This window comes from Chryseobacterium sp. CBTAP 102 (assembly GCF_003201365.1).
Lineage (GTDB): Bacteria > Bacteroidota > Bacteroidia > Flavobacteriales > Weeksellaceae > Chryseobacterium > Chryseobacterium candidae.
Map to the genome: position 1 here is coordinate 1 of NZ_QICX01000018.1, position 93,708 is coordinate 93,708.

Consider the following 93,708-nt stretch of genomic DNA (forward strand, 5'->3'; position numbering starts at 1 on the left):
CCTTTCGCTACCAGCTGCCAGTCTCTTTGAAGAATTTCACCAGAGGATTTATCAGTCCATCTTCTTCTTTTCACATGGAGTTTTACGATTTTACCACGTAATGGATAATCATCTACAATAATTTCAGGTAAAAAGCCCTTCGATTCCAGTAGTCTTTCTTTGAATTCATCAGGGAGGTTACTTTTTTCTTCAAAATAGATATGAAGTTCTGCATCATGGGGTTCTGCTTTGAGGATATCAAAGTGCTCAACTAAAAATTCCGGAAGTAATAATTTAAGAAGTTCGTAATCGCTTAACATTAGGCAAAGATAAAGCTACTTAACATTCCCCCCAACTTTTGAGACTGATCCGTTTTTTTTTGCATCGATGATTTTAGCACATAAAAAAAGCATCTTTTTCAGATGCTTGTGTTTTTAGATATTCTTTTTTTAAACCTCGTCGTCAGAATCGATTGTATATGATCTGCTTTTGAAGTCTTTGTCATGTTTTTCTGAAATTACATCCTCACCCTTTTCATTAATGATGAAATCTGTGGACTCATTAAACATCTCCTGGAAACTCTTAAAATCTTCCTTGTAAAGGTAAATTTTATGCTTCTCGAATGTAGCTTCCCCATTCTCTCCGAAATTCTTCTTACTCTCAGTGATTGTAAGATAATAATCTCCTGCTTTCGTCTCGCGCACATCAAAGAAATAAGTTCTTCTCCCTGCTTTTAACACCTTCGTGAAAATCTCATTTTCATGGCGTTCCTTGTATTCACTCATTGTTAGATATTTTTTAATCTTGTTAAGAACAAATATAAAAGAATTCTTTTAATCACAAAATTTTTTTTATGATTTATTTAACAATTGAGAACGAAATGGCTATGCGGTTACAGAATTGGCAATTTCGGTAAGTTTGATTATTTGATGGGCTTTTTGTGCGCTAGACTCTCTGTGTGTGATAATTATGGAAGTCGCGTTACGGATTTTTTTGTCAATATTTTCAAGAATATTCTGCTCTGTTTCAGTGTCTAAAGCGGACAGAGAATCGTCAAAAATAATGATATTAGGGTCCTTAATTAAGGCTCTTGCGATACAAATTCTTTGCTTTTGTCCTCCCGAAAGCATGACTCCGCGTTCACCAACAAGTGTTTTATATTGATCCTTAAACTCTACAATATTTTTGTGAACATCTGCAATATTAGCATATTCTACTACTTTCTCATGCGATGGATGATCAATGGCAAAACCAATGTTATTTTCTATAGAATCAGAGAATAAATAGCTCTCCTGAGGAATATATCCGATAAAGTTTCTGTAGTTCTCCAGATTATGGTGTTTAAGGTTTTTACCATCAATTAAAATTTCCCCTTCAGTAGGGTCTATTAATCGGCATAATAGCAGGGCAATTGTTGACTTTCCACTACCTGTCTTACCCATAATAGCCAATGATTCTCCGGCTTTTACCTTGAAATTTAGATTGTCCAGAGCTTTGATTCCTGTATTGGGATATACATAAGAAACATTTCTGAACTCTATATCTCCTTTGATCGGATAGTTTTCAAAATTTGTATTAATGATTTCAGATTTTTTGTCCATGAACTCATTAATTCTTTGCATGGATGCTTCAGCTCTCTGGTTGACAGAAGTTACCCATCCTACCATAGAGAAAGGAAAAATCAGGGTGTTGATATACATGAAGAAATCGGCAATCTTACCAATGCTTAATTCTCCTGCAATATACTTTGTTCCTCCAATCAGGATAATGGCAACATTTAATAATCCGATGACAAAAAGAATAATGGTGAAGAAATAGGCTTCTGTTTTGGCAAGATCCAAAGCTTTATTCTGATAATCGGTGACTTTGATTCCGTAGTTATTTTCAATGTATTTTTCTCTGGCGAAAAATTTTACTACACGGATTCCGGAAAAGCTGTCCTGTACAAAAGTAGAAATTGCAGACTGGCTTTTCTGCATGATCTTCGACTTTTTGTTGATAATAGAACTTACCTTATAAATAGCAAAAGATAAAATAGGAAGAGGAAGCAAGGTCCACATCGTCATAGAAGCATCCGTTTTTACCATGTAAATGGCTGTAATCAGCACCAGTACAATCAGGTTCGCTACATACATCACTCCGGGACCAAGATACATTCTTACTGCCACAACATCTTCACTTAATCTGTTCATTAAATCTCCAATGGTAGTCTGTTTATAATCCGTTAAAGATAAATCCTGATAATGTCTGTAGATTTTATTTTTAAGCTCATATTCTATTCTTCTTGACGCAACAATGATGGTCTGCCTCATCATAAAAGTAAAGAATCCGGTCAAAAGAGAGCATCCTACAATAATTCCAACATAGATTAAAACCTGTTGGTTGAAGCCAAGGTTTCCACTTTTTGTAAGTTCATCCACAGATTTTCCTACAAACTGGACTTTATATATATTAAAGAAATTACTGGCGATGATAAAGAGTAACCCCCAAAACAGTAGTATTTTGTGTTTCCAAAAATAAGGGTTTAAGGTTTTTAGCGCTTTCATATAGTTGCACAAAATTACAAAAATGTCATCACACTACGAATTTCATCAATTTTAAATTTTGTATCTTTGCACCCATAAAAAAGCTCTTTGAATGTTAGGAAGACGACAAATCCGTGAAAAAGTAGTACAGACCGTGTATTCTTACTACCAAAATCCTGTAAAATTTGATGTTTTAGAGAAAAACATGTTTGCCGGGATAGAGAAAATCTATTATCTATACATCTATCAGCTCAACTTTTTGGTGGGTCTGAAAGATTTGGCAGAGAATCAGATCGAAATTGGTAAGAATAAATTTCTTAAAACTGATGCTGATATTAATCCTAACCAAAAATTCATCAACAACCAGGTATTGCTTAAGCTGGAAGAAAATCCTGAAAGATTATTTTTTACAGGGCAGCACAAGCAGCTGAAATGGGATATGCATGATGATTTATTGGTAAAAACTTTCCAGAGAATTACTGCTGGAAAACGTTATCAGGATTTTATGAAAGAAGAAGGATACTCCTTTGAAGAAGATCAGAAATTTATCGGGAAATTATTCTTAAGATATATTGCTGAAAATGAAGATTTTCATGACTATTTGGGTGATAAGGAACTTTCATGGTATGATGATATCCATATCGCCAACTCAATGGTACAAAAAACAATCGGTTTCCTGAGAGAAGATGAAGAAAGCAGAACTTTGATCAAAATGATTAAAGATGAAGAAGATAAAACATTCGCTGCAAAATTGTTGAGAGATACCCTGAACAACTGGGAAAACAATGAAAAGAAACTGGAAGAAAGACTGGAAAACTGGGATCTGGAAAGAGTTTCTCTAATGGATAAAGTAATTTTATCTACAGCAATTGCAGAGCTTGATAACTTTGCTTTCACGCCTTCAAGAGTGATCATTAACGAATATATTGAAATTGCAAAAGTATTTGCTACAGACCGTTCCAATATCTTCATCAATGGTATTTTAGATAAATATTGTAAAGATCAAAATAGAATATAAAATGAAAAAGACGTTATCAATTATCGCCTTGTCAATTATAGGCTTTGGGTTAGTTTCATGTAAAAAAGAAAACAAAGAAACTCAAAGTGCTGAAACTGCAACTACTGATTCTGCATCTGTTGCGGCTCCGGTAACCACTGATTCTGCAGCAGCACCTGTAACAGGTGAAACAGCCGCTCCGGTTTCTAACGAACCATCAACTTCTGTTGCTTTATCTGAAAACAGCTTCGATTTTGGAAAAATCAAAAAAGGAGATAAAGTAGAGCACGTATATGAAATTACCAACACCGGTAAAAACCCATTGATTATTTCTGAAGTGAAGCCAGGATGCGGATGTACAGCTCCTGATTTTACAAAAGAGCCTATCATGCCTGGTAAAAAAGGAAAAGTTACTTTACACTTCGATTCTTCAAGCTTCGACGGAAACGTTCAGAAGTATGCAGACGTTTTTGCTAATGTAGAAAAAGCTCCAATCAGATTAACGTTCACAGCGAACATTCAACCATAATATTTACAATATGTTGACACTATTTTTACAGGCACAGGGTGGATCTTCACCTATGATGCTGATCATGATGGGAGTAATGTTTGTAGGGTTTTATTTCCTGATGATCAGACCTCAGATGAAAAAGCAAAAGCAGGAGAAAAACTTTCAGGAAAACCTTAAAGTGGGAACAAGAGTAGTTCTTACATCAGGCCTTCACGGAAGAATTGCTCAGGTTCAGGATGACGGTTTTGTTATTGAAACATTATCGGGAAAACTGAAATTCGAAAAAGCAGCAGTTTCAAGAGAAATGACTGAAGCTCGTTTTGGAGATAAAGCAAAAACTGCTGAGAAGGCAGATGACAAAAAAGAAACAGCAACTGAAGAAAAAAAATAATTCAGTCTGAAGATATTGAGCTGCGGCGGGTGAACTTTGTTCACCCGCCGCAATTTTTTCTACATCAGTTTGAAAAATTGTGTCCATTTGGGAAAAACAACAGTGAAATTAGTGTTTAATAAAAATTATCTTTGTCTCATGAATCAAAACACGAACAAAACCGTTCTTATTCTGGGCGCTAATTCAGATGTAGCAAAACAATGCTTAGTACAATATGTTGAAAAGGGATTTACAGTTATTGCTGCTTCCCGAAATACAGCATCTTTGGATAATTTTATTGATTCAAACAATCTGGACCGCTCAAAAGTATTTGTTTTGTATTTTGATGCCGCTGATTTTGATTCTCATCATCAGTTTTATTCCAGTCTTTCTGTAAAGCCTCATATTGTAGTTTATGCCGCAGGTTTTTTAGTGGACAATCAAAAAGCTTTAACTGATTTCAAAGGAGCGAAACAAATGATGAAAGTCAATTATATGGGTGGTGTATCTATCCTGAGTATTATTGCAATGGATAAAAGGAATACCAGCCTGGAAAGAATAATCGGGCTTTCTTCCTTGTCAGGAGTAAGAGGAAGAAAAAGTAATTTTGTCTATGGCAGTACAAAGGCTGCGTTTACACAGTTTCTGGCAGGATTGAGACAGGAGCTGGCTTCCCGAAAAATAATTGTGAATGTCTTGGTTATTGGCTATATCAGAACAAAAATCAATGAAGGATTAGAACTTAATGAATCTCTGATCATGGAACCTGATTATGTGGCAAAATTTATTGTTAATGCAGGAAGTACCTTTACCATTGTCCCGAACTTTAAATGGAAAATTATCTATCATATCCTTAGACTTTTACCGGAAAGCCTTGCTGCAAAATTACCTTAAGGAATGTTTACTAACATTATTTTTCTTTGAAGATAACTACACTTCGGTATCGTTTTTGTAATTCTATATGCCAAAATTATTTCTTCCTGCAAGATTCAGTTTCTGAATGATTATTGAATAAAGCTGAAACATTCTTTTTCTGCTGTCAATCTATTTCAAGGATAAATATGATTCACCTTCGCTCAGGTAGGGAAGGGTGGATTTCTTTTTTCAAATCCTGCAGAAGATGTCAATGCTTTTATTGATATAAATAGTAAAACACATAGTATACAATGGACGATTTAGAATTAAACAAGATTCAACAACACTGGGACACCTTAATTTCTTCAGCAATCTCATGGGCGCCGAGAATTTTTACAGCAATTATATCTGCATTATTAATTTATCTGATCGGATCATGGATGATCAGAATGATTAAGAAACTGGTGGAAAAAGCTTTCAAAAAAAGAAATATGGAAGCTTCATTGCAGCATTTCCTGTTAAATATTATCAACTGGGGACTTAATATTCTGCTGTTTATTGTTGTTGTGACGCAGCTTGGAGTACAGACTTCTGCATTTGTTGCAATGATTGGTGCCGCAGGTCTTGCAGTAGGTTTAGCTTTGCAGGGATCCTTAACGAATTTTGCAGGCGGAATCTTAATTCTACTATTAAAACCTTTTAAGATTGGTGATTTTATTTCTACCAATTCAGGCGTTTCCGGAACTGTAGATGCCATAGATATCTTTCATACGAAACTGATCACCCCACAAAACCAACTGATCATTATTCCTAACGGAGTAGTTTCAAATAACAGTATTACCAATTTTACCCAGCTGGGGACAAGAAGAACATCACTGGATATCGGAATTGCCTATGATGCGGATCTTAGACAGACCAAGGACGTTTTAATGAATGTCATTAAGAATAATCAATATGCTCTCGCAACACCTGCTCCACAGGTGGTGGTTACTGAACTTGGAGACAGTGCTGTCAATGTATCCGTAAGAGTAAGTACTTCCACTGAAAATTTCTGGGCAATGAACGAAGAACTAATCATAGGTTGTAAAGAGGCTCTTGATAAAGCTGGAATCGGAATTCCTTTTCCACAGAGAGATATCCATGTTTACAATCAATAATTATATTTAATTTTTTTTAAGAAGCTCCTGCATTATTGTAATGTGGGAGTTTTTATTTGGAAGAAGATAAAGATGTCTTGTTTTTCTTTGTAAACATATTTATTAGGCTTTGTTGTCAAATGACAATTGTTTTTAACGTTGACTTTTATACCTTTATATTTCCGCAATCCGTGGGTACAACATAAATATGGAAGAGCTTTTTACTTATATCAAAAAATTTGGAACGCTGAATCCTCAGGATGAAATTTTAATTGCTGAAGGAATTCAGGAAATCACTGTAAAGAAAGGAGATTCTTTTGTGGAAGCAGGAAAAGTGAGCCAAAGAATTGCTTTTGTAAAAAAAGGTGTTTTCCGGTCTTTGTATTATAATAAGCAGGGTGACGATTTTACCAGATATTTCATTTATGAAGGTAGATTTATAGGAGATTTTCAGGGTTTTACAGATCAGCTGCCCGCTCATGAAGATATTGAAGCCATTACTGATGCTGTACTGCTGGTGATTGATCTCAAACATTTTAAACTTCTTGAAGAGAAAATTGCCGTATGGCCGGTTTTGTTTGCAAGAATCCATGCGTTTGTTGTTGAGAATAAACTGAAAGTTGCCAGTATCATGCTCAATCAGGATGCAAAATCCCGTTACATTCATTTTTTAAATCACTATCCCGGCCTTGCCAACAGAGTTCCGCAATCTATGCTGGCTTCTTATCTTGGCGTGACCCCTTCTTCACTGAGCAGGATCAGGAGAAATATCGTCTAGAATTATTATTGATAAATTATAATTGATAGATGATCTTAAGGAGTATGCAGGGCAACAGAGTTTGTAGATTTTACAAACTTCAAACATCTCATAAATCTCTTTTTGTCAAATGACAATGGTCTTTCCCGCTGACTGTCATAGTTTTGCTTCATAAAATTTAAAGTACAAATATGGATATTGTATTAGGACTGCAATGGGGAGATGAAGGAAAAGGAAAGTTTATTGATCTGATCAGTGAAAATTACGACATTACAGCACGTTTTAATGGTGGATCCAATGCAGGGCACAGCATTGAAAGAAACGGACGCATAATAACACTTAAAATGATTCCTTCGGGAATCTTTATGAATGGTGTGCAGAATGTTATCGGTACCGGAACTGTTATTGATCCGGTAAGTTTTAAAAAGGAAATTCTGAATCTTCAGGTATTTGATAAAACCATTCAGCCGGAAAATAATATCATTATTTCCCGAAAAGCACATCTGGTAATGCCAACGCATAAGCTTCTGGATATTTTTATGGAGGAAAGTTCTGGCTATACCAAGATCGGAACTACCAGAAATGGGATTGCTCAGGCATATTCAAACAAAATATTAAGACAGAATCTGAGAGTAGGGGATATATTTTCATCAGATTTTCAAAGCAGAGCGCAGCATATTCTGGATAGAGATTACAGAATGCTGGAAGAAGTAGGAATGATTGTTTTGCCTGCTTTAGAAGAAATCAGTAAAGAGTTTTTTGATGGAGTGGAATTCCTTAAAAAATTCAATTGTACAGAAACTGAAATTTATCTTAACGAAGCTTTATCTGAAGGTAAAAAAGTATTGGCAGAAGGATCTCAGGCAGCAATGTTGGATATTGATCATGGTACTTACCCGTATGTGACATCTTCCTCAACGACAGCATCAGGAGCGAGTAGCGGCTTAGGTGTATCGCCGAAAAAGATCGGTGAGATTTACGGAATAGCGAAAGCGTATTGTACGCGTGTGGGAAATGGTGCATTTCCAACGGAACTTTTAAATGAATTTGGAGATGACCTCAGAATGAAAGGGAATGAATTTGGTTCCAATACAGGACGTCCGAGAAGAACAGGATGGCTGGATCTTCCTGCTCTAAAATATGCAGTAATGATCAACGGTGTAACTCAGCTGGTTCTGACAAAAGCTGATGTGCTAAGCGGATTGAAATCTGTGGCAGTTTGCACCCATTATGAACTGGAAAACGGCGAACTTGTATCTGTTTCCGGGATTCTTCCAGAAAATGCCAAGCCTATATTTAAATGGTTTACTGGTTGGCAAACCGATTTTTCCAGGATGAAAAGCTCTTCAGAATTGCCAAAAGAAGTTATCGGATTTCTGTCATTCTTAGAAACAGAATTGGAAATTCCGGTGGCTTATCTTTCTATCGGGCCTGGAAGAAATGAAATGTTGAAATTAACAGATAAATACTTATAATACAAGAATAATGTGCTAATCTGATAGAACAGAAGAGGCTGTCTAAAAAGTCAAATAAGTTGACGCTGTTATTCTGAACGAAATGTAGTGGAGTGATGAATCTTGTATCATCAATTATGAATGAGATTCCTTCTTCGTCAGAATGACACTTTGAGACAGCCTCTTTGTCTTTATAATAGATAATAGTTTAGTTAACTTTTGTAAGTTTAAAGCGCTGTTTTACAGAAGGCTGAACTGTTTGATCCGTAGTGCCGATGACAATAGGCGTAAGATTGGTTGTTAAGCCGTTTTTTACCTCTAATCTCAATGCCGGTGCATTTTTAGGAGCAAATCCAAATCCGTTATTCCCTAAATTGAATAATAACCATTTTTGAGAATCTGTATTCGCATTGGTTCGTAATTCAACAGCTGTTCCATTCGTTGTTCCGTTACCCTTTACAGTAAGCACTTTTGCGGGGTCAAGTATAGATTTGATGATATAATATCCATGATCTGATTTGCTGAAAGTAAATCTCTGGTTATTCCCTGTAGAAGCTGAATATAGAATTATACCGGTGCCATCAGTAGTGGAACTTCCTGTGATATCTACATTTTTATCATTTGCTAAAGCGGTCGTCATCGTATAAGTTCCGTTGATTGCAGAACTGGCATTAACAGGTCCGTACAAATGATTTATTCCGGCATAATCACCGGCAGACAATCCTGTCCTTTGCTTGGTAAATGTAGATCCGTCAAGCTTGGTCATTACTGGCTGGCCTGGATCTATCGCAAAGTCTGTAGACTGATACATCATGACTGAACCGAAATCGAATGCCCCATGTCCTGCATAATCATTATAAAGATTGAAGTTATGACGGCTACCTTCCACCGCTTTATTAACATCTACGATAATGTACTGATCTCTATCTGGGCGGCACTGTTCGTGCATGATTCCCATTGAATGCATTATTTCGTGAGCGATAATGGCGGGATATGTGATATTATAAATTTTAATGCCATTTACTCTGTTTTTTTGCCATCCAAGTGGAGAACTGTTGGAGGTTGTATAAGTAAAGGTGATGTATTCTGTTTGATTCGTGCGTTGAACAAACTGCATACTGGTTTGTGAAGAGATCATATCAAACGCTTTGTTGATATTGGTAAGGAATGTATTATAATTCTGAGTGCTCATAGTTCCCTGGCTGGGTAATGTGTAATAGACGATGGCATTAGGCCATGTCTTAATAAAGGAGCTTACAATGGTACTTTTTTCTGCTGTTGATGTTCCAGGGTTGGCCTGCTTTTGTAATGCATTAAACTGTTCGGGGCTGATCGTTATATCTTCTGCATAAAAATATTCACCATTGACTTCATTAACATAGGTGTATTTTCCGTCAATTAATAATTTGTGAATCTTTGCATTATCCAGCTTTGTGGTTGTAGGATCGATTGAATCAGTTTGAGGATTTTCAATGTCCGACCTGCATGAATTCAGTGCCAGAATAAGGCATCCTGATAAGAGTAATAGTTTGCTTTTCATATTATTTAATATTGGTTGATGATCAGGTTTATATATGAACAGCTCTATTATTACCCCGCACAAAAGATTATTAAAATTAATTAATTCTAAGTTTGATTAAGTTCTGCATTATAATTCAGCTGTGTGTTGTAAATATACTAATAAAAGATTATTATTGCATATAACATAATATAATGATTGTTTTATTAACTTTTTGTTTGTTTGATGTATTTAATTCGTTTATTTGTTTGAAATGTTTTATTTTTTACTATTAATTTTGAAATTAAGTTATTTCACGAATATTTGATATGATGCTGTAAACTGTATTTTATACTAGCATAAAGACTATTCTATTGATAAATTAATAAAGTATACTGAAATTTGTAAGGTCATGACGTTCAGGTAATACTGTATCATGAATATGTATTTTTGTAAGAATTACATTGAAGATGCCCGTAATTCGGGATATAAAAAAAGCGGGGCAAATACCCCGCTTACATTTATGCTTTTAAATTCAATTGTAACTCCAGTTCGTCGAGCTGGGCATCAGCAATAGAAGCTGGTGCATCGATCATTACATCTCGTCCTGAATTGTTCTTAGGGAATGCGATATAATCTCTGATTACTTCGTTTCCGTCAAGAATCGCTACCAAACGGTCAAATCCGAATGCCAGTCCTCCATGTGGCGGTGCTCCGTATTTGAAGGCATTCATCAGGAATCCAAACTGAGCTTCAGCTTCTTCTCTGGTAAATCCTAATAAATCAAACATTTTAGACTGAAGATCTCTGTCAAAAATTCTGATCGATCCTCCACCGATTTCGTTTCCGTTCAGAACCATATCGTAAGCATTAGCTCTTGCTTTTCCGGGATCTGTTTCCAATAAATGGATATCTTCAGTTTTTGGAGACGTGAAAGGGTGGTGCATTGCATGGTAACGTCCACTTTCTTCATCAAATTCCAATAGAGGGAAGTCAACTACCCATAGTGGTGCAAATTCGTTTCCTTTTCTTAATCCCAAACGGTTTCCAAGTTCCATTCTCAAAGCAGAAAGCTGAGCTCTTACTTTATTTTCGTTTCCGGAAAGAATCAACATTAAATCTCCTTCTTTGGCTCCGAATTTTTCGATGATCTTTGCTAAATCTTCTTCGTTGTAGAATTTATTTACCGATGAGGTTTTTACACCATCATTCTGGAATTTTACCCAAACCATTCCCGATGCTCCGATCTGAGGACGTTTAACCCAATCAACAAGTTCATCGATTTGTTTTCTCGTATATTCCGCACATCCTTCTACATTGATCCCGACTACTAATTCAGCATCATCAAATATCTTGAAGTCTTTTCCTTTTACCAGTTCATTCAGTTCTACGAACTCCATTCCGAAACGGATATCCGGTTTGTCGTTTCCGTATTTTCTCATCGCATCTGCGAAAGTCATTCTTGGGAAATCTCCGAATTCCTGACCTGTAATATCTTTTAAAAGCGTTTTAGTCATTCCTTCGAATACGTTCATAACGTCTTCCTGCTCTACGAAAGCCATTTCACAGTCGATTTGTGTAAACTCCGGCTGTCTGTCTGCTCTTAAATCCTCATCACGGAAACATTTTACGATCTGGAAATATTTATCCATTCCACCTACCATCAAAAGCTGTTTGAAAGTTTGTGGAGATTGTGGCAATGCATAAAACTGTCCGGGATTCATTCTGCTTGGTACCACAAAGTCTCTTGCTCCTTCCGGAGTAGATTTGATCAAAACAGGGGTTTCCACTTCAATGAAACCTTCTTCAGACAAATAATTTCTTACTTTCTGCGCCATTTTGTGGCGGAAGATCAGTTTATCTTTTACCGGATTTCTTCTGATATCCAGGTAACGGTATTTCATTCTTAATTCTTCACCTCCGTCTGTTTCATCCTCAATGGTGAAAGGTGGAAGCTGAGAATCGTTCAGAATCGTCAGTTTTTCTACCAGAATTTCAATTTCCCCGGTGGGAATATTAGGGTTTTTGCTTACTCTTTCAATAACTCTTCCGGTAGCCTGAATTACAAATTCACGGCCCAGTTTTTTAGCTTCTTCCATCAATTGTGCAGAAGAACGCTCCTGATCAAAAACCAGCTGGGTAATTCCGTAACGATCCCGAAGATCTACCCAAATCATAAATCCTTTATCACGGATAGTCTGTACCCATCCTGATAGTGTAACTTCTTCATTCAGATTTTTCAGAGATAGCTCTCCGTTGGTGTGTGATCGAAACATAATTATTTGTTTAAAGTTCAATGTTTAAGGTCCAATTCCGGACCTTGAATTTTTCGTTGGCAAAGATAAGATTTTTGCAGGTTTTATAAATAAAAAAACTTCCTTTCGGAAGTTTCATATATTGTTTTTAGATTTTTTTAGATTCTGTTACCACCTTTTGCGATCAGAATTCTCTTTACTTCTTCACTGCCTTTTGTTTCATCAGCTACTTCAAGAGGAGTTTTATTCTGACATTTTTTATTCACATTCGCTTTGTTATCCAAAAGGAAGTTGATAATATTCTTTCTGTCAGACATTACACTGAAACCAAGAGGTGAATAAAGTATATTCCCAACAAGGAAACATTTGTTGTAATCTCCCGGAGCAAACTGTTTTTTAAATGTTGCTACATCATCAGAATAAATGGCTTTCATCTTTTCCTGACTCATCTTCTGGGCAGAGAACATGCTGCCGGACAGTAACATTCCAAATAGAAAAGTAGTAGAGATTATTTTTTTCATAAGGATAATTTTTAAGAATATACAAATCTAAATTAAATTTTATTACCAATTGCTAAGTTTTTCTAATAATTGGATTTGTATTTTTGGGATTACATAAAATATTAATTGCGAAATGACAAAATATATTGAATTTTTGAAAAAAGCATTCAGCGGTGAAGAAACTGATTTTACGAAAGTGAATATCAGGAGTGCTGTGCTGCTTTTAGCAATTCCCATGATGCTTGAAATGGCAATGGAATCTGTATTTGCGCTTGTGGATCTTTATTTTGTCGGCCATCTGAAAGAAAGCGGATTTGCTATCCAGACCGTAGGACTTACAGAATCTGTACTTTCCATAATGTATTCTATTGCGATTGGAATGAGTATGGCAGCCACAGCGTTGGTGGCAAGACGAATTGGTGAAAAAAATCCGGAACAGGCTTCCAGAAGTGCGGCGCAGGTATTACTCGTTTCGTTTGCTATTACTTTTGTTTTAAGTTTACTAGGAGTAATCTTTGCTGAAGAAATTCTGATTCTGATGGGGTCAAAACCGGAAGCAGCTGCTTACGGAAAGAATTTTACCAGAATTATGATGGGAAGCAGTACAGTCATTATGCTTCTATTTTTAATTAATGGGATTTTCAGAGGAGCGGGAAATGCGATGATTGCGATGAAAAGCTTATGGATAGCGAATATTGCCAACATTATTCTCTGTCCGTTTCTGATAAAAGGCTTAGGACCTGTTCCGGCTTTGGGATTAACAGGAGCTGCTTTGGCAACAACAATAGGACGCAGCATTGGTGTTATTTATCAGTTGTACCATCTTTTAGTAGCCGATACTCAGATAAGAATTAAACTTCCTTATTTTAAACCGAATTACGGATTAATCAAATCTATTATTAAAATTGCAACTCCCGGTATTTTTCAGTTTGTCATTGCCTCGTGCAGCTGGATTTTCCTTGCGGAGCTGGTAGCGACCACGGGAGGGGAGAATGCATCGGCAGGTTATCAGACCGCTTTGAGACTGATGATGTTCTTTATGCTTCCTGCCTGGGGTTTGAGTAATGCTGCGTCTACATTGGTAGGGCAGAATATGGGAGCAAATGAAATGCTGAGAGCAGAGCAGTCCGTAATGAAAACCGTAAAGTATAATGTCATCTTTATGTTGATCGTAAGTCTGATCTTTCTTTTTATGGGGAACTTTTTAGTAGGCTTTTTTACTCAGGAAATGGCTATTAAAGATTTCGCTAAAAATGCGCTTCAGATTATGAGTATAGGGTTTATTTTTTATGGAATCGGGATGGTGATGATCAATGCTTTTAATGGAGCTGGTGATACATGGACTCCCACCTGGGTTAATCTTTTTGGTTTCTGGCTGTTTCAGATTCCGCTTGCCTATTTTTTATCAAAGTATCTTGATATGGGTCCAAAAGGTGTTTTCATTTCAATCCCAGCTGCTGAAACTCTGATTACCATTGTTGCCTTTATCTTGTTTAAAAAAGGAAAATGGAAGACGATAAAAGTTTAAAAAGCTGGAAGATGGAGGTACTGGTAGTTTGAAATATTTAATCTAGCCTTTGGTAACAAAATAAAAAAGATAAGTAATCTGCTGGTTGAGAATTGAAAATAGTAACCTGATAGTCACTTCCAGCTTCCCTCTTCCATTCCTAATTTATAAAACTTTAACAGCTTCATGAATTGGATTTTAATATTGTATTTTTTAAATTCGTAGAACAACAAATACTTAATACTATGGGAAAAGGAGACAAAAAATCAAGAAGAGGAAAAATCAATTCCGGAAGTTACGGCAAAAGAAGACCTAGAAAAGCCTCAAAATCTTTTACAGCTTCTGAAGAAAAATCTAAAAAGTAATCAAAAATAAAAAGACCGAAGATTAGATCTCCGGTCTTTTTTATGAAAATTAAATTACTTATTTGCCTCCCAGAATATTGCCAAGAATGCTGCCTAATCCGCCGCCGCCTTGTTGTTGGTTTCCACCACCGCCCAATACACTTCCAAGTATATCGTTCAGGGGATTTCCAGATGATTGAGATTGTCCTCCTCCTAAAACACTTCCAAGAATGTCATTCAAAGGGTTAGACTGCTGAGCTTGAGCCTGATTGGAAGCGTTTCCAAGAATTCCTCCTAAAAGATCTCCCAAACCGCCTGCTCCTACATTACTCTGTTGTTTCTGCTGTCCGATATAACCCATTACTACAGGTGCAAGCATCGCAAGAATAGGACCTATTTTGTCAATTGAAATTCCTGTATTTTGTGACAATTGGTTTTCAACAGTACTTTTTTGCCCGCCAAAGATATGATCAAGGATAGATCCTCCTTCAGCCTGTCTTGCTTCAATTTGTGAAGCATCATTTAAAATACTGCCGTTATGGTCTTTATCTAAAGCATTATTTAAAGCTTCTGCTTCTTTAGCATCCTGAGATTTATTTCTAAGATAAGAAATGATAAGAGGTGTAGCAACAGCCAAAAGGGCGATTACCTGATTTTTGCTGATCCCGAATTTGTTCTCAGCCTGTTCAGCAACCTGGTTGCCTGTGTTCCCTGTAAGTAGGTCAATTAAACTCATTTTTGTGTTTATTAAGTATTAAGTAACCAAAGTTATCAAAAAATATGTCTCAGAAAATGACCGCCTTTCATAATTATTGTTAAAGTTTTCTGATCTGTTCCTCCGTGTAACCTTTGCTTTTTAAGAGTTCTATATATTCTATTGAACTGCTGGTCATCCATTCAATAGTTTCAGGGGCCTGTTTCTTATCAATAGTGAACTCTAGAATGCCGATATTGTTATTCATCCATGGAAGTGCATAATAATTCAGTCCTCCTTTATACTCTTTAAATGCATGAAATTCTTTTCCTTTTTCTGTTAACAATATGACTTTATAGACAAGAAGATATCCCACAGGAATCAATAAGCATATCCATGAAAATTTTCTTAGACTGGCATACTTTATTGAGGAAAGACCATATCCGATTGACAAAGCAAAAATCATATTGAATGGTAGAAAAAATACATAATTATCTGATACCGCATAAAAGGTTGAAAACCCATATACACACAATGCTCCTACAGTAAAGACAAAAAACATGTTTTTATTATTCTTGTACAACAAGAGAATTCCTGTTATTCCAAAATAAGTAAAAAGATTGAAATTATATAAAAGGTATCCCAAAGATTGAAAAAAATCTTTTACATATTGAATGGTGTCTTTTTTAAAAGAATCTTCTACCCAGGTTCCCCGATCAGAACTATAAGCCGATTTAAAAGGAAGTCCCTGGGAAATATTCAGAATGAATAAAGAGCTGAATAATGCGGTAAAAATCAATAGTGAAACCACTGCATATTTTTTTTCATTTCTGAAGTAAAATAAGAAGACAGCCAAAGCAGGGATTAGGAGAATATTCTGAATATGCAACCATAAACTGATTCCTAAAAATAGGCTGCTCAACAGGATGTAGATTCTTTTCTTTTCAGTAAAGCTTTTGATCATTGAAAAAAAGAAAAGACTTACCCAAAGAGAATTATAAGTATATACTTCTATGATCTCAGCATTTCTCCAGAAGGTAAAGCTAAAACCAAAAACAAAAGCAGCTGTAAGGGATGTCCATTCTGTTTTTGAAATGCTTTTTACAGTGAGATAAATAACAGAAACTGTAGCAGCACTTGAAGAAACAACCAAAAACCTGCTTGCTTCAATGGCATTAATGCCTGCCAGGTTTTTTATTAAAATAACGGTGTTGATGTATAGAAAATGGTTTGTTGCCGTAGCAGTTGTACCCCATATGCCCTTTTCTGCACTGAACACAAACCCTATACAGTCGGCAAAAGGAATTTTTGAAAAACTTCCGAAATAGTAGATTCCAAGAAAAATAATAAACAAAAATACTGCTGATAAATATTTGTTCATATTAGTTCTTTATGATAGGAACGTTTGAACATGCTTCTCCGAACATCAGAGATTTTACAATAGGTTTTAGCTGTTCTACCAATTCAATATAAGCATTTTCGGGAATTTCTTTATCTGAACATCCTTTTACAAGGACTCTTTTTCCTCTCATTTCCTCAAAATCATGAGTCTGAATCGCATTGTGCATTAAAATAACTTCCAGATCCTCGCGGCTTCCAAAAACTATTTTCTTCGCTACATCTGTAAGTTTTGCGGTTAAAACGAAATAAGCCCAAAGAGGAATGATAGTATCTACAGAGTTGTAGATGTATATGTATGAATCTTTATATTGTTCAGTATCTATTGCCTCTACCTTTTCGCGGAAATCTTTTTCTTTCAGTATCATTTCCTGAAAAAGAAAATCTTTAAGGTCAATACCTTTTCTTTCCCCTTTTGGCAGTAAAGTGGTAAGGTCAAAATTGATAAGGCCGCTTTCTGCAACTTTATTCCGGATTTCAAATTCTTCTGACATTTTTTATCATTATCTTTGAACAAATTTACGAATTAAGATCATATCTGTCTTAATTTGTTCTCTATCCTTACTATAGAAATGAAATATTATATTATTGCTGGAGAAGCTTCCGGTGATTTGCATGGAAGCAACCTGATGAAAGCTTTAAAACAAAAAGATCCCCATGCGGAATTCAGATTTTGGGGTGGTGACCTGATGAAAGCTCAGGGCGGAACTTTGGTGAAACATTACCGTGATCTTGCTTTTATGGGATTTCTGGAAGTAGTGATGAACCTCCGTACCATTCTGAATAACATTAAATACTGTAAAGACGACATTCAGAAGAACAGACCTGATGTCTTGATTTTGGTAGATTATCCGGGATTCAATCTGAGAATCGCAAGATTTGCGAAAGAGTTGGGAATTAAAGTTATTTATTATATTTCTCCACAGCTTTGGGCATGGAAGGAAGGGCGCGTAGAAATTATCAAAAAATATGTGGATGAAATGATGGTCATTCTTCCTTTTGAAGAAGATTTTTACAGAAAACACGGTGTTCATTCTCATTTTGTAGGACATCCTTTGCTGGATGCTATTTCGGATCTCCAGGAAATCAGTATTGAAAATTTCAAGTCAGAACACGGGCTGAACGAAAAAGAAATTATTGCATTGCTTCCGGGTTCCAGAGAACAAGAGGTGGAAAAAATGCTTGAGATGATGCTTTCCGTAAGACCACACTTTAAAGATTATCAGTTTGTAATTGCCGGAGCACCAAGTCTTCCAAAAGAATTTTATCAGAAATATGTAGATGATAATGTTCATTTTGTCTCTAATAAAACCTATGATCTGCTGAGATGTTCAAAAGCTGCTCTGGTGACTTCCGGAACGGCTACGTTGGAAACTGCTTTGCTGAATATCCCTGAAGTAGTTTGCTATCGTGGAAGCAAAATTTCTTATGCCATTGCTAAAAGATTGGTAAAAAATATCAATTATATTTCTCTGGTTAATCTGATTATGGACAGGGAAGTGGTAAAAGAATTAATTCAAAATGATCTGAATACCAAAAATCTGGTAGAAGAGCTCAATAAAATTTTGTCAGGTGAGAAAAGGGAACAGGTTCTGAATGACTATCATCTTCTGAGAGAAAAGCTTGGCGGAAAAGGAGCCAGCGATCATGCTGCTGAAGTGATATTGAAAGTATAGTTCGTACTGAGTTTCTGATCATTTAATTTTTAACTATGAATTATTGTAACCGTTTTCTGTTATTACTAACTTTTACATTGTTTTTCTCAAACAGTTTTGGCCAGCAGAACAGTGCAAGAGATAAAGTTCAGATATTTTATTACGGCTGGTACGCCAATCCGGCAACAGACGGAGATTATCAGCACTGGAATCATGAGATCCTTCCTCACTGGAGCAACCCGAAGTGGAATAATCTGGGACATCATAAAGGAGGAGATGATATTGGAGCTAATTTTTATCCGGCCCTTGGCAATTACAGTTCCAATGATCCGAAAATCATTGAACAGCATATGAAAATGATCAAAGACTCCGGAGTAGGAGTGGTAGTTGTAAGCTGGCTGGGAAAAGATTCGTTCACGGATAAAAGTCTTGCCAAATATCTGGATGTTGCAGATCGTTTTGATTTAAAAATTGCCTTTCATATTGAGCCATTCTATAAAAATATATCAGAATTAAAAGAACAGCTTTCTTATCTGGTAAAAACGTATTCCAGTCATCATGCTTTTTATAAAAAAGAAGGAAAGCCTTTGTTTTATGTGTATGACAGTTATAAAATTCCTAAAGAAGAATGGGTGAAAATGTTGTCTGAAAATGGAGAAAAGACCATCAGAAATACAGATTTAGATGCTCTTTATATCGGACTTTGGGTTGAAAAAAATGATGCTGAATTTTTTGATTCCTCAGGTTTTGATGGTTTCTATACCTATTTTGCCAGCGAAGGATTTGTATACGGAAGTACAACGGCTAATTGGGATTTTATGGCAAACTTCGCTAAAGATCACCATCTGATTTTTATTCCTTGTGTGGGCCCTGGTTATTCCGATACAAGAATCCGTCCGTGGAATGAAGCGAACTTCAAAAGCAGAGACAATGGAAAATATTATGAGAAAATGTTTGATGCTGCCATTAAAGTAAATCCGGAATTCATTGGCATTACATCATTCAACGAATGGCATGAAGGAACACAAATAGAGCCTGCTGTTCCTAAAAAAGCCGGTGATTTCAAATATGAAGATTATGGGAAAGATCCTTTATTTTATATCAAAGAAACAAAGCGATTGACGGATAGATTTCTGAAAAAAAGATAGTATACTTTCAAATATTATTTTTAAAGAATAAAATTAAGCGTTCTGTTGACATTTTTAATGAAGGCAGAACGCTTTTTTAGTTTTTAAAGAGATCATGAATTTCCCATTCATTGCTTATTTTAAAAGGATAATTAATGGATTTTGAACAAACAGCCTCTTCTTATTCTGGCAATATGCTTTATTCTTGGAATTCTTTTTCAGGATAAGGTGGTATTGTCAGATACCATTGTTGGTAGAGTTGGAATAATCTGCTCAATATTGTTGATTTTAATCTGCTTTCATTCTTATCTTCTGCATAAAACCAAAACAGTTTTTCTGATGCTTCTGCTGTTTGGTGCAGGAATTATTCTTCATTTCTATAATACGAATTTGCTGGACGCAAAGTTTCCTATCAAGAAAAATGAAACGCTTATATTTAAAATCTCTCAGAAATTAAATTCTTCAGGAAAATATAGAAAATACGAAGGCATTGCACAGATGGGAAATACAGGTTTTAATTCAATTTTCTATGTTCCAAAAGAGAGTAAAGAGCTGGATTTTATTCATTACTACAAAGCCGAGGCTTATATTGCGCAGCCTAAGGCACCATCACATGATTTTCAGTTCAATTATGCTCAATATCTGAAAAGGAAGCATATTGATTATCAGGTTTATCTTTCAAAAGAAATTGTATGTGCAGAACGGAATGACTTAACGTTGGCAGATCAGCTTAGGCAGTATAGGTTTGAAGTTCTTAAAAAAATAGATAAAACAGAAATTTCGGAAAAAACCCAAGAATTTCTGAAAGGTATTATTCTGGCAGATCGGACGGAGATTGATGCAGACACTGTTAGAGATTTCAATAGATCAGGGCTGGTTCATTTTCTTGCTATTTCCGGAACTCATATTGTGGTTATTTTCGGGATGTTCTATTTTTTTCTGATTCGTTTTACTCCTTTACAATTCAGAAAATATGCTGTGGTTTTCAGTTTGGTTTTTATATGGCTGTTTGCTGTTTTTATTGGATTTGGTAATTCAGTATTGCGTTCCTGCATCATGTTGAGTGTTTATTTTATTTTTGTCCTGCTTCAGCGAAAACCAGATCTGCTTCACTCATTAGCCTTGTCTGCTTTTTTTATTCTAATCGGAGATACGCAGCAGCTTTTTGATGTGGGTTTTCAGCTTAGCTTTTTGGCTGTTTTGGGAATATATTGGCTGAACCAGCCACTTTTGAAATACTTTCCGAAACAGGATAATTATGTCAAAAAACTTTTGTTTAATACCATTGCAATATCGTTATCAGCACAGCTGGCAACCCTTCCCCTGGTCTTGTATTATTTTCATCAGTTTTCATTCATATCAATCATTGCTAATGTTGTTATTGTTCCTTTTTCTGAGATCATTATCGTTTTCTCATTTATAATGACGGGTCTTATTTCTTTTGGAGTTGATTTTGAATTTATAAATGGAATGTATGATGAGGTTATTTACGTTTTACTGAAGATAATCCATTGGTTTGCTGAGATTGATCTGTTGTTTTTTGACAATATCCCAATGAATGGGATAGAAGTGATGTCAGCATCAGTTTTTGTATATTTACTAAGACCCGTTATTCTGAATTTCAATTTTAAAAACAGGATAAGGCTGGTGACAGCAGCATTACTATTTCTGGTGATAAGAACCGGAAGCACTGCATTTGAAAATCAGAAAGAAGAGATATTGGTCCATCATTTTTATAAAAACAAAATTTTTTCCGTAAAAAATAATAACAGAGTATGTTTCTGGATTTCGGATATGAAAAATAAGACGAAGATTTTACAGTATATAGTCAATCCCTATTGTGCTTCCAGGAGAGTAGATCATTTTGAGATAAAACACATGTCTTCCTCTGTTCAAAAAGTAGTTTTCAGGAATAAAACTTACGATCTGAAATGATGGTTCTTAATTTAGCCATTTTCCTGTATCTATAATGGATAAAATTCTTATTTAGAAAGATTACAAACTGCCTATTTGTGAGATTTCTCACTTTTCGATATTGTTAAACTTTCTTAATTTTGTAGAAATTCAAATTTAAACTTATATGGCAGGTTTAACGAGTTCTACGATAGGTAGAAAATATGCTATGGCATTATCAGCTCTATTTTTGCTGATTTTTCTTATACTGCATTTGACGACCAATTTGTTATCAGTTCTAAACAAAGATGCATTTAATACAGCATCTGACTTTATGGGCTATAATCCTTTTGTGCAGTTCTTAATGCAGCCTATTCTTGGTTTTGCAGTAATTTTCCATTTTGTAATGGGATTTGTGCTTGAGATCAAGAATAATAAAGCGCGTCCGGTAAAGTATGCAGCAAACAACGCATCAGTGAATTCTTCATGGATGTCCAGAAATATGATTATTTCAGGTGCTGTTATCTTAGCGTTCCTGGCGCTTCACTTATATGATTTCTGGTTACATGAAATGAATTATAAGTATGTAGAAGGATTGACTCCTGATGCAGAACGTTTCTGGCCGGAACTTCATGAGAAGTTTGCCGATCTTTGGAGAGTGGCTTTATATGTAATTTCTTTTGTTCTGCTAGGATTACACTTAGCTCACGGATTCCAGTCTTCATTCCAGTCTATCGGAGCAAGACATCCAAAATATACGCCGGTGATCAAAGCTTTCGGAACATGGTATTCAATCCTTATTCCTGCAGGATTCATCATCGTAGCAGTTTTCCATTTTATAACTCAATAATATCAATATACTAATATGAGTAAATTAGATTCAAGAATTCCAGCGGGTCCTCTTAAAGACAAGTGGAAAAATCATAAAGACCATATGAACCTTGTTGCCCCAAACAACAGAGACAAGATTGATATTATTGTTGTAGGTACAGGTTTGGCAGGAGGTTCTGCTGCAGCTACATTGGCTGAGCAGGGATATAACGTAAAAGCATTCTGCTACCAGGATTCTCCAAGAAGAGCGCACTCCATTGCCGCTCAGGGAGGGATCAACGCAGCGAAGAATTATCAGGGAGACGGTGACTCTACTTACAGATTATTCTATGATACCATCAAAGGTGGTGACTATAGAGCAAGAGAGGCCAACGTTTACAGATTAGCTGAAGTTTCCGCTAATATTATTGACCAGTGTGTTTCCCAGGGGGTTCCTTTCGGGAGAGATTACGGCGGTCAGCTGGATAACCGTTCATTTGGTGGGGTTCAGGTAAAAAGAACGTTCTATGCAAAAGGACAAACCGGACAGCAGTTATTATTAGGTGCTTATTCTGCAATGAGCCGTCAGATCGGTAAAGGAAGAATTAAGATGTACAACCGTCATGAGATGTTAGATCTTGTTATTGTTGACGGAAAAGCAAGAGGGATTATCGCAAGAAATCTTGTAACAGGTGAAATTGAGAGATACTCTGCTCACGCAGTGGTAATTGCTTCAGGAGGATACGGGAACGTATACTTCCTTTCTACCAATGCAATGGGATCCAACGTTTCTGCGGCATGGAAAATTCACAAGAAAGGAGCTTACTTTGCAAACCCATGCTACGTACAGATTCACCCTACTTGTATTCCTGTTCACGGAACACAGCAGTCTAAACTGACTTTGATGTCTGAATCACTAAGAAACTCAGGAAGAATCTGGGTTCCTAAGAAAATTGAAGATTCAGTAGCGATCAGAGAAGGCAAATTAAGACCTGAAAATATTAAAGAAGAAGATAGAGATTATTATTTGGAAAGAAGATACCCTGCATTCGGTAACCTTGTACCTAGAGACGTTGCTTCCAGAGCAGCTAAGGAAAGATGTGATGCCGGATTCGGGATTGAAAATAATGATACTCAGGAAGGTGTTTACCTTGATTTCTCTACAGAGATCATGAAAAAAGGTAAAGAAGCCGCTATTGAAAAACATATTCATAATCCTACAGATCAGCAGATCTATGATCTTGGTAAGAAGTGGGTTGAGGAGAAGTATGGTAACTTATTCGTAATGTACGAGAAAATTACCGCTGATGATCCTTACAAAACTCCAATGAAGATCTATCCTGCGGTTCACTATACCATGGGTGGTGTTTGGGTTGATTATAACCTTCAGTCTACAATCCCTGGATGTTTCGTAATTGGTGAGGCTAACTTCTCAGATCACGGGGCAAACAGATTGGGGGCATCTGCATTGATGCAGGGGCTTGCTGACGGATATTTTGTACTTCCTTATACGATTGCAGATTACCTTTCTGCAGATATCAGAACAGGAGCTATTCCTACTAATTCAGCACCTTTTGACGAGGCTGAGAAAGGAATTAAAGAAAAAATTGATTTCTTCTTAAACAATAAAGGAACTCATTCAGTAGATCATTTCCATAAAAAACTGGGACACATCATGTGGAACAAGGTAGGTATGGGCAGAACTCCTGAAGGTTTGAGAGAAGCAATCAAAGAAATCGAAGAAGTAAGAAATGACTTCTGGAAAAATGTAAAAGTACCTGGGGAAGGAGAAGGAATGAACACTGAGCTTGAAAAAGCATTCAGAGTAGCAGACTTCCTGGAACTTGGGCAATTAATGGCTATCGATGCACTACACAGAAACGAATCTTGTGGTGGACATTTCCGTGAAGACCATTCAACTCCGGACGGAGAAGCGGAAAGAGATGACGTAAACTACAAATACGTCGGAGCTTGGGAATATCAAGGAAACGATATCAACGCGGAAGTGTTGCATAAAGAAGAGTTGATATATGATAACATCGAGGTTAAAACTAGAAGTTATAAATAGTATGAAGAATTTAAAAAAATTACTATTATTTTTTGTAGTTCTCTTTGGATTCTCTACTGTTGTTGCTCAGAAAATTACGACTCAGGCTATTGATAAACCTTCTGAGGGAAAATCATTAGTTTATATTTTAAAAACCGGAGCTGGTTTACTGGTTAATTTCAGAATTTATGATAAAGATCTTTTTCTAGGACCTATTTCAAGTGGAAAATATCTGGTTTATGAATGTGAACCAGGTGAGCATTTGTTTTGGGCCGGTGCAGAAAACAGAGATTATGTTGAAGCTAACTTGGAGCCTAATTCTGTATACGTTATTAATGCAGAGGGACAAATGGGGGCTTTTGTTGCTGGTGTAAATCTTAAACCTTTAAACCCTAAAGAGTTTAGAGATAAAAAGCTTTTTTATCAGGTGATAAAAGGAGATACTAAAAAAGTATACGAAAAATCACAGGATGATAAGTCTGAAAATATTGCAAAAGCAATGGAAAAATATAAGGAGTTAAAAAGTAGAAACTCTAATAAAATTGCAGTTCTTACTTCAGATATGAAGTTTGAAAATGCAGATAAACCAGAAAAAAATAAATAATCTCCAACCTATAAATAAAAAATTATGAGTGCAAAAAAAGGCTTACATCTTACGCTGAAAATTTGGAGACAAAAAAACAACAAATCTAAAGGTCAGTTTGAGACTTATAAAATATCAGATGTATCTACAGACTCTTCATTTTTAGAGATGTTAGATATCCTGAACGAAAATTTAATTAACGAAGGTAAAGAACCTATCGCTTTTGACCACGACTGTCGTGAGGGAATCTGTGGGATGTGTTCTCTTTACATCAATGGTAGAGCTCACGGGCCTGATACGGGGATTACAACTTGTCAGCTTCACATGAGAATGTTCAAAGATGGAGAGACGATCGTTATTGAACCCTGGAGAAGTGCCGCTTTCCCTGTTATCAAAGACTTAATGGTAGACAGAAGCGCGTTCGACAGAGTAATGGCAGCAGGAGGATTCATTTCTGTGAACACTTCTGGTAATACATTAGATGCTAACGCAATTCCTGTTCCCAAAGAAGATGCAGACAAAGCAATGGATGCAGCAGCTTGTATCGGATGTGGAGCTTGTGTAGCTACATGTAAAAACGGATCTGCAATGTTATTCGTGGGAGCTAAAGTTTCTCAGTATGCATTACTTCCACAAGGTAGAGTAGAAGCTAAGAGAAGAGTTCTGAACATGGTGAAAGCTATGGACGAAGAAGGATTCGGAAACTGTTCAAACACCGGAGCATGTGAAGTAGAATGTCCTAAAGGTATTTCTCTTGAAAACATCGCAAGAATGAACAGAGAATACATGGCTGCTCTTGTAGATCAAGGATAGAATTGATTCAGATACATAAAAAATCGCCTTCACTTTTGGAGGCGATTTTTTTATGAAATTAACACCTCTGTTAAAGTTTGTTAACTTATTGACTGATCTTCGTTATTCTTTATTTATTAAGTATATATTTGAAAGGTAATTGAATCGTTTTCTGAAAAGACCTTCAAATACTTTTTACCTTCAAAAAGACAGTATTCCGTAATTGGAATATCCCTTTTGAACGGTAATAATAAAATTTTTAAAAAAAATAATTAGAGTGAATTAACAAGCCCTAAAAAGCTTATTTTTGTGTAATATTAAAAATTGAAATGAAAAAATATCTTTTATTGTTTATCATCACATTCTTTGTGATGTCTTGTTCAAAAAAAGTAGAAGTAAAAGGAAAAATTACTGGAGGCTCACCATTAGAAAGAATTGAATTTGTAGAAGCTTCAGGAGTAGGAACCCTGCCTTTGATTAATATAGGTCTGGATAAAGACGGAAACTTTTCAGGAAATTTTGATGCTCCTAAAGATGGGATGTACGTAATCAACTACGCAGGCAGACAAAGCCTGATCTATCTTGAAGGAGGACAAAAAGTGAATATCTCAGGAAACGGAGCTACTTTCCCAAATGAATATGTAATTACCGGAGATGCTAAAAAGAACAATGATTTCCTTACGGCTTCTCAGAAGTTTTTAGCTGAGTATGGTAATAAAGTTAACTTAGGCGCTTTAATGGCAGGAGATGAAGCTGCATTCTTGAAAGGGATGCATAAAATTGAAGCAGATATTAATAAAAATGTAAATGACCTGGCTAAGAAAAATAATCCGAGCAAAGGATTATTAGAATGGAAAAAAAACGATGTCAAAGTAACCATTCTTAACTTGCTTGCGAACTATGAAATGTCTCACGGTCCAATGTCAGGAAATCCGTCTTTCAAAGCATCTAAGGCTTTCAAAGATTATGAAACCCAGTTGGAAACAGATAAAGAAGCAATGGTGAAAACTATCCCTCTTTACAGACAATATCTTCTTGTAAAAATGACTCCTGATTTCCAGAAGTATGCGGAAGCAAACAGCAAAGGAAAAACAGGGATTACAACTTCTGAGATGTTCGCTCAGTATTTGAAAACTAAAAAAGATTTATCTCAAACAACAAAAGATTATCTTCTTGCATTTGTAATGGCTCAGGCTGATATTCACCCAACGAGTCCGGCTGCCAATATCGACAAGATTAAAAAGATCATCGATTCAGATATTAAAGATGCTACTATTAAAAGTGACCTTTTAAAAATGCAGGTAGCTATTACAGGACTTAAAATCGGAGAAGCAGCTCCAGAAGCAGCTTTAGCAAAACAAGACGGAAAAGCTTACAAGCTTTCTGAAAACAAAGGGAAACCTTATATGTTATTCTTCTACGCTTCATGGAATCCTTACATCAGCGAAGCTACAGTACCTGTATTAAAAGAAGTGGTAAACTTTTATAAATCTAAAATGAATTTTGTATTTGTAAATGTGGATGATACAAAAGATCAGTTCATTAAAACAAGTAATTCTTTATTAAAAGGAATTCAGGGAGTAAATGTTTACGGAGAAGGAGGATTGAACTCAGATATCGCTAAGAAATATGGGGTATACGGATTCAAATTACCTTGTTTTGTAATTATTGATAAAGATGGTAAAATTGCCAGCAGATCTTTTGTAAACCTTGGTGAGCAGGAATTGGTGACTATTTTGGATAAACAAACAGGTCTTTCCGCACCGAAGGTAGATCAGAATGCTCAAATGCAGCCACAACTGCAGCTTGATCCATCTGCTATGCAGCAAGCACCACAGCAGGCAAATCCACAACCGGCTCCAACAAAATAATAAACTTTAACACAGTATAGAAACCTTATCTTCGGATAAGGTTTTTTTTATTGTATTTTTGCAAACTGGAACGTAAAAGTTTCAATTAGGAAAATAGAAAATTTTAGAATGAGTAGGAAGAAAAAAAGAGATCTAGTTCTTGAAAATATAAAACTATTGACAGCCGGAGCTAAAGGGGTGGCAATAGGGAAAACAGACGAAGGTAAAACTGTAATGGTTTCCGGGGCAATTCCAGGAGATATTGTGAATGTAAGAGTGAAAAAAGCAAAGTCAAAATACTATGAAGGCGAAGCGATTGAAGTTCTTGAAAAATCACCATACAGAGTAGAGCCTAAATGTATCCACTTTGGTACTTGCGGAGGATGCAAATGGCAGAATATGAGCTATGAAAAGCAGCTTGATTTTAAACAGGAAGAAGTATATAATAATATTAAAAGAATCGGAGGAATTGATGACTTTGTAACCGTGCCAATTCTGGGATCTGAAGAACAGTATTTTTATAGAAACAAAATGGAGTTTTCCTTCTCTAATGCAAGATGGCTTACTCAGTACGAAATCAGTTCCGAAGAAAATTTCGGGAGCAAAGATGCTTTAGGTTTCCATATTCCGGGAATGTGGAGCAAAATTCTTGATTTGAAAGAATGTTTCCTTCAGGAAGATCCTTCCAATGCTATAAGACTGGCTGTAAAAGAATATGGCGTTAATAATGGCTTGGATTTCTTTGATGTAAGAAATCAGGAAGGTTTCCTTAGAACCTTGATGATGAGACAGAACTCAAAAGGAGAGTGGATGGTTCTTTTCCAGCTTTACAGAGAAGAAAAAGAAAACAGAGAAAAGCTTTTTGAATTCTTATTAGAAAAATTTCCGCAGATTAAAACGTTGGTATATGCCATCAACCCTAAACAGAATGACTCTATTTATGATTTAAATATCAATGTGTACTTCGGGGAAGGTTATCTTATGGAAGAGATGGATGGGCTGCATTTTAAGATAGGGCCGAAATCATTCTTCCAGACCAACTACAAACAGGCATTGGAACTATACAGAAAAACATTGGAATTTGCAGATCTGAAAGGCAATGAAGTAGTATATGATCTTTATACAGGAACTGGAACAATCGCCCAGTATGTAGCAAGAAATGCAAAACAGGTCATCGGAATAGAATCTGTACAGGAAGCCATAGATGCAGCAATAGAACATGCGGCATTGAACGGATTGACAAACACAACATTCTATTGTGGAGATATGAAAGATATTTTCAATGACGAATTCATGGCAAACCACCCTAAAGCAGATGTATTAATCACAGATCCACCAAGAGATGGAATGCATCAGAAGGTGGTAGAACAGATTCTTAAGCTTTCACCGCAAAAAGTAGTTTATGTAAGCTGCAACTCGGCAACACAGGCAAGAGATCTGGCATTGATGAAAGAACATTATACTTTAGTGAAGATCTTACCGGTAGATATGTTTCCGCAAACACACCATGTTGAGAATATTGCATTGCTGATTAAAAAATAAATTTATTTAAATTTGAAATCTTAATATGAAGTACTTTAAATTTCTCATAGCGATCTGCTTTTTAGGAATGCTTTTTTCCTGTGGAGGTGACGATGATATTTGTGAAAGCGGAGAAGGAACCCCCAGAATGAAGGTAGCCTTCAGGTCTATGGATAGTGGAAAAGAAAAGACTCTGGATTCACTCTATGTTGCGGTAGATTATGGTGCCGGAAAGGTAGATCTGGGAGGAGTTGCAAAGATTGATTCCAGATTAATTCCTTTACGTGTAGACAGCTCACCGTATACAGATGTTTATTTTAAACTTACCAAAAAGGGTGCGGAATCTAAAGTAAGGATTAAGTATACTACAAAATCAACTTATGTATCTCCGGGATGCGGGATTAAAAAGTCATATGAGAATTTAAGTTCAGAATTGTTAACTCCTAATCCGGTGCTAAAGCTGGAGGCCGGACAAAATCAAATAGAGAATGAAGACAAGACTAATCTTTACCTTTCTTTTTAGTTTTTTTGGAATAATAAGCTGGGCTCAGGACAAAAAAAAGGAAGCAGAGAAGAAGGTTCACGAAAAATATGAACCTAATTTTATGGTTGGCCTTGATGTATTGAATACCGGAGCCGGATTTTTTTCGGATAGAAAACTATATCAGGGATTTATCTCTTCAAAAATCAGAGGAAATGTTCATGCCATTGCAGAAGCCGGTTTTGAGAAAAACGTATATCAGAAGAATGGATATGATGCCAAGGCAAACGGTCCCTTTGTTAAGTTGGGGGCTTTCTATATGCTCGCAAAAGATGCTGAAAATGAATTCAACGGTTTTTATGCAGGAGGAAAAGTGGGAGGATCATTTTATAATCAGGAGTATATGGCGGTTCCCGTTCGTGGATTTGGTGGAAGTAACTCCTCTGAAGCATTTCCCTCATCCTCTCAGTCTTCTTTTTGGCTGGAAGGAACTATAGGAGGAAGGGTGCAGTTATTCAGCTCCAATTTTTATATAGATGTAAATCTTCAGCCAAGATATATGGTATACACTTCCAAACAGGATGATATCTCTCCGATGATTGTTCCGGGTTTTGGAAAAAGTTCTTCGAAGTTTAATATGGGATTTGCATGGAATATCGCGTATAAGTTCTAGAAATAGTAATACATAACTTTTAAAATACATAAAATACAAACTTTAGACTCGTCTGAAGTTTGTGTTTTTTTTAATAAATATGCTTATTAGATGTATAATGTTAAAAAATAACTGCTTATTTCATTTTTGTAATTTATAAATTGGCTATATTTGGCAAAAATTATAATTGTGTTTTAATTTATGAAAAGAGTATTTACTGCTTTAATGTTTACTTTTATTGGAGGGGCAGTGTTCGGCCAATGGACACCTACTTCTCTTAAAAAAGGAGACGATAACAAAAGAAGTACAGGATTTAGAGTAGATCAATCTAATGTAAGAGGTAACGGGTACTATAAACTGGACCTGAACTTATTGAGATCTCAGCTGAAGAATGCACAGGAAATGGGAGCAAATTCCACTCCTGTAGTAATTTCTCTTCCTACTATGAGTGGGAAGATTGAAAGGTTTAATGTATACAGTTTTCCGGTAGTTGTAAAAGAACTGGCAGACAAGTATGAATTAGGATCTTATGTTGGAACAAGTGTCGATGACCCTACCAAATATTTAAGATTCAGTATCGCTCCTAATGATTTTCAGTCAATGATTATCCATGGAGATAAATATGAATTTATTGACCCCGCTTCAACAGACAAAACAGTGTATGCTGTTCATCCTAAAACAAAAAAGGAAAAGAATGGTTTCTTGTGTTCTACAGAAGAGTCTCCTGCTGCTAAGAAGGAAATAGATGCTTTATTAAAAAACGGACAGTCATTCTCTAATCAGCCAACAACTTTTAATAAAAGTTCTGATAAGAAATACAGAACAATGAGACTGGCAATGTCAGTTACAGGTGAGTATACACAATACTTTATGACACTTGCCGGAGTTCCTGCTACTGCTACTGATGATCAGAAAAGAGCTCCTGCTCTTGTTGCCATCAATAACACACTAACCAGAGTAAATGGGGTTTTTGAGAAAGATTTTGCACTGCACCTGAACCTGCAGAATTTTCCTAATGTAATTTATATTGATCCGGCTAACGATCCGTATGCTGCAGCTGCAACAGGATCACAAGGAGCATGGAACACACAGTTACAAACTGCCTTGACAAATAATGTAGGAAATGAAAACTATGATATCGGACACTTGTTTGGTAAATCAGGAGGTGGAGGAAATGCAGGATGTATCGGATGTGTATGTATTAATCCTACCACTACCGTTCCTAAAGGAAAAGGTTCAGGGTTTACTTCCCCGGCAAATGGAATTCCATCAGGAGACAGCTTTGATATCGACTATGTTGCGCATGAAATGGGGCATCAGTTAGGAGCTAACCATACTTTCTCTCATAATCTTGAAGGAAGCGGGGTGAATATGGAACCAGGTTCAGGAACTACCATTATGGGATATGCAGGTATTACTGGTCCTGACACAGATGTTCAGGCAAATTCTGATCCTTATTTCCACAAAGCAAGTATCGGTCAGGTACAGGCTAATTTAATTGCAAAAACTTGTGATGTAGAAACTACAATTACCAACAACCCGCCGGTAATTGCTGATCTGCCAACATATACTATACCTAAAGGTACTGCTTTTGCATTAACAGGTACTGCTACAGATCCTGAAAATGACCCAATGACCTATTCTTGGGAAGAAGTAGATGATGCTTCAGTTTCTATTGATAAGTATAACTTAGGAAATACTACATCAGGAGCTTCATTCAGATCTGCTGCTCCCAACGCAAGCCCAACAAGATACTTTCCGAAATTTACTTCTGTAATGAGTGGAGTATTAAATAATGCAAATAATACCTGGGAAGCAGTATCTACTATAGCAAGAACTACAAATTTTGCATTAACGGTAAGAGATAATAATTCCAATGTGGCCCAACAGCAGTCAGCTTTTAAAGTTCAGACAATTGTTGTAGGAGATAATGGTCCTTTCAGATTAGCTAACCAATATGCAGATGTGAATACGCCAACTCCAGTTCAGTGGATTGTTGCCAACACCAATGCCGCTCCTTATAATGTTGCTAATGTAAAGATCGACTATACTACAGATAACGGAACAACCTGGACGGTACTATCTGCTTCAACACCTAACGACGGATCTGAAAACTTTACTTTCCCTTCTTCATTGAACGGTCAGACTATTAAAGTAAGAGTTTCTTCAATAGGAAATGTTTTCTATGCAGTAGGGCCTGTTAGTATTGCACCTCTATCTGCTTGTAGCAGTGCTGCTCCAACTAACGTTGTGGTAAGCAATATCACTGTTTCTTCAGGAAGCGTGTCTTGGATGTCCTATACCGGAGCAACTTATAAAGTACGTTACAGAAAAGTAGGTACAACTGTATGGACTGAAGCTGATACCGCAGTTCCTTCAATTAACCTAAGTAATTTGATTGATGGTACTACTTATGAAGTACAGGTGGCTTTAGTTTGCGGTACTACAGTAGGAACATATTCTGCATCTGTAAACTTCAGTACACCGGCACTTACTTATTGTACAGCTTCTACAGGTAGTTCAAGTTATGAGTATATTGCCAATGTAACCCTTGCGAATGTAAATAATACCTCTGCAAATAGTACCTATACAAATTATACAACGAATTCAGCTCTTCAGATTAACTTAACAAAAGGAAATGTTTATCCTATGTCTGTTACTGTTGGTAATCCTGATATTGCAGATTATGATGCAGTAGCAGCATTTATTGACTTTGACAAGGACGGTGTTTTCAGTGATTCCGAAAGAGTATTGAATTATCCTGTAACATTAACGCAGCCATCAACGGTGATCAATTCAAATGTTACAATTCCAAGTAATGCAGTAGAAGGGCAGCCACTAAGAATGAGAGTTGTAGCATTCTATGTTGGAGCTGGTAGCGGAAACGGAAATGTTGGCCTTTCATTGCCTGCAGAATATGTATGTGGAGACCTTTTCGATTACGGAGAAGTGGAAGATTATAACGTAGTTATTACAGGAAACCTTGCTACTTCTGAAACAACTGTTAAGAATGATGGTATCCAGATTTATCCAAATCCAGCAACTGATGTTCTGAACGTTACTAAAGTTTCAGATAAGGTAACTTATAAAATCTATAGTGCTGCCGGACAATTAGTAGATAGAGGAAATATCAATAATGGAAAGGTTAATGTTTCGGCTTTAGTTAAAGGTGGTTACATTATTACAATAGATGATAAAGGAATTGAACAATTCAAATCTAAATTTATCAAAAAATAAAGATAACCTTTAAATATTAGTAAATCCCCGGGAACTCCCGGGGATTTCTTTATTTAGAGTATAAGTGAAAAAAATATTGTTTTTTTTCAGAAAAAACCCAAATGCACTTATAAATTAATAATAAAAAATGATTAGATTTGTGTGATTAATATTATAATGAAAACATTATGAAGAAACTCTTTACCTCTTTAATTCTGTTTCTCTGTTTGATTTGTACAGGCTTTGTATCCAAAGTCTCGGCTCAGGCAGGGCAGATTGGGACAGGAACAGGTACCTCTGTGTATCTTCCCATACGTTCCTATTATGGGTATAGTTATTCTCAGCAGATCTACACTGCTGCGGAACTTACGACTGCCATCGGTACGTCGAACTATATCACGGCTATAAAGTTTTATTCCACCACCGTTGCAACCTCTCAGGCTGTATATAAGGATTGGGTGGTATACATGGGAAACACAACCCAGAATAACTTTGCCTCCAATACAAACTGGATTCCATTAAGTTCACTGACTCAGGTGTATGCCGGAGATTTACCTACCCTATCAAATGGAAACTGGGTAACTCTTCAATTGGCTACTCCATTTTTATGGAATGGAACAGACAATCTTGTGGTTGCTGTAAATGAAAAAACTCCAGGCTATGCATCTTCACCAGGTACGGCCTGGGGATCTTATAATGCGGGGGCCAACCGAGGGATCATCTATTATGAGGATACTGCAAATCCAGATCCTGCAGCACCTCCTTCTGCAAAAGACAGACTCGCAGATATTCCTAGAATACAGTTGGAAAGCCAACCGCTTTCAGCTTGTTCAGCGGCTCCGCCTACTAATATTGCAGTTTCAAATCTTACAACAACTTCTGCTAATGTGAGCTGGTATCTTTCTGCAGGAGCCACTTATGTGGTAAGATACAGGCCTGTATCAGGTGGACCTTGGATAACAATCAATGTTACAACTCCTTTGGTCGGAAACCAGCTTATTACCGGATTAACTGAGCAGACCCAGTATGAAGTTCAGGTAGCCACTGTTTGTGGTGGTTCACAGGGAGCATTCTCTTCCAGCACCAACTTTACAACTCCAGCACTCACTTATTGTAATTCCGCTGCAACAAGTACTTTTATTGATGGATATATCAATCAGGTTTCTGTTAATGCACAAGGAGCCCCATCCATGTACAGTAACTCTGGTCAGAGTGGTTATACAGATTATAGTACAGATCCTACAAGAGTAGTTACTTTAGTAAGAGGGGGGACTGCTACCGTTTCAGTTTCAAAAACGTGGCCAGGTACTCAATATAGTTTCTTGACTGGAGTTTGGATTGATTTTAACCGTAATGGTGTTTTTGAAGCAACTGAAAGAGTGCTTACTTCACCAAGTAATACAACAACTCCGGTTACAGCAAACTTTACAATACCAACTGTTGCTGGTGGTGTTTACACTGGAAACCTGACTACAAAAATGCGTGTTGTATTAAACGAGTACAGCCCTATTAATGCTTGTGGAACATACTCTTACGGTGAAACCGAAGACTATGCTGTAAAATTTATAGACTTATCAACTTGTACTACAGCACCACCATCTAATATTACGGTAAATAACGTAACTCCTTCCTCTGCTAATGTTACCTGGACATCAGCTACTGGGGCTACTTATATAGTAAGATACAGAGTTTCTCCTTCTGGTGCATGGCAGCAGATTGCAGTAAATACACCATTAATCAGTAATCAAATTCTTACAGGATTATTGGAGCAGACTACATATGAAGTACAGGTTGCTACTGTTTGTGGGGGAACAACAGGTGCTTTCTCACCAAGTGTTACCTTTACAACACCGGCTCTTACTTATTGTACGGCTGGCCCTACAAGTAATACTGCTACAAGCGGATATATTAATAATGTAACTGTTACTCCTACGAATACTCCTATTATGTTGAGTAATTCCGGATCTGACAATTATAAAGACTATACCACAGATGCTACAAGAGTAGTGATCTTTGAAAGAGGTTCAGCAAATAATAAAATTTCTGTAAACAAATACTGGCCAGGTTCTCCTTCTTCATATGGAGTTTCTGCTTGGGTAGATTTTAACAGAAACGGAACATTTGAAACCAGTGAGAGAATTCTTAATACTACCTATAACACAACTACTCCTGTAACGGCTACTTTTGCAGTACCTACAGTGGCAAGTGGTAATGTGTATACAGGAACTCTTCCTACCCGTATGCGTGTAGTAATGAGATATTTTGATAATGCTAATCCTTGTGGTACATTCAGTCAGGGAGAAGTAGAAGATTATGCAGTAAAATTTGTAGATGCTCAACCTTGTTCAACAGCTGCTCCAACAAATATTACAGTGAATAATATCGCTGCTACTACAGCAACTGTATCATGGGTTGCTACTGCTGGTGCTACGTATAATATAAGATGGAGAGTTGCCCCAAGTGGAGCTTGGCAAACAGCAACAGTTCCTGCTGGTCAGAACTTCTACGGAATTACTGGTCTTACAGAACAGACTAATTATGAGGTTCAGGTTTCTACAACTTGTAACGGTTCTACAGGATCTTACTCATCATCAGTAACATTTACAACACCTCCATTGTCTTACTGTCCAATGACGGGTACCGGAACGAATGACCATATTTCGAATGTAACAGTTACCTCTTCGAACCTGGGTGTTCCGCCAATGAATAATACTTCAGTACAGACAAATTATATCAGCTATACTACTCCGGAAACTCTTATTACTCTGGATGTAGATTCTCAGAATAATAAAATCTCTGTAGCAAAAGGATGGACAGGTGCAACAGGTAACGATGCTGTAACAGCTTGGATCGACTTTGACAGAAACGGACAGTTTACTGATACTGAGAGAATTTTAATTTCTCCAGCCAATACAACGACTCCGGTTACTGCTACTTTTGCGGTTCCTTCAAATGCTTACACAGGACCATTAACAACTACAATGAGAGTTGTGCTGAAGCGTACAAGTGCTCCTACAATGTGTCAGAATGCAATAGATGGGGAAGTAGAAGACTATAGAGTAAGAATCAGACCTTGCAGCAATGCAACTCCTAATGCACCAACATTTACAACAACGCATACAACAGCTACTGTAACAATCACAGGAGCAGGAGTGAGCTATGTGGTAAGATACAGAGTTCAGGGAACAACTGCCTGGACGCAGGTATATGCTTCCGCACAATTAGGTAACCTTCCGTTAGTAATCAGCGGACTGGTACCAGCTACTACTTATGAAGTAGAAGTTGCAGCTATTTGTGGAGACATTGTTGGAACAGCAACACCAATTAAAACGTTTACTACAAGATGTGATCCTACTCCTCCAAATGTAACTGTAAGTACTATCACACCAACAACTGCATTGATTACATGGTCTCCGCTTGCGGCAAGTTCTACGTATACAATGAGATGGAGAAAAGTAGGTACTACAACATGGGCTACTATAAGTTTACCGGCAGCTCCTGCAAATACTTATGTATTAGGAAGTGTAACTCCTTTAGAGCCATATACTACTTATGAAGTTCAGATTGCTAACCAATGTAACGGGGAAACTACACTAAATCCATATTCTAACCCTAAAGTATTTACTACAGAAAGAATATGCCAGATTCCGCCTCCAGGATTAACAATTACCCAATTGCTTCCTACATCAGCGGCGATCCAATGGGATCCGTTCCCGGGAGCAACATATGTTCTTAGATACAGAAAAGTGGGTATTCCAAGCTGGACAGAAGTACCATCATTAGTTAATAACATTGTATTAACAGGTCTTGCAGAATTAACGAAATATGAAATGCAGGTAGTGAATATCTGTAATGGTACACCAGGAAACTATACTCCTCCTTACTACTTTACAACACCTACAGTAATTTACTGTAAGATGAAAGCAGAAAACTCTACAGGTGAGCATATTTCCAAAGTTACAGTGAAGCCTACAGGTAAGAAAACAATGGAGAATGAATCCGGAGCATCTACATATACAGATTATACCGGAGTTCCTAAAACATTCATCGAAATGATCCAGGGATCTACTGACAATGAGATCATCATTGAGAAAAAATGGACAGGAACTACTTATAATGAAGGAATCGCAGTTTGGATTGACTTCAACAGAAACGGAGAGTTTGATATCAATGAAAGAGTATTCACTTCTTCACCAAATTCAAACAGCCCTGTTTCAGGTAAATTCAATGTTCCTGCAGATGCTTTTGTAAGTATGACAGATTATAAGTATGTAGTGATGAGAGTTGCCATGTCTAGAGACGGTATCCCTGTAAACTGTGCTGACTTCAAAAACGGAGAGGTAGAGGATTACACGGTAAGAATCTCTAAACCGGTTGTTGCTAACCCAATTGATCAGACCAGTGTTATGATTTATCCTAACCCGGTAAGCTCAGTATTGTTTGTGAAAAATGTTAGCAAAAGAGCTAAGTATAAGATCTACAATGCTGCAGGACAGGTTATCGCTGATGGTATCTTACTGAACAACCAGATCAACGTAAGCAGATTGATTAACGGTGTTTATGTTATTGATATTGATGATAACGGTAATACTACTCAAAAGAAATTTATCAAAGAATAAGATATTTAAATTTCAATAAAATAAGCCTCCAGAAATGGAGGCTTATTTTTTGGGTAATGTGGTCAAAAATATCTCAGGTGAACCTGCTGCTCCTAAGAAATATTTTTACAGAAAAAAACTCGTTAGAAGCTTTTCTAACGAGTTTTTATTTATTCAATACTGAAGATCACTTTTTCAGTTTGTTCTTTTAAATCTTCCAGATTGGTATTGTTATAGATAATACAATCTGCCATTTTAATTTTATCCCTTTCGGGCATTTGTTTTTCCATGACAGTTTCTACCTCACGGTAGGTTTTATGATCCCTGTCCATTACTCTTTTGATCCTGATATTATCCTCGGCAGTTACCAGAAGAGATTTATAACATTGTCTGTTAAGCTTCAGTTCAAATAATAAAGCTGTTTCTTTAAAAACTAAATATTTGCTTTGTTTCCTTACCCAGTTTTCAAAATCAATTTTTACAGCAGGATGAATAATCTCATTCAATTGTTGAAGCAGATCTCTGTTATTAAAAACTTTATCTGCTACAAACTTTCTGTCATACAATCCGTTCTCATCATATGAATCTTCGCCTAGAAGTTCTTTGATTTTTATTTTCAGATCTTCACTCTCATTGACAATGGTTTTTGCTCTGTCATCGGAATAATAAACCGGAAAACCAAATTCCTCTATAAAGCGCGCTACTGTGGTTTTTCCAGAGCCTATTCCTCCTGTTAAGCCAATGATCTTGGGTGCTGGTTCCGGCTCTGTCTGCGGGGTTTCTGAATGTAATTCTTCCATGATTAAAAATTAATATCCAAAAACATCATTAAAGCTAAACGTTTCATCGAGTCTTACCCCTTTATCGGTCATTTTAAGACTTGCAAGCTCATTATGGGCATCATGCTCAAAGAACAATAAATACTCGTTGTCTACACACTGCTTAAGGAATTTTCCTTTTTCTTCCAGTGTTAAAAGAGGTCTTGTATCATATCCCATCACATATACCTGGTTGATATGTCCTGCTGTAGGAATAAGATCTGCAGCAAAAACAACTGTTTTTTCCTGATACTGGATAACCGGAAGCATCTGCTTTTCGGTATGCCCGTCTACGAAGATAACGTCCATTTTCAGATCCGGAGCGAAACCGTAGTTTCCGGTAGTGGGAAGTGGCAAAAAGTTAAGCTGCCCGCTTTCCTGCATGGGCATAATGTTTTCCTTCAGGAAACTTGCTTTTTCTCTTGCATTGGGTTCTGTTGCCCATTGCCAGTGGTTTTCATTAGTCCAGAAATTAGCATTTTTAAAAGCTGGTCTGTATCCGGTTCTGTCGTCATTCCATTCTATAGCTCCACCACAGTGGTCAAAGTGAAGGTGAGTAAGGAATACATCCGTAATATCTTCCTTTATAAAGCCATATTTTTTAAGATTTTTATCAAGACTATCATCTCCCCAAAGAGAGTAGTGGCCGAAAAATTTATCATCCTGTTTGTTACCGAGACCACAGTCTACAAGGATCAGTTTTTTTCCATCTTCAATAAGAAGGGAACGGGTTCCCAGCTCGATTAGGTTTTTTTCGTCTGCAGGATTCGTTTTTTCCCACAGACTCTTTGGGACGACTCCGAACATAGCACCGCCGTCCAGTTTAAATTTTCCACATTGTATTGGATATAACTTCATATGTATATTTTGATTATTTCTTTATTAATTTCATTTTCTCTGCAATTTTTCTCGCGTTATCATCAGATTGCTCAAGTTGAGTAATGATGTTGTTAAAATCATCCTCTTTTCTGTTCTGAGAAAGTTTTTGTTTGATAAATATTTCGGTAGGAATTATTTTAATCCCAAAAGCTCCTTTCATTTCTTTTTCCACAAATTCCCTTCCCATATCTTCTACCATCATTGGACATTGCTGAAAACTTTCGTATTTGGAAGTTAATTTATCCAAATGGGTATAGAGTTCATCATGATTCATTATTTCAACTGTTCCATGAATCTGCACCGCTTCATAATTCCAGGTAGAAACATTAATATGATCATACCAGCTGCTGGATATATAAGTGTGAGCTCCCAAAAAATCACAAAGAACTTCATCTCCATCGTTTAAGGTTTTTGCCTGAGGATTGGCCCTTGAAATATGAGTTTCAATATAAGCATTTTCAGGATCATCTTCATTAAGCATCATCATAGAATGAGTAGCTCTAATCTTATCAACGGAAGAAATCAGTAAAGCAAAAGAGTTTTCTTTGATAATCTCTCTCATCAAATCGTAATCTTCACTTCTGTATAATTTAGGTATAAACATAAACTAATCAATTCGCATTAACATTAAACCATAAACTCGAAATTTTGAATTAAAATAGTTCTCCCGGGTTTTTAGGTCTTGTAATATTCAAATGTTTGTAAGCCTTGTCGGTAACTTCCCGTCCTCTGGGAGTTCTGATAATAAACCCTTCCTGAATCAGAAACGGTTCATAAACTTCTTCCAGTGTTTCAGGATTTTCAGCAATAGATGTTGCCAGAGCAGAAATACCAACCGGCTTTCCTTTAAAGTTTTCAATCATGACGCGCATGATCTTATTATCCATTTCATCCAGACCAAATTCGTCCACATTTAAAGAATCCAAAGCATATTTGGTGATCTTGATCTCAATCTCACCATTTCCTTTAATCTCAGCGAAATCACGTACCCTTCTCAGTAGTGCATTGGCGATCCTCGGTGTTCCACGGCTTCTTCTTGCAATTTCTATGGCAGCATCTTCATAGATGACAACACCTAAAACCCTTGAACTTCTCTGAATAATGGTTGACAAAAGTTCAATAGAATAATATTCCAGCCTGCTCTGAATCCCAAATCTGGCAAGCATTGGCTTTGTAAGCATACCACTTCTTGTAGTAGCTCCCACCAGAGTAAAAGGATTCAGCCCTATCTGTACACTTCTGGCATTAGGACCTGTTTCCAGCATAATATCAATCTTGTAATCCTCCATTGCAGAATACAGGTATTCCTCTACTACAGGAGAAAGACGGTGAATCTCATCAATGAAAAGAACATCATTTTCCTCAAGATTGGTCAATAAACCAGCTAAACTTCCGGGCTTATCCAATACAGGGCCCGAAGTAACCTTGCAGTTTACCCCAAGTTCATTAGCAATAATATTGGCCAAAGTAGTTTTACCCAGTCCCGGCGGACCGTGTAATAAAACATGATCTAGTGCTCCGCCACGTCTTTTTGCAGCGGTAACAAAAACCTCAAGGTTCTCCAGCGTTTTTCTCTGCCCCGCAAAATCTTTAAAGCTCTGGGGACGGATCTGTTCTTCCTGCATCAGCTCCTCGTTTGAGTAGTTTTCCTTATCTGGATGTAAAAAATCTGGCATTAATTCATTTCATTTACTTCAAAGATAGCAAATTTAGACAAAGGTTGAAGGGCAGATTGAGAAAACGTTGAGATTGATACAGAGGTTGAAGTCAGCGTTGAAAATGAGAACAGCTAAGATTTAAATAATTGGGATATTTTAAGTATTTTTGAGAGAAGAAATTATTAATAAAAATTAATAAAATTTTGAATGTTGAGAAACAGATACTGATATAAGAATGTGTCAGCTTGAATCTAAACATCACATTAACTTTAAACTAATGAAATTAATAGGACCATTCAAACAGGTGGTAACACTTGCTAACTTACCCTTAAGAGGAAAACTTTCTGATGACCAGCTTGAAATTATTGCAGACGGAGGAATTGTAGTAGATCAGAATATTATCCGGAAAGTTGGAAATTTCGAAACATTAAAAACAGAAAATCCTACTATAGAATTTGAATATATTGAAGGAGAGCAAATTGTTCTTCCTGCTTTTGTAGATTCACATACCCATATTTGTTTCGGAGGAAACCGTGCCAACGATTTTGCCATGCGTAATGCCGGGAAAACTTATCTTGAGATTGCGGAAAGCGGCGGCGGAATCTGGAGTTCCGTACAGCATACGAGAAATGCTTCAGAAGAAGTATTATTAAAAACTTTAGTTGAAAGAATCAATTTTTTGCTTGATCTGGGAATTACAACTATTGAAGTGAAGAGCGGTTATGGTCTGGATGTGGAAAATGAGCTGAAAATGCTCAGAATTATTAAAAAAGCAGAGCAAGAAACAAAGGCAACTTTAGTTCCTACCTGTCTTTCTGCCCACTTAAAACCCAGAGATTTTGAAGGTAGCAATCCTGAATATCTTGAATATATCATTACCGAAATTTTACCAAAAGTAAAAGAAGAAGGATTGGCAAACAGAGTAGATATTTTTATTGAAAAATCTGCTTTTCAGCCTGAGGAAAGTAAGGATTTTTTACGTAAGGCAAAAGAATTAGGCTTTGAAATCACTGTTCATGCAGATCAGTTTACCCCTGGAAGTTCAAGAATTGCCGTAGAAGTGGGAGCAAAATCTGCGGACCATTTGGAAGCAACCATAGATGAAGATATTGAGTTCCTTGCAGAATCTGATACCGTGGCGACAGCTCTGCCGGGGGCAAGTCTGGGATTAGGTGAGAAATTTACTCCGGCTAGAAAATTATTAGATGCAGGAGCTATCGTAGCCATAGCAAGTGACTGGAATCCGGGATCGGCACCCATGGGGAATTTGATTACCCAGGCATCTATTCTGGCTACATTCCAGAAGCTGACGACAGCCGAAGTGTTAGCAGGAATGACTTTCCGTGCTGCTTATGCATTGAACCTTAAAGACAGAGGACAATTGGAAGCAGGAAAAAAAGCCGATTTTGTCACTTTTAAAACCAATAATTTCCAGAATGTATTGTATAATCAGGGAAGCTTGAGCGCGGAAAATGTTTATATCAATGGAAATAAGAAGTAGTAAAAAAACACGATCATGAAAATTAAATTAGAAGAGATTAAAGAAAAATATGTCTCTCTTGGAGTTGCAGAAAAAAACGTTGATTATGCATTAAATGCTGTAAAAGCGGGCACAAAAAAAGATTTTATTATAAAGAATTTGACTTCAGATATTAGAAAAGTGGATGCAGCTACTGCCAATAGCATGCTGGATGAAATGTTTGCTGCAAACGGTGGAGAATTTAAATATGAAAATAGAGGAGGATATCTTTATTCTACCTTTTACTTAATTGCTATTGTTGCTTTAGGCGTTGTGACTTTTTATTTTAGTAAAGAAAATAGAAGCATGCAATTTAAATTCGGTGGTGCTTTATTAGTGTTTATAGTTTTATTTTTCAGAACATTTATACCTACCATCAGAGGGAGGTTTAGAGAATAATTTAGATTATGATTTGGCAAGGCAGATTAGACGGAGAAGAACTTCTCTATCACAGATTATTTCAAAGGGTAAAAGAAGAACACAATTACGATAATATTTCTACAGGAGATTTTGCACTACATGGTTTTGCTGTAGATGAAGGAGTAAGGAGAAACAAAGGCCGTCAGGGCGCGAAAGATGCTCCGGATGTGATCAGGAAAAATATGTCTAATTTTCCGGTAATTCTTCCTGACTTTTCAATGCTTGACTTTGGGAATGTTACCTGTGAAGACGGTAATCTGGAAAATACTCAGAATAATCTTGCCAAAAATGTCTCAAAAGTACTTTTAAAAGGAGGGAAATCTCTTGTTTTGGGTGGAGGTCATGAAGTGACTTATGCTCATTATCTGGGCGTAAAAACAGCTTTTCCGGAACAAAAAATAGGGATCATCAATATCGATGCCCATTTCGATAACAGACAGCCGGAAAAAGGAGTAGGACCAAGTTCCGGAACTGGTTTCTGGCAGATTGCTCAGGAAGGTCCTATCCATTCTTTGCATATTGGAATCCAGAGAAACTCCAATACATTGAAGCTTTTTGATACAGCCCATCAGTACGGAATGAAATATATTCTGGCAGATGAACTGTTTTTTGAAAATCTTAGCTCCATCTATCAACGTATTGATGAACTGCTGAACAGTGTAGATTATGCCTATCTTACCATTTGCATGGACGTCTTTAATGCATCCGTTGCTCCGGGAGTTTCTGCTGCGGCTTATAATGGTATCTTTGCAGATACAGCTTTTATGCATTTTTACAGACATATCTTAAAAAATAAAAAATTGGTAGCGCTGGATGTGGCAGAAGTAAACCCTTCTTTCGATATCCAGGACAGAACCGCAAGACTGGCAGCATGTCTTGTAAATGAATGGCTAATGATGTAAGATAAAGTTATATTCTTCCAATAGAGAAAATCATTATTTTATTGACCCTTAAGGAATGAAATTTGCTGATTTCACCGTGCTTTTAAAATAAAAGCGCTCATAAATTCATTAGCTGAATTTAAAACAGAAATTTATATTATGGAACAATTAATTGAAAGCAAGCTTATTAAAGCAGATAAAGCGTTTTCAGTGTGGAGAAAAGTGCCGTTTGAGGAAAGGCAGAAGTTAATTGCAAAAGCAGCGGGAATTTTAAAAAATAATTCGGAGAAATTTGGAAAAATAATTACAACAGAAATGAATAAACCCATTTCAGAATCTATTGCTGAAGTGGAAAAGTGTGCTTTAATGATGAATTATTATGCAGACGCTGAGAATACTTTACAACCTGAAAAAGTAGAATCAGAATTTGCTTACTCTGAAGTTCACTATGCTCCAAAAGGGGTAATTTTAGGGGTGATGCCATGGAACTTTCCTTTCTGGCAGGTACTGAGATTTGCTACTCCTGCAATTTTGGCTGGAAATACAATAGTTTTGAAGCATGCTTCAATTTGTTTTGGTAGTGGAAATGCCATTGAAGAAGTTCTTTTGGAAGCTGGTTTTCCGGAAGGTGTTTTTCAGAATCTTGAAGTAGGACATAAAGCAGTAAAAGAAATTCTTGAACATGACACTGTAAAAGGAGTAAGCTTAACAGGCAGCGGAAAAGCAGGAGGAGAAGTAGCTTCAATAGCAGGCTTAAATATCAAAAAATCTTTACTTGAATTAGGCGGAAGTGATGCTTTTATCATTTTTGATGATGCAGATCTTGAAGAAGCCGCTAAAGCCGGTGTAAAATCAAGACTTCAAAATTGCGGACAAACCTGTACTGCAGCAAAAAGATTTATCATTGATGAAAAGATTGGGGATACATTTTTACCAATCTTCATTGAAGAATACAAAAAATATGAGATTGGTGATCCTTTAGATAAAGAAACCAAACTTGCAGGAATGGCAAGACCTGATCTTGCTGATGAACTGGAAGCCCAGTTCAACAGAGCATTGGAAAACGGTGCTGAAATCATCATTCCTCTGGAAAGAGTTTCTGAAAATGAATTTAAACCTGGTTTAATCAGAGTTCAGGAAGGTAATCCTATTTTAAAAGAAGAGCTTTTCGGACCTCTGGGTATGGTTATGATTGCAAAAACTGATGATGAAGCTTTACAGATGGCGAATGATATTCCTTTCGGTCTTTCCAATTCTGTATGGACTAAAAATAAAGAACGCCAGTTATTCTTCATTGAAAACCTTGAATCCGGAACAGTCAATATCAACCGTATGACAAGCTCTGATCCACGTTTTCCGTTTGGAGGATCAAAAGCTTCCGGATATGGAACAGAACTATCTTTATTGGCTTTAAAAGAATTTGTGACCGCTAAGACGATTGTAGGTAACTAAATTAGGTATAATGTCATTGTTGGGAATCGAGTCTCAGGTTTTTTTCACTTCACTCCGTTTCGTTCAGAATGACAAACTGCCGTTTATCAGTTAACAGTCTACTTTACACTATAAATAAAAAACTCCCGGAAATTTATTTCCGGGAGTTTTTTTATGCTTTTACAAAAAGTAATTTTGCTTATTGCTTATTGCTTATTGCTTATTGCTTATACTGTTGTCAGTCTCAATGTATTTGTTTTTCCCCCTTCATAGGATGGAGTAGCATTGATGTTGATTACGAAATCTCCGGTTTCGATATAACCATAGTTGTGTGTTAACATATTTACCTGGATAATCGTTTCATCAGTAGATTTTTTCATGTCATAATAGTATGCGTGAACACCCCAAAGAAGGTTCAGCATCGTGATAACTCTTCTGTTACCGCTGTATACGATAATATGAGAGTTTGGTCTGTGTGCTGCAAGCTGGAATGCGGTGTACCCGGAGTGAGTAAGCGTTACGATAGCAGAAACGTTAGTTGTTTTAGCAATTCTTACCGCTGCAAGACAAACCCTGTTGGTAATGAATCTTTCATCGATACAGTTATAATCTTTCTCGATAGGCTCATTTTTGTGTTGGTAGAAATGAGTAGTTTCAATATTCTTTACAATTTTAGCCATGTTTTCCACAACCTGTACCGGATATCTACCTACCGAAGTTTCTCCGGAAAGCATTACAGCATCAGCTCCGTCCAGTACAGAGTTGGCCACGTCATTTACTTCCGCTCTTGTTGGTGTTAAACTGTTGATCATCGTTTCCATCATCTGGGTAGCAATGATGACCGGCTTGGAATAGAATCTCGCTTTTTCTACCAGGTTTTTCTGGATGGCAGGAACTTCCTCCATCGGAACTTCTACTCCAAGATCTCCACGGGCTACCATTAATCCATCACATTCAAGAAGGATTTCATCAATATTTTTAACGCCTTCAGGCTTTTCAATCTTCGCAATAATCGGAGTTTTGAATTTACCATTTGGATGCGCTTTAATAAGCTCCTTCAAGTCGATAATATCCTGAGCATGACGAACAAATGATAAGGCAATCCAGTCAACTTCCATGTCAAGCATGAAATTAGCATCCTGAACATCTTTTTCTGTTAATGCAGGAAGAGAAACATTTGTATTAGGGAGATTAACTCCTTTTTTAGAACTTAGCGGACCTCCCTGAATAGTTTTTGCTTTTACAGTATCTTTTTCATTGGTTTCAATAACCTCCAGCATTAGTTTCCCATCATCAATAAGAATTCTTTCCCCTACTTTTACATCCTGTGGAAACTGTTGGTATGTCATGTATACCTTAGTGGAATCTCCCTCCATCTTTTCATTGGTGAAAGTCAGAATATCACCTGGATTCAGATAAGATCCTTCCTTTACAACTCCCACTCTCAGCTTAGGACCCTGAAGGTCTCCCAGGATTCCCACAGAATAACCATACTCATTGTTTAGCTCTCTAATTATTTCAATATTTTTTCGAACTAAGTCGTAATCTGCATGGGAAAAATTTATTCTGAAAATATCAACACCCGCTTTCATTAAATCTAACATTACCTCCTTCGACGATGAAGCAGGCCCTAGTGTTGCGATAATTTTTGTCTTCTTTAAATACTTATTCATAATACTGGATAATTTGATAAAGTTCCTCATCAGAACTCAGTGTATAATCTTGAATTGGAAACACAAGATTTTCAGGGAGCAAAATTACGGAAAAATCAGGAAACTGTTCCGAACTATGCAGAATATATTCCACATCTACCTGATTATTTAATAAAAATTTAATGTTCTCTTCTTCTGTAAAGAGTTCTGTCTGAATTTTTTTTTGCTTACTTTCAGAAGATTTATTGGAAATGAAGGTAAAACAAGTCTTTGTATACTTGTGATAGCCTTCATATCTTGGAAAAAAATAATCATAATATCCCCCATGAAAGACAAGATCTTTCTTTCTTGAAAAACTGAGGTTATTGGTTTGATTTATTTTGTAGAAAAACTCGTGAGCAGGTATATCTTTGGCTAATCTTACCAATCCTATGGCAATATCTTCAAATTCTATATCATCAAGATCATAAAGTTTTTGAATTTCCAAGTATATTTTCTTTTTTGTTTAAAATATAAAATGCCCTCTGTGCTGCTTTTTCCTCTGCTTTCTTCTTGGAAGTCTCTGTTGCATTGGCAATTTTTTCGTCTCCAAGCCATACATGGCATCTGAATACGACAGATTTATTAGCCTGTATTTCCTCGCAGGTTTCGTACTTTATATTCACCTTCTTTTTCTGGCTCCATTCGAGCAGAAGACCTTTATAGCTCACAATTTTGTTTTCAAGCTTATTGATCTCGGAAGGGGTCAGTAATTTTTCCAGAATAATCCTTTTACAGGTATCATAATGGAAGTCTAAATAAACAGCACCAATTAAGGCTTCGAACAAATTTCCAGAGATATTTTCTCCCAAAGCTGATGAGCTGTTTTGCTTTTGCAAAAGGCTGGTAAGCTTGAGATCTTCTCCTAATTTATTGAGGTTTTTCCTATTAACAATCTTAGATTTCATTTGTGTCAGATATCCCTCATTGGCCTGAGGATATGTCTGGAACAAATGACAAGAAATAATTGTACCCAAAACAGAATCTCCCAAAAATTCAAGTCTTTCGTAATTGCTGTCTTGATTTTTAGAAGAATTTTTCAAAGAAAAAGCTTCGCGGTAAAGAGCTATATTCTGTACCTCTGTACCTAATACTTTTCTAAGCTCGGTACTGAGAAAATACTCTCTCTCCGTTAATTGTCTTTTTCTTTTTTTGAGAAGGAATTTAGAAAAGTATTTCTGTAACTCCATTCATTGAATTTAGATTTTCTTAAATAGAACGCAAGCGTTATGCCCGCCAAATCCGAAAGTATTGCTCATGGCTACTTTTACATCTTTCTTAACAGCTGTATTAAACGTAAAGTTAAGTCGGCTGTCAATATTTTCATCATCAGTAAAATGGTTGATGGTTGGAGGGACTGTACCATGAATAATAGTTCCCAATGCAGCGATAGCTTCAATAACACCTGCAGCACCTAAAAGATGGCCAGTCATTGATTTTGTAGAATTAATCTGAATGTCATAAGCATGCTCGCCTAATAATTTCGAAATTGCATTGGATTCTGCGATGTCTCCTAATGGAGTAGATGTACCATGCATGTTGATATGATCTACTTCATCAGCAGTTAAGCCTGCATCTTCCAGACAGCTTTTCATTACCAGATAAGCGCCAAGACCTTCAGGATGTGGAGCAGTCATGTGATGTGCATCAGCACTCAGACCTCCTCCCAGTAATTCTGCATAAATTGTAGCACCACGTTTTACGGCGTGCTCATATTCTTCTAGAACAATACATCCTGCACCTTCACCTAGCACAAATCCATCTCTGTCTTTGTCAAAAGGTCTTGAAGCTGTTTTAGGATCGTCGTTTCTTGTAGAAAGTGCCATCATTGCGTTGAATCCACCGACACCACTTGCTGTAACGGCTGCTTCAGAGCCTCCGCACACAATCACGTCTGCTTTTCCTAACTGGATCAGCATTTTGGAATCAATTATAGCATTCGCTGAAGAGGCACATGCAGATACAGTAGTGTAGTTTGGTCCGTGGAAACCGTATTCAATTGAGATATGTCCTGGAGTGATATCCGCAATCATTTTTGGGATAAAGAAAGGGTTGAATCTCGGAATTTCCGTATTGGCCCATCCTAAAACTTCAGTTTCAAAAGTCTCTAATCCTCCGATTCCGGAGCCCCAGATTACACCAACTCTGTTTTTATCTACATTGTCTTCAATAATGCCGGAATGCGCTACTGCTTCTCTTGCAGCAACAAGTCCCAATTGAGTATTTCTATCCATTTTTTTAGCCTCTTTCTTATCGAAATGCTGTAACGGATCGAAATTTTTTACCTCGCAAGCGAACTTTGTTTTAAAGTTTGTGGCATCAAAAAGAGTAATCGGAGCGGCACCGCTCTCACCTTTCACAAGATTTTCCCAGTATTCTTTTGCATTATTTCCTATTGGTGTTATTGCTCCAAATCCGGTTACAACTACTCTTTTTAATTCCATAAACTTTGTTTAATTTCTTTTTTGTTGAAGAATATTATTTATTTACTACTTCTTCGATGTAAGCGATAGCGTGTCCTACAGTAGTAATTTTTTCAGCTTGGTCATCAGGGATCTGAATGTTAAATTCTTTTTCAAATTCCATGATTAACTCAACTGTATCTAGTGAATCAGCTCCTAAATCGTTAGTGAAGCTAGCTTCAGGAGTTACTTCTGTTTCTTCAACGTCAAGCTTATCAGCGATGATAGCTTTTACTCTTGATGCAATGTCTGACATAGTAAATTATTTTTTTAATTGTTAGATGGTGCAAATATATAAAATTCTTTACGATAAAACATTTTTTTAGTCTTTTTTGTGGAACAGAAGCTTTCATTTTAGATTGTTTCGCTTTAGTCTTTTAGTTTTCAGGTGGTTATGTTTTATTGTCTGCTGGCGGATCTAAAACCAATTAAATTAGTCAAAGGAAAATTAAAGGTAATACTTCCAAATTTATTATTGTTGGCTTTACTATTATGAATGACGCCAAATCGATAATTGTAAAATTCTAAATCATTAATGAGTTCAGTTTTTTGTTGTAAATAATAAAGAATAAGAAGAAGCCGTCTCATTTTCCTTGAGGCGGTTTTTGTTTATAAACTGTCAATATTATTTTTTAGGATGATTTTTTTGATTTGGAGTGTCTTTTTATGCCACCTTCTTTCTTAAGTTGTGTGCTAAAGCATGTAAACCGAACTCAATTTCTACTTTTTTCAACGATTTTAGCATAAATCGCTTAAAATGGTGATTGTGTTTGAGGTTGGCAAACACAGGCTCTACATCGTAACATCTTTTTTTACGTTTTTCTATCCCTTCTTCACTTTTCAGTCGCTTTCGTGTGAGTTCTTTATGACGTTCCAGATTGTGATTTCTCTCTATGCTTCGGTTTTCTTTAGATTGATGGCACATGCTTCTTAATGGGCACCCTTGGCAGTTTTTGGTCTTGTAATGCGATAAGGTCTGCTCAAAACCGGTCTTGGTAGTTTTGCTGCTTTCGTGTTTTTTTTCCATCCGTTGTCCCATTGGACAAACGTAAAAATCTTTCTCCCGGTTGTAGTGCAAATGCTCTTTGCTAAAGGTTTTGTTTTTACTCTGATAGTTTTCGTCCTGCTCTTTATCAAACGTATTGTACTTTACAAAAGCCTCTATTTCGAGTTTCTCTAAAAGCTCATAATTCTCTTCACTTCCGTAACCTGCATCGGCGGTAAGGGATTCTATTTCGCAGAATTTTTCCTGGCCTATGTTGTCTTTAAAATTTTCCAGATGAGAGGCTAAAGTATTAGTATCGGCAGGGGTTTGATGAAGCGTATAATTCAGAATAAACTGGTTCTCGGTGGAGATTTGCGCATTGTAGGCGGGCTTGAGCTGTCCGTTCTTCATGTGATCTTCCTTCATCCGCATAAAAGTAGCATCTGTATCGGTTTTGCTGTAAGAGCCCCGCTCTGCGAGAATGTCTTCCTGCTGTTGGTATTTATCAAGATTCTTTTCAAAATTATTCCTGATGTAGTTCAGCTTGGCTTTAGCTTGAGCTCCCCCTTTCTTATCAGCGATTTTACTTCCTTTCAGTTTCTGGTTGATGTTTTCTACCGTTTTTTGGATTTTCTCTTTGTTGATTTCCCTGAACTCTGGAGGTTGGGGATCTTTATCTTCATCCGAAGCGATGCTTTGGGCATACCTCCATTCTGAATCAATTAAATCAAATAGTAGAGCCTCAATTAAGAGGCTTTTCTAATTTGTCTAAAACATTATCAAAACGATCATCAAAATATGAAATTACTTTCCCATCTTTAATCATTTTGATTTCATCGTGTGAAACATGGATTTCTACATCAGGTATCTCAAATATGAAATAATTACCAGCATTTCTATGTGACCACTTAATGTTTCTTCCCTCAATCATGGATACAACTAAATCTAACTTAGATTTTCTAGCTTTGTTTCTTTTTATTGACATATTATATTTTTTTTATTGGAAACAAATATATGATGCAACCTAATCTTCTTGCGGTTTGCTAAAATATTGCTTAAACAATTATTTTAAATAGATTTTTTAAGATGAATTGATCAGTTAAAATTATATTCTATTTTTATTTGGGTGAAAAAATACAATGGTGAATCCCTGCCTACAAAAATACCCCCATCAAAGCTCACTCAAAAAATCAAATAATCCTTTATAGTAGAATTTATAAAAATTTAATACCAGTAAAATATTTTGAGTGAATAGATTATACCTTCTATGTCAATACCCCCGTCACCAAGTCAAAGAAATTTTATCTCCCCCTACCAACTATCAGACCTTTTTTCAACAGTAAGTTTTGTTTTATTTGGTTTTTGTGGATCTATTTTTATTTTCCATTTACATTTTCTACTAGTTATAGTCTTTAAGATATATTTTTATTGATATTTTTTTGACAGTTTTTGTTAGTGGCCGTCTTAGTTTAAAAATATTTTAAAAACTTTAATTTTAAAGTTAAAATCTCTGTCAATTGGCATGAATGTTGACTTTATTGATATATCTAAGAACTATTTCAAGTTCTTTTTTCTATATAGATTCTCACAATAATATATAAAAAATGCCTAAAGTGCTACGAACACGATAGGCAACATCAATAAATTTTAATTACACTAAAAATTATCGACATGACAAATTTACAAAATTGTCTTGATACTGCTAGTATCTACGTAGGAACCTACAAAAAGTATAATGAAAGCTCATTATTTGGGAAATGGCTCAATCTTTCGGATTATTCAGATTATGACGAACTATTAGAAGCAATGAAACAACTTCACCAAGATGAGCACGACCCAGAGTTCATGCTCCAAGATTATGAAAACTGTTCTTTATTTGAAAAGTTAGGATTAATCGAAGAAAGTTATTTATCTAATGAGATATTTGAAATAGCAGAGCAAATAAACTATTCTGGCTATGATCTTGAAATTTTCGAGGCTTACCTTGATTGTATTGGAAAAATGGATTTTCAAAGCATTTATAACGGTGTGATAAACTATTATATGGGTGAGTTCTCAGACGATGAAACATTTGCTCAATATATCTTAGAAGAAAATATTCCTGAAAGCCTACCAAATTATATTTATATTGATTGGGAAGCTACAGCAAAAAGTTTGATGTATGATTATTTTGAAAGTAACGGACATTATTTTAAATCGTAGTATATTTGTAGTGTTATACAATAGCCCTTTGTATGTTTTAAAATTCAAATAGGTTTTATTAAATTCAAACAGATTTAAAAAAGTACATTTAAAAAATTCGGGTACAACTTTGGGTACAAAAACAAAAAAGAGAAAATGTAATTATTTAAATTTCAATAATTTACAAATTCTCTTTAGCTTAAAAAGTGGAGTTGGAGGGATTCGAACCCTCGTCCAAACAAGCAATACATAAGCTTTCTACATGCTTATTCTACCATTGGTTTTCGACTGAAAGCAGAGGGTAGACACCCAACTACCAGCTTATCTTCTGAAATTTTCGAGCTTTAGCCAAAGCTTCTAAAGCCTTATTTCTGCATTCCTATATCCCAGGATCAAACGCTGCAGAACAGAGCATTTGTGGAATATCTTGCTTCCCTACTGAAATCTTCGGGAAAACGCTTGATCTACTATACTTCGATATTAAGCTGCAAGAGCGAACTCTTCGTTGCCAGTTAAAATTTTGTAGCAAGGGATTATAGAGATCGCGCTACGGTTCTCTGCATGCTTACTTACCCATTGGTCTTGCTGTCGAAACCAGTCAACCCCATGAATAAATTGTATGCAAAGATAGTGCTTTTTGTTTACATTTCATTAATATAGGTGGTTTTAATAGTAATTGGGAAAGAAAATGAATAACCTGAAGCTATTAAAAATTGAATGTCTGGTTATTGTGGATAAAAAATTAATGCCTGTTAACAGGCATTAATACGAGTTTTTTTAACAGTATTAAGATAGGGTAGTGATTGTTTATTGCAATATATTTTGTGTTCTCATAAAAATTACCTAGTTTTGCAATCCAAAATGAGATGTAAAATATGTTAATAATTCCAGTAAAAGATGGTGAATCCATCGACAGAGCTTTAAAAAAATACAAGAGAAAATTTGATAAAACAGGAACTGTTCGTCAATTAAGATCTAGACAACAGTTTATTAAGCCTTCTGTAACTTTGAGACAAGCTAGACTGAAAGCGGCTTACAAACAAAGAGCGCTTAGCAAAGAAGAGCAGGCTTAAGATTTTTTCTTAACCATATATTAATTCACTTCTTAAATTCTTATATTTGAGGAGTGAATTTTTATTTTTATACCTATGATGCTGGAAAAATTTTTAGAATACTTACAATTCGAAAAAAGATATTCTCCTCATACCATCACAAGCTACAAAAAAGACCTTGAAGACTTTTCCTATTTCTTCCTCCGAACAGAATCTTCTGACAATTTAGCCAGGGCAGACAAAAAGATTATCCGAAACTTTATTGTTGAATTGAGCGAAAATAATATTTCCAAAAGAAGTATCAACAGAAAATTATCTTCACTCCGAAGTTTTTATCTTTTTCTTTTAAAAATAGGGGAGATTAAAGTTTCTCCTGTAGAAGGGATTTCTTCCCTGAAGTTTTATGCTGAAAAACAGATTCCTATGTCTAAAGAGGAAATGACTGATCTCAATGAAAGAATTTTCGAACAGGTACATGAAGTGCTTGAAAAATGTATTTTGGAAGTTCTTTATCAGACAGGAATGCGTAAAGCAGAACTTTGTGGCCTGATATTTGAGAATGTTGACTTATATGGAAATGAATTAAAAGTAATAGGAAAAGGGAACAAAGAAAGGGTGATTCCCATTTCCAATGAATTGTCTGAGCTTCTGAAAAGTTATCTGGAAATAAGAAATCCGCAGACAGAATTCAAATCATATTTTTTCGTCAATAAGAAAGGGAAAAAACTCAATGAAAAATTTGTTTATGTGGTAGTTAATAAGTACCTTAGTCTTGTAACAACGAAAGAAAAAAAAAGTCCTCACATCCTTCGGCATAGCTTTGCTACCCACGTATTGGATAATGGGGCGGAGATCTCCAAAGTAAAAAAAATATTAGGGCATTCCAGCCTTGCCAGTACTCAAGTCTATACGAATGCTAATATTGAACAATTGAAAAAAGTGTTTAATCAGGCTCACCCTCGAGCATCAAAAAAAGAAGAATTATGAAGATTTCAGTTCAATCAATTGGTTTAACACCACACGAACCACTAGAGTCACACATTGACAAAAAAGTAAGCAAATTGGATACCTTTTATGACAAAATTCATGAGTGTAAGGTATTTTTAAAAGTAGAAAATAACGCTGATAAAGCTAATAAAACTGCTGAGATTATTTTGGCGGTTCCGGGAGACGATATCGTAGTAAAGAAAACATCTACCAGTTTTGAAGAAAGTTTGGACCTTTGTGTTGATACAGCTAAAAAGCTACTAATCAAGAAAAAAGAAATGGCGTAGAAAAAAAAGTCAAAAAAAGTTTATAAAATATTTGAGAATTCAAAAAATCCGTTCTATATTTGCACTCGCAAAAAAGGAACAGTGATCTTTTGAATTCTTTTTTATATTTGCCTCCATAGCTCAGTTGGCCAGAGCACGTGATTTGTAATCTCGGGGTCGTGGGTTCGAATCCCTCTGGAGGCTCATAAAATATAAACTTTTGGGGAGATTCCAGAGTGGCTAAATGGGACTGACTGTAACTCAGTTGCTTCGGCTTCGTAGGTTCGAATCCTGCTCTCCCCACTTTATATTTTTATAAAAAAACTTGCAGGATTAAATAAGTTTTCTTAGTTTTGCACAGCGTTTACCAATAGTTTTGAAAACAAAATTGCGGAAGTAGCTCAGTTGGTAGAGCGTCAGCCTTCCAAGCTGAATGTCGCGGGTTCGACCCCCGTCTTCCGCTCAATAAAGTCACTGAGTAAAAGTGATTTTTTTTAACACTGAAATATGTAGAGTAGAGTTTCTCAATCAGTTTCAGTCCTTTATTAAAATGCCTCCATAGCTCAGTTGGCCAGAGCACGTGATTTGTAATCTCGGGGTCGTGGGTTCGAATCCCTCTGGAGGCTCATTTTAATATAAAATATCTGGGGAGATTCCAGAGTGGCTAAATGGGACTGACTGTAACTCAGTTGCTTCGGCTTCGTAGGTTCGAATCCTGCTCTCCCCACATTTTATATTATAAAAATAGTTGCGAGATTAAATAAGTTTTCTTAGTTTTGCACAGCGTTTACCAATAATTTTGGAAACAAAATTGCGGAAGTAGCTCAGTTGGTAGAGCGTCAGCCTTCCAAGCTGAATGTCGCGGGTTCGACCCCCGTCTTCCGCTCAACGAAAAATCACGCTACTTAGTGTGATTTTTTTAGTTGATGCCGACTTAGCTCAGCGGTAGAGTGCTTCCTTGGTAAGGAAGAGGTCACGGGTTCAAGTCCCGTAGTTGGCTCTCGATTTTCCCGAATTTTCTTCGGGATTTTTTTATGCCCAACTTTTGAGACTGATCCCTTAAAACTTTTACTCCAGCTTTACAATCACAATCATAAAATTTTCGTTAAATTCGTGTAAAATAAATTTTTGATGAATATTCTTTTACTGGAAGATGATCTCATTCTGTCTGCAGAATTGTGCAGATTTTTAGAATCAAATAATTTTAACTGTGATAAAATCTATGACGGAGAAACCTTTCTCCGTCAGATAAAAAATAGTACCTATGATCTGTATCTGCTGGATATTAATGTTCCTAAAATAAACGGACTAGATGTCTGTCAGACGATCCGTTCTTTTGACAAGAATACTCCCATCATTATCATCTCTGCCTATGGAGATATCTCTGATAAAAAAGATGCTTTCACAAGACTGGCTGACGATTATCTCGTAAAGCCATTTCAGTTTGAAGAACTTCTTCTAAGAATCAATTCGCTGCTGAGGAGAAAAGCTCCTTCTGATAATTCCGATCAGGATATTGTAAGAATTGATGACCTTATTATCAACAAAACAGAGCAGAAGGTTTATCGTGGAGGAAATGAAATAACCCTTACGCTGAAAGAATTTCAGTTGTTGGTTTATCTAGCGGAAGCGCAGGGAAGAACGGTTTCCAAACAACAGATCACAGAACATGTATGGGAACACAATTTTAACACAAATACCAATACCGTAGAAGTGTATATCAATTTTCTGAGGAAGAAGATTGATAAAGATTTTAAAATAAAACTGATCCACACCCGTTCTGGTTTCGGATATTACCTAAGCCCATTATAAATGTCTTTAAAAAGGAAGATCGCTTTAACGATAAGTATTGCCTTTTCATTACTATTTGGAATGGTGATGGCGGTCATTTATTTATCTTTTAACGATTTCAGAAGGGATGAGTTTAAAGAACGATTCAGACAGCGACTTGAATTTACTTCCCATTTTATCTCAAAATCAAAAGACTTTGAAGAAGAGGCTCCGGTTTTTTTCAACGAAAATTCAGATAACATTCTTTTGAATGAAAAGATTTTAATTTTCAATGAGAAAAAAGAACTCATCTACAGTACGATCAAAGACCGGAATGTCATCTGGGACAGTGCAATGCTTAAAGAGCTGGATAAAAAGAAAATTATCTATACAGAAAAAACAGTTCCGGAAATCTATGCTGCACTCAGGAATATTAATGGAGAAAATTATTATATCCTTACCAGTGCTTTTGATACCAACGGAAAATCCAAGTTGGGATATCTTAAATATCTTTTGATTACGGCTTATGTGATGAGCACCATGCTTATTGGTTTTTTCAGTTATTATTTTGTCGAAAAGTTCCTTCGTCCACTGGAAGACCTGAACAAGGAAATTTCTGAAGTTACTGCCCATAAACTCACCACACAGATTCCGGTAGAGCAGTCTAATGATGAAGTAAGTGTTCTTGCCAAATCCTTTAATACCATGATTGGAAGGCTGGATGATGTATTTCAGTCGCAAAAAGATTTTACGGCCAGTGCTTCGCATGAGATCAGAACGCCGATAACAAGAATGGCATTTCAGCTGGAAAATCTGATTAAATTTGAGGAACATTCTCCGGAAACGATGTCTTCTTTAAAACAGATTCAGCGGGACGTTTATCAATTATCAGACCTTACCAATTCACTTCTGCTGTTGACAAAGTTTGATAAAGAAAATATTCAGAGCATTTATGAGGAAGTAAGAATTGATGAAGTCATCTTTGAAGCCTTTGAAGCGGTGGAGAAAAGTTATCCACAACTTAAGCTGGATTTTCTGATCAATGAAGATAGTTCTGAAAATGCTTTTCTGACTATAAAAGGAATTCATTCACTATTGGTAATCGTATTTATCAACTTATTTAAAAATGCAGCAGTGTATTCAGATAATACAGAAGTGAATGTTTTGATTACTGAAACCAACGATAATCTTTCCGTTGAAGTTATTTCTCACGGCAATACTATTTCTGAAGAGGAACAGACTAAACTGTTTGAAGCTTTCACAAGAGGAAATAACGCACAGAATATAGCAGGGTCAGGATTAGGCCTTAGAATTGTCAAAAGGATTCTGGAATATCATGATGCAGATATTGTATACTCTTCCCCTGAGGATCACATGAATAAGTTTACATTATTTTTTAAAAAATAAAAGCGACTGATACGAAAACAGTTGCTTTTTTGTTAAACTCCTGATTTAAATTTTTAATAAAAATTGAATGTTTGTAGAAAAATTAGCTGATTTTGTCTCGTAATTTATTCTGTAAACAGCCTGTTCATAACTATTTTAATATTTTTTTAAGCGTCATTTAAGTTTCTTTTAATAGCATCAAAGCAATTTTGTAATTTAAAAAAATAATAATGAATAGAATTGCAGTGCTGTGCCTCGCCGTTTCCTCATTCATGGCGGCACAACAGCAGATGTCTCTTTTGGAATGCGAAGAAGCTTTTCAGAAGAACAACCTCCAGCTGCTCGCCGAACAATACAACATCAATATGGCTGATGCGGATATTCTGCAGGCTAAAATCTGGGAATTACCTCAGTTAAGCGGACAGTTCAATGCTTACAATCCTCAAAGCAAAAAGTTTTTTGATGTAGGACATTCTAAAGGAGCGGGTATTACTCAATTGATTTATATGGGCGGCAAAAAGAAAAATGAAATTGCTTTTGCCAGATCCAATAAAGAACTGGCCCAGCTTCAGTTTTCACAATTGCTGGTAGATTTAAGATCTCAGCTTCGCTCTGCTTATTTTAACCTTTATTACGAAAAACGAAAGCTGGAAAATACCAACAGACAGTTAGGATATATGAATGATCTTTTGAATGCCTATCGTATACAGTCGGCAAAAGGAAATGTTTCCCTTAAAGATGCTGTAAGGCTGCAGAGTATTGTGATTCAGCTGAATCATGATAAGCTGGAGATCAATAAAAATATTCTTGATTTTGAGCAGAATCTGAAAGTTCTGACAGGAGTTGCAGAAGAGATAGAGCCTGCAATGTCTGAAACCGAAGCAAAAGAAGCTCTGGCAGCACAGCCTTTCGGTGATGAAGAAGAACTGAAAAGCAAAGCCCTCGAAAATAATGCAGATTACCGATACAATTTGAAGCTCATTGATAACAGTAAGTTGTATGCACAGTGGCAGAAATCATTGAATGTACCGGATGTTACGGTAGGTGCAGCGTGGGATCAGGCAGGAGGAACTTTTAATAACGAAGCTAATCTGACCTTGGGAATTCCTTTGCCACTATGGAAAGCTAATCAGGGAAATGTAGTAAAAGCAAACTATGCTATCCGGCAGAATCAGAAAAATGCTGATTTTCAAAAACTGACGCTGGAAACTAAAGTTCAATCTGCATACAAAACCTGGAAGGCACAATATGATCAGCTTCTGGATGTAAAAACTACAGACCTTCAGAATATGGAACTTGTTTACAACGGAATGCTGACCAATTTCAGAAAAGGAAATATCAACCTGATTGAATTTACAGACTTCATGGATAGCTACAGGGAGACAGCTCTTCAGATCTATGATATGAAAAATGAGATCATGCAGTCGGCAGAACAACTTAATCAACTAGTACAAACGAAAATCTTCTATTAAAATGATGAAAACATATATTATTCCCGCATTGATGGTCCTTTCATTAATGGCCTGTTCAAAAAAAGAGGAAGAGAAAAATAATCATACGAAAAAAGGATTCGAGCTCAGTAACACCATGCTGAATTCTATTTCCCTGGCAAAAGTTGAAAAAAAGAATATAGAAGATGAATACAGCTTTTATGGAAAAATATCGGCAGACAAAAACAGTTATATAGATGTTTACCCTTTGGTAGGAGGAAATGTGATGAGTGTGAATGTAGAATTGGGTGACTATGTAAAAAAAGGACAGGTGTTGGCTACCATCAGAAGTACTGAGCTTGCAGAAATTCAGAAAGATGTAAGCGATGCAAAAACAGATCTTGTAGTAGCAAAAAATAACCTCCGTGTTGCAAAAGAACTCTACGAAGGAAAGCTTAATACGGAAAGAGATGTACTGGAAGCTAAAAGTCAGTTACAAAAAGCAGAAGATCAGTTGCAGAGAGCCGCCGCTGTAAGTACCGTTTATAATGTGAAAAGCGGAAATATATACAGTGTAGTAGCACCTATCAATGGTTATATTGTTCAGAAAAGTATTAACAAAGACATGCAGCTGAGAAGTGACAGGAGTGATAATATCTTTGATGTGGCCAATACTACCAATGTATGGGCTATTATGAATGTCAACGAATCTGATATTGATAAAATCAGCCTTGGAATGAAGGCCCAGGTATCCACACTTTCTTATCCGGACAAGGTTTTTGATGGAAAAATTGATAAGATCTTCAAAATTATTGATCCGCAGACCAACGCCATGCAGGCAAGAGTAGTATTGAACAATGCCAACGGACTTTTGATCCCGGAGAGTAAAGCCACGATAAAAGTTTCCAGCCTGGAAAGCAACGCTACACTTACCGTTCCCTCCAAAGCAGTGATTTTTGATGATAATAAAAGCTTTGTGGTGATTTTTAAATCCAGAACAGATGTAAAGATCAGAGAAATCAAAGTATTAAAGCAGGTTGGTGATGTCACCTATATTGCACACGGTCTTAAAGAAGGAGAAGAAGTAATTACCAATAACCAGCTGCTGATCTACCGTTCACTGAACAGCTAGTCAAGAATATGTACTTTTTTCTTTAACGGCTTTTTTAGGTCATCAATGTATCTATCATGAATAAATTCATAAAAAATATAATCGCTTTTTCATTAAAAAATAAAGCATTTACCTTTATCTGGGTAGCGATTTTAGCCATCTCCGGTTTTATAAGTTTCAAAAACATGCCTATTGAAGCTTTTCCGGATGTAACGAATACCCAGATTGTCATCATCACCCAATGGAATGGGCGTAGTGCAGAAGAAGTAGAACGTTTTGTCACGACACCCATCGAATTGGCGATGAGCCCGGTTCAGAAAAAAACAAGTGTAAGAAGCACCACCATGTTTGGGCTTTCTATTGTTAAAATTCTTTTTGACGATGGGGTGGATGATACTTTTGCCAGAAATCAGGTCAATAACCAGTTAAGAACCATTAGCCTTCCTGATGAGGTAGACCCTGAAGTACAGCCACCCTACGGGCCAACCGGTGAGATTTTCAGATATACGCTGGAAAGTAAAACAAAAGACTCCCGAACACTGCTTACCCTGCAAAACTGGATAATAGACCGTGCTCTAAGAGGAGTTCCGGGTGTAGCAGATATCAATGTTTTCGGAGGGCAGGATAAAGTGTTTGAGCTCAGTATCGATCCGAGAGCATTGGATAAATATAACCTCACGCCGCTTCAGGTATATGATGCCGTTACCAAAAGTAACCTGAATGTAGGAGGTGATGTTATTGAGAAAAACGGACAGGCCTACGTGGTAAGGGGAATTGGTCTCGTAAAATCAGTGGCGGATATCGGAAATATTACCATTCAGAATGACAGCGGAAACCCTGTTTTGGTAAAAAATGTAGCTGAAGTTCATGAAAGTTCTATGCCTAGAGTAGGACAGGCTGCCCTGAATCATCATGACGATACGGTGGAAGGAATTGTTGTGATGAGAAAAGGGGAGAATCCAAGAGAAGTACTGGTAGGAGTGAAGGCTAAGATTAAAGAGCTTAACGAAAAAGTCCTTCCAAAAGATGTGAAAATGGTCACTTTCTATGACCGCGACAATCTGATGGATTTCACAACCCATACCGTAATGCATAACCTTATTGAAGGAATTGTTCTGGTAACGGTAATCGTTTTAATCTTCATGGCAGACTGGAGAACTACGCTGATTGTTTCCATCATCATTCCTTTGTCCTTGCTATTTGCCTTTTTATGTTTAAAACTGGCCGGGATGAGTGCCAATCTGCTTTCGTTAGGTGCTGTAGACTTCGGGATTATCATAGACGGAGCCGTCGTCATGGTGGAAGGCCTCTTCGTAATGTTAGATCATAAAGCGAAGCGGTACGGAATGGAGAAATTCAATAAACTCGCAAAAGGAGGTTGGATCAAGCAGACAGGAACCGGATTAGGAAAAGCGATCTTTTTTTCAAAATTAATCATCATCACTTCGTTGATTCCTATTTTCTCATTTCAGAAAGTGGAAGGTAAAATGTTCTCTCCTCTGGCATTTACATTAGGATTTGCATTAATGGGAGCATTGATATTTACATTAACATTGGTTCCTGTTCTTTCGCATATCCTTTTAAATAAAAATGTAAGAGAAAAAAATAATCCGTTTGTTAACTTTTGGGACAGAATCGTTTTGAAAGGTTTTAATTTAACATTCAGGTACAAAAAAATGAGCATGATTGCAGCGATTTCCTTTCTGGCTGTTACATTGTTTTCCGGAAAGTTTTTAGGAACAGAATTCCTGCCTCAGCTGAATGAAGGATCATTGTGGATCACTGCAGAAATGCCGATGAGTTCTTCATTAAAAGAATCTCTGAAAACAGCAGATCTTTTAAAGAAAGACATTCTGAGCTTCTCCGAAGTGACAGATGTTCTTGCGCAGACGGGAAGAAGTAATGACGGGACTGATCCCAACGGGTTCGGATTTGTGCAGTTTGCAGTTAATCTTAAGCCAAGAGAAGAATGGAAGCGTAAAATTACTTATGATGAACTGATCAATGAAATAGACAAAAAGCTCAGAAGTTACCAGGGAATTACTTTCAACTATTCCCAGCCGATCTCGGATAACGTAGCCGAAGCTGTAGCAGGATTCAAAGCAGAAAATGGAATCAAGATCTATGGTGACAATCTGGAAACGCTGGATAAATTAGCCCATGAAGTTTTGCTTAAAATTAAAGACGTACAAGGCGTAAAAGACCCGGGAATTATTAAAAATATCGGCCAGCCTGAAGTAAGTGTGGTTCTGGACAGAGATAAAATGGCTGCTTACGGAGTAATGCCTGCAGATGCACAAGCCGTGTTGGAAATGGCGTTTGGAGGGAAAACAGCGTCTGAAATGTTCGATGGGGAAAGAAAATTCCCGATCCGTCTTCGTTATTCTCAGGAATACAGAACCAATGAAAACGATATTGCTTCTTTGATGGTCCCTACACAGGATGGAGCAAAAATTCCCTTAAAAGAAATAAGTACCATTGTTAAGGATAACGGAGCTGCATTTATTTACAGAGACAATATCAAGCGATATATCGGGGTTAAATTCTCCATCCGTGACAGAGATTTGGGAAGTACCATTGCGGATGCACAGAAAAAAGTGGAAACTATTGAACTTCCGGATGGGTATTCCGTAGGATGGACAGGTCAGTTTGAAAACCAGCAGCGCGCATCACACAGATTGGCACAAGTTGTACCGGTGAGTATCCTGATGATTTTCTTCCTGCTGTTTATTCTGTTCGGAAATATGAAAGATTCTCTTTTGGTACTGGCGAATGTGCCTTTTGCTTTGATAGGTGGAATTATCGCCCTGCATGTTACCGGTATCAATTTCGGAATCTCTGCCGGAGTAGGGATGATTGCTCTTCTTGGAATTTGTATTCAGAACGGGGTAATCCTTATTACAGAGTTCCACCAGAATGTTAAAGACGGAATGGATATAGACACCGCCATCTTAAATGGAGTAAAATCCAGGACGAGACCTGTAATTATGACAGCATTGATGGCTTCCATAGGGCTTATGCCGGCAGCCTTGTCTACAGGAATCGGATCGGAGTCTCAGAAACCTCTGGCCATTGTTATTATTGGAGGACTGATTACCGCTACAGTGCTTACCCTGCTTATTTTCCCTATTATCTTCTGGATTTTCAACAAAACGAAAAGCTCGGTCAAATTTGATTAATCTTTCATTTATATAGTAAGAAGCGCGGAAAACAAAGTTTTCCGCGCTTCCCGATTATTGAAATAAAATAGGATGAGTTTAAAATTTAAAATCCTAATCCTACTGCAAAAGCTTTTACAGCATTCGGATAATCGGAAACAGAAGTGGCTGCTCCTGTCGTTGTATTGATAGAGTAAATTTTTGTAAATGAACCTACTGATGCCATTAAATAGGCCTTTTGGCTCATACTTCCAATATCAAAACCATTGGCATTGGGAATGTTGATTCCTAAAGAACCTGTTTCAACCAAAGTTCCGTTATTGGGTGGGTTTTGGAGATATAATTTATCCGTATTATGATCAATCACCAATAAGGTAGTTGAGGTAGCTCCGGCAAAGTTGTTGGTATAGGCGGCTGCACTTATCATGGGACTTCCCGGGTTCAGTGTAAGATCTACAGCAGCAATTGTTCCATCGTTAGGATTGAGGCGGAGATTTTGTCCTGTATTGCTTACTACCCTTATTCTGTCTACTGTGGGATTAAAATCAAATCCGAAATCCGTGCCGGAAAGTAAGGTGGAAAATGGAGATGCTCCCACAGCAGTAGCGGCACCTGTACCTAAGTTAATTGTATAGATTCTGCTTGAGCTTCCCAAAGCATACAATTGTCCGTTCGCAGGACGGAAATCTATTCCTAAAATATTCTCGCCGCTTTGTAATCCGGCCACTGTTTTAGAAACAGGCATAGGATTATTGGGATTGAAAATCTGAAGATTATTTGAATTGTCAATAGCGTAAGCTACCGGTTCTGTAGGGATGGCAATATCAATAATTCCCTGCTGAAGTGATCCTATTGAGGTTGTTTTACCATTATTCAGGTCCAGAACATGTAATTTATCATTGAAAGCTAGAAGAGCAGTACTGTTATCATATTTGATGTCAAAAGCAGACTGTCCCGTAAAAGTCGTTCCAAGACTTCCAACCTCTACTAAAGTTCCATTGTTGGGAGGGTCCTGCTTATATAATTTCCCCAAAGTAGGATCGATATCGTATAAAACAGTTGTAGAGGCACCTGCTTTGCTGTTGGTATATGCCAATCCGGTTATGGACGGGCTTCCTGTGCCGTTAATATTGATGTCTGTGGCCGCAACAGCTCCGGTTTCCGGATGTAAGCGTAGATTTTGGCCAGAATTACTTACCAAACGAATTCTGTCAACAGTAGGGTTGAAATCAATAGAAGCAATTGTTCCGGAGATCATAGGAGTAAATGCCGTTGAACTTACCACTCTTGCGGAGGCATTGGCTGTATTGATAATATATAATTTGCTGGCATTTGATAATGCATACAATTCTCCTGTGGCAGGTCTGAAATCTATACTTAACAGCTTTTCGCCTGATGCAACACCTGTTACAGATGTTTTTGAGGTGAAATTTTTTGGATTGTTGGAATTAAAATAAACAAGCTCGTTCATGGCTGTTATTCCATACACCATAAGATCAGGCCCTTGAGATGTCATATTTTCAGTCATGATATTTTCATCTGAATTATCACATGAAAATAAGGTTGTAATGGCAAACAAAGCCAAATACATGGGTAATAGTTTTCTCATAATATTGATTTTAGTTGTTGTTTTTATATTTACGAGAAAAAAATAAAGCTGGATGTACACAAATTAATTCTCTGGATTTTTTTTCAGTATATTGTATTCATAATTAGTAAGATAGTTTATATTTTTAATAAAACGTTTCTAAGGATTTTTTCTATTGGGAAAAATTTGTAAATTTGCAGTCTCAATACGTTGAAATATAAGGTTTGTCCTTCACTGGATGAGAATATTGAAAGTTTTTTTAATAAAAAGTTTTTGGTATTTAAAAATTCATTATATTTGCACACCGAAAATTTGAAAAACAATAAATAAATAATTTTAAATCATGGCAAAGGAAACGTTTAATCGTAACAAACCACACTTGAACATTGGTACTATTGGTCACGTTGACCATGGTAAAACTACACTTACTGCAGCTATCAGTAGTGTATTAGCGAACAAAGGTCTTGCTGAGAAAAAAGACTTCTCTGCTATTGACTCTGCTCCAGAAGAAAAAGAAAGAGGTATCACTATTAATACAGCTCACATCGAGTACGAAACTGAAAACAGACACTATGCACACGTTGACTGTCCAGGTCACGCCGACTATGTTAAGAACATGGTAACTGGTGCTGCTCAGATGGATGGAGCGATCTTAGTATGTGCTGCAACTGATGGACCAATGCCTCAAACTAGAGAGCACATCCTACTTTGCCGTCAGGTAAATGTACCAAGAATCGTTGTTTTCATGAACAAAGTTGATATGGTGGATGATGCTGAGCTTTTAGAGCTTGTTGAACTTGAACTTAGAGATTTATTATCTACTTACGAATATGACGGAGATAACTCTCCAGTGATCCAAGGATCTGCTCTTGGTGCTCTTAACGGAGACGAGAAGTGGGTTAAGACTGTTGAAGAATTGATGGATGCAGTTGATACATGGATCGAGCAGCCTGTTAGAGATCAGGATAAGCCATTCTTGATGCCAATCGAAGACGTATTCTCTATTACAGGTAGAGGTACTGTAGCAACTGGTAGAATCGAGGCTGGTGTTATCAATACTGGTGATCCGGTTGATATCGTAGGTATGGGTGATGAAAAATTAACTTCTACTATTACAGGGGTTGAGATGTTCAGAAAAATCCTAGACAGAGGTGAAGCTGGTGATAACGTAGGTCTATTGTTGAGAGGTATTGAAAAAACTGACATCAAGAGAGGTATGGTTATCGCTAAGAAAGATTCAGTTAAGCCACACAAAAAATTCAAAGCTGAGGTTTATATCCTTTCTAAAGAAGAAGGTGGACGTCACACTCCATTCCACAACAAGTACCGTCCTCAGTTCTATGTAAGAACTACTGACGTTACAGGTGAGATCTTCTTACCAGAAGGTGTAGAAATGGTAATGCCTGGTGATAACTTAACAATCACTGTTGAATTACTTCAGCCAATCGCTCTTAACGAGGGTCTTAGATTCGCGATCAGAGAAGGTGGTAGAACTGTAGGTGCAGGTCAGGTAACTGAAATCATCGACTAATCCACATCTAAAACATATAAAAAGCTTCCGTAAGGAACATTCTTTACGGAGCTTTTTTTAACTACGGGCATCGTCCAATGGTAGGATACCGGTCTCCAAAACCGTTGATCAGGGTTCGAATCCTTGTGCCCGTGCAAATATAAATTATGAGTTCATTTGTCGATTTTTTAAAAGGTTCTTATAACGAATTCAGACATAAAGTTGAATGGCCAAAATGGGCTGATCTTCAGTCTTCTACAATTGTAGTGACTATAGCGACAGTTATTCTGGCTTTATTTACCTTTGGAGTTGATGAATTGTTTTCAAAGGCAATCAGCAACATAATAGGAATGCTAATCAACTTGTTCAATTAATAATTAAGTATTTTCCATAATGAGCGAATTGAAATGGTATGTGCTGAAAGCAATCAGCGGACAGGAAAATAAAGTGAAAAACTATATTGAGACAGAAATCAAACGTTTAGGTTTTGAACAGTACGTTACTCAAGTGGTTATTCCTATGGAAAAGGTGATTCAGATTAGAAATGGTAAAAAAGTTCCTAAAGAAAGACCTTACTATCCTGGCTACTTGATGATTGAAGCAGACCTGATGGGAGAGATTCCTCACGTTATTAAAAATATTCCTGGAGTTATCTCTTTCTTAAGTTTAACAAAAGGAGGTGATCCTGTTCCAATGAGAAAATCAGAGGTTAACAGAATGCTTGGAAGAATGGATGAACTTTCAGAATTCGCAAGCGATGTTGAAATTCCTTATGTAGTAGGTGAAAACGTTAAAGTGATCGACGGACCTTTCAACGGATTCAATGGTACAGTTGAGAAGATTCTTGAAGACAAAAAGAAAATTGAGGTTTCTGTATTGATCTTCGGTAGAAAAACTCCAATGGAACTGAGCTACATGCAAGTAGAAAAAGTATAATACATTACTTATAAAATATAAAAAGACCGTTTTTAAAACGGTCTTTTTCATTTGTATCTTTTTATATTTTTCAATGACTTCTTTTGAAATAATTAATTCTGTACTCCTATTAATTCATAATGAAATTTTGAATTTTACTTTTACACTTTTTCCCTGTTGTTAGAGTTTTTTTAATTTAATGATATTATTTCATTGATCCTCAAAATATCATAACTCTGTTGATTGCCTCTATAGTGTACTTTGCTTTAATTGAAATATCACCGTTTTGTGATGAAATTTTCATTTTAAGCATTAAGCTTTTTTTAATTGTTTGATTCACTTTCAGATGGCATAGTTCTTGCAAACAAGCTGTTAACTAATTATTAAAATTTTATATCTTTTTATTTCAGACAATACAGAGGTATGGATATTTTATGTTTAAAATAAATGTCAAATTCGGATCAGCTATCCATAAACACAAGCTTTATATAAACACATAACCCAATGACAAAAATTATCTCGATGATCACTCTGGTAGGTGCATCTGTGTTCATAAACGCACAGGTTGGTATTAATACTACAACGCCGGAAAAAGAACTTACCGTGAACGGTACAATGAAGACATCAGGAATAGTTTTCAAGCAGCCCCTTGAAAAACTGACTGCAGACGAGAATTACACTTTCATTATTAAGTCTCCGTCTCCGGAAAACAAAATTACAGCGTACAATGATTCTTTTGTACCTAATTCACCGGCACCTATCAACCTTATTCAATTCAAGATTACCTGTGATCCTACAGACAAGGATTGGGTAAATCAATTTGACACAAAGATCAATTCCAGTAAGTTTCTGGTCGTTATTTCTTCTTTCGGATTTACACAGCCTACAAGAACATATTCTGCTGATTGGCTTACTCCGGTACCTCAGATTTTTGCTTATTCTTCGGGAGGAACATGGAAGCTTAAGGCAGATTACGAGGGATTCGCTCCTGATAATTCTTTCCCTACAGGAGTCTGGACACTGAACTTATTGGTATTTGACAGATCATATGCCAAAGATTTTAATTCAACACAAAACCTTAGCGGTTCAACTACTGGTGCTGCTGCTGCTCCATTAATTCAATAAAACATAAACTCTATGAAAAAAAATATTGCGATACTCTTGATGGGTTTTGCTGCTTTAAGCATGAATGCCCAAGTAGGAATAAACACTAACACACCTAAAGGGACATTGGATGTTGAAGGTGAAACATTAGTGGAATCCTATTTAATAGATACTGAAAATACAAAGGCAGGCGGAAACTATCTTCTTCTTACCCGATCAAAAGATACTTCACCGGTAGGTAAGGTGAAGCTGTTGGATATATCGCTCCGTAATGTAGCACCTGTAAATATGTATAATGTTATACTAAAAAATGTGAGACAGGATGAAGTGGTGAATCTTAATACAGGATTAGATGCCAGTAAATATGTTGTGGCTATTACAGGTGCTGTTTTTACAGGAGCGGTTTCGGCAGCCAATACCACTACCACTCCCAAATCTTATGGTTCCTACGCAACTGAAATTACACAGGTAACTAGTGGAGGTAAAAAATACCATGCTATTAATTTGGCTTTTAAAGGGGCCGGAACTGTTTCTTCTCAAAATGGAACCTGGACACTTACCTTAAATGTCTTTGAAAAATCATTAGTTAAAGACTGGGGAACTTTTAATGGTTCTGTTTCAGCATCTGCTTCACCGGTATATTCAGGAGTATCAACCAATACGCCTTTAGGGCTTCAATAAAAAACTATGAAAAGAAAAATTTATATCACATTAATCATGTGCTTTGGGATATTTTTGAATGCCCAGAAAGGAAAAGTAGGGGTGAACACAGCCAATCCTACAGAAACACTTGATGTAAATGGAAAAACCTATACGAATTCTCTGTATTTAAGAAATCCTGGAGAACCTACGATGACAGGAGGCAGCTTTTTGGCAACCTCACAGAATGCTTTGCAGCTGTATGATCCTGCTCTCGAAAGCAGCGGACTGTTTAATTATCTTAAGCTTACCCTTACCGGAGTACCCGGAACCGGAATTGCAGATTATGATACCAAAATTGATGCAACCAATTTTCTGGTTATACTTCACAACTATTCATTCAAGCTGAATGACGGAACTACCAACGTAATGCTTGATTATGGTGATAACGGAGTGAACGACAACAAGCAGGGATCGCCGGAAGTAATTGCCTTCAAGAGTAATGGGACTTGGCACGTCAAAGCAAGATTTGTAGACAGCAGAATTATTGCTACCAATTCTACTACCCCATCAAGAACATACAACAACTTTACCGTTGATCTTTATCTGATGGCCTACAGAAGATTGATTGAAAAACAAAATATAAACGATATCAATGATGATCTTGGAGGAAATGACGGTTCTACAAAAACAATTAATAAACCTACAGGTTTCTAGTAAATCTTTTCTTTCAAAAATATTTAAAAGAGGCTGTCTCAAAAGTGTCATTCTGAACGAAATGAAATGTAGTGAAGAATCTCATGTGTTTGGTTATCAACGAGATTCTTCCTTCGTCAGAATGACAAAAGCCAGATTGTTTGACTTTTGAGACAGCCTCTTTTGTTTTTCTGGCATTATTTTTAATGATATAATAATAGGGCATGATTTGTTTTTTTTCTAAAACTTTTAAAAATCAGTAATTTCCGTTTGCTAATTCAAAAATATTTTATACTTTTGCAGTCCAAAAAGTAGGTTTATTGTTATGTGAGTGCATAACCTACTGAATAATAAATGCTTCCAAACTCATTAATTATTCAAATTTAAAAAACAAACAATGGCTAAGAAAGTCTTTAAAATGGTAAAGCTTCAGGTGAAAGGTGGCGCAGCTAACCCTTCTCCACCAGTAGGTCCAGCATTGGGTTCTGCAGGTGTGAACATCATGGAGTTTTGTAAGCAATTTAACGGAAGAACCCAAGATAAGCCAGGGCAAGTTTTACCTGTAGTAATTACAGTATACGAAGACAAATCTTTTGAATTCGTTATTAAAACTCCACCTGCAGCAATCCAGTTAATGGATGCAGCTAAGATCAAGGGAGGTTCTGGTGAACCAAACAGAAACAAAGTAGGTTCTGTAACTTGGGAACAAGTAAAGAAAATCGCTGAAGATAAAATGGCGGATCTTAACTGTTTTACAATGGACTCTGCTCTTTCTATGGTTGCAGGTACTGCCAGATCTATGGGATTAAGAGTAACAGGAACTAAACCAACTAACGCTTAAAACTTAAAGAAATGGCAAAATTAACTAAAAAGCAAAAGGAAGCTTTAAGCAAAGTAGAAAAAGGAAGAATCTATAACCTTGAAGAAGGTTCAGCTCTTGTAAAAGAAGTGAACACTACAAAGTTTGATGCTTCTGTAGATATTGCTGTAAGATTAGGTGTAGACCCTAGAAAAGCAAACCAAATGGTAAGAGGTGTTGTATCTCTTCCTCACGGTACTGGTAAAGATGTTAAAGTATTAGCTCTTGTAACTCCAGATAAAGAAGCAGAAGCTAAAGCTGCTGGTGCTGACTATGTAGGTCTTGACGAATATTTACAAAAAATCAAAGAAGGTTGGACAGATGTTGACGTTATCGTTACTATGCCAGCTGTAATGGGTAAATTAGGTCCGTTAGGTAGAGTATTAGGTCCAAGAGGTTTAATGCCAAACCCTAAATCAGGAACTGTAACAATGGAAATTGGTAAAGCAGTAACTGAAGTAAAAGCAGGTAAAATTGATTTCAAAGTAGACAAGTATGGTATTATCCATGCAGGTATTGGTAAAGTATCTTTCGATGCTGCTAAGATCAAAGAAAATGCTCAGGAATTAATCCAGACATTGATCAAAATGAAACCAACTGCTGCTAAAGGAACTTATGTGAAGAGCATCTATTTGTCTTCTACAATGAGCCCTGGTATTGCAATTGATACTAAATCTGTTAACTAATAATAATCCTTAAGACAATGACAAAAGACCAAAAAGTTGTAGCAATACAAGAGATCAAAGATTTGCTTCAGGATGCAAAAGTAGTATACGTAGCAGATTTAGAAGGTTTGAACGCTGGTAAATCTTCAGATTTCAGAAGACAGGCTTTCAAGCAAAATATCAAAGTAAAAGTTGTAAAAAACACACTTTTACAAAAAGCAATGGAACAAATTGAAGGAGTAGATTACTCTGAAATGTTCCCATCTTTCAAAGGAAACTCAGCATTAATGATTGCTGAAACAGCAAATGCTCCTGCGAAATTGATCCAAGGATTCAGAAAGAAAGAAGAAAAGCCAGCTTTAAAGTCTGCTTTTGTTCAAGAAACTTTCTATGTTGGTGACAACAACCTGGACATGTTGGCTAACATCAAGTCTAGAGAAGAAATGATCGGTGAAATCATCGGATTACTTCAGTCTCCAATCCAGAGAGTTGTTTCTGCTCTTCAAAACAAACCTGAAACTGTAGAAGCTAAAGCTGAAGAAGCTGCTCCTGCGGTAGAAGAAACTCCTGCTGCTGAAGCTCCGGAAGCTGCTGCAGAAAGCACTGAAGAAACAAGTGCTGAATAATTACACTCAAAAAATTAAATAAATAATCAACAAAAACATTACAACAATGTCAGATTTAAAAAATTTAGCTGAAACGCTAGTAAACCTAACTGTAAAAGACGTAAACGAATTAGCTGCTATCCTTAAGGATGAGTACGGAATTGAGCCAGCTGCTGCTGCTGTAGTTGTTGCTGCAGGTGGTGCAGGTGATGCTGCTGAAGAAAAGACTGAATTCGATGTAATTCTTAAGTCTGCGGGTGCTTCTAAATTAGCTATCGTTAAATTAGTAAAAGATTTAACTGGTGCTGGTCTTAAAGAAGCTAAAGATATCGTAGACGGAGCTCCTGCTGCAATTAAGCAAGGTGTTTCTAAAGACGAAGCTGAAGCTCTTAAGAAGCAATTAGAAGAAGCTGGTGCTGAAGTAGAATTGAAATAATTTCAATTGTATTATAAATATAGGAGCCCGGGCAATAGCCCGGGCTTTTTTTATGTAATCTCTTGTAAATCTGTCTTTTATTTTGTAACAGTATTTTAATATTATTATTTTCAATTCTGATATATTTTTTTATGATTAACTATTTATTTCAAATTAACATAATATTTTGATTGTGTCGTATTGTTTGTTTATTTTGTGTAATTTTTCACTAATAAATTGTTCTTTTTATTGAGAAAATATTATATTTGTGTCTGAAAAAACACAACATATTGGATAAAAATTATTTTCTTTCTTACGGCTATAAGATTAAATTTTTGTTACTTCCGGTAGCTGCAGTAACTCCAAACACTAAATTGATATCTGTAATGAGAGCAAAACCTGTGTTGTCATATTCTGCAGATATTAAAAATTATCCGCAGGTTGTTTTAGCTGATGTTTTCGTTTATATGTGTTCTGAAGCAAAAAATATTTGGCATGCCATTAACAGGCTTTTTGCTCATAAAAAAGGAACTCATACATTCTATGACAAAAATTTCCTATATAATCTCTTTTCCTTTAATAAGATAAAACTCGGTGCTATATCGAATAAATTGATTTATTCGTGCCAAAAACATATGGAGAATATTTGTATGACGTTTAGAGAAGTTAAAAAATTACTATAGTAATTCCTTTAAACTGGTTATGAGGGGTATCCATTACGCACAGGTAGGCATCAATATAATGGAACCTCAGGCAAGCTTTGATATTATTGGATGGGTTTCTAATACAAGCAGACTTGACGGTAAGATAGTCTCAATGCTTGCAGGAGTACAATTAAAAAGCTAAAAACCACACTGCTTGCCAAATCGGAGCATTAGTGCATGCTACAGCCGCTGAAACTGCACTTGCAGGACAAACCATGACGTTGTATTATTATTTTGATGATACCCGGGAAAACTTAAGTGAAGGTATTAGAACAAATGGGAGTGCGTGCATAATAGCAACTACTGTAGCTTTAGGAATATACATTGGAACTGGAAATTATTTGAGAATACATGACGGTCATAACTTAGTTTGGCTACTCATAAAAATGGAGTTCTCAACATAAGGACAGGAAGTTAAGAGGGATGGATTTAAAGCTCATATGGACATTGATACTTCTTCATTTCCAAAAGGAGTAAGTATGATTAAGATAGAAATCAAATCGACGATATAATCTTATAAGATTATTGTAAAATAATCATAAGATTAGCTTGTGTTGCGGAGGGGTTGCTCAAATTTGGGCAGCCTCTCTTATTTTAAGAGCCTCAAAATGAGATGATTTATTTGTTATTGTGGATAACTTTTTGTATATTTGCCCCTCTTTTGGCGCGAAAAATTGTTTGTAAATTTATAAAATACTGAAAATCAACTCTTTCATTGTGTAAAACATGGAAGGGATTTTGTGTATATAAATACTGCGGTAATACTGCCTCAAAAGTAATAAAAATATTTTGCATTACGCTGTGAAAAGATATACCAGTGTTGCAGTTAGAAAGAACCAAGTACAAAGTTTAAAAGAGCCTGAGGTCCTTTGTGAGCGCCAAAAACACTTTTACCTTTTACTTTTATCTTGTTTCTTGTTCTTTTCTGATATTTTTTAATGAATCAAAATATTTTTTAACCCTTTCTTAAAAGTTTTATGAGTAAAACAAAATCAACAACTCAAGGAAATCCGAGAATTAATTTCTCATCAGCGAAAGGAAAAATCATCACTCCTGACTTTTTGGATATCCAAATTGAGTCTTTCAGAGAATTTTTCCAGCTTGATACACTTCCTGAAGCCAGAAAGACAGAAGCTCTTTACAAGACTTTCCAAGAGAATTTCCCGATTACGGATTCAAGAAACCAATTCGTATTAGAATTCTTAGACTATCTGGTAGATTCTCCACGTTATTCAATCGATGAGTGTGTGGAAAGAGGACTTACCTATTCAGTTCCTCTAAAAGCAAGACTTAAACTGTATTGTACTGACCCGGAACACGAAGATTTCCAAACAGTGGTTCAGGACGTATACTTAGGTCCGGTTCCTTATATGACGCCAAGTGGTTCTTTTATCATCAATGGTGCTGAAAGAGTTATCGTTACGCAGCTTCACCGTTCACCTGGTGTATTCTTCGGACAAACTTACCACGCCAACGGAACCAAACTTTACTATTCAAGAATTATTCCTTTCAAAGGATCTTGGATGGAATTTACAACAGATATCAACAGCGTAATGTACGCGTATATCGACCGTAAGAAAAAATTACCATTAACAACTCTATTAAGAGCGATTGGTTATGAATCTGACAAGGATATCCTTCAGATCTTCGACCTTGCTGAAGAAGTGAAAGTTTCTAAAGCTGCCCTTAAAAAAGTGGAAGGGAGAACATTGGCTGCGAGAGTATTGAACACCTGGTTCGAAGACTTCGTAGACGAAGATACAGGTGAAGTAGTTTCTATCGAAAGAAATGAGATCATCCTGGACAGAGAAACTATTCTTGAAAAAGAACATTTAGATCTTATTCTTGATGCTGGTGTGAAATCAATCCTGATTCACAAAGAAAACAGCAACGAATTCTCGATCATCCAGAATACATTACAAAAAGACCCTACTAACTCTGAAAAAGAAGCAGTAGAGTATATTTATCGTCAGTTAAGAAATGCAGATCCGCCAGATGAGGAAACAGCAAGAGGAATCATTGAAAAATTATTCTTCTCTGAGCAAAGATATTCATTAGGTGAAGTAGGACGTTACAGATTGAACAAAAAGTTGGGTCTTAATATTCCAACTACCACTGAGGTTCTTACCAAAGAAGATATCATTGCTATCGTAAGACACCTAATCGAGCTTGTCAACTCTAAAGCTGAAGTGGATGATATTGACCACTTATCAAACAGAAGAATTAAAACTGTTGGTGAGCAATTAGCAGGACAGTTCGGAGTAGGTCTTTCAAGAATTGCAAGAACAATCAAGGAAAGAATGAACGTTAGAGATAACGAAATCTTTACTCCACTTGATCTTGTAAATGCTAAGACATTAACATCTGTAATCAACTCATTCTTTGGTACCAACCAGCTTTCTCAGTTCATGGACCAAACCAACCCTCTATCAGAAATTACTCACAAGAGAAGATTATCTGCACTAGGGCCTGGTGGTTTATCAAGAGAAAGAGCAGGTTTCGAGGTTCGAGACGTTCACCATACTCACTACGGAAGAATTTGCCCGATTGAAACTCCGGAAGGACCAAACATCGGTTTGATTTCATCCCTTGGTATTTATGCTAAAATCAACAGACTAGGTTTCATCGAAACTCCATATAGAAAAGTAGAAGAAGGTAAGATTAATCTTAATGCTGATCCTATTTACCTTAATGCAGAAGATGAAGAAGACAAAGTAATTGCTCAGGCAAACGTTGAATTGAGCGATAACGGTGATTTCTTGACAGACAGAATTATTGCAAGATTAGATGGTGACTACCCTGTAGTAGAGCCATCTCAGGTCAACCTTATTGATGTTGCACCAAACCAGATCTCTGGTATTTCTGCATCATTAATTCCGTTCCTTGAGCATGATGATGCGAACCGTGCATTGATGGGATCGAACATGATGCGTCAGGCCGTTCCTCTATTGAAGCCACAGGCTCCAATCGTGGGTACAGGGCTTGAGCAGCAAGTTGCAAGAGATTCAAGAATCTTAATTAACGCTGAAGGTACAGGTACAGTACAGTACGTAGATGCTGACAGAATCGTTATTAAATATGAAAGAAGCGAAGACGAAGATTTAGTACAATTCGAGTCTGCTACTAAAACATACAACCTTACTAAGTTCAGAAAAACAAACCAGAGTACAACCATTACCCTAAGACCAAACGTAAGAGTAGGTGATGTAGTGGAAAAGGGACAGGTACTTTGCGACGGTTATGCTACTGAAAAAGGAGAATTGGCTCTTGGTAGAAACTTAGTGGTAGCGTTCATGCCTTGGAAAGGGTACAACTTCGAGGATGCAATCGTAATCAACGAAAAAGTAGTACGTGAAGACTGGTTTACTTCAATTCACGTGGATGAATATTCTCTTGAAGTTCGTGATACTAAATTAGGTATGGAAGAGCTTACAGCAGATATTCCAAACGTATCTGAAGAAGCTACTAAAGATCTTGACGAGAACGGTATGATCAGAATCGGTGCTGAAGTGAAGCCTGGAGATATCATGATTGGTAAAATTACTCCAAAAGGTGAATCTGACCCGACGCCTGAAGAAAAACTTCTTAGAGCAATCTTCGGTGATAAAGCTGGTGATGTGAAGGATGCTTCACTGAAAGCTGACTCTTCATTAAGAGGTGTTGTTATCAACAAGAAACTGTTCTCAAGAAACATTAAAGACAAAAAGAAAAGAACTGAAGAAAAACTTAAACTTGAAGAAATTGAAAACACTTACAAGGCTAAGTTTGACGAGTTGAGAAATACGTTAATTGAAAAATTAAATACACTGGTAAGCGGTAAAACTTCTCAAGGGGTACAAAATGACCTGGACGAGGAAATCATCGGTAAAGGTGTGAAATTTACTCACAAGTTATTAACTTCAGTTGAAGATTATGTAAACGTTAGCGGTTCAGACTGGACAGTAGATGCTGACAAGAATGAATTGATCAAACAATTGATTCACAATTACAAAATCAAATATAACGACATCCAGGGAGTTAAAAACCGTGAGAAATTCGCAATTTCAATCGGAGATGAGCTTCCGGCAGGGATCATGAAGCTGGCTAAAGTTTATATCGCTAAGAAACGTAAACTGAATGTAGGGGATAAAATGGCAGGACGTCACGGTAACAAAGGTATTGTTTCAAGAATCGTTCGTGAAGAAGATATGCCATTCCTTGAAGACGGAACACCAGTAGATATCGTATTGAATCCACTAGGGGTACCTTCCCGTATGAACATTGGTCAGATCTATGAAACAGTTCTTGGATGGGCAGGTCAGAAACTGGGTATGAAGTTCGCTACGCCAATCTTTGACGGAGCAACTCTTGATCAGATTACTGAATACACTGAGAAAGCAGGTCTTCCTAAATTCGGTCACACTCACCTTTATGATGGGGGTACCGGAGAAAGATTTACTCAGGCTGCAACAGTAGGTATCATTTACATGTTGAAACTAGGACACATGGTAGATGATAAGATGCACGCACGTTCTATTGGTCCTTACTCATTGATTACTCAGCAGCCGTTAGGAGGTAAAGCTCAGTTCGGAGGTCAGAGATTCGGAGAGATGGAGGTTTGGGCACTTGAAGCATTCGGTGCATCTAACATCCTGAGAGAGATCTTAACTGTGAAGTCGGATGACGTGATTGGTAGAGCAAAAACTTATGAAGCAATTGCAAAAGGTGAATCTATGCCTGAACCAGGTATTCCGGAATCATTCAACGTATTACTTCACGAGTTACAAGGTCTTGGATTAGACGTAAGATTGGAGGAGTAAGATATCAGATGTCAGACACAAGATGTCAGACTATGACACTCTAAGAATTTTATAATCCTTGAATTTGGAATGATGATTTCGTCTGAAATCTGAAATCTGAAATCTAAAATCTAAAAAAAATTATGTCAAATAAAAATAAATCAAGTAGATTTAATAAAATAACCATCGGTTTAGCTTCACCGGAGTCTATTTTACAAGACTCAAGAGGGGAGGTTTTAAAGCCGGAAACTATTAACTACAGAACTCACAAGCCTGAAAGAGACGGGCTATTCTGTGAGAAAATCTTTGGTCCTGTAAAGGATTACGAATGTGCTTGTGGTAAATACAAGAGAATTCGTTACAAAGGAATCGTTTGTGACCGTTGTGGAGTAGAAGTTACTGAGAAAAAAGTAAGAAGAGAGAGAATCGGGCACATCAACCTTGTAGTTCCAATTGCACACATCTGGTATTTCCGTTCATTACCAAACAAAATCGGATACCTTTTAGGAATTCCTTCTAAGAAATTAGATATGATCATCTACTACGAAAGATATGTAGTGATTCAGCAGGGTATTGCTAAAAAATTAGACGGTTCTGATTTTGAAAGCATGGAATTCCTTACAGAAGAAGAGTACCTTGACATCATGGAAACTCTTCCTGTAGAAAACCAGTATCTTGATGATTCTGATCCCAACAAATTCATCGCCAGAATGGGTGCTGAAGCTGTAGAAGATCTGTTAAAAAGAATCGATCTTGATGCATTGTCTTTCGACTTGAGACACAAAGCTCACAACGAAGGTTCAAAACAAAGAAGAACTGAAGCTCTTAAGAGATTGAACGTTGTAGAAGCATTAAGAGGTGCTAATACAAGAATGATCAACAGACCAGAGTGGATGATCATGCGTGTACTTCCTGTTATCCCGCCAGAACTAAGACCATTGGTTCCATTGGATGGAGGACGTTTCGCTACTTCTGACCTGAATGACCTTTATAGAAGAGTTATCATCAGAAATAACCGTTTGAAGAGATTATTGGAGATCAAAGCTCCTGAAGTAATCTTGAGAAACGAGAAGCGTATGCTTCAGGAATCAGTAGATTCATTATTCGATAACACAAGAAAATCTTCTGCAGTAAAATCTGAATCAAACAGACCATTGAAATCACTTTCTGATTCATTGAAAGGTAAGCAAGGTCGTTTCCGTCAGAACCTACTAGGAAAAAGGGTTGACTACTCTGCGCGTTCGGTAATTGTTGTAGGTCCAAACTTACAGCTTCACGAATGTGGTATTCCTAAGGATATGGCAGCTGAATTGTACAAACCGTTCATCATTAGAAAACTAATTGAAAGAGGTATTGTAAAAACAGTAAAATCTGCAAAGAGAATTATCGACAGAAAAGAACCGGTAGTATATGATATCCTTGAAAACGTGATGAAAGGTCACCCAGTTCTATTGAACAGAGCACCTACGCTTCACAGACTGGGTATTCAGGCTTTCCAACCTAAGATGATCGAAGGTAAGGCAATCCAGCTACACCCGTTAGTAACTACGGCCTTCAACGCCGATTTCGATGGTGACCAGATGGCAGTACACTTGCCGTTAGGACCAGAAGCAATCCTTGAGGCTCAGTTATTGATGTTAGGTTCTCAAAACATCTTGAACCCTGCAAACGGTTCTCCAATTACAGTACCATCTCAGGACATGGTTCTTGGTCTTTATTTCATGACTAAAGAATTGAGCTCTACAGAAGATATGAAAGTGAAAGGAGAAGGTCTTGCATTCTATTCTCCTGAAGAAGCAGAAATTGCTTACGCTGAAGGCAGAGTATCTTTAAATGCTAAAGTAAGATGTAGACTACCTATCAAAGAAGATGGAGAAATCGTAACAAGATTAATCGAAACTTCTGTAGGTAGAATCCTGTTCAACCAGATTGTACCTAAGCAGGTAGGATATATCAATGAACTTCTTACAAAGAAATCATTAAGAAATGTTATCGGTAAGATCCTTGCTGATACAGATTTCCCTACCACTGTGAAGTTCCTTGATGCAATGAAAGACCTGGGGTATTCAAATGCATTCAAAGGAGGTCTTTCTTTCTCACTAGGGGATATTGTAGTTCCTGTTGAGAAAAAGCAGATGATTGCACAATCAATCGAAACTGTAGACGAAATTAGAGCCAACTATAACATGGGTCTGATTACCGATACAGAACGTTATAACCAGGTAATCGACGTTTGGACAAATACCAACGCCGGATTAACTGAAATGATCATGAGCAGAATGAAAACTGACCAAGGTGGTTTCAATTCTGTATACATGATGCTTGACTCTGGAGCGAGGGGTTCTAAGGAACAGATCCGTCAGTTATCAGGGATGAGAGGTTTGATGGCAAAACCGCAGAAAGCCGGTTCTACCGGAGCGGAGATCATCGAAAACCCGATCCTTGCCAACTTTAAGGAAGGTCTTTCGATTCTAGAGTACTTTATCTCTACTCACGGTGCCCGTAAAGGTCTTGCGGATACCGCTCTTAAGACAGCCGATGCCGGTTACTTAACGAGAAGATTGGTAGACGTTGCACAGGACGTTATTGTTACAGAAGACGACTGTGGAACATTAAGAGGTACAGAAGTTACTGCACTTAAGAAAAATGACGAGATCGTTGAAAGAATCTCTGAAAGAATCTTAGGTAGAGTATCTCTTCATAATATTTATGATCCTGAAACTGACGAGCTTATTGCAAGTGCAGATCAGGTGATCATTGAATCTTTGGCGAAAAGAATCGAAGAAGCAGGATTAGAAGCTGTGGAGGTTCGTTCACCATTAACTTGTGAAGCTAAGAAAGGGATCTGTGCGAAATGTTACGGTAGAAACTTAGCAACAGGTAAAGTGATCCACATGGGTGAAGCGGTAGGTGTAATTGCAGCACAGTCAATTGGGGAACCGGGTACTCAGCTTACGTTGAGAACCTTCCACCAAGGGGGTACTGCAGGTAACGTATCAGAAAACCCATCTATCGTTGCAAGAAGAGATGGTATCGTAGAAATGGATGAAGTAAGAACAATTACTTCTGAAGATGAAAACGGTAATACAGCTGAGGTTGTAGTTTCCCGTTCAACAGAATTCAGATTAGTTGCTGATAATGAGTCCAGAACTCCATTAATGGTAGCTAACGTACCTTACGGATCCATATTATCTGTAAAACCAGGTGATAAAGTGAAGAAAGGAGATACCATCTGTAGATGGGATCCGTATAACGCGGTTATTATTGCTGAAACTTCAGGTAAGGTAGAATACGAGGATATCATCCAGGGTATTTCATTCCAGCTTGAAATTGACGAACAGACAGGATTTGAAGAGAAAGTAATCTCTGAATCAAGAAATAAGAAAGCCGTACCTACCTTGAAGGTGGTAGACTCTAAAGGAGTTGAGCAGAAAGCTTACAACTTACCGGTAGGAGCCCACTTAATGGTAAACGATGGTGAAAAAATTAAGGCTGGTAAAGTCTTAATCAAGATCCCAAGAAAATCTGCAAAAGCAGGGGATATCACCGGAGGTCTTCCGAGAGTTACCGAATTATTCGAAGCAAGAAACCCTTCAAACCCAGCGGTTGTTACTGAAATCGACGGGGTAGTTTCTTACGGAAAAATTAAGAGAGGTAACCGTGAACTTATTGTTGAGGCTAAAACTGGAGAAAGAAAAATTTACTTAGTAAAACTTTCTAACCAGATTCTTGTTCAGGAGAATGACTTCGTAAGAGCAGGTTCTCCACTTTCTGACGGTTCTATCACACCGGAAGATATCTTAAGAATTAAAGGTCCAACAGCCGTTCAGGAATACTTAGTAAACGAAATTCAGGAAGTTTACCGTCTACAGGGGGTAAAAATCGACGACAAGCACTTCGAAATTATCGTAAGACAGATGATGACGAAAGTATCTATCGTAGATGGAGGTGATACTCAATTCCTTGAAGGAGCTCTTGAACACAAGTTTGATTTCTTGGAAGAAAACAACAGAGTATTCGGTCTTAAAGTAGTAGTAGATGCTGGTGATTCTAAAGAATTCAAACCAGGTCAGATGATTACTGCAAGAGAATTAAGAGATGAAAACTCTAAGTTGAAGCGTGAAGATTTAGCATTGGTAGAAGTAAGAGAAGCTCTTCCGGCTACTGCAACTCCTGTACTGCAAGGTATTACAAGAGCTGCCCTTCAGACTAAGTCATTCATGTCTGCAGCATCGTTCCAGGAAACAACTAAAGTTCTTAACGAAGCAGCAGTTGCTGGTAAGATAGACGATCTTAACGGTCTTAAAGAAAATGTAATTGTAGGTCACAGAATCCCTGCAGGTACAGGTCTTAAAGAGTATCAAAACGTTATTGTTGGTTCTAAGAAAGAATTCGAAGACCTTAACTAAAATTAATGATTTGAAATTTGGGATTTGAAATTATTTTTATATTTTCACAATCTCAAATTTCGAATTTTAAAAACATAATTTATAACAATGGACAACAATCAAAATCCACAAGACGGAAACATCAACATCGAATTAAACGAAATGGTAGCTGCTGGTATCTATGCTAACCTAGCTTTAGTAAACCACTCTCCATCTGAATTTGTAGTAGACTTTATTCAGTTGATGCCAGGTGTTCAGCAGGCAAAAGTAAGATCAAGAGTAATTCTTGCTCCACTTCACGCTAAAAGAGTATTAAATGCTCTTCAACAGAACATCGCTAACTACGAGCAGCAGTTCGGAGAAATCAAAGAAGTTGAGCCTTTCGTATTAGGAGGAAACAACGTTCAAGCGTAAGATTTCTTTTACAATAAAATAAAACATGCCCTGGTAAAAACCAGGGCATGTTTTTGCACTTTGAGGAATAATAGTGAGCACTTGTTTAATTGTTAATTATATTTAATAAGGTGAAAATGTGTAGTAAGAACATATCAATTTTATATATTTGTTTAAGAAAAAGCAGAAAACATAACATATGATTGATAACTCGTTCGCTATAAGTAAATTTGGCTTTTTAGGTGCCGAATTTTTATCTGAGCTTGAAAAACATGCTGTTGCTATTGATATAAAAGCAAAAACTGAAATCATAAGGGAAGGACAAAAAAATAAGTTTGTTCCTTTCCTGATAAAAGGATCTATCAAGGTATTTACCCTTAATGATGGAAGAGAGCTCATCTACTATTATATCAAACCTAAGGATAGCTGTCTCATGACCTTTTCATCTATTCTGACGGACTATATCAGCAGGGTATATGCCATTGCAGAAGAAGACTCGGAAGCAATTCTTATTCCCGTCTCTATTATGCATGAATGGCTTATCAGATTTCCGGAAATCAATAAACTCTTTTACCATGAATATGACCGAAGATTTTCAGAAGTGATGAATATGGTGAATGATGCTGTTTTCCATAAACTGGATAAAAGAGTCCTCAATTATATCAAACAGCAGATTTTATCCACAGGAAACAATCCTATTAAGATCACCCATCGTGAAATTGCCAGCAGTCTGGGAACTTCCAGAGAAGTTGTGAGCCGGGTTTTGAAAAAAATTGAAAGCGAAGGTGAAATTATTCAGACTAAAGAAGGAATAAAAGTTGCTGTAAATGAAAATGTTAGAACGATCTAATTTTAATTGTTTGGAAAGTTTATTTCTATTATTGATAAAAACAATTTGACTGGTGACTTTTATCACCTGTTTTTGAATTGAGAACTCAATAAGTTTGTCATATCATAATTTAATTCAAATTGTATATGACAAAAACTCTCTTATTTTTGTCAATGTTTTCATCAGGTCTTGTCTTTGCACAGGAAGATCTGCTGAAAGATATTGACACGGTGAAAACCAATACAGAAACCTCACAACCCGCCTTTAAAGCCCTTCAGATTGTAACAGGACAATCTACAAAACTGGCAGCTAAAAAAGAATGGTACATTATCGTAGCCCACAGATTTGGAGATATAAGCGCAGGATTTAAAGATTTTTTCGGTCTGGATCATGCTTCCACCAAATTAGGCGTTATCTATGGTATTTCAGACGCAGTATCTGTAAGCCTTTCCAGAGAAACGAATATGAAAACCTTTGAAGGAGCCGTGAAATACAGACTGGTAAGACAAAATGAAAACTTCCCGGTGGATATTGTGGGGTACAATGTAATGGGGGCCAATACTGAACTGGATAAAGATGCTTATCCTCATCTGAAATTCAGTGACAGGCTTTCTTATCTAACACAGGCACTGATCTCAAGAAGATTCAGTGATAAGCTCTCTGTACAGCTTACACCATCTTTCGTTCATAAAAACCTTTATGAACCTACCATTGAAAACAAAAATCAGTTTCTGGCAGGGTTGGGAGGACGCTACAAAATCTCAAAAAGAGTTTCTGTGAATGCAGAATACTTTGTGAATTTCGACGATCACAGTTTTTACAAAAACCCACTGTCACTAGGGGTTGATATAGAAACAGGGGGACATGTGTTCCAGCTTTTACTAACGAACTCCCAGATCAATTCAGATATCGGATATCTTACCAATGCCACAGGAGCGTGGGGAAAGGGACATATTTTCTTTGGGTTTAACCTTTACAGAGTCTTTTAAAATGAAAAAGCTAACATTCTTATTGATATTGTCGTCAGCAATCATACTGACGGCTTGTGACAGCAGAACGTATGAAGAGATTTCTGACAATACACCCATTACAACACCCGTAAAATATACTGCAGATGTAAAACCAATTGTAGATAACAACTGTATAAGCTGTCATTCTGCAGGGAGTTTTAAACCGCTGGTTACCTATGATCAGGTAAAAAATAATATAGACGGAATTCTGGATCGTATTCAAAGGCCTAATGGTGATCCCGGGAAAATGCCGCAGGGAGGATCTCTGTCCGCTGCCCAAATCAATATTTTCATCAAATGGAAAACTGACGGATTAAATGAAAATTAAAAAATTGATATGAAAAAATTAGCATTATTAAGCGTATTACTCCTTTCTGCCGGGTACGTTTCAGCACAAAAATATAGCTCCAAAACAGGGAAAGTAACTTTTGAAGCTTCAGTACCTCTGTTTGATGATATTTTTGCTCAGGATGATAATAATATTGTCATTCTCAATGCAGACAATGGTGAGATGGCATCAGTCTCAAATGTCAAAAACTTTCATTTTAAAACAAAATTAATGGAAGAGCATTTCAATGAAAGCTATGCTGAATCTGCAAAATATCCAAAAACAACTTTTAAAGGGAAGATTGTCAACTTTGATAAAACAAAGCTTACCACAAGCCCTCAGAAATATACTGTGCAGGGAACGTTAAACTTTCATGGAGTAGACAAAGCTGTTACCTCCGCTGCCACTTTATATGCAAAAGACGGGAAAATCTATATGCAGGGAGGGTTTGTAGCAAGACCTGTAGATTATAAAGTGACTATTCCCAAAATGGTTACCAAAAAAGTGGCAGAAAATGTCAATATTGAGTACAACTACATCATGGTAAAACAATGAGAAATATAATCTTAGTATTAGGACTCTTTCTGAGCTCATTCATATCTGCTCAGGAAAAAGCAAAATCAATATTTGATGTTGCCAGAAGCGGAACGGTTGCGGAAGTACAGGAACTGATGAAACAAAATCCGGATGTTATTAATCAGGTTAACGAAAACGGATTTTCACCCCTTATTTTAGCCTGTTACAGAGGAAATACAGACGTTGCAGATTTTCTGATTGAGAATGTGAAAGACGTCAACTACAAAAGCCGTGAAGGAACAGCGTTGGCAGGTTTAGCCATTAAATACAACAAAGATCTGGTAGAGCATCTGCTGAAGAAAAAAGCAGATCCCAATATTGCAGATGAAACAGGATATACGCCTTTATTCTGGGCTGTAAAATCCGGAAATAAAGACCTGGTGGAACAGCTGCTGAAATATAAAGCAGATAAAACAAAGAAGGATTCAATGGGAATGACCCCTTTCGAATATGCATTACAAACTAACAACAGGGAAATTATAAATCTTTTAAAAAATTGATATGAAAAAAACTCTACTAGCGCTTAGCGTACTTCTTGCCAATTTTGCATTGGCGCAGTTTTCATCAGGAACGGTAACCCTACCGGCAACTTCCATGACGGTGAAATTAGATACAACTCCTTCAGGTGTAACAATGACAGTGACTGGTGACAGCAACTCTATGATGGGAATAGGTTTTGGAACTACAGGAATGGCAGTCGGTGCAGATGGTTTTATTTATAACGCTTCTGCCAACAGAGATTATTCTTTTAATGGAGTTCCCAATACACCTTCAGCTGATGCATCTCAGGACTGGACAGAAACTTCGAACACCGTATCGGGATCTACAAGAACTGTAGTAGCAACAAGATCACTTGCAGGTGGAGCAGGAGATTTTGCGATTGCCAACGCTGCCGGAACAATCAATATTTTCTATTCCCGTAAAAGTGGAGGAACTTCTTTAGGATATCATGATGCAGGAAGAGGATATGCAACATTAACGATGACGGCAGCCACTTTATCTACCCATGAAATTACAGCAGATAGCAAGAAGGTAAATCTATATCCTAATCCGGCAAAATCAACCGTTAATTTCAAAAACTCTGATAAAATAAAGTCTGTTGATATCTATGAAGCAACAGGAAGAAAAGTGAAATCAGTAAAACCTGAAGGCGAAAGTATCAGTGTTGAAGATCTGAGATCAGGAAGTTATTATCTTGAAATTCAGTTTAAAGATGGAAGTACATCTTATGAAAAACTGATTAAAGAATAATTTTTCGCAGAGAACCCACCTTAATATTTTTTTTAACAGATACCTCTGATCTTTCAGGGGTATCATTTTTTTTCTTAAAGTCCCAATTTCAGGGAGTTTGCTTTAAAATTTATATATTTGTGTATATCCTGATTTTTAACAAAAAGAAATTTCCTGATCTTACAATTTTTATAACCCATGGAATTTAAAACTTTAGCTGATATCACAACAGATGAGCTTTTATTTGTGTTCAATCATTCATTTTCTGATTATGTTGTTCCTTTTCACTTAACAAAAGAAGTGCTTGTTGCAAAAATAGCTGCCGAAAAACTGGATATGAATATTTCTGCCGGAGCATTTGAAGAGGGCAAACTGGTAGCTTTTATTCTTCAGTCTGAAAAAATTGAAAATGGAGAAAAGATTATCTACAACGGAGGTACAGGAGTTGTTCCGGAAAGCAGAGGCAAAGGATTGGTGAGAAAAATGTATGATTTTATCATTCCTGTTTTAAAAGAAAGAAATGCCAATACATTGCTGCTTGAAGTTATTGAAGGAAACCAGCCTGCTATAAGGGCTTATGAAAATTTAGGTTTTAAGATTGTCAGAAGACTGCTTTGCTTTAACGGAAGTATTAAGCAGAATGGAAAAGAAAATACTGAAGTATCTATACGAGACTTAAAAGACTTCCAATGGAATGTATTATGTTCTTTCTGGGATATTGAACCTTCATGGCAGGGATCAGTTTTCGTATTGAAACCGATGCCGGAAAATTATGTGACTTTAGGGGCTTATAAAGATGAAAATCTGGTTGGATATATTGTTTATGGTCCTGCTTCTAGAAAAATATATCAGTTTGCTGTAGATAAGAATTACAGAAATCAAGGAATAGGCACAAAGCTGTTTAATGCAATTAGAGAAAAAAATAACGGACAGACTATAGCCCTGAATAATGTGGATGGTTCCTCAGAAAATACAAGTAAGTTTCTTAGTGAAAGAGTAGGACTGAACAACTGGCTGTCACAGTTTGAGATGAAAAGGTCTATTTAACAGGTATTCATTTTGATTCAAAAAAATTAGGGGGTTTTAATATACTTTTAATCTCTTAAACTTTTCAGGGAGAAGGATAGGATGTAACTTTGCTGAAAATTTTAAATAATGAAGCGAGGAATCCATTTTTTACTGCTGTTCATTTCCTTTACGGCTTTTGCGCAACAGACAAATATTGATACTGCCCAGGTTGTTATACCGGGAAGGAAAAACAGCGCAGAAGCACAGACAAAACCTTATGTGATTATGATTTCAACGGATGGTTTCCGTTATGACTATGCCCGGAAATTTAATGCTGAAAACCTTTTAAAACTGTCTAACGGCGGCGTAAAAGCCGAAGCAATGATTCCAAGCTATCCAAGTATTACTTTCCCCAACCACTGGAGTCTAATTACCGGACTTTACCCTTCTCATCATGGTTTGATTGATAACTTTTTTTACGATTACGAGCGAAAAGAAGGCTATGCAATGAGTAACAAAAAAAATGCTGAGGACGGAAGCTGGTACGGAGGAACTCCGCTTTGGGGTCTTGCTGAAAAGCAGGGAATGGTATCGGCCTCTTTAATGTGGGTAGGATCTGCCAGTGATGCCGGAGGAATAAGACCCACTTATTATTATCCTTATCACGAAAAATTTACCCCTTCAGAAAAAGTAGAAAAAGTAGTCAACTGGCTGAAATTACCGGAAGATAAAAGACCACACTTTATTTCATTATATTTCCCGGAAGTAGATGGAAGCGGGCATCATTATGGTCCGGATACCAAAGAAACGGAAACAGCTGTTCATTTGATAGACCAGGCTGTTGGTGATCTTGTTCAGAAAGTAAATTATTTAGGATTAGAAAATGTCAACTATGTTTTTGTTTCTGATCACGGAATGATTAAAGTAGACGGCGGTGCACCGTTGGAGATTCCGGCTGTTCTTTTTGATAAAAACAGATTTGATTTTTATAATTCCCAGACTTTGTTAAGAGTTTACGTTAAAAACCCGAATGAGATAAAAAAGGTTTACAAAGAACTGAAAGCTCATAAAACAGATGATTACGAAGTATATCTTGACAAAAAGCTTCCTAAATATCTGCACTTCGCTACAAGAGACGATCAATACAACAGAATAGGGCAGATTCTTCTCATTCCGAATGCTCCGAAAATTTTTCTGGAAAAAGGTAAAAAATCATCGGTGGGAAAGCATGGCTATAATCCTAAAGTTGTTCCGGAAATGAAAGCTACTTTCTTTGCCTGGGGACCTGAATTTAAAAATAATCTGGTGATCAGTGAATTTGCCAACATTAATGTTTATCCTTTGGTTGCTGAGGTTTTAGGATTAAAAATTGATCAGCCTATCGATGGAAAACTGAAAGTTTTAAAGAAAACCCTGAAAGACAAGAAATAGTCTGAAGGTTTACCATATAATAATTAAAATAAGTTTCGGCGCACCTTTGGTTCGCCGAAACTTATTTTAATTCCAGTCTTGAACTTTTGTTTCAAGACCAAAGAAATTAAAACTTAGAAGAAAATTCCTTTGCAAAATCTTCTAACTTAACGCTTCCCGTAACAGGAGAACCATGATCAATAAAATCCTTCTGTACAACTCCTGTTCTTATTCCCCTACCCATTTCAACATACAGCTTAGCCATATCTTCAGGTAATCCTGCCTGAAGCATTCCGTTTAAAGAATCTTCATCAGAGAATTCTACCCATGGAAGTTCAGTATTATTCACTGCAATTCCTAAAATCTTTGCAAAATCTGCAGCTTTTCTTACATCACTTACAATATATCTGATATTGTTGGCATTTCCGTCTTTTATCAGTTCTTCAGCAGCGGCTTTGGCAATATCAGTAGGGTGTACTACGGGTACTTCAATACTTGCAGGATAATTTCCTCCGATGATTCCTGCATTTTGAATCATCGGAATATCATTGAAGAAGTTATTATAAAAATATCCGGCTCTTAAAAAAGTAAAAGAAGTATTCTCTACCTCGTTGTATATTTTTTCAATATTGTGAAGACCTGCGATGGGTCCGTTTTCAACCGGGGATTCCGCTCCTACGCTGCTTAGCATTACAGCTTTTTTTATATTTGCATTTTTTAAAGCTTTAGCATAATTTTTTCCTGCATTGGTAGTATTTTCCACAATCTTATCCGGACTGATGGCAGGAGGTGTCATGACAAAAACAGCATCAGCTCCTTCAAAAGTTTGCGTTAAAAAATTAATATCGGTGATAGATCCTATAGCCGGTGTTGCTCCCAGAGATTCAATATTCTGTTTTCTTGCATTACTGCTGCTTACTACTGTAATATCATGCCCTTGGGCAACTAATTGTTGTGCTAATGGTTTAGCTACATTTCCTAATGATCCTGTGATTACAATTTTCATAATAAATATTTTTTTATTTCCGGGAACAAAGTTATATTTGTACTTACTTTTATACAAGTACTTACCCTAAAGTATGTAGATATGACAGCCATCAAAGAAAGCTCAACCATTCAGGAAAATAAGAAAACAGTGCAGGATTGTCCTGTAATGTATGTTATGGAAAGAATTGGCGGATTCTGGAAACCTATTATTCTGTTTAATCTTTCCACAGGAGAAAAAAGGTACAGCGAGTTGAAGAAAGCAATTCCTGCAGTAACAGAAAAAATGCTCATCCAGCATTTGAAGCAACTGGAATCAGATGGATTGATTATCAGAACAGCAAAGCCTGTTGTACCGCCTCATGTGACTTATAAACTGAGTGAAGCAGGTAATGAATTGGCTCCTGTGATTGATGCAATGGCAGCATGGGCTTTTCAGGATATGGAAAGGAATGATAACAAATATGCCAATGGAAACAGATATATGCTGAATCAGGATCAAGATACTTTTAGCCAAAACCTGAAAAAATAAAAACAGGCTCTTCAATCCGAAGAACCTGTTTCTGTTAATATTCTATAGAAGAATTACAAAGACTGCATATCAATTACAAAACGATATTTTACATCACTTTTCAGCATTCTTTCATACGCGCTGTTGATATCCTGCATTTTAATCAGTTCAATATCAGAAACAATATTATGTTTTCCACAGAAATCTAACAATTCCTGTGTTTCTGCAATACCTCCGATTAAAGATCCTGCTACAGAACGGCGTTGGAAGATCATCGGTCTTGTGCTTACTTCGGTTTCCTGAAACTCACCTACGAATCCTACAAGAACTAAAGTTCCGTTCAAAGAAAGAGTTTGCATATAAGGGTTGATGTCATGCTCATAAGGTACAGTATCAATGATAAGATCAAATTTACCCTTTACAGCGTCCATCTGTGAATCATCCGTAGAGATCACTACATGATCTGCTCCAAGTTGTTTGGCATCATCAGTCTTTCCAGGAGTTCTTGAGAATAAAGTAACTTCAGCTCCCAGTCCTTTTGCCAGTTTAATAGCCATGTGGCCTAATCCACCTAATCCTACAACTGCCACTTTTGAACCCGGCCCGGCATTCCAGTGTCTTAATGGTGACCAAGTGGTAATTCCTGCACATAGAAGGGGCGCTACTGCTGCCAGATCTAAATTTTCAGGAACACTTAGAACAAAATGCTCATCAACGACTACTTTTTGAGAATATCCTCCGAAAGTGTGGCCTCCAAGGTGCTTATCTTTTCCGTTATAAGTTCCTGTAAATCCATTTTGACAATATTGCTCCAAATCGTGTTTGCAGCTGTCGCAATGTCCGCAAGAATCTACCATACATCCTACTGCTGCAAGATCTCCTGCTTTAAATTTGGAGACTTCGCTTCCTACCTTTGTAATTCTTCCTACAATTTCATGTCCCGGAACTACAGGATATAAAGATCCTCCCCAGTCGTTTCTTGCTGTATGAAGATCAGAGTGGCATACCCCGCAGTAGAGAATTTCAATTTCTACATCCTTTGCGGTTACTTCTCTTCTTTCAATATTCATTTCTTTCAGATCTGCTGTGGTAGACTCTGCACCATAAGCTTTTACTGTGATTGTACTCATTTTTTTATATTTAGTTTATTTAGGTTTTTAATGATTGTGTTTTTGATAATGGTTTCCAAAACATTACAAAAATCGATACTTTATTGTAAATCGTGCTTATACAGATTACCGAATTACTTACCAATTTTACAGACATCATTTCAGTTACAAATGAAAATGGTAATTTTGAATAGCAATAAAAATATACTTCATGGAAAATCAGGAGGTTGAAATCTATAACACGGTCTCGGAATATAATAAAATGGCGAATCATGAAACCCTGCACCCGCTGGTGAGTATTATTGATTTTTCCAAATCTGATCCTATTTGCCAGTATAGAAGGAAATTTGGGTTTTATACCGTTTTCCTGAAAGATGTGATGTGTGGAGACATGCAATACGGGAAACACAGCTACGATTATCAGGAAGGAACTTTGGTTTTTATTGCTCCCGGACAGACGTATGGAATTTATAATAAAGACAGATCTGTTCAGCCTGCAGGTTTTGCTCTGATTTTTCATCCGGATTTAATAAAAGGAACTAACCTGGGGAAGAATATGAAAGACTATTCTTTTTTCTCTTATGATGTACATGAAGCATTACATCTCTCGGAAAAAGAAAGGGAAGTGGTGCTGGACTGCTTTAAAAATATTAAACTCGAGCTGGAACAGGCTATAGATAAACACAGCAAGTCTTTAATTGTTAATAATATTGAACTGTTTTTGAATTACTGTATGCGTTTTTATGACCGTCAGTTTATTACAAGAGATCATATTAACCAGGGAGTCATCGGGAAATTTGAAAATCTGGTAGATGATTATCTGAAATCTGAAAATCCAAAAAATATAGGTTTTCCCATGGTCAATTATTTTGCAGAAAAGCTGAACCTGTCTGCCAATTATTTCGGAGACCTTATCAAAAAAGAACTGGGAATTTCTGCTCAGGAATTTATCCACAACAAGCTTATTGATATAGCCAAAGAACAGATTCTGGATCAGGGAAAGACAATCAGTGAAATTTCCTATGATTTAGGCTTTAAATATCCGCAGCATTTTACAAGACTGTTCAAAACCAAAGTAGGTGTTTCTCCGAGTGAGTATAAAGTACTGAACTAGTTTTTAAACACTAATAACACTAATTTTTTCACAAATGGCACAATGATGGTTCGTGGGTACTTGTGAGATCATGGGTGAGATTGGTGTTTAAAGGTTTAATAGTCAAAAATAGTTGGCAAAATTCTTTGTAACGCCTATTGTTACTGATGTTACATAAAGTTTATTGAATTTTGTTTCAATAAACTTTTTTTATGGCTGAAAATTCAAAAAAAATCGTTGTTGGGGTTGCAAAAGTTTGGATGTGATTTCC

General features: G+C 36.7%; 84 protein-coding genes, 8 tRNA genes and 1 other RNA gene. 69 read left to right on the forward strand and 24 right to left on the reverse strand.

Annotation, left to right across the window (positions count from 1 at the left end; genetic code table 11):
• The 3 genes from C8D70_RS19145 to C8D70_RS19155 all read right to left on the reverse strand — a co-directional run.
• On the reverse strand, positions 1-299 hold a 299-nt coding region (locus tag C8D70_RS19145; RefSeq protein WP_110368356.1), incomplete at its 3' end, for a transposase.
• 129 nt (positions 300-428) lie between these two features.
• Positions 429-764, reverse strand: coding sequence for a DUF3276 family protein (locus tag C8D70_RS19150; RefSeq protein ID WP_002976288.1), 336 nt, complete (start codon positions 762-764; stop codon positions 429-431).
• Between the two features lie 99 nt (positions 765-863).
• Positions 864-2,525 (reverse strand): ABC transporter ATP-binding protein, encoded by a 1,662-nt coding sequence (locus C8D70_RS19155; RefSeq protein ID WP_110368357.1) that lies wholly within the window; start codon positions 2,523-2,525, stop codon positions 864-866.
• Between the two features lie 91 nt (positions 2,526-2,616).
• Here C8D70_RS19155 and C8D70_RS19160 point away from each other — a divergent pair, with 91 nt between their 5' ends.
• From C8D70_RS19160 to C8D70_RS19190, 7 genes are all read left to right on the forward strand, one after another.
• A complete protein-coding gene (locus C8D70_RS19160; RefSeq protein ID WP_034693040.1) occupies positions 2,617-3,522 on the forward strand; it encodes a transcription antitermination protein NusB in 906 nt (301 codons plus the stop codon).
• 1 nt (position 3,523) lies between these two features.
• On the forward strand, positions 3,524-4,030 hold the full coding sequence (locus C8D70_RS19165) for a DUF1573 domain-containing protein (RefSeq protein WP_076594939.1): 507 nt from the start codon (positions 3,524-3,526) through the stop codon (positions 4,028-4,030).
• 10 nt (positions 4,031-4,040) lie between these two features.
• Positions 4,041-4,403, forward strand: coding sequence for a preprotein translocase subunit YajC (yajC, locus tag C8D70_RS19170; protein WP_062675766.1), 363 nt, complete (start codon positions 4,041-4,043; stop codon positions 4,401-4,403).
• A 138-nt stretch (positions 4,404-4,541) separates the two neighbouring features.
• Positions 4,542-5,276 carry an SDR family NAD(P)-dependent oxidoreductase gene (locus C8D70_RS19175; RefSeq protein WP_110368358.1) on the forward strand — a complete coding sequence of 245 codons (735 nt, stop codon included), beginning with the start codon at positions 4,542-4,544 and terminating at the stop codon, positions 5,274-5,276.
• Positions 5,277-5,548: 272 nt separating this feature from the next.
• Positions 5,549-6,394, forward strand: coding sequence for a mechanosensitive ion channel family protein (locus C8D70_RS19180; RefSeq protein WP_076594941.1), 846 nt, complete (start codon positions 5,549-5,551; stop codon positions 6,392-6,394).
• A gap of 187 nt (positions 6,395-6,581) precedes the next feature.
• Entirely contained in the window at positions 6,582-7,151 is a 570-nt protein-coding gene (locus tag C8D70_RS19185; protein WP_076594942.1) for a Crp/Fnr family transcriptional regulator, read from the forward strand.
• Positions 7,152-7,321: 170 nt separating this feature from the next.
• Entirely contained in the window at positions 7,322-8,605 is a 1,284-nt protein-coding gene (locus C8D70_RS19190; protein ID WP_110368359.1) for an adenylosuccinate synthase, read from the forward strand.
• A gap of 187 nt (positions 8,606-8,792) precedes the next feature.
• On the opposite strand, the gene C8D70_RS19195 is transcribed toward C8D70_RS19190, so the two are convergent.
• The 3 genes from C8D70_RS19195 to C8D70_RS19205 all read right to left on the reverse strand — a co-directional run bounded on the left by C8D70_RS19195 (position 8,793) and on the right by C8D70_RS19205 (position 12,858).
• Positions 8,793-10,124, reverse strand: a complete 1,332-nt coding sequence (locus C8D70_RS19195; protein ID WP_110368360.1) for a M12 family metallopeptidase — start codon at positions 10,122-10,124, stop codon at positions 8,793-8,795.
• A gap of 479 nt (positions 10,125-10,603) precedes the next feature.
• Positions 10,604-12,358: an aspartate--tRNA ligase gene (gene aspS / locus C8D70_RS19200; RefSeq protein ID WP_076594945.1), complete on the reverse strand. Its 1,755-nt coding sequence runs from the start codon at positions 12,356-12,358 to the stop codon at positions 10,604-10,606.
• Between the two features lie 137 nt (positions 12,359-12,495).
• Positions 12,496-12,858 (reverse strand): ankyrin repeat domain-containing protein, encoded by a 363-nt coding sequence (locus C8D70_RS19205; RefSeq protein WP_110368361.1) that lies wholly within the window; start codon positions 12,856-12,858, stop codon positions 12,496-12,498.
• A 112-nt stretch (positions 12,859-12,970) separates the two neighbouring features.
• Between C8D70_RS19205 and C8D70_RS19210 the strand changes: the two genes are divergently transcribed.
• Positions 12,971-14,365, forward strand: a complete 1,395-nt coding sequence (locus C8D70_RS19210; RefSeq protein WP_110368362.1) for an MATE family efflux transporter — start codon at positions 12,971-12,973, stop codon at positions 14,363-14,365.
• A gap of 224 nt (positions 14,366-14,589) precedes the next feature.
• Positions 14,590-14,709: a 30S ribosomal protein THX gene (locus C8D70_RS19215; protein ID WP_076594948.1), complete on the forward strand. Its 120-nt coding sequence runs from the start codon at positions 14,590-14,592 to the stop codon at positions 14,707-14,709.
• Between the two features lie 58 nt (positions 14,710-14,767).
• On the opposite strand, the gene C8D70_RS19220 is transcribed toward C8D70_RS19215, so the two are convergent.
• The 3 genes from C8D70_RS19220 to C8D70_RS19230 form a co-directional block, all read right to left on the reverse strand.
• Positions 14,768-15,424: a DUF937 domain-containing protein gene (locus C8D70_RS19220; RefSeq protein ID WP_110368363.1), complete on the reverse strand. Its 657-nt coding sequence runs from the start codon at positions 15,422-15,424 to the stop codon at positions 14,768-14,770.
• A gap of 79 nt (positions 15,425-15,503) precedes the next feature.
• Entirely contained in the window at positions 15,504-16,763 is a 1,260-nt protein-coding gene (locus tag C8D70_RS19225) for a protein O-mannosyl-transferase family (RefSeq protein WP_110368364.1), read from the reverse strand.
• A 1-nt stretch (position 16,764) separates the two neighbouring features.
• Positions 16,765-17,274, reverse strand: coding sequence for a DUF2480 family protein (locus C8D70_RS19230; RefSeq protein ID WP_076594950.1), 510 nt, complete (start codon positions 17,272-17,274; stop codon positions 16,765-16,767).
• A 78-nt stretch (positions 17,275-17,352) separates the two neighbouring features.
• Here C8D70_RS19230 and lpxB point away from each other — a divergent pair, with 78 nt between their 5' ends.
• From lpxB to C8D70_RS19295, 13 genes are all read left to right on the forward strand, one after another.
• The gene (lpxB, locus tag C8D70_RS19235) at positions 17,353-18,456 is read left to right on the forward strand and encodes a lipid-A-disaccharide synthase (protein WP_110368365.1); all 1,104 of its coding nucleotides are present in this window, start codon (positions 17,353-17,355) and stop codon (positions 18,454-18,456) included.
• 35 nt (positions 18,457-18,491) lie between these two features.
• Positions 18,492-19,583 carry a glycoside hydrolase family 99 protein gene (locus C8D70_RS19240; RefSeq protein ID WP_110368366.1) on the forward strand — a complete coding sequence of 364 codons (1,092 nt, stop codon included), beginning with the start codon at positions 18,492-18,494 and terminating at the stop codon, positions 19,581-19,583.
• A 141-nt stretch (positions 19,584-19,724) separates the two neighbouring features.
• Entirely contained in the window at positions 19,725-21,497 is a 1,773-nt protein-coding gene (locus C8D70_RS19245; protein WP_110368367.1) for a ComEC/Rec2 family competence protein, read from the forward strand.
• Positions 21,498-21,642: 145 nt separating this feature from the next.
• The gene (locus C8D70_RS19250; RefSeq protein ID WP_076594954.1) at positions 21,643-22,305 is read left to right on the forward strand and encodes a succinate dehydrogenase cytochrome b subunit; all 663 of its coding nucleotides are present in this window, start codon (positions 21,643-21,645) and stop codon (positions 22,303-22,305) included.
• A 15-nt stretch (positions 22,306-22,320) separates the two neighbouring features.
• Positions 22,321-24,333: a fumarate reductase/succinate dehydrogenase flavoprotein subunit gene (locus C8D70_RS19255; RefSeq protein WP_110368368.1), complete on the forward strand. Its 2,013-nt coding sequence runs from the start codon at positions 22,321-22,323 to the stop codon at positions 24,331-24,333.
• 1 nt (position 24,334) lies between these two features.
• The gene (locus tag C8D70_RS19260) at positions 24,335-24,916 is read left to right on the forward strand and encodes a hypothetical protein (RefSeq protein WP_181416167.1); all 582 of its coding nucleotides are present in this window, start codon (positions 24,335-24,337) and stop codon (positions 24,914-24,916) included.
• 24 nt (positions 24,917-24,940) lie between these two features.
• On the forward strand, positions 24,941-25,708 hold the full coding sequence (locus C8D70_RS19265; RefSeq protein ID WP_065399437.1) for a succinate dehydrogenase/fumarate reductase iron-sulfur subunit: 768 nt from the start codon (positions 24,941-24,943) through the stop codon (positions 25,706-25,708).
• Positions 25,709-26,016: 308 nt separating this feature from the next.
• Entirely contained in the window at positions 26,017-27,558 is a 1,542-nt protein-coding gene (locus tag C8D70_RS19270; protein ID WP_110368369.1) for a TlpA family protein disulfide reductase, read from the forward strand.
• A gap of 108 nt (positions 27,559-27,666) precedes the next feature.
• Positions 27,667-29,079: a 23S rRNA (uracil(1939)-C(5))-methyltransferase RlmD gene (gene rlmD / locus C8D70_RS19275; RefSeq protein ID WP_110368370.1), complete on the forward strand. Its 1,413-nt coding sequence runs from the start codon at positions 27,667-27,669 to the stop codon at positions 29,077-29,079.
• Between the two features lie 25 nt (positions 29,080-29,104).
• Positions 29,105-29,581 (forward strand): DUF6452 family protein, encoded by a 477-nt coding sequence (locus tag C8D70_RS19280; RefSeq protein ID WP_076594959.1) that lies wholly within the window; start codon positions 29,105-29,107, stop codon positions 29,579-29,581.
• Entirely contained in the window at positions 29,547-30,212 is a 666-nt protein-coding gene (locus C8D70_RS19285; protein ID WP_076594960.1) for a DUF6048 family protein, read from the forward strand. Before C8D70_RS19280 ends, C8D70_RS19285 begins: the two co-directional genes overlap by 35 nt.
• A gap of 180 nt (positions 30,213-30,392) precedes the next feature.
• Entirely contained in the window at positions 30,393-33,428 is a 3,036-nt protein-coding gene (locus tag C8D70_RS19290; protein WP_110368371.1) for a reprolysin-like metallopeptidase, read from the forward strand.
• 167 nt (positions 33,429-33,595) lie between these two features.
• A complete protein-coding gene (locus tag C8D70_RS19295; protein WP_110368372.1) occupies positions 33,596-38,026 on the forward strand; it encodes a GEVED domain-containing protein in 4,431 nt (1,476 codons plus the stop codon).
• A 149-nt stretch (positions 38,027-38,175) separates the two neighbouring features.
• Here the strand turns inward: C8D70_RS19295 and coaE are convergent, their stop codons facing one another.
• The 4 genes from coaE to ruvB are packed head-to-tail and all read right to left on the reverse strand — an operon-like array spanning position 38,176 to position 41,378.
• Positions 38,176-38,805, reverse strand: a complete 630-nt coding sequence (gene coaE, locus C8D70_RS19300; protein WP_076594963.1) for a dephospho-CoA kinase — start codon at positions 38,803-38,805, stop codon at positions 38,176-38,178.
• A gap of 9 nt (positions 38,806-38,814) precedes the next feature.
• Entirely contained in the window at positions 38,815-39,681 is an 867-nt protein-coding gene (locus tag C8D70_RS19305) for an MBL fold metallo-hydrolase (RefSeq protein WP_076594964.1), read from the reverse strand.
• Positions 39,682-39,694: 13 nt separating this feature from the next.
• A complete protein-coding gene (locus C8D70_RS19310; protein ID WP_110368373.1) occupies positions 39,695-40,306 on the reverse strand; it encodes an FMN-binding negative transcriptional regulator in 612 nt (203 codons plus the stop codon).
• 49 nt (positions 40,307-40,355) lie between these two features.
• Complete coding sequence (gene ruvB / locus C8D70_RS19315) at positions 40,356-41,378, reverse strand: Holliday junction branch migration DNA helicase RuvB (protein WP_076594966.1); 1,023 nt, start codon at positions 41,376-41,378, stop codon at positions 40,356-40,358.
• A gap of 259 nt (positions 41,379-41,637) precedes the next feature.
• Here ruvB and hutI point away from each other — a divergent pair, with 259 nt between their 5' ends.
• From hutI to C8D70_RS19335, 4 genes are all read left to right on the forward strand, one after another.
• Positions 41,638-42,861: an imidazolonepropionase gene (hutI, locus tag C8D70_RS19320; RefSeq protein ID WP_110368400.1), complete on the forward strand. Its 1,224-nt coding sequence runs from the start codon at positions 41,638-41,640 to the stop codon at positions 42,859-42,861.
• 15 nt (positions 42,862-42,876) lie between these two features.
• A complete protein-coding gene (locus tag C8D70_RS19325) occupies positions 42,877-43,278 on the forward strand; it encodes a hypothetical protein (protein WP_110368374.1) in 402 nt (133 codons plus the stop codon).
• An 8-nt stretch (positions 43,279-43,286) separates the two neighbouring features.
• Positions 43,287-44,201 carry a formimidoylglutamase gene (gene hutG, locus C8D70_RS19330; RefSeq protein WP_110368375.1) on the forward strand — a complete coding sequence of 305 codons (915 nt, stop codon included), beginning with the start codon at positions 43,287-43,289 and terminating at the stop codon, positions 44,199-44,201.
• A 138-nt stretch (positions 44,202-44,339) separates the two neighbouring features.
• Positions 44,340-45,632, forward strand: coding sequence for an aldehyde dehydrogenase family protein (locus C8D70_RS19335; protein ID WP_110368376.1), 1,293 nt, complete (start codon positions 44,340-44,342; stop codon positions 45,630-45,632).
• Between the two features lie 206 nt (positions 45,633-45,838).
• Here the strand turns inward: C8D70_RS19335 and pyk are convergent, their stop codons facing one another.
• The 7 genes from pyk to C8D70_RS19375 form a co-directional block, all read right to left on the reverse strand.
• On the reverse strand, positions 45,839-47,284 hold the full coding sequence (gene pyk, locus C8D70_RS19340; RefSeq protein ID WP_076594970.1) for a pyruvate kinase: 1,446 nt from the start codon (positions 47,282-47,284) through the stop codon (positions 45,839-45,841).
• Positions 47,277-47,750 carry an IPExxxVDY family protein gene (locus tag C8D70_RS19345; RefSeq protein ID WP_110368377.1) on the reverse strand — a complete coding sequence of 158 codons (474 nt, stop codon included), beginning with the start codon at positions 47,748-47,750 and terminating at the stop codon, positions 47,277-47,279. The genes pyk and C8D70_RS19345 overlap by 8 nt, the downstream gene beginning before the upstream one ends.
• Positions 47,728-48,492, reverse strand: a complete 765-nt coding sequence (rnc, locus tag C8D70_RS19350; RefSeq protein ID WP_076594972.1) for a ribonuclease III — start codon at positions 48,490-48,492, stop codon at positions 47,728-47,730. Before rnc ends, C8D70_RS19345 begins: the two co-directional genes overlap by 23 nt.
• 9 nt (positions 48,493-48,501) lie before the next feature.
• Complete coding sequence (fabF, locus tag C8D70_RS19355) at positions 48,502-49,746, reverse strand: beta-ketoacyl-ACP synthase II (RefSeq protein ID WP_034693118.1); 1,245 nt, start codon at positions 49,744-49,746, stop codon at positions 48,502-48,504.
• 34 nt (positions 49,747-49,780) lie between these two features.
• Entirely contained in the window at positions 49,781-50,020 is a 240-nt protein-coding gene (locus C8D70_RS19360; RefSeq protein ID WP_002976354.1) for an acyl carrier protein, read from the reverse strand.
• A gap of 408 nt (positions 50,021-50,428) precedes the next feature.
• On the reverse strand, positions 50,429-51,496 hold the full coding sequence (locus tag C8D70_RS19365) for an IS1182 family transposase (protein WP_317047802.1): 1,068 nt from the start codon (positions 51,494-51,496) through the stop codon (positions 50,429-50,431).
• On the reverse strand, positions 51,492-51,734 hold the full coding sequence (locus C8D70_RS19375) for a hypothetical protein (protein WP_110368380.1): 243 nt from the start codon (positions 51,732-51,734) through the stop codon (positions 51,492-51,494). The genes C8D70_RS19365 and C8D70_RS19375 overlap by 5 nt, the downstream gene beginning before the upstream one ends.
• 686 nt (positions 51,735-52,420) lie before the next feature.
• Between C8D70_RS19375 and C8D70_RS19380 the strand changes: the two genes are divergently transcribed.
• A complete protein-coding gene (locus tag C8D70_RS19380; RefSeq protein WP_110368381.1) occupies positions 52,421-52,951 on the forward strand; it encodes an antirestriction protein ArdA in 531 nt (176 codons plus the stop codon).
• Positions 52,952-53,134: 183 nt separating this feature from the next.
• Here the strand turns inward: C8D70_RS19380 and ssrA are convergent.
• Positions 53,135-53,536: a transfer-messenger RNA gene (ssrA, locus tag C8D70_RS19385) on the reverse strand.
• Positions 53,537-53,805: 269 nt separating this feature from the next.
• Between ssrA and rpsU the strand changes: the two genes are divergently transcribed.
• The 15 genes from rpsU to C8D70_RS19460 all read left to right on the forward strand — a co-directional run bounded on the left by rpsU (position 53,806) and on the right by C8D70_RS19460 (position 64,111).
• On the forward strand, positions 53,806-54,003 hold the full coding sequence (gene rpsU / locus C8D70_RS19390; protein WP_034693154.1) for a 30S ribosomal protein S21: 198 nt from the start codon (positions 53,806-53,808) through the stop codon (positions 54,001-54,003).
• Between the two features lie 78 nt (positions 54,004-54,081).
• Positions 54,082-54,969 (forward strand): tyrosine-type recombinase/integrase, encoded by an 888-nt coding sequence (locus tag C8D70_RS19395; protein WP_110368382.1) that lies wholly within the window; start codon positions 54,082-54,084, stop codon positions 54,967-54,969.
• Entirely contained in the window at positions 54,966-55,256 is a 291-nt protein-coding gene (locus C8D70_RS19400) for an HPF/RaiA family ribosome-associated protein (RefSeq protein ID WP_076594989.1), read from the forward strand. Before C8D70_RS19395 ends, C8D70_RS19400 begins: the two co-directional genes overlap by 4 nt.
• A 109-nt stretch (positions 55,257-55,365) precedes the next feature.
• A tRNA-Thr gene (locus C8D70_RS19405) sits at positions 55,366-55,439 on the forward strand.
• An 18-nt stretch (positions 55,440-55,457) separates the two neighbouring features.
• A tRNA-Tyr gene (locus tag C8D70_RS19410) sits at positions 55,458-55,538 on the forward strand.
• An 87-nt stretch (positions 55,539-55,625) separates the two neighbouring features.
• Positions 55,626-55,698, forward strand: a tRNA-Gly gene (locus C8D70_RS19415).
• 89 nt (positions 55,699-55,787) lie between these two features.
• A tRNA-Thr gene (locus C8D70_RS19420) sits at positions 55,788-55,861 on the forward strand.
• Between the two features lie 20 nt (positions 55,862-55,881).
• Positions 55,882-55,962 (forward strand) — tRNA-Tyr (locus C8D70_RS19425).
• Positions 55,963-56,048: 86 nt separating this feature from the next.
• Positions 56,049-56,121, forward strand: a tRNA-Gly gene (locus tag C8D70_RS19430).
• A gap of 42 nt (positions 56,122-56,163) precedes the next feature.
• Positions 56,164-56,235, forward strand: a tRNA-Thr gene (locus C8D70_RS19435).
• 131 nt (positions 56,236-56,366) lie between these two features.
• Positions 56,367-57,047: a response regulator transcription factor gene (locus C8D70_RS19440; protein ID WP_110368383.1), complete on the forward strand. Its 681-nt coding sequence runs from the start codon at positions 56,367-56,369 to the stop codon at positions 57,045-57,047.
• Positions 57,048-58,412 (forward strand): ATP-binding protein, encoded by a 1,365-nt coding sequence (locus tag C8D70_RS19445; protein ID WP_076594991.1) that lies wholly within the window; start codon positions 57,048-57,050, stop codon positions 58,410-58,412.
• A gap of 209 nt (positions 58,413-58,621) precedes the next feature.
• Positions 58,622-59,863, forward strand: coding sequence for a TolC family protein (locus tag C8D70_RS19450; protein WP_110368384.1), 1,242 nt, complete (start codon positions 58,622-58,624; stop codon positions 59,861-59,863).
• Between the two features lie 4 nt (positions 59,864-59,867).
• Positions 59,868-60,953: an efflux RND transporter periplasmic adaptor subunit gene (locus tag C8D70_RS19455; protein WP_110368401.1), complete on the forward strand. Its 1,086-nt coding sequence runs from the start codon at positions 59,868-59,870 to the stop codon at positions 60,951-60,953.
• A gap of 56 nt (positions 60,954-61,009) precedes the next feature.
• Positions 61,010-64,111, forward strand: a complete 3,102-nt coding sequence (locus C8D70_RS19460) for an efflux RND transporter permease subunit (RefSeq protein WP_076594992.1) — start codon at positions 61,010-61,012, stop codon at positions 64,109-64,111.
• An 85-nt stretch (positions 64,112-64,196) separates the two neighbouring features.
• On the opposite strand, the gene C8D70_RS19465 is transcribed toward C8D70_RS19460, so the two are convergent.
• Positions 64,197-65,699, reverse strand: coding sequence for a DUF4394 domain-containing protein (locus tag C8D70_RS19465; protein WP_110368385.1), 1,503 nt, complete (start codon positions 65,697-65,699; stop codon positions 64,197-64,199).
• A 322-nt stretch (positions 65,700-66,021) separates the two neighbouring features.
• On the opposite strand from C8D70_RS19465, the gene tuf reads away from it, so the two are divergent.
• The 25 genes from tuf (at position 66,022) to C8D70_RS19585 (ending at position 89,761) form a co-directional block, all read left to right on the forward strand.
• Positions 66,022-67,209: an elongation factor Tu gene (gene tuf, locus C8D70_RS19470; RefSeq protein WP_034693176.1), complete on the forward strand. Its 1,188-nt coding sequence runs from the start codon at positions 66,022-66,024 to the stop codon at positions 67,207-67,209.
• A gap of 63 nt (positions 67,210-67,272) precedes the next feature.
• A tRNA-Trp gene (locus C8D70_RS19475) sits at positions 67,273-67,343 on the forward strand.
• Positions 67,344-67,355: 12 nt separating this feature from the next.
• Positions 67,356-67,562 carry a preprotein translocase subunit SecE gene (gene secE, locus C8D70_RS19480; protein ID WP_002976410.1) on the forward strand — a complete coding sequence of 69 codons (207 nt, stop codon included), beginning with the start codon at positions 67,356-67,358 and terminating at the stop codon, positions 67,560-67,562.
• 19 nt (positions 67,563-67,581) lie between these two features.
• Positions 67,582-68,124 carry a transcription termination/antitermination protein NusG gene (gene nusG / locus C8D70_RS19485; RefSeq protein WP_002976412.1) on the forward strand — a complete coding sequence of 181 codons (543 nt, stop codon included), beginning with the start codon at positions 67,582-67,584 and terminating at the stop codon, positions 68,122-68,124.
• Positions 68,125-68,607: 483 nt separating this feature from the next.
• The gene (locus C8D70_RS19490; RefSeq protein WP_076594994.1) at positions 68,608-69,228 is read left to right on the forward strand and encodes a hypothetical protein; all 621 of its coding nucleotides are present in this window, start codon (positions 68,608-68,610) and stop codon (positions 69,226-69,228) included.
• Between the two features lie 12 nt (positions 69,229-69,240).
• Positions 69,241-69,888, forward strand: a complete 648-nt coding sequence (locus tag C8D70_RS19495; RefSeq protein WP_110368386.1) for a hypothetical protein — start codon at positions 69,241-69,243, stop codon at positions 69,886-69,888.
• 6 nt (positions 69,889-69,894) lie between these two features.
• A complete protein-coding gene (locus C8D70_RS19500; protein ID WP_076594996.1) occupies positions 69,895-70,563 on the forward strand; it encodes a hypothetical protein in 669 nt (222 codons plus the stop codon).
• Positions 70,564-70,939: 376 nt separating this feature from the next.
• Positions 70,940-71,383 carry a 50S ribosomal protein L11 gene (gene rplK, locus C8D70_RS19510; RefSeq protein ID WP_047435399.1) on the forward strand — a complete coding sequence of 148 codons (444 nt, stop codon included), beginning with the start codon at positions 70,940-70,942 and terminating at the stop codon, positions 71,381-71,383.
• Positions 71,384-71,394: 11 nt separating this feature from the next.
• A complete protein-coding gene (gene rplA, locus C8D70_RS19515; protein ID WP_002976422.1) occupies positions 71,395-72,087 on the forward strand; it encodes a 50S ribosomal protein L1 in 693 nt (230 codons plus the stop codon).
• Between the two features lie 17 nt (positions 72,088-72,104).
• Positions 72,105-72,692, forward strand: coding sequence for a 50S ribosomal protein L10 (gene rplJ / locus C8D70_RS19520; RefSeq protein WP_110368387.1), 588 nt, complete (start codon positions 72,105-72,107; stop codon positions 72,690-72,692).
• Positions 72,693-72,738: 46 nt separating this feature from the next.
• Complete coding sequence (rplL, locus tag C8D70_RS19525) at positions 72,739-73,107, forward strand: 50S ribosomal protein L7/L12 (protein WP_062675820.1); 369 nt, start codon at positions 72,739-72,741, stop codon at positions 73,105-73,107.
• Between the two features lie 269 nt (positions 73,108-73,376).
• Positions 73,377-73,769 (forward strand): hypothetical protein, encoded by a 393-nt coding sequence (locus C8D70_RS19530; RefSeq protein WP_110368388.1) that lies wholly within the window; start codon positions 73,377-73,379, stop codon positions 73,767-73,769.
• A 19-nt stretch (positions 73,770-73,788) separates the two neighbouring features.
• Positions 73,789-73,932: a hypothetical protein gene (locus C8D70_RS20950; RefSeq protein ID WP_168802010.1), complete on the forward strand. Its 144-nt coding sequence runs from the start codon at positions 73,789-73,791 to the stop codon at positions 73,930-73,932.
• 31 nt (positions 73,933-73,963) lie between these two features.
• The gene (locus C8D70_RS20670) at positions 73,964-74,194 is read left to right on the forward strand and encodes a hypothetical protein (protein WP_146212905.1); all 231 of its coding nucleotides are present in this window, start codon (positions 73,964-73,966) and stop codon (positions 74,192-74,194) included.
• A 573-nt stretch (positions 74,195-74,767) separates the two neighbouring features.
• Positions 74,768-78,589, forward strand: a complete 3,822-nt coding sequence (rpoB, locus tag C8D70_RS19535) for a DNA-directed RNA polymerase subunit beta (protein WP_110368389.1) — start codon at positions 74,768-74,770, stop codon at positions 78,587-78,589.
• A gap of 122 nt (positions 78,590-78,711) precedes the next feature.
• On the forward strand, positions 78,712-82,977 hold the full coding sequence (gene rpoC / locus C8D70_RS19540; protein WP_076595003.1) for a DNA-directed RNA polymerase subunit beta': 4,266 nt from the start codon (positions 78,712-78,714) through the stop codon (positions 82,975-82,977).
• A gap of 87 nt (positions 82,978-83,064) precedes the next feature.
• On the forward strand, positions 83,065-83,370 hold the full coding sequence (locus C8D70_RS19545) for a DUF3467 domain-containing protein (protein ID WP_002976436.1): 306 nt from the start codon (positions 83,065-83,067) through the stop codon (positions 83,368-83,370).
• Between the two features lie 178 nt (positions 83,371-83,548).
• The gene (locus C8D70_RS19550) at positions 83,549-84,199 is read left to right on the forward strand and encodes a Crp/Fnr family transcriptional regulator (RefSeq protein ID WP_110368390.1); all 651 of its coding nucleotides are present in this window, start codon (positions 83,549-83,551) and stop codon (positions 84,197-84,199) included.
• Positions 84,200-84,324: 125 nt separating this feature from the next.
• On the forward strand, positions 84,325-85,167 hold the full coding sequence (locus tag C8D70_RS19555) for a DUF5777 family beta-barrel protein (protein ID WP_110368391.1): 843 nt from the start codon (positions 84,325-84,327) through the stop codon (positions 85,165-85,167).
• A 1-nt stretch (position 85,168) separates the two neighbouring features.
• Positions 85,169-85,516 carry a hypothetical protein gene (locus C8D70_RS19560; RefSeq protein WP_181416169.1) on the forward strand — a complete coding sequence of 116 codons (348 nt, stop codon included), beginning with the start codon at positions 85,169-85,171 and terminating at the stop codon, positions 85,514-85,516.
• A 9-nt stretch (positions 85,517-85,525) separates the two neighbouring features.
• The gene (locus C8D70_RS19565) at positions 85,526-86,071 is read left to right on the forward strand and encodes a YceI family protein (protein ID WP_110368393.1); all 546 of its coding nucleotides are present in this window, start codon (positions 85,526-85,528) and stop codon (positions 86,069-86,071) included.
• On the forward strand, positions 86,068-86,592 hold the full coding sequence (locus C8D70_RS19570; protein WP_076595007.1) for an ankyrin repeat domain-containing protein: 525 nt from the start codon (positions 86,068-86,070) through the stop codon (positions 86,590-86,592). The genes C8D70_RS19565 and C8D70_RS19570 overlap by 4 nt, the downstream gene beginning before the upstream one ends.
• A 1-nt stretch (position 86,593) precedes the next feature.
• A complete protein-coding gene (locus tag C8D70_RS19575) occupies positions 86,594-87,343 on the forward strand; it encodes a T9SS type A sorting domain-containing protein (protein WP_110368394.1) in 750 nt (249 codons plus the stop codon).
• A 177-nt stretch (positions 87,344-87,520) separates the two neighbouring features.
• A complete protein-coding gene (locus C8D70_RS19580) occupies positions 87,521-88,369 on the forward strand; it encodes a GNAT family N-acetyltransferase (protein ID WP_110368395.1) in 849 nt (282 codons plus the stop codon).
• 108 nt (positions 88,370-88,477) lie between these two features.
• Positions 88,478-89,761, forward strand: coding sequence for an ectonucleotide pyrophosphatase/phosphodiesterase (locus tag C8D70_RS19585; protein WP_110368396.1), 1,284 nt, complete (start codon positions 88,478-88,480; stop codon positions 89,759-89,761).
• Between the two features lie 106 nt (positions 89,762-89,867).
• Here the strand turns inward: C8D70_RS19585 and C8D70_RS19590 are convergent, their stop codons facing one another.
• A complete protein-coding gene (locus tag C8D70_RS19590) occupies positions 89,868-90,746 on the reverse strand; it encodes an NAD(P)H-binding protein (RefSeq protein ID WP_110368397.1) in 879 nt (292 codons plus the stop codon).
• Between the two features lie 81 nt (positions 90,747-90,827).
• Here C8D70_RS19590 and C8D70_RS19595 point away from each other — a divergent pair, with 81 nt between their 5' ends.
• The gene (locus tag C8D70_RS19595; protein ID WP_110368398.1) at positions 90,828-91,256 is read left to right on the forward strand and encodes a winged helix-turn-helix transcriptional regulator; all 429 of its coding nucleotides are present in this window, start codon (positions 90,828-90,830) and stop codon (positions 91,254-91,256) included.
• A gap of 53 nt (positions 91,257-91,309) precedes the next feature.
• Here C8D70_RS19595 and C8D70_RS19600 read toward each other — a convergent pair whose 3' ends face one another.
• Positions 91,310-92,365: an NAD(P)-dependent alcohol dehydrogenase gene (locus C8D70_RS19600; RefSeq protein ID WP_110368399.1), complete on the reverse strand. Its 1,056-nt coding sequence runs from the start codon at positions 92,363-92,365 to the stop codon at positions 91,310-91,312.
• A 190-nt stretch (positions 92,366-92,555) separates the two neighbouring features.
• On the opposite strand from C8D70_RS19600, the gene C8D70_RS19605 reads away from it, so the two are divergent.
• Positions 92,556-93,458, forward strand: coding sequence for a helix-turn-helix domain-containing protein (locus C8D70_RS19605; protein ID WP_076595013.1), 903 nt, complete (start codon positions 92,556-92,558; stop codon positions 93,456-93,458).
• Positions 93,459-93,708: the final 250 nt, after the last annotated feature.

Bases quoted from the DNA above. Each gene is read 5' to 3' on its own strand.
- lpxB (WP_110368365.1), top strand. From the start codon at position 17,353: ATGAAATATTATATTATTGCTGGAGAAGCTTCCGGTGATTTGCATGGA.
- C8D70_RS19190 (WP_110368359.1), top strand. From the start codon at position 7,322: ATGGATATTGTATTAGGACTGCAATGGGGAGATGAAGGAAAAGGAAAG.
- C8D70_RS19460 (WP_076594992.1), top strand. From the start codon at position 61,010: ATGAATAAATTCATAAAAAATATAATCGCTTTTTCATTAAAAAATAAA.
- C8D70_RS19230 (WP_076594950.1), bottom strand. From the start codon at position 17,274: ATGTCAGAAGAATTTGAAATCCGGAATAAAGTTGCAGAAAGCGGCCTT.
- hutG (WP_110368375.1), top strand. From the start codon at position 43,287: ATGATTTGGCAAGGCAGATTAGACGGAGAAGAACTTCTCTATCACAGA.
- C8D70_RS19375 (WP_110368380.1), bottom strand. From the start codon at position 51,734: ATGTCAATAAAAAGAAACAAAGCTAGAAAATCTAAGTTAGATTTAGTT.
- C8D70_RS19290 (WP_110368371.1), top strand. From the start codon at position 30,393: ATGAAAAGAGTATTTACTGCTTTAATGTTTACTTTTATTGGAGGGGCA.
- rplJ (WP_110368387.1), top strand. From the start codon at position 72,105: ATGACAAAAGACCAAAAAGTTGTAGCAATACAAGAGATCAAAGATTTG.
- C8D70_RS19465 (WP_110368385.1), bottom strand. From the start codon at position 65,699: ATGAGAAAACTATTACCCATGTATTTGGCTTTGTTTGCCATTACAACC.
- C8D70_RS20950 (WP_168802010.1), top strand. From the start codon at position 73,789: ATGAGGGGTATCCATTACGCACAGGTAGGCATCAATATAATGGAACCT.
- C8D70_RS19205 (WP_110368361.1), bottom strand. From the start codon at position 12,858: ATGAAAAAAATAATCTCTACTACTTTTCTATTTGGAATGTTACTGTCC.
- rpsU (WP_034693154.1), top strand. From the start codon at position 53,806: ATGTTAATAATTCCAGTAAAAGATGGTGAATCCATCGACAGAGCTTTA.
- C8D70_RS19175 (WP_110368358.1), top strand. From the start codon at position 4,542: ATGAATCAAAACACGAACAAAACCGTTCTTATTCTGGGCGCTAATTCA.
- rplA (WP_002976422.1), top strand. From the start codon at position 71,395: ATGGCAAAATTAACTAAAAAGCAAAAGGAAGCTTTAAGCAAAGTAGAA.
- C8D70_RS19580 (WP_110368395.1), top strand. From the start codon at position 87,521: ATGGAATTTAAAACTTTAGCTGATATCACAACAGATGAGCTTTTATTT.
- C8D70_RS19495 (WP_110368386.1), top strand. From the start codon at position 69,241: ATGAAAAAAAATATTGCGATACTCTTGATGGGTTTTGCTGCTTTAAGC.
- hutI (WP_110368400.1), top strand. From the start codon at position 41,638: ATGAAATTAATAGGACCATTCAAACAGGTGGTAACACTTGCTAACTTA.
- C8D70_RS19305 (WP_076594964.1), bottom strand. From the start codon at position 39,681: ATGAAGTTATATCCAATACAATGTGGAAAATTTAAACTGGACGGCGGT.
- C8D70_RS19450 (WP_110368384.1), top strand. From the start codon at position 58,622: ATGAATAGAATTGCAGTGCTGTGCCTCGCCGTTTCCTCATTCATGGCG.
- coaE (WP_076594963.1), bottom strand. From the start codon at position 38,805: ATGGAAGAATTACATTCAGAAACCCCGCAGACAGAGCCGGAACCAGCA.
- C8D70_RS19180 (WP_076594941.1), top strand. From the start codon at position 5,549: ATGGACGATTTAGAATTAAACAAGATTCAACAACACTGGGACACCTTA.
- rplL (WP_062675820.1), top strand. From the start codon at position 72,739: ATGTCAGATTTAAAAAATTTAGCTGAAACGCTAGTAAACCTAACTGTA.
- rnc (WP_076594972.1), bottom strand. From the start codon at position 48,492: ATGGAGTTACAGAAATACTTTTCTAAATTCCTTCTCAAAAAAAGAAAA.
- C8D70_RS19265 (WP_065399437.1), top strand. From the start codon at position 24,941: ATGAGTGCAAAAAAAGGCTTACATCTTACGCTGAAAATTTGGAGACAA.
- C8D70_RS19395 (WP_110368382.1), top strand. From the start codon at position 54,082: ATGCTGGAAAAATTTTTAGAATACTTACAATTCGAAAAAAGATATTCT.
- C8D70_RS19565 (WP_110368393.1), top strand. From the start codon at position 85,526: ATGAAAAAATTAGCATTATTAAGCGTATTACTCCTTTCTGCCGGGTAC.
- C8D70_RS19280 (WP_076594959.1), top strand. From the start codon at position 29,105: ATGAAGTACTTTAAATTTCTCATAGCGATCTGCTTTTTAGGAATGCTT.
- C8D70_RS19325 (WP_110368374.1), top strand. From the start codon at position 42,877: ATGAAAATTAAATTAGAAGAGATTAAAGAAAAATATGTCTCTCTTGGA.
- C8D70_RS19150 (WP_002976288.1), bottom strand. From the start codon at position 764: ATGAGTGAATACAAGGAACGCCATGAAAATGAGATTTTCACGAAGGTG.
- C8D70_RS19240 (WP_110368366.1), top strand. From the start codon at position 18,492: ATGAATTATTGTAACCGTTTTCTGTTATTACTAACTTTTACATTGTTT.
- C8D70_RS19285 (WP_076594960.1), top strand. From the start codon at position 29,547: ATGAAGACAAGACTAATCTTTACCTTTCTTTTTAGTTTTTTTGGAATA.
- C8D70_RS19255 (WP_110368368.1), top strand. From the start codon at position 22,321: ATGAGTAAATTAGATTCAAGAATTCCAGCGGGTCCTCTTAAAGACAAG.
- C8D70_RS19490 (WP_076594994.1), top strand. From the start codon at position 68,608: ATGACAAAAATTATCTCGATGATCACTCTGGTAGGTGCATCTGTGTTC.
- C8D70_RS19445 (WP_076594991.1), top strand. From the start codon at position 57,048: ATGTCTTTAAAAAGGAAGATCGCTTTAACGATAAGTATTGCCTTTTCA.
- tuf (WP_034693176.1), top strand. From the start codon at position 66,022: ATGGCAAAGGAAACGTTTAATCGTAACAAACCACACTTGAACATTGGT.
- C8D70_RS19335 (WP_110368376.1), top strand. From the start codon at position 44,340: ATGGAACAATTAATTGAAAGCAAGCTTATTAAAGCAGATAAAGCGTTT.
- C8D70_RS19295 (WP_110368372.1), top strand. From the start codon at position 33,596: ATGAAGAAACTCTTTACCTCTTTAATTCTGTTTCTCTGTTTGATTTGT.
- C8D70_RS19310 (WP_110368373.1), bottom strand. From the start codon at position 40,306: ATGTTTATACCTAAATTATACAGAAGTGAAGATTACGATTTGATGAGA.
- C8D70_RS19215 (WP_076594948.1), top strand. From the start codon at position 14,590: ATGGGAAAAGGAGACAAAAAATCAAGAAGAGGAAAAATCAATTCCGGA.
- C8D70_RS19560 (WP_181416169.1), top strand. From the start codon at position 85,169: ATGAAAAAGCTAACATTCTTATTGATATTGTCGTCAGCAATCATACTG.
- C8D70_RS19165 (WP_076594939.1), top strand. From the start codon at position 3,524: ATGAAAAAGACGTTATCAATTATCGCCTTGTCAATTATAGGCTTTGGG.
- C8D70_RS19550 (WP_110368390.1), top strand. From the start codon at position 83,549: ATGATTGATAACTCGTTCGCTATAAGTAAATTTGGCTTTTTAGGTGCC.
- yajC (WP_062675766.1), top strand. From the start codon at position 4,041: ATGTTGACACTATTTTTACAGGCACAGGGTGGATCTTCACCTATGATG.
- C8D70_RS19440 (WP_110368383.1), top strand. From the start codon at position 56,367: ATGAATATTCTTTTACTGGAAGATGATCTCATTCTGTCTGCAGAATTG.
- aspS (WP_076594945.1), bottom strand. From the start codon at position 12,358: ATGTTTCGATCACACACCAACGGAGAGCTATCTCTGAAAAATCTGAAT.
- C8D70_RS19380 (WP_110368381.1), top strand. From the start codon at position 52,421: ATGACAAATTTACAAAATTGTCTTGATACTGCTAGTATCTACGTAGGA.
- C8D70_RS19195 (WP_110368360.1), bottom strand. From the start codon at position 10,124: ATGAAAAGCAAACTATTACTCTTATCAGGATGCCTTATTCTGGCACTG.
- C8D70_RS19455 (WP_110368401.1), top strand. From the start codon at position 59,868: ATGAAAACATATATTATTCCCGCATTGATGGTCCTTTCATTAATGGCC.
- C8D70_RS19600 (WP_110368399.1), bottom strand. From the start codon at position 92,365: ATGAGTACAATCACAGTAAAAGCTTATGGTGCAGAGTCTACCACAGCA.
- nusG (WP_002976412.1), top strand. From the start codon at position 67,582: ATGAGCGAATTGAAATGGTATGTGCTGAAAGCAATCAGCGGACAGGAA.
- C8D70_RS19555 (WP_110368391.1), top strand. From the start codon at position 84,325: ATGACAAAAACTCTCTTATTTTTGTCAATGTTTTCATCAGGTCTTGTC.
- C8D70_RS19585 (WP_110368396.1), top strand. From the start codon at position 88,478: ATGAAGCGAGGAATCCATTTTTTACTGCTGTTCATTTCCTTTACGGCT.
- rlmD (WP_110368370.1), top strand. From the start codon at position 27,667: ATGAGTAGGAAGAAAAAAAGAGATCTAGTTCTTGAAAATATAAAACTA.
- C8D70_RS19270 (WP_110368369.1), top strand. From the start codon at position 26,017: ATGAAAAAATATCTTTTATTGTTTATCATCACATTCTTTGTGATGTCT.
- C8D70_RS19570 (WP_076595007.1), top strand. From the start codon at position 86,068: ATGAGAAATATAATCTTAGTATTAGGACTCTTTCTGAGCTCATTCATA.
- C8D70_RS19250 (WP_076594954.1), top strand. From the start codon at position 21,643: ATGGCAGGTTTAACGAGTTCTACGATAGGTAGAAAATATGCTATGGCA.
- C8D70_RS19360 (WP_002976354.1), bottom strand. From the start codon at position 50,020: ATGTCAGACATTGCATCAAGAGTAAAAGCTATCATCGCTGATAAGCTT.
- pyk (WP_076594970.1), bottom strand. From the start codon at position 47,284: ATGAATAAGTATTTAAAGAAGACAAAAATTATCGCAACACTAGGGCCT.
- C8D70_RS19500 (WP_076594996.1), top strand. From the start codon at position 69,895: ATGAAAAGAAAAATTTATATCACATTAATCATGTGCTTTGGGATATTT.
- C8D70_RS19160 (WP_034693040.1), top strand. From the start codon at position 2,617: ATGTTAGGAAGACGACAAATCCGTGAAAAAGTAGTACAGACCGTGTAT.
- secE (WP_002976410.1), top strand. From the start codon at position 67,356: ATGAGTTCATTTGTCGATTTTTTAAAAGGTTCTTATAACGAATTCAGA.
- C8D70_RS19210 (WP_110368362.1), top strand. From the start codon at position 12,971: ATGACAAAATATATTGAATTTTTGAAAAAAGCATTCAGCGGTGAAGAA.
- C8D70_RS19185 (WP_076594942.1), top strand. From the start codon at position 6,582: ATGGAAGAGCTTTTTACTTATATCAAAAAATTTGGAACGCTGAATCCT.
- C8D70_RS19595 (WP_110368398.1), top strand. From the start codon at position 90,828: ATGACAGCCATCAAAGAAAGCTCAACCATTCAGGAAAATAAGAAAACA.
- C8D70_RS19575 (WP_110368394.1), top strand. From the start codon at position 86,594: ATGAAAAAAACTCTACTAGCGCTTAGCGTACTTCTTGCCAATTTTGCA.
- C8D70_RS19605 (WP_076595013.1), top strand. From the start codon at position 92,556: ATGGAAAATCAGGAGGTTGAAATCTATAACACGGTCTCGGAATATAAT.
- ruvB (WP_076594966.1), bottom strand. From the start codon at position 41,378: ATGCCAGATTTTTTACATCCAGATAAGGAAAACTACTCAAACGAGGAG.
- rpoC (WP_076595003.1), top strand. From the start codon at position 78,712: ATGTCAAATAAAAATAAATCAAGTAGATTTAATAAAATAACCATCGGT.
- C8D70_RS19400 (WP_076594989.1), top strand. From the start codon at position 54,966: ATGAAGATTTCAGTTCAATCAATTGGTTTAACACCACACGAACCACTA.
- fabF (WP_034693118.1), bottom strand. From the start codon at position 49,746: ATGGAATTAAAAAGAGTAGTTGTAACCGGATTTGGAGCAATAACACCA.
- C8D70_RS19545 (WP_002976436.1), top strand. From the start codon at position 83,065: ATGGACAACAATCAAAATCCACAAGACGGAAACATCAACATCGAATTA.
- C8D70_RS19260 (WP_181416167.1), top strand. From the start codon at position 24,335: ATGAAGAATTTAAAAAAATTACTATTATTTTTTGTAGTTCTCTTTGGA.
- C8D70_RS19225 (WP_110368364.1), bottom strand. From the start codon at position 16,763: ATGAACAAATATTTATCAGCAGTATTTTTGTTTATTATTTTTCTTGGA.
- C8D70_RS19220 (WP_110368363.1), bottom strand. From the start codon at position 15,424: ATGAGTTTAATTGACCTACTTACAGGGAACACAGGCAACCAGGTTGCT.
- rpoB (WP_110368389.1), top strand. From the start codon at position 74,768: ATGAGTAAAACAAAATCAACAACTCAAGGAAATCCGAGAATTAATTTC.
- C8D70_RS19590 (WP_110368397.1), bottom strand. From the start codon at position 90,746: ATGAAAATTGTAATCACAGGATCATTAGGAAATGTAGCTAAACCATTA.
- C8D70_RS19155 (WP_110368357.1), bottom strand. From the start codon at position 2,525: ATGAAAGCGCTAAAAACCTTAAACCCTTATTTTTGGAAACACAAAATA.
- rplK (WP_047435399.1), top strand. From the start codon at position 70,940: ATGGCTAAGAAAGTCTTTAAAATGGTAAAGCTTCAGGTGAAAGGTGGC.